Annotated in this window: 109 protein-coding genes, 2 tRNA genes, 1 pseudogene and 1 riboswitch (1 of these 113 running past the window's edge); of the genes and pseudogenes, 56 read left to right on the top strand and 56 right to left on the bottom strand. The window is 68.0% G+C overall.

All coding sequences use genetic code 11. From position 1 onward, the window contains the following. On the top strand, positions 1-535 hold the 3' portion of the coding sequence (locus ACPYN9_RS01355; RefSeq protein WP_424463243.1) for a TetR/AcrR family transcriptional regulator. The gene continues 38 nt to the left of window position 1, outside the view; only the last 535 of its 573 coding nucleotides appear in the window; the start codon falls outside the window, past its left edge; it ends in the stop codon at positions 533-535. A 68-nt stretch (positions 536-603) separates the two neighbouring features. Here the strand turns inward: ACPYN9_RS01355 and ACPYN9_RS01350 are convergent. Further along, positions 604-888 (bottom strand): annotated as a pseudogene (locus tag ACPYN9_RS01350) (DUF559 domain-containing protein); the annotation flags it as partial. A gap of 35 nt (positions 889-923) precedes the next feature. Between ACPYN9_RS01350 and ACPYN9_RS01345 the strand changes: the two are divergent. Next, entirely contained in the window at positions 924-1,178 is a 255-nt protein-coding gene (locus ACPYN9_RS01345) for a hypothetical protein (protein WP_424463241.1), read from the top strand. 249 nt (positions 1,179-1,427) lie between these two features. On the opposite strand, the gene purU is transcribed toward ACPYN9_RS01345, so the two are convergent. Continuing rightward, positions 1,428-2,282 (bottom strand): formyltetrahydrofolate deformylase, encoded by an 855-nt coding sequence (gene purU / locus ACPYN9_RS01340; protein WP_424463357.1) that lies wholly within the window; start codon positions 2,280-2,282, stop codon positions 1,428-1,430. 173 nt (positions 2,283-2,455) lie between these two features. Here purU and ACPYN9_RS01335 point away from each other — a divergent pair, with 173 nt between their 5' ends. Then, a complete protein-coding gene (locus tag ACPYN9_RS01335) occupies positions 2,456-3,691 on the top strand; it encodes an MFS transporter (RefSeq protein ID WP_424463240.1) in 1,236 nt (411 codons plus the stop codon). Positions 3,692-3,739: 48 nt separating this feature from the next. Here ACPYN9_RS01335 and ACPYN9_RS01330 read toward each other — a convergent pair whose 3' ends face one another. Beyond that, positions 3,740-4,639 carry a LysR family transcriptional regulator gene (locus ACPYN9_RS01330; RefSeq protein WP_424463238.1) on the bottom strand — a complete coding sequence of 300 codons (900 nt, stop codon included), beginning with the start codon at positions 4,637-4,639 and terminating at the stop codon, positions 3,740-3,742. Between the two features lie 83 nt (positions 4,640-4,722). Here ACPYN9_RS01330 and ACPYN9_RS01325 point away from each other — a divergent pair, with 83 nt between their 5' ends. The 5 genes from ACPYN9_RS01325 (at position 4,723) to ACPYN9_RS01305 (ending at position 12,359) form a co-directional block, all read left to right on the top strand. Further along, the gene (locus ACPYN9_RS01325) at positions 4,723-8,196 is read left to right on the top strand and encodes a bifunctional proline dehydrogenase/L-glutamate gamma-semialdehyde dehydrogenase (protein ID WP_424463237.1); all 3,474 of its coding nucleotides are present in this window, start codon (positions 4,723-4,725) and stop codon (positions 8,194-8,196) included. Between the two features lie 92 nt (positions 8,197-8,288). Beyond that, complete coding sequence (locus ACPYN9_RS01320) at positions 8,289-9,305, top strand: AraC family transcriptional regulator (RefSeq protein WP_424463235.1); 1,017 nt, start codon at positions 8,289-8,291, stop codon at positions 9,303-9,305. Positions 9,306-9,412: 107 nt separating this feature from the next. Continuing rightward, positions 9,413-10,042, top strand: coding sequence for a Pr6Pr family membrane protein (locus ACPYN9_RS01315; protein ID WP_424463233.1), 630 nt, complete (start codon positions 9,413-9,415; stop codon positions 10,040-10,042). A gap of 3 nt (positions 10,043-10,045) precedes the next feature. Beyond that, a riboswitch (ZMP/ZTP riboswitch) is annotated at positions 10,046-10,130 on the top strand. Positions 10,131-10,179: 49 nt separating this feature from the next. After that, positions 10,180-11,475 carry a serine hydroxymethyltransferase gene (gene glyA / locus ACPYN9_RS01310; RefSeq protein WP_424463231.1) on the top strand — a complete coding sequence of 432 codons (1,296 nt, stop codon included), beginning with the start codon at positions 10,180-10,182 and terminating at the stop codon, positions 11,473-11,475. After that, positions 11,472-12,359: a bifunctional methylenetetrahydrofolate dehydrogenase/methenyltetrahydrofolate cyclohydrolase gene (locus tag ACPYN9_RS01305; protein ID WP_424463229.1), complete on the top strand. Its 888-nt coding sequence runs from the start codon at positions 11,472-11,474 to the stop codon at positions 12,357-12,359. Before glyA ends, ACPYN9_RS01305 begins: the two co-directional genes overlap by 4 nt. Before the next feature lie 257 nt (positions 12,360-12,616). On the opposite strand, the gene ACPYN9_RS01300 is transcribed toward ACPYN9_RS01305, so the two are convergent. The 3 genes from ACPYN9_RS01300 to ACPYN9_RS01290 all read right to left on the bottom strand — a co-directional run bounded on the left by ACPYN9_RS01300 (position 12,617) and on the right by ACPYN9_RS01290 (position 16,186). Continuing rightward, positions 12,617-14,566 (bottom strand): amidase family protein, encoded by a 1,950-nt coding sequence (locus ACPYN9_RS01300; RefSeq protein WP_424463228.1) that lies wholly within the window; start codon positions 14,564-14,566, stop codon positions 12,617-12,619. Between the two features lie 177 nt (positions 14,567-14,743). Further along, positions 14,744-15,019 carry a hypothetical protein gene (locus tag ACPYN9_RS01295; RefSeq protein WP_424463226.1) on the bottom strand — a complete coding sequence of 92 codons (276 nt, stop codon included), beginning with the start codon at positions 15,017-15,019 and terminating at the stop codon, positions 14,744-14,746. Between the two features lie 114 nt (positions 15,020-15,133). Beyond that, positions 15,134-16,186: a MauE/DoxX family redox-associated membrane protein gene (locus ACPYN9_RS01290; protein WP_424463225.1), complete on the bottom strand. Its 1,053-nt coding sequence runs from the start codon at positions 16,184-16,186 to the stop codon at positions 15,134-15,136. Between the two features lie 77 nt (positions 16,187-16,263). On the opposite strand from ACPYN9_RS01290, the gene ACPYN9_RS01285 reads away from it, so the two are divergent. Then, a complete protein-coding gene (locus ACPYN9_RS01285; RefSeq protein ID WP_424463223.1) occupies positions 16,264-17,406 on the top strand; it encodes an acyltransferase family protein in 1,143 nt (380 codons plus the stop codon). Here ACPYN9_RS01285 and ACPYN9_RS01280 read toward each other — a convergent pair. After that, positions 17,321-17,752, bottom strand: a complete 432-nt coding sequence (locus ACPYN9_RS01280) for a DUF1801 domain-containing protein (RefSeq protein WP_424463221.1) — start codon at positions 17,750-17,752, stop codon at positions 17,321-17,323. The genes ACPYN9_RS01285 and ACPYN9_RS01280 overlap by 86 nt on opposite strands. Before the next feature lie 107 nt (positions 17,753-17,859). On the opposite strand from ACPYN9_RS01280, the gene ACPYN9_RS01275 reads away from it, so the two are divergent. Continuing rightward, positions 17,860-17,932 (top strand) — tRNA-Lys (locus ACPYN9_RS01275). A gap of 1,304 nt (positions 17,933-19,236) precedes the next feature. Next, the gene (locus ACPYN9_RS01270) at positions 19,237-19,890 is read left to right on the top strand and encodes a hypothetical protein (RefSeq protein ID WP_424463220.1); all 654 of its coding nucleotides are present in this window, start codon (positions 19,237-19,239) and stop codon (positions 19,888-19,890) included. An 84-nt stretch (positions 19,891-19,974) separates the two neighbouring features. Here ACPYN9_RS01270 and ACPYN9_RS01265 read toward each other — a convergent pair whose 3' ends face one another. Next, complete coding sequence (locus ACPYN9_RS01265) at positions 19,975-20,730, bottom strand: hypothetical protein (protein ID WP_424463219.1); 756 nt, start codon at positions 20,728-20,730, stop codon at positions 19,975-19,977. 1,038 nt (positions 20,731-21,768) lie between these two features. Here ACPYN9_RS01265 and ACPYN9_RS01260 point away from each other — a divergent pair. Continuing rightward, positions 21,769-22,506, top strand: a complete 738-nt coding sequence (locus ACPYN9_RS01260) for a hypothetical protein (protein WP_424463218.1) — start codon at positions 21,769-21,771, stop codon at positions 22,504-22,506. Positions 22,507-23,083: 577 nt separating this feature from the next. Here ACPYN9_RS01260 and ACPYN9_RS01255 read toward each other — a convergent pair. After that, positions 23,084-23,620, bottom strand: coding sequence for a DUF1700 domain-containing protein (locus ACPYN9_RS01255; RefSeq protein WP_424463216.1), 537 nt, complete (start codon positions 23,618-23,620; stop codon positions 23,084-23,086). Then, positions 23,617-24,003 (bottom strand): PadR family transcriptional regulator, encoded by a 387-nt coding sequence (locus ACPYN9_RS01250; RefSeq protein ID WP_424463214.1) that lies wholly within the window; start codon positions 24,001-24,003, stop codon positions 23,617-23,619. Before ACPYN9_RS01250 ends, ACPYN9_RS01255 begins: the two co-directional genes overlap by 4 nt. Before the next feature lie 128 nt (positions 24,004-24,131). Between ACPYN9_RS01250 and ACPYN9_RS01245 the strand changes: the two genes are divergently transcribed. From ACPYN9_RS01245 to ACPYN9_RS01220, 6 genes are all read left to right on the top strand, one after another. Continuing rightward, a complete protein-coding gene (locus tag ACPYN9_RS01245) occupies positions 24,132-25,028 on the top strand; it encodes a sensor histidine kinase (protein WP_424463212.1) in 897 nt (298 codons plus the stop codon). After that, a complete protein-coding gene (locus ACPYN9_RS01240) occupies positions 25,025-25,720 on the top strand; it encodes a response regulator transcription factor (RefSeq protein ID WP_424463211.1) in 696 nt (231 codons plus the stop codon). Before ACPYN9_RS01245 ends, ACPYN9_RS01240 begins: the two co-directional genes overlap by 4 nt. A gap of 156 nt (positions 25,721-25,876) precedes the next feature. Further along, positions 25,877-26,926 (top strand): ABC transporter substrate-binding protein, encoded by a 1,050-nt coding sequence (locus ACPYN9_RS01235; protein ID WP_424463209.1) that lies wholly within the window; start codon positions 25,877-25,879, stop codon positions 26,924-26,926. Between the two features lie 14 nt (positions 26,927-26,940). Next, the gene (locus ACPYN9_RS01230; RefSeq protein ID WP_424463207.1) at positions 26,941-28,704 is read left to right on the top strand and encodes an ABC transporter permease; all 1,764 of its coding nucleotides are present in this window, start codon (positions 26,941-26,943) and stop codon (positions 28,702-28,704) included. Then, complete coding sequence (locus ACPYN9_RS01225) at positions 28,682-29,872, top strand: ABC transporter ATP-binding protein (protein WP_424463205.1); 1,191 nt, start codon at positions 28,682-28,684, stop codon at positions 29,870-29,872. Before ACPYN9_RS01230 ends, ACPYN9_RS01225 begins: the two co-directional genes overlap by 23 nt. A gap of 101 nt (positions 29,873-29,973) precedes the next feature. After that, on the top strand, positions 29,974-30,828 hold the full coding sequence (locus ACPYN9_RS01220; protein ID WP_424463203.1) for an inositol monophosphatase family protein: 855 nt from the start codon (positions 29,974-29,976) through the stop codon (positions 30,826-30,828). Between the two features lie 74 nt (positions 30,829-30,902). Here ACPYN9_RS01220 and ACPYN9_RS01215 read toward each other — a convergent pair whose 3' ends face one another. Further along, positions 30,903-31,403: a DUF1990 family protein gene (locus tag ACPYN9_RS01215; RefSeq protein ID WP_424463201.1), complete on the bottom strand. Its 501-nt coding sequence runs from the start codon at positions 31,401-31,403 to the stop codon at positions 30,903-30,905. Positions 31,404-31,564: 161 nt separating this feature from the next. Between ACPYN9_RS01215 and ACPYN9_RS01210 the strand changes: the two genes are divergently transcribed. From ACPYN9_RS01210 to ACPYN9_RS01190, 5 genes are all read left to right on the top strand, one after another. Then, entirely contained in the window at positions 31,565-32,572 is a 1,008-nt protein-coding gene (locus ACPYN9_RS01210) for a S41 family peptidase (protein WP_424463199.1), read from the top strand. Between the two features lie 72 nt (positions 32,573-32,644). Continuing rightward, positions 32,645-33,001: a hypothetical protein gene (locus ACPYN9_RS01205; protein WP_424463197.1), complete on the top strand. Its 357-nt coding sequence runs from the start codon at positions 32,645-32,647 to the stop codon at positions 32,999-33,001. A 215-nt stretch (positions 33,002-33,216) separates the two neighbouring features. Further along, positions 33,217-34,239 carry a LacI family DNA-binding transcriptional regulator gene (locus tag ACPYN9_RS01200; protein WP_424463195.1) on the top strand — a complete coding sequence of 341 codons (1,023 nt, stop codon included), beginning with the start codon at positions 33,217-33,219 and terminating at the stop codon, positions 34,237-34,239. Positions 34,240-34,393: 154 nt separating this feature from the next. Further along, positions 34,394-36,073, top strand: a complete 1,680-nt coding sequence (locus ACPYN9_RS01195; protein ID WP_424463194.1) for an alpha,alpha-phosphotrehalase — start codon at positions 34,394-34,396, stop codon at positions 36,071-36,073. 8 nt (positions 36,074-36,081) lie between these two features. Beyond that, positions 36,082-38,145, top strand: coding sequence for a glucose PTS transporter subunit IIA (locus ACPYN9_RS01190; RefSeq protein ID WP_424463192.1), 2,064 nt, complete (start codon positions 36,082-36,084; stop codon positions 38,143-38,145). Positions 38,146-38,280: 135 nt separating this feature from the next. On the opposite strand, the gene ACPYN9_RS01185 is transcribed toward ACPYN9_RS01190, so the two are convergent. The 3 genes from ACPYN9_RS01185 to ACPYN9_RS01175 are packed head-to-tail and all read right to left on the bottom strand — an operon-like array spanning position 38,281 to position 40,912. Then, positions 38,281-38,955: a GntR family transcriptional regulator gene (locus tag ACPYN9_RS01185; RefSeq protein WP_424463190.1), complete on the bottom strand. Its 675-nt coding sequence runs from the start codon at positions 38,953-38,955 to the stop codon at positions 38,281-38,283. Next, positions 38,952-39,902: an ornithine cyclodeaminase family protein gene (locus ACPYN9_RS01180; protein WP_424463188.1), complete on the bottom strand. Its 951-nt coding sequence runs from the start codon at positions 39,900-39,902 to the stop codon at positions 38,952-38,954. Before ACPYN9_RS01180 ends, ACPYN9_RS01185 begins: the two co-directional genes overlap by 4 nt. Next, positions 39,899-40,912, bottom strand: coding sequence for a proline racemase family protein (locus ACPYN9_RS01175; RefSeq protein ID WP_424463186.1), 1,014 nt, complete (start codon positions 40,910-40,912; stop codon positions 39,899-39,901). The genes ACPYN9_RS01180 and ACPYN9_RS01175 overlap by 4 nt, the downstream gene beginning before the upstream one ends. Positions 40,913-41,056: 144 nt before the next feature. On the opposite strand from ACPYN9_RS01175, the gene ACPYN9_RS01170 reads away from it, so the two are divergent. Together ACPYN9_RS01170 and ACPYN9_RS01165 are read left to right on the top strand one after the other, a co-directional pair. Then, positions 41,057-42,094 (top strand): DNA polymerase IV, encoded by a 1,038-nt coding sequence (locus ACPYN9_RS01170; protein ID WP_424463184.1) that lies wholly within the window; start codon positions 41,057-41,059, stop codon positions 42,092-42,094. Positions 42,095-42,216: 122 nt separating this feature from the next. Further along, positions 42,217-43,398 carry a benzoate/H(+) symporter BenE family transporter gene (locus ACPYN9_RS01165; protein ID WP_424463182.1) on the top strand — a complete coding sequence of 394 codons (1,182 nt, stop codon included), beginning with the start codon at positions 42,217-42,219 and terminating at the stop codon, positions 43,396-43,398. Between the two features lie 10 nt (positions 43,399-43,408). On the opposite strand, the gene ACPYN9_RS01160 is transcribed toward ACPYN9_RS01165, so the two are convergent. From ACPYN9_RS01160 to ACPYN9_RS01125, 8 genes are all read right to left on the bottom strand, one after another. Further along, entirely contained in the window at positions 43,409-43,681 is a 273-nt protein-coding gene (locus tag ACPYN9_RS01160; RefSeq protein ID WP_424463181.1) for a GlsB/YeaQ/YmgE family stress response membrane protein, read from the bottom strand. 41 nt (positions 43,682-43,722) lie between these two features. Further along, positions 43,723-44,574: a glycosyltransferase family 2 protein gene (locus ACPYN9_RS01155; RefSeq protein ID WP_424463179.1), complete on the bottom strand. Its 852-nt coding sequence runs from the start codon at positions 44,572-44,574 to the stop codon at positions 43,723-43,725. Beyond that, on the bottom strand, positions 44,571-45,590 hold the full coding sequence (locus tag ACPYN9_RS01150) for a glycosyltransferase (RefSeq protein ID WP_424463177.1): 1,020 nt from the start codon (positions 45,588-45,590) through the stop codon (positions 44,571-44,573). Before ACPYN9_RS01150 ends, ACPYN9_RS01155 begins: the two co-directional genes overlap by 4 nt. Then, positions 45,587-46,654 (bottom strand): glycosyltransferase, encoded by a 1,068-nt coding sequence (locus tag ACPYN9_RS01145; RefSeq protein ID WP_424463175.1) that lies wholly within the window; start codon positions 46,652-46,654, stop codon positions 45,587-45,589. Before ACPYN9_RS01145 ends, ACPYN9_RS01150 begins: the two co-directional genes overlap by 4 nt. Further along, positions 46,651-47,793, bottom strand: coding sequence for a glycosyltransferase (locus tag ACPYN9_RS01140; protein ID WP_424463174.1), 1,143 nt, complete (start codon positions 47,791-47,793; stop codon positions 46,651-46,653). The genes ACPYN9_RS01145 and ACPYN9_RS01140 overlap by 4 nt, the downstream gene beginning before the upstream one ends. Positions 47,794-47,863: 70 nt before the next feature. After that, positions 47,864-48,085 carry a hypothetical protein gene (locus ACPYN9_RS01135; RefSeq protein WP_424463172.1) on the bottom strand — a complete coding sequence of 74 codons (222 nt, stop codon included), beginning with the start codon at positions 48,083-48,085 and terminating at the stop codon, positions 47,864-47,866. Continuing rightward, on the bottom strand, positions 48,082-48,390 hold the full coding sequence (locus ACPYN9_RS01130; protein WP_104253917.1) for an ATP-dependent DNA ligase: 309 nt from the start codon (positions 48,388-48,390) through the stop codon (positions 48,082-48,084). Before ACPYN9_RS01130 ends, ACPYN9_RS01135 begins: the two co-directional genes overlap by 4 nt. 91 nt (positions 48,391-48,481) lie before the next feature. Continuing rightward, positions 48,482-48,841, bottom strand: a complete 360-nt coding sequence (locus ACPYN9_RS01125) for a hypothetical protein (RefSeq protein WP_424463170.1) — start codon at positions 48,839-48,841, stop codon at positions 48,482-48,484. A gap of 197 nt (positions 48,842-49,038) precedes the next feature. On the opposite strand from ACPYN9_RS01125, the gene ACPYN9_RS01120 reads away from it, so the two are divergent. Further along, positions 49,039-49,488, top strand: coding sequence for a DUF805 domain-containing protein (locus ACPYN9_RS01120; RefSeq protein WP_424463168.1), 450 nt, complete (start codon positions 49,039-49,041; stop codon positions 49,486-49,488). Between the two features lie 81 nt (positions 49,489-49,569). Here the strand turns inward: ACPYN9_RS01120 and ACPYN9_RS01115 are convergent, their stop codons facing one another. From ACPYN9_RS01115 to ACPYN9_RS01095, 5 genes are all read right to left on the bottom strand, one after another. Then, on the bottom strand, positions 49,570-50,043 hold the full coding sequence (locus tag ACPYN9_RS01115; RefSeq protein WP_424463167.1) for a MarR family winged helix-turn-helix transcriptional regulator: 474 nt from the start codon (positions 50,041-50,043) through the stop codon (positions 49,570-49,572). A 10-nt stretch (positions 50,044-50,053) separates the two neighbouring features. Continuing rightward, positions 50,054-51,712, bottom strand: a complete 1,659-nt coding sequence (locus tag ACPYN9_RS01110) for an MDR family MFS transporter (protein ID WP_424463355.1) — start codon at positions 51,710-51,712, stop codon at positions 50,054-50,056. A gap of 192 nt (positions 51,713-51,904) precedes the next feature. Then, the gene (locus ACPYN9_RS01105; protein WP_424463165.1) at positions 51,905-52,108 is read right to left on the bottom strand and encodes a CsbD family protein; all 204 of its coding nucleotides are present in this window, start codon (positions 52,106-52,108) and stop codon (positions 51,905-51,907) included. Positions 52,109-52,170: 62 nt separating this feature from the next. Next, positions 52,171-52,572, bottom strand: a complete 402-nt coding sequence (locus ACPYN9_RS01100; RefSeq protein WP_424463163.1) for a GntR family transcriptional regulator — start codon at positions 52,570-52,572, stop codon at positions 52,171-52,173. Next, the gene (locus tag ACPYN9_RS01095; protein ID WP_424463161.1) at positions 52,569-53,276 is read right to left on the bottom strand and encodes a hypothetical protein; all 708 of its coding nucleotides are present in this window, start codon (positions 53,274-53,276) and stop codon (positions 52,569-52,571) included. Before ACPYN9_RS01095 ends, ACPYN9_RS01100 begins: the two co-directional genes overlap by 4 nt. Positions 53,277-53,377: 101 nt before the next feature. Here ACPYN9_RS01095 and ACPYN9_RS01090 point away from each other — a divergent pair, with 101 nt between their 5' ends. Then, on the top strand, positions 53,378-54,007 hold the full coding sequence (locus tag ACPYN9_RS01090) for a DNA-directed RNA polymerase subunit beta (RefSeq protein ID WP_424463160.1): 630 nt from the start codon (positions 53,378-53,380) through the stop codon (positions 54,005-54,007). Positions 54,008-54,014: 7 nt separating this feature from the next. Here ACPYN9_RS01090 and eda read toward each other — a convergent pair whose 3' ends face one another. Next, a complete protein-coding gene (eda, locus tag ACPYN9_RS01085) occupies positions 54,015-54,668 on the bottom strand; it encodes a bifunctional 4-hydroxy-2-oxoglutarate aldolase/2-dehydro-3-deoxy-phosphogluconate aldolase (protein ID WP_424463158.1) in 654 nt (217 codons plus the stop codon). A gap of 115 nt (positions 54,669-54,783) precedes the next feature. Between eda and ACPYN9_RS01080 the strand changes: the two genes are divergently transcribed. Together ACPYN9_RS01080 and ACPYN9_RS01075 are read left to right on the top strand one after the other, a co-directional pair. Then, positions 54,784-56,247 (top strand): gluconokinase, encoded by a 1,464-nt coding sequence (locus ACPYN9_RS01080; RefSeq protein WP_424463157.1) that lies wholly within the window; start codon positions 54,784-54,786, stop codon positions 56,245-56,247. Beyond that, the gene (locus tag ACPYN9_RS01075) at positions 56,247-57,194 is read left to right on the top strand and encodes a phosphoglycerate dehydrogenase (RefSeq protein ID WP_424463155.1); all 948 of its coding nucleotides are present in this window, start codon (positions 56,247-56,249) and stop codon (positions 57,192-57,194) included. The genes ACPYN9_RS01080 and ACPYN9_RS01075 overlap by 1 nt, the downstream gene beginning before the upstream one ends. Here ACPYN9_RS01075 and ACPYN9_RS01070 read toward each other — a convergent pair. Further along, on the bottom strand, positions 57,191-57,925 hold the full coding sequence (locus ACPYN9_RS01070) for a FadR/GntR family transcriptional regulator (protein WP_424463153.1): 735 nt from the start codon (positions 57,923-57,925) through the stop codon (positions 57,191-57,193). The two genes, ACPYN9_RS01075 and ACPYN9_RS01070, sit on opposite strands and share 4 nt — an antisense overlap. A gap of 200 nt (positions 57,926-58,125) precedes the next feature. Here ACPYN9_RS01070 and ACPYN9_RS01065 point away from each other — a divergent pair, with 200 nt between their 5' ends. The 3 genes from ACPYN9_RS01065 to ACPYN9_RS01055 all read left to right on the top strand — a co-directional run bounded on the left by ACPYN9_RS01065 (position 58,126) and on the right by ACPYN9_RS01055 (position 61,437). Beyond that, positions 58,126-59,517 (top strand): GntP family permease, encoded by a 1,392-nt coding sequence (locus ACPYN9_RS01065; RefSeq protein ID WP_424463152.1) that lies wholly within the window; start codon positions 58,126-58,128, stop codon positions 59,515-59,517. An 82-nt stretch (positions 59,518-59,599) separates the two neighbouring features. Continuing rightward, a complete protein-coding gene (locus tag ACPYN9_RS01060; RefSeq protein ID WP_424463150.1) occupies positions 59,600-60,364 on the top strand; it encodes an SDR family oxidoreductase in 765 nt (254 codons plus the stop codon). A gap of 56 nt (positions 60,365-60,420) precedes the next feature. Then, entirely contained in the window at positions 60,421-61,437 is a 1,017-nt protein-coding gene (locus tag ACPYN9_RS01055; protein ID WP_424463148.1) for a zinc-binding dehydrogenase, read from the top strand. A gap of 244 nt (positions 61,438-61,681) precedes the next feature. Here ACPYN9_RS01055 and pstB read toward each other — a convergent pair whose 3' ends face one another. From pstB to ACPYN9_RS01010, 9 genes are all read right to left on the bottom strand, one after another. After that, positions 61,682-62,461, bottom strand: coding sequence for a phosphate ABC transporter ATP-binding protein PstB (gene pstB / locus ACPYN9_RS01050; protein WP_424463146.1), 780 nt, complete (start codon positions 62,459-62,461; stop codon positions 61,682-61,684). Positions 62,462-62,507: 46 nt separating this feature from the next. After that, the gene (gene pstA, locus ACPYN9_RS01045; RefSeq protein ID WP_424463144.1) at positions 62,508-63,620 is read right to left on the bottom strand and encodes a phosphate ABC transporter permease PstA; all 1,113 of its coding nucleotides are present in this window, start codon (positions 63,618-63,620) and stop codon (positions 62,508-62,510) included. Next, positions 63,620-64,609, bottom strand: coding sequence for a phosphate ABC transporter permease subunit PstC (pstC, locus tag ACPYN9_RS01040; RefSeq protein WP_424463143.1), 990 nt, complete (start codon positions 64,607-64,609; stop codon positions 63,620-63,622). Before pstC ends, pstA begins: the two co-directional genes overlap by 1 nt. 124 nt (positions 64,610-64,733) lie before the next feature. Next, positions 64,734-65,831, bottom strand: coding sequence for a phosphate ABC transporter substrate-binding protein PstS (locus ACPYN9_RS01035; RefSeq protein WP_424463142.1), 1,098 nt, complete (start codon positions 65,829-65,831; stop codon positions 64,734-64,736). A 150-nt stretch (positions 65,832-65,981) separates the two neighbouring features. Then, positions 65,982-67,064 (bottom strand): phosphate ABC transporter substrate-binding protein PstS, encoded by a 1,083-nt coding sequence (locus ACPYN9_RS01030; RefSeq protein ID WP_424463140.1) that lies wholly within the window; start codon positions 67,062-67,064, stop codon positions 65,982-65,984. Positions 67,065-67,195: 131 nt separating this feature from the next. Then, complete coding sequence (locus ACPYN9_RS01025) at positions 67,196-68,155, bottom strand: NUDIX hydrolase (RefSeq protein WP_424463138.1); 960 nt, start codon at positions 68,153-68,155, stop codon at positions 67,196-67,198. Between the two features lie 4 nt (positions 68,156-68,159). Beyond that, positions 68,160-70,289, bottom strand: coding sequence for an RNA degradosome polyphosphate kinase (locus ACPYN9_RS01020; RefSeq protein ID WP_424463136.1), 2,130 nt, complete (start codon positions 70,287-70,289; stop codon positions 68,160-68,162). 108 nt (positions 70,290-70,397) lie between these two features. Beyond that, positions 70,398-71,267 carry a mycothiol synthase gene (gene mshD / locus ACPYN9_RS01015; protein ID WP_424463134.1) on the bottom strand — a complete coding sequence of 290 codons (870 nt, stop codon included), beginning with the start codon at positions 71,265-71,267 and terminating at the stop codon, positions 70,398-70,400. An 8-nt stretch (positions 71,268-71,275) separates the two neighbouring features. Continuing rightward, complete coding sequence (locus ACPYN9_RS01010; RefSeq protein ID WP_424463132.1) at positions 71,276-71,998, bottom strand: winged helix-turn-helix domain-containing protein; 723 nt, start codon at positions 71,996-71,998, stop codon at positions 71,276-71,278. A gap of 81 nt (positions 71,999-72,079) precedes the next feature. Between ACPYN9_RS01010 and ACPYN9_RS01005 the strand changes: the two genes are divergently transcribed. From ACPYN9_RS01005 to ACPYN9_RS00990, 4 genes are all read left to right on the top strand, one after another. After that, the gene (locus ACPYN9_RS01005) at positions 72,080-72,370 is read left to right on the top strand and encodes a hypothetical protein (protein ID WP_424463131.1); all 291 of its coding nucleotides are present in this window, start codon (positions 72,080-72,082) and stop codon (positions 72,368-72,370) included. A 185-nt stretch (positions 72,371-72,555) separates the two neighbouring features. Continuing rightward, positions 72,556-73,170: an FABP family protein gene (locus ACPYN9_RS01000; RefSeq protein ID WP_424463129.1), complete on the top strand. Its 615-nt coding sequence runs from the start codon at positions 72,556-72,558 to the stop codon at positions 73,168-73,170. After that, complete coding sequence (locus ACPYN9_RS00995) at positions 73,163-74,368, top strand: YgfZ/GcvT domain-containing protein (RefSeq protein WP_424463127.1); 1,206 nt, start codon at positions 73,163-73,165, stop codon at positions 74,366-74,368. The genes ACPYN9_RS01000 and ACPYN9_RS00995 overlap by 8 nt, the downstream gene beginning before the upstream one ends. A gap of 2 nt (positions 74,369-74,370) precedes the next feature. Next, entirely contained in the window at positions 74,371-75,441 is a 1,071-nt protein-coding gene (locus tag ACPYN9_RS00990) for an FUSC family protein (protein WP_424463126.1), read from the top strand. A gap of 28 nt (positions 75,442-75,469) precedes the next feature. Here ACPYN9_RS00990 and ACPYN9_RS00985 read toward each other — a convergent pair whose 3' ends face one another. Continuing rightward, positions 75,470-76,282, bottom strand: coding sequence for a class I SAM-dependent methyltransferase (locus ACPYN9_RS00985; protein WP_424463124.1), 813 nt, complete (start codon positions 76,280-76,282; stop codon positions 75,470-75,472). A gap of 73 nt (positions 76,283-76,355) precedes the next feature. Here ACPYN9_RS00985 and ACPYN9_RS00980 point away from each other — a divergent pair, with 73 nt between their 5' ends. Then, a complete protein-coding gene (locus ACPYN9_RS00980) occupies positions 76,356-77,105 on the top strand; it encodes a phosphoglyceromutase (protein WP_424463122.1) in 750 nt (249 codons plus the stop codon). 77 nt (positions 77,106-77,182) lie between these two features. Here ACPYN9_RS00980 and ACPYN9_RS00975 read toward each other — a convergent pair whose 3' ends face one another. The 3 genes from ACPYN9_RS00975 to phoU all read right to left on the bottom strand — a co-directional run bounded on the left by ACPYN9_RS00975 (position 77,183) and on the right by phoU (position 79,131). After that, positions 77,183-77,932, bottom strand: coding sequence for a cation transporter (locus tag ACPYN9_RS00975; RefSeq protein ID WP_424463120.1), 750 nt, complete (start codon positions 77,930-77,932; stop codon positions 77,183-77,185). Further along, positions 77,929-78,285, bottom strand: a complete 357-nt coding sequence (gene cmtR / locus ACPYN9_RS00970; RefSeq protein WP_424463119.1) for a Cd(II)/Pb(II)-sensing metalloregulatory transcriptional regulator CmtR — start codon at positions 78,283-78,285, stop codon at positions 77,929-77,931. The genes ACPYN9_RS00975 and cmtR overlap by 4 nt, the downstream gene beginning before the upstream one ends. Before the next feature lie 144 nt (positions 78,286-78,429). Continuing rightward, on the bottom strand, positions 78,430-79,131 hold the full coding sequence (phoU, locus tag ACPYN9_RS00965) for a phosphate signaling complex protein PhoU (RefSeq protein ID WP_424463117.1): 702 nt from the start codon (positions 79,129-79,131) through the stop codon (positions 78,430-78,432). A 171-nt stretch (positions 79,132-79,302) separates the two neighbouring features. Between phoU and ACPYN9_RS00960 the strand changes: the two genes are divergently transcribed. Both ACPYN9_RS00960 and ACPYN9_RS00955 read left to right on the top strand, forming a co-directional pair. Further along, entirely contained in the window at positions 79,303-80,475 is a 1,173-nt protein-coding gene (locus tag ACPYN9_RS00960) for a sensor histidine kinase (RefSeq protein WP_424463115.1), read from the top strand. A gap of 97 nt (positions 80,476-80,572) precedes the next feature. Continuing rightward, complete coding sequence (locus ACPYN9_RS00955; protein WP_424463114.1) at positions 80,573-81,256, top strand: response regulator; 684 nt, start codon at positions 80,573-80,575, stop codon at positions 81,254-81,256. 91 nt (positions 81,257-81,347) lie between these two features. Here ACPYN9_RS00955 and ACPYN9_RS00950 read toward each other — a convergent pair whose 3' ends face one another. Beyond that, a complete protein-coding gene (locus ACPYN9_RS00950) occupies positions 81,348-81,947 on the bottom strand; it encodes a DNA modification methylase (protein ID WP_424463112.1) in 600 nt (199 codons plus the stop codon). A 177-nt stretch (positions 81,948-82,124) separates the two neighbouring features. On the opposite strand from ACPYN9_RS00950, the gene ACPYN9_RS00945 reads away from it, so the two are divergent. The 3 genes from ACPYN9_RS00945 to rlmB all read left to right on the top strand — a co-directional run bounded on the left by ACPYN9_RS00945 (position 82,125) and on the right by rlmB (position 85,138). After that, entirely contained in the window at positions 82,125-82,607 is a 483-nt protein-coding gene (locus ACPYN9_RS00945; RefSeq protein ID WP_068479837.1) for a CarD family transcriptional regulator, read from the top strand. 114 nt (positions 82,608-82,721) lie between these two features. After that, positions 82,722-84,146, top strand: coding sequence for a cysteine--tRNA ligase (cysS, locus tag ACPYN9_RS00940; protein ID WP_424463111.1), 1,425 nt, complete (start codon positions 82,722-82,724; stop codon positions 84,144-84,146). Next, positions 84,143-85,138, top strand: coding sequence for a 23S rRNA (guanosine(2251)-2'-O)-methyltransferase RlmB (gene rlmB, locus ACPYN9_RS00935; protein ID WP_424463109.1), 996 nt, complete (start codon positions 84,143-84,145; stop codon positions 85,136-85,138). Before cysS ends, rlmB begins: the two co-directional genes overlap by 4 nt. 105 nt (positions 85,139-85,243) lie before the next feature. On the opposite strand, the gene ACPYN9_RS00930 is transcribed toward rlmB, so the two are convergent. Genes ACPYN9_RS00930 through ACPYN9_RS00920 form a run of 3 tightly spaced genes read right to left on the bottom strand, consistent with a single transcriptional unit; the run spans position 85,244 to position 88,527 of the window. After that, on the bottom strand, positions 85,244-86,662 hold the full coding sequence (locus ACPYN9_RS00930) for a hypothetical protein (RefSeq protein ID WP_424463107.1): 1,419 nt from the start codon (positions 86,660-86,662) through the stop codon (positions 85,244-85,246). Beyond that, on the bottom strand, positions 86,652-87,482 hold the full coding sequence (locus ACPYN9_RS00925; RefSeq protein ID WP_424463105.1) for a TIGR03943 family putative permease subunit: 831 nt from the start codon (positions 87,480-87,482) through the stop codon (positions 86,652-86,654). The genes ACPYN9_RS00930 and ACPYN9_RS00925 overlap by 11 nt, the downstream gene beginning before the upstream one ends. Further along, positions 87,475-88,527: a permease gene (locus ACPYN9_RS00920; protein ID WP_424463104.1), complete on the bottom strand. Its 1,053-nt coding sequence runs from the start codon at positions 88,525-88,527 to the stop codon at positions 87,475-87,477. Before ACPYN9_RS00920 ends, ACPYN9_RS00925 begins: the two co-directional genes overlap by 8 nt. A gap of 164 nt (positions 88,528-88,691) precedes the next feature. Between ACPYN9_RS00920 and ACPYN9_RS00915 the strand changes: the two genes are divergently transcribed. Then, a complete protein-coding gene (locus ACPYN9_RS00915) occupies positions 88,692-89,168 on the top strand; it encodes a hypothetical protein (protein WP_424463102.1) in 477 nt (158 codons plus the stop codon). Between the two features lie 50 nt (positions 89,169-89,218). Here ACPYN9_RS00915 and ACPYN9_RS00910 read toward each other — a convergent pair. Together ACPYN9_RS00910 and msrB are read right to left on the bottom strand one after the other, a co-directional pair. Continuing rightward, a tRNA-Thr gene (locus tag ACPYN9_RS00910) sits at positions 89,219-89,294 on the bottom strand. A 78-nt stretch (positions 89,295-89,372) separates the two neighbouring features. Then, positions 89,373-89,789: a peptide-methionine (R)-S-oxide reductase MsrB gene (msrB, locus tag ACPYN9_RS00905; protein ID WP_424463100.1), complete on the bottom strand. Its 417-nt coding sequence runs from the start codon at positions 89,787-89,789 to the stop codon at positions 89,373-89,375. 105 nt (positions 89,790-89,894) lie between these two features. Here msrB and ACPYN9_RS00900 point away from each other — a divergent pair, with 105 nt between their 5' ends. The 4 genes from ACPYN9_RS00900 (at position 89,895) to groL (ending at position 93,050) form a co-directional block, all read left to right on the top strand. Then, complete coding sequence (locus ACPYN9_RS00900) at positions 89,895-90,188, top strand: DUF3263 domain-containing protein (protein ID WP_424463098.1); 294 nt, start codon at positions 89,895-89,897, stop codon at positions 90,186-90,188. 4 nt (positions 90,189-90,192) lie between these two features. Continuing rightward, on the top strand, positions 90,193-90,744 hold the full coding sequence (locus tag ACPYN9_RS00895) for a LytR C-terminal domain-containing protein (protein ID WP_424463097.1): 552 nt from the start codon (positions 90,193-90,195) through the stop codon (positions 90,742-90,744). 258 nt (positions 90,745-91,002) lie between these two features. Then, positions 91,003-91,218, top strand: a complete 216-nt coding sequence (locus ACPYN9_RS00890; protein WP_424463095.1) for a cold-shock protein — start codon at positions 91,003-91,005, stop codon at positions 91,216-91,218. 212 nt (positions 91,219-91,430) lie between these two features. After that, positions 91,431-93,050 carry a chaperonin GroEL gene (gene groL / locus ACPYN9_RS00885; RefSeq protein WP_424463093.1) on the top strand — a complete coding sequence of 540 codons (1,620 nt, stop codon included), beginning with the start codon at positions 91,431-91,433 and terminating at the stop codon, positions 93,048-93,050. A gap of 109 nt (positions 93,051-93,159) precedes the next feature. Here the strand turns inward: groL and ACPYN9_RS00880 are convergent, their stop codons facing one another. The 3 genes from ACPYN9_RS00880 to ACPYN9_RS00870 form a co-directional block, all read right to left on the bottom strand. After that, positions 93,160-93,450, bottom strand: coding sequence for a WXG100 family type VII secretion target (locus tag ACPYN9_RS00880; protein ID WP_424463091.1), 291 nt, complete (start codon positions 93,448-93,450; stop codon positions 93,160-93,162). An 82-nt stretch (positions 93,451-93,532) separates the two neighbouring features. Beyond that, positions 93,533-95,266 (bottom strand): ATP-binding protein, encoded by a 1,734-nt coding sequence (locus ACPYN9_RS00875; RefSeq protein ID WP_424463089.1) that lies wholly within the window; start codon positions 95,264-95,266, stop codon positions 93,533-93,535. A 38-nt stretch (positions 95,267-95,304) separates the two neighbouring features. Next, positions 95,305-96,003: a response regulator transcription factor gene (locus tag ACPYN9_RS00870; RefSeq protein WP_068479813.1), complete on the bottom strand. Its 699-nt coding sequence runs from the start codon at positions 96,001-96,003 to the stop codon at positions 95,305-95,307. A gap of 128 nt (positions 96,004-96,131) precedes the next feature. Here ACPYN9_RS00870 and ACPYN9_RS00865 point away from each other — a divergent pair, with 128 nt between their 5' ends. Continuing rightward, positions 96,132-96,947: a methyltransferase domain-containing protein gene (locus ACPYN9_RS00865; RefSeq protein WP_424463087.1), complete on the top strand. Its 816-nt coding sequence runs from the start codon at positions 96,132-96,134 to the stop codon at positions 96,945-96,947. 73 nt (positions 96,948-97,020) lie between these two features. Here ACPYN9_RS00865 and ACPYN9_RS00860 read toward each other — a convergent pair whose 3' ends face one another. From ACPYN9_RS00860 to ACPYN9_RS00850, 3 genes are all read right to left on the bottom strand, one after another. Further along, positions 97,021-98,667, bottom strand: coding sequence for a DNA repair helicase XPB (locus ACPYN9_RS00860; RefSeq protein WP_424463086.1), 1,647 nt, complete (start codon positions 98,665-98,667; stop codon positions 97,021-97,023). 75 nt (positions 98,668-98,742) lie between these two features. Further along, positions 98,743-100,311: a helicase-associated domain-containing protein gene (locus ACPYN9_RS00855; protein ID WP_424463084.1), complete on the bottom strand. Its 1,569-nt coding sequence runs from the start codon at positions 100,309-100,311 to the stop codon at positions 98,743-98,745. A gap of 116 nt (positions 100,312-100,427) precedes the next feature. Then, positions 100,428-100,697, bottom strand: coding sequence for a hypothetical protein (locus ACPYN9_RS00850; protein ID WP_424463082.1), 270 nt, complete (start codon positions 100,695-100,697; stop codon positions 100,428-100,430). A 141-nt stretch (positions 100,698-100,838) separates the two neighbouring features. Between ACPYN9_RS00850 and ACPYN9_RS00845 the strand changes: the two genes are divergently transcribed. Together ACPYN9_RS00845 and ACPYN9_RS00840 are read left to right on the top strand one after the other, a co-directional pair. After that, entirely contained in the window at positions 100,839-101,222 is a 384-nt protein-coding gene (locus ACPYN9_RS00845; protein ID WP_104241897.1) for a cold-shock protein, read from the top strand. Next, positions 101,222-102,430, top strand: a complete 1,209-nt coding sequence (locus ACPYN9_RS00840; RefSeq protein WP_424463081.1) for a DUF3027 domain-containing protein — start codon at positions 101,222-101,224, stop codon at positions 102,428-102,430. Before ACPYN9_RS00845 ends, ACPYN9_RS00840 begins: the two co-directional genes overlap by 1 nt. A gap of 115 nt (positions 102,431-102,545) precedes the next feature. Here the strand turns inward: ACPYN9_RS00840 and serC are convergent, their stop codons facing one another. Beyond that, positions 102,546-103,661 (bottom strand): phosphoserine transaminase, encoded by a 1,116-nt coding sequence (serC, locus tag ACPYN9_RS00835; RefSeq protein WP_424463080.1) that lies wholly within the window; start codon positions 103,659-103,661, stop codon positions 102,546-102,548. Between the two features lie 76 nt (positions 103,662-103,737). Here serC and ACPYN9_RS00830 point away from each other — a divergent pair, with 76 nt between their 5' ends. From ACPYN9_RS00830 to ACPYN9_RS00810, 5 genes are all read left to right on the top strand, one after another. Next, complete coding sequence (locus ACPYN9_RS00830) at positions 103,738-104,475, top strand: metal-dependent transcriptional regulator (protein ID WP_424463078.1); 738 nt, start codon at positions 103,738-103,740, stop codon at positions 104,473-104,475. 295 nt (positions 104,476-104,770) lie between these two features. Further along, positions 104,771-105,871 (top strand): NlpC/P60 family protein, encoded by a 1,101-nt coding sequence (locus ACPYN9_RS00825; protein ID WP_424463076.1) that lies wholly within the window; start codon positions 104,771-104,773, stop codon positions 105,869-105,871. Between the two features lie 181 nt (positions 105,872-106,052). Continuing rightward, positions 106,053-107,213: an NlpC/P60 family protein gene (locus ACPYN9_RS00820; protein WP_424463074.1), complete on the top strand. Its 1,161-nt coding sequence runs from the start codon at positions 106,053-106,055 to the stop codon at positions 107,211-107,213. 189 nt (positions 107,214-107,402) lie between these two features. Next, positions 107,403-108,446 carry a C40 family peptidase gene (locus tag ACPYN9_RS00815; RefSeq protein ID WP_424463072.1) on the top strand — a complete coding sequence of 348 codons (1,044 nt, stop codon included), beginning with the start codon at positions 107,403-107,405 and terminating at the stop codon, positions 108,444-108,446. A gap of 335 nt (positions 108,447-108,781) precedes the next feature. Next, positions 108,782-109,276, top strand: a complete 495-nt coding sequence (locus ACPYN9_RS00810; protein ID WP_424463071.1) for an HNH endonuclease — start codon at positions 108,782-108,784, stop codon at positions 109,274-109,276. 15 nt (positions 109,277-109,291) lie between these two features. On the opposite strand, the gene ACPYN9_RS00805 is transcribed toward ACPYN9_RS00810, so the two are convergent. Further along, entirely contained in the window at positions 109,292-109,747 is a 456-nt protein-coding gene (locus ACPYN9_RS00805) for an SRPBCC family protein (RefSeq protein ID WP_424463069.1), read from the bottom strand. 33 nt (positions 109,748-109,780) lie between these two features. Between ACPYN9_RS00805 and ACPYN9_RS00800 the strand changes: the two genes are divergently transcribed. Beyond that, a complete protein-coding gene (locus ACPYN9_RS00800) occupies positions 109,781-111,556 on the top strand; it encodes a helicase HerA-like domain-containing protein (protein ID WP_424463067.1) in 1,776 nt (591 codons plus the stop codon). Positions 111,557-111,711 lie beyond the last annotated feature (155 nt).

Here is a 111,711-nt window from a genome sequence, read left to right as displayed (position 1 = left end):
CGAGTCGGCGACCCGCCACTTCAGCGAGAAGGGCTTCGCCGGCGCCAGGGTCGACGCGATCGCGAGGGACGCGGGCGTCAACAAGGAGCGCATCTACCAGTACTTCGGCGACAAGCAGGCGCTGTTCGCGAGCGTGCTCCAGCAGTCGCTGCTTCGGATCTTCGACGCCGCCGAGCTCTCGGGTGAGGGGCCGGGCGCGGTCGGCAGGTATGCCGCGGCGCTCTTCGACCGGTACAGCGAGCATCCGGAGCTTCCTCGGCTCCTCGCGTGGGAGGGGCTCGAGACCGACGGTGGGCTCGCGCTCGACGAACGTGACGCGCGCTGTGCCGGCAAGGCCGCAGCGATCCGCGAGGCCTGCCCCTGGCTGAGCGACGCCGAGTCCAGAGGCGTGCTGCTCAGCGTCGTCACGCTCGTCAACGGATGGTGGACCCTCGGCCAGCTGCACACGGTCATGCTCGGCCCGGCCGCAGGTGCCGCCGACCGTCGAGCGGTCCTCGCCGCGCAGGCGGCCGCGCTCGTCGCTGAGCCCGAGTAGCCTGCCTGCCGGTTGCGAGGACGCCCCGCGACCAGCGCCGCTTCGACCCCTGGCCAGCGGAACATGACCTGCTCGCAGGTGAGGCGCAGCACGCGGTAGCCGAGCGACTTGAGGATGAGGTCGCGTTCTCTGTCCGTCCGGCACCGGTCCTCGTCCGCGTGAAAGGCGCGGGAGTCGCACTCGATGACAGGACGCTCACCTACGAGGAGGTCGGAGATCCCGACCCCGGTGATCCGCACCTGCGGTCTCGGCCCGAATCCCCGGAGCTGAAACCTGAGCCGCACGATGCTCTCCGTGCCGCACTGGCTGCGCCCGTCCACGACGGTGAGCTTCCGTCGAGCATGCGAGGGCATTCCCTCTCCAGTGCGGCCAGCGAGTGGCGACTGATGTGCCTGAGCTCGAGAGCGGAGTCCGCGACGATGACGAACTCAGGCGTCGGCAGGCAGATGTGTGCGCAGCTCAAGGAGACCGCGACGTCGTCGACGGCTCGCCGAGCGAGCGCCTCGCTTCGGGCTCGGAGGCTCCGATGCCAGATGACGCCGCCGACGGCGCCACTCCGGACGAGGGATTCCAGGGCACGACACGTCTTGCCGCTCGCGTTCCACTCACTTCTCGAGCTCCGGGTGGCGGAGCGAACGGCTGAGTCGCGTGTGGCTTCGGCATGTCCCAACTGAAACGCGCTCGCCGGCGGGGAGTTGCTCTCTCGCCGGTGGACAACACTCCGCTCGGAGGCGACGTCGGCGAAGCCAGAGCTGACCATTTCGAGCGCGATTTCGGCCCTGAATTGCCGATAGGTAACGTCACCCGGCGATCTTGCACTGCTTTCGGACAGCGATTCGCGCAGACCACCTCGGATCGTCCGGAGACCGGAGCCGACGGCCCAACCGCCGCCCTAGTGGAAGATGATCGTGCGCTGCCCGTCGAGGAGCACGCGGTGTTCGGAGAACCACTTCACGGCCTGCGTGAGGGTGCGCGACTCCTCGTCCTGGCCGATGGCCATGAGCTCCTGGGGTGCACGCGTGTGGTCGACGCGGACGACGTTCTGCTCGATGATCGGGCCCTCGTCGAGGTCGCTGGTCACGAAGTGCGCCGTGGCTCCGATGAGCTTCACGCCGCGCGCGTGCGCTTGCCGGTAGGGGTTGGCGCCCTTGAAGCCGGGCAGGAAGGAGTGGTGGATGTTGATGGCTCGGCCTGCGAGCTCGGCGCAGAGCTCGGGGGAGAGGATCTGCATGTAGCGGGCGAGCACGACCAGCTCGATCTGCTGTTCTTCGACGACCTGGAGGATGCGGGCTTCGAAGGCCGCTTTCTCGTCTGGCCCGGTGACGGGCAGGTATTCGAAGGGCACGTCGTAGAACTCGGCGAGGCCCTTGAGTGCCTCGTTGTTGGCGAGCACGAGCGGCACGTCGATCTGCAGGTGGCCGGAGCGCTGCCGGAAGAGGAGGTCGTTGACGCAGTGTCCGGCCTTCGTGGCCAGAACGAGGGTGCGGATGGGTCGGCCGGCTTCGTCGAGGGAGACTTCGGCGCTGAAGCGTTCTGCGACGGGCTCGAGGCGGGCGAGGAGCTCCTCGCGGCTGGCGTCGGTACGGATGTCGACGCGCATGAAGAAGCGACCGGTGTCGGTCGAGGAAAACTGTTGGAGCTCTTCGATGTTGCCGACCGAGTCCACGATGGCTCCGGTGACGGCGTGCACGATGCCTGGCTGGTCTGGGCAGTTGAGGGTGAGCACCCAACGAGTTGCTTCTTGAATCACCACATCAGGGTAGCCGTCCTGGCGCCACCGTATAGACTCTGACGTGGTCGTGCGTATCGCGCGGCCCCCGGCGTGCCGGTACGCACGCAGTCGACTCCCCGGCGAGGTTTCCCGCTCGCCCGGAGTGCGCCGTTCGGATCCGACGAATGACTTCTCTCTCTGCTCCTACGATGACGTCTGCCTCCAGGCTGCCGCTCGTCCCCTTGATCGCTCTTGCGTTCTCCACGTTCATCAGTGTCACGATCGAGATGCTGCCCACCGGCCTCCTCGAGCTCATGACGGTCGATCTTGGCGCGACGCGCGCTGAGATCGGCTGGCTCATGACGATCTTCGCGTTCACGGTGGTGCTCACGAGCACGCCGCTCACGGCCCTCACCAAGCGGGTTCCTCGCCACGCTCTGCTGGTCGTCGTGCTCGCGGTCTTCGCGATCGGTTCGATCGCCTCGGCCTTCGCGCCGACCTATGCGTGGCTTGTTGTGACGCGCGTGGTGACGGGTCTTGCGCACGGGGTGTTCTGGGCGGTGGTGGCGTCGTACATCTCGCTCATCGCGCCGAGGGAGCTGCTCACCCGCGCGGTCTCGATCACGCTCGGCGGCGGCGCGATCGCGTACGTGCTCGGCGTGCCCATCGGCACGGCGCTCGGTCAGGCGTTCGGCTGGCGGTTCGCGTTCGGCTCGCTCGCCGTGGTCACGCTGCTGGTCGCAGTGCTCCTCTGGTTCCTGCTGCCGCGCGTGAATCACCTCGACGATGCCTTCTCGACCCGGCCGATCGCGCTCCCCGACGACTCGGACGAGCCTGCGGTGCCCGCGAAGCGCATCCGCTTCGCGCAGCGTTCGCTGCTGACGGTGATCCTGCTGTGCGTGATCACGCTCATCACGATGACCGCGCAGTACGCGTTCTACTCGTACATCTCGCCGTACTCGCTCGACGTGATCGGCTTCCCGGTGGAGACCTTGAGCCTGGTGCTTTTTGCATACGGCATCGCGTCTGCGGGCGGCACCGCGCTCGCGGGTGTGCTGTTCACGTCGCGGCCGAGGGTGGGCCTTGCGACCGGGTATCTGCTGATGCTGGTCGCGGTGACGTTGCTGCTCTTCGCGCAGAACACGACGGTCGCGTTGTTCGCGCTGGTCATTTGGGGGCTCGGGATGGGGGTGCTGCCGCCGTTGCTGCAGTCGCGCATCCTGAACGCCGCCCCGTCGCGCCACCGCGATCTGTCGAGCGCTCTGTACACGTCGGGGTTCAACTTCGGCATCGGCTCGGGTGCGTTGGTCGGCGGCCTGCTGCTGGATGCGGCGGGGCTGGTCGCGTTGCCGGTGTTCTTCATCGCCACGGTGGGTCTGGGGCTGGTGAGCGCTTTGGTGCTCGACGCAGTCCTTGCGCGGCGTCCGCTGCAGCAGTCGAGCTGACTCGGCTCTGGCTGAGTGAGCGCTGGCCGGCGAGGTCGAGCTGGCAGGTCATTCCTCGGGGGAGCTCAGCTGGTCGGCGACGCGCTGCAGCCCGTCACGGACAGCGGCGATCGTCGGCGAGGCCGCGCTCGCGGTGCGGATCGAGGTGAAGATTTCACGTCGTGGCGTGCCCGCGAGGGGGAGGAAGCGCACATTGGGTGCGGCGTGGGCCCACGTGAGGTCGTTGAGGATGCCGACGGCGTGGCCGGTTTCGATGAACCGCATCTGCGCTTGCAGGTCGGCGGTCTCGTAGCGCACGTCGGGTTCGAAGCCGGCGACGCGGCACTGCTGCTCACCCCAGTGCCTGGACGCGGAGCCCTGGGGCTCCATGACCCAGGCGAGCTGCGCCGCCTCGGCGAGGCTGGTGACCGGGGAGTCGACGGGGACGGCGAGGCGCAGGGTGTCTCCGGTGAGGAGGCGTTTGTCGAGGCCAGGGTGGTGCGGGGCTGCGTGCCCGGGGTACTGCTCGGCGACGACGACGTCGAAGTCGCCGGCGAAGGTGTCGAAGAGTGCTGATTCCGGTTCGTGCTGCACCATTTCGATCCGGAGGTGCGGATGCTCGTCGGCGAGCACGTGGAGCAGCGGTGGGATGAGCGTGAGGGCTGCCGATTGGAAGACGGCGATGCGGACGGTTCCGATCGCGCTGTCGAACGAGGCGAGAACCTCCTGCTCGGCGATTTCGAGGCGTTCGAGGATTTCGGCGGTGTGTCCGGCGAGGATCTCGGCCTGCTGTGTGAGCTGCACGCGTCGTCCGTGCTTGCGCAGGAGTTCGACGCCGAGCTCGGCTTCGAGTGCCGTGAGCTGCTGGGAGACGGCGGAGGGCGAGAAGTTGAGGGCTTTGGCGACTTCGGCGAGTGTGCCCCGCAGTTGCACTTCGCGGAGCAGTCGGAGCTTGCGGACGTCGAGCATGGCTAATCATCACACATGCTGATCAAAAACAGTCACTTTCCTTCACTTTACCTAACCGAAGTCGGGTGCTGATACTGGGTCACATGACCGCCACCCACACGCCCGTCTTCCCCGCAGACTCCCTGACCGACCTGGCGCCCGAAGCCGTCGCGCTGGTGCGCCGCTGGCTGACCGAGGCCGCAGAGATCCCGGTTGACGCCTCCGCCGCGCAGCTCGCTGGCGTGCTCAAGGACCCGCGCGGCCTCGACTTCACGGTCGGCTTTGTCGACGGGGTCGTGCGCCCCGAAGACCTGAAGGTGGCGGCACGCAAGCTCGGCTCCATCGCCGACCAGGTGCCCGGGTTCCTGCCCTGGTACATGAAGAGCGCGGTGCGGGTTGGTGGGATGGTCGCGCCCGCGCTTCCCGGCGTCGTCGTGCCCGCTGCCCGCAAGGTGCTGCGTGACATGGTCGGCCACCTCATCATCGATGCGACGGATGCGAAGCTCGGCCCCGCCATCGAGCAGATCCGTGGCAAGGGTGTGCGCCTCAACATGAACCTGCTCGGCGAGGCGGTCCTCGGCAAGAAGGAGGCGGCTCGCCGCCTCGAGGGCACCACGAAGCTCCTGGCGCGACCGGGTGTGGACTACGTCTCGATCAAGGTCTCCTCGACGACCGCCCCGCACCAGCCGTGGGCGTTCGAAGAGGCCGTTGCCGACGTGGTCGAGGAGCTCACGCCCCTCTACCGACTCGCGGTGAACAGTCCGACTCGGAAGTTCATCAACCTCGACATGGAGGAGTACAAGGATCTGGAGATGACCATGGCGGTCTTCACCCGGATCCTCGACGCCCCCGAGTTCCTGGGCCTCGAGGCGGGCATCGTGCTGCAGGCGTACCTGCCGGATGCGCTCGCAGCGATGATCCGCCTGCAGGAGTGGTCGGCGGCGCGGGTGGCCCGCGGCGGGGCTCCGATCAAGGTCCGCCTCGTGAAGGGTGCGAACCTGCCGATGGAGCGCGTCGAGGCGTCGCTGCACGGCTGGCCGCTGGCCACGTGGGGCACGAAGCAGGACTCCGACACGAGCTACAAGCGCGTGATCGACTACGCCCTCACGCCGGAGCGCGTGAAGAACGTGCGAGTCGGTGTCGCCGGTCACAACCTCTTCGACGTCGCGTTCTCGTGGCTGCTCGCGAAGCGCCGCGGCGCGACGGACGGCATCGAGTACGAGATGCTGCTCGGCATGGCGCAGAGCCAGGCAGAGGTCGTCAAGCGCGAGGTCGGTGGGCTCTTGCTGTACGTGCCGGTGGTGCACCCGCAGGAGTTCGACGTGGCGATCGCCTACCTCATCCGTCGCCTCGAGGAGGGCGCGAGCCAGGACAACTTCATGTCTGCGGTGTTCGAGCTGGCTGACAACGAGGAGCTCTTCGAGCGCGAGTCGCAGCGGTTCATCGCGTCGCTGGACGCGCTCGACCGGCAGGTGCCGCCCAGCAATCGGGTGCAGGACCGCTCGGCGGCGCCCGAGCCGCTCCCGTCCGACCGCTTCGAGGAGACACCGGACTCAGACCCCTCTCTGCCGGCGAACCAGGCATGGGCGCGGGGCATCCGTGATCGGGCGGAGGCCTCGACTCTTGGCAGCGACACGATCGAGGCCAACACTGTCGGGACCAGGGGGGAGCTGGATGCGCGGGTGACGCGCGCGGTCGCCGGCAGCCAGTCGTGGGGTGCGCTCTCGGGCGCTGAGCGGGCCAGGGTCCTGCACCGCGCAGGCGACGCGCTCGAGCGCCGCCGCGGCGATCTCATGGAGGTCGCCGCGTCAGAGGCCGGAAAGACCCTCGACCAGTCCGACCCGGAGATCTCCGAGGCCATCGACTTCGCCCACTACTACGCCGAGCTCGCGCGTGGCCTCGACGAGGTCGACGGCGCGTCATTCGTGCCCTCGAAGGTCATCGTCGTGACACCGCCGTGGAACTTCCCCGTTGCCATCCCGGCCGGTTCGACGCTCGCGGCGCTCGCGGCGGGCGCATCCGTCATCATCAAGCCGGCCCGCCCGGCCGCGCGCTGCGGCGCCGTCCTGGTTGAGGCCCTCTGGGAGGCCGGCGTGCCGCGCGAGGTGCTGCAGTACGTGCAGTTCTCCGACCGCGAGCTCGGCAGCGAGCTCATCAAGAACCCGTCGGTCGACCGGGTGATCCTGACCGGCGGCATCGAGACGGCCGAGCTCTTCCGCTCGTTCCGCCCCGAGCTTCCGCTGCTCGCCGAGACGAGCGGCAAGAACGCCATCATCGTCACGCCGAGCGCCGACTACGACCTCGCGGCGAAGGACGTGGTCGCGTCGGCGTTCGGCCACGCCGGCCAGAAGTGCTCGGCCTCGTCGCTTGTCGTGCTGGTCGGGCAGGCGCAGCGCTCGCGGCGCTTCCGGGAGCAGCTCCTCGACGCCGTGCGCTCGCTCACGGTCGGCTACCCGTGGGATGCGGCGTCGCAGATGGGCCCGATCATCACGCCGGCCTCGGGCAAGCTGCTCGACGGCCTCACCAAGCTCGGCGCGGGGGAGCGCTGGGTGGTCGAGCCCCGGCAGCTGGACGACAGCGGGAAGCTGTGGAGCCCTGGCGTGCGGGCCGGGGTCCAGCGCGGCTCCGAGTTCCACCTCGTCGAGTACTTCGGGCCGATCCTCGGCATCATGACGGCGGAGACCCTCGAGGAGGCCATCGAGATCGTCAACGAGGTCGACTACGGGCTCACGTCGGGCATCCACTCGCTCGACCGGGGCGAGGTCTCGCAGTGGCTCGACACGATCCAGGCCGGGAACCTCTACGTGAACCGCGGCATCACGGGCGCGATCGTGCAGCGTCAGCCGTTCGGCGGCTGGAAGAAGTCGGTCGTCGGATGCACGACCAAGGCTGGCGGGCCGAACTACCTCGTCGGCCTGGGCACCTGGAAGCGAGCCGAGGCGCACGATGCGGCGCCCATCGCGGACGCCGGCGCTCGGTCGATCCTGGACGCCGCCAACGCGGTCGCGAAGGCGCAGTCGGCCTCGCTCACGGGCGCGGAAGCGGCCATGCTCGAGCGCGCGCTCGGCAGCGACGCGCACGCCTGGGCGGAGGAGTTCGGGCGCGACCGCGACGTGCAGTCCCTGTACGCCGAGCGCAACGTGTTCCGCTACCTCACGTTCCCCGGCGAGATCGCGGTGCGCCTCTCCGAGGACGCGCGCGTCGCGGACCTCCTCCGTGTGGTCGCGGCTGGACTTGTCGCGGGTGCCCGACTGCGCGTCTCGACCGGGGTCGCGCTGCCGTCTGCCGTGAAGGCAGCGCTCGCGGGGGCGGGCGTGCCGATGCGCGCCGAGACGGATGCTGAGTTCCTCTCCGCGGCGGGCTCGCTGCGGGCCGGCCGGATGCGCCTGATCGGCGGCGACGCGGTCGCGCTTGCACGCGCCGTCGACGGCAGAGTCGACCTCGCCATCTATTCGGGGGAAATCACCGAATCGGGTCGCGTCGAATTGCTGCCTTTTCTACGGGAGCAAGCCGTATCGATTACGGCGCACCGTTTCGGAACGCCGAATGGCCTCACGGAAGGTCTTCTCTCTCGCTGATTGTCCGCCGCTAAATACCCCTCGATTCGCCGTTCTCGCATTCCTCGGTATCCTGGTCCGAAGAGCGTGCGCGTTGTTTTCGGGGGTATTTGGTGCCGGGGAGTTCAAAGCAGGATCTCAGTGCTTGGATAGCCCGCACCTCGCACTCGGGTGAGCCGTTCGCCTATTTCGCGGCGGATGAACTGGCCCCCGGGGCATTCGAGCAGTTCCACGGGGAATCGGGGCTCGCTGAATTCCTCGGCGTTTCGAAGCCGGCGAGCGGGGCCTCCGCAGCTGACTTCCACGCCTACACGCTCAAGGCCAGTGTGGGTTCGGTGCAGCTCTGCGGAACACTTCGCACGAGCTCAGGCGCTGACCGCGAGGGGGAGGACTTCAGCCGCGATTCGCGGGAAAAGCTCATCGCGATCGGCGTGCTCCGCGGTTCGCTCAGGTTCCGGACCGGCAGGCAGGCCGGGGTGCTCGGGCCGGGCGACATCCTCGTCGTGAATTCGACGCATGCGCTCGTCACGACGGCGATCGGCGTCGTCGAGACGCTCGCTATGGCCGTTCCGATCGAGGACACGGCAAACGACGCGAGGTTCGCGGCCGCCGATTGGCCGCTTCGGCTGCCCGAGACGGCGCTCTCGACGGCCTTCCTCGCCTTTATCGGCCGGTACCTGGTGGAGGCGACAACCACCGCGAGAGACGGTCAGCGCACTGCGGTCATCGCGGAGCCGGTGCTCTACGACCTCCTGCGGGCCGCCCTCCTGCAGGTTGCGCCGCCCATGCTGTCGCCCGTTCAGCAGTCGCAGCAGCTGAAGGCCGCCGTGCACGACCTCATCGAGAAGTACCACGTGCTGCAGGGGTTCGACGCCGACAGCATCGCTCGCGCCCTGCACATCAGCAGGCGCAAGCTCTACCGCGACCTCGCCGACGAGGGTGACGGCGTCGCCGGGCTCATCGCCGCGCGGCGGGTGCGATCGGCGGCCGCGCTCCTGATCGAGCAGCCGCTCATGCCGCTAAGCGAGGTGTCCGCGGTGGCCGGGTTCGGGGACGGGACGACGATGCGACGCCATTTCCTCTCGAGACTCGGCGTGACACCCGCCGACTACCGCAAAGAGCGCGTCTGAGCGCGTAGCCTCAGGCATGCGACTCCTGCTCTCAGGCGTCCCCGCCGCCGCTGCGCGCGGCGCGCAGCGCACTTCGATTCCCCTCGCCGCCAGCAGAAGGACTTCCATTGGCCTCGTCGATTCACCGCCCAGCGCTTGTCACCGCGAAACTCGGGTTCGGCCTCCTCGCCTTCTCGTCGATCGTGTCCGAGATCGCGACGATCATCGACCGAGGCACGTGGGTGCCCGAGAACTTCTTCGCGTACTTCACGATCGAGACCAACATCCTCGTCGTGCTGTCCCTGCTGCTCAGCGCCGTGGCGACTGCGGCGAATGCGCAGGGTGCGCGGATCAACGCGTTCCGGGCGGCCGTCACCGTCTACATCCTCATCGTCGGCATCGGGTTCGCACTCCTGCTCTCCGGCCTCACCGATGTCGCCTTCACCGCGGTGCCGTGGAACAACATCGTGCTGCACTACGCCATGCCGGTGGTGATGCTGATCGACCTCCTCATCGACCGACCGACAAAGCGCATCCGCTTCGCCCCCGCGCTCATCTGGCTTATCTTCCCGGCCGGCTATGCCGCGTTCTCGCTCGTGCGCGGCAACCTCACCGGCTGGTACCCGTACCCGTTCCTCAACCCGGCGAACGGCGGATACGCGCCCGTCGCACTCACCATCATCGGGCTCGTCGTCCTCGGCCTAGCGCTCACTTGGCTCGTCACGAGGCTCTCGCGGTCGTCGTCCAAGTCGCGCTAGACTTCTCTCGGCCGCGACTGGCGTTGAGGTGGGTAACCACCGGGGAGCGGCTCTTCGGGTTTTCGAGCCGTTCGCCTGGGCTCGCCGGTTCACGACCACATGTTCGCCGTGCCATCCGGTTTCCTGAAGGAGTCTTCGTGACCGATACGTTCAACGCCCCAGCCGATTCATTCAATGCTTCGCTGAGTGAAGTAGACCCCGAGATCGCAGCGGTCCTCGAGCAGGAGCTCGACCGCCAGCGTTCCACGCTCGAGATGATCGCCAGCGAGAACTTCGTTCCTCGCGCCGTCCTCGAAGCCACCGGAAGCGTCCTCACCAACAAGTACGCCGAGGGCTACCCGGGCCGCCGCTACTACGGCGGCTGCGAAGTCGTCGACGTCGCAGAGAACCTCGCCATCGAGCGTGCCAAGTCGCTCTTCGGCGCCGAGTTCGCGAACGTGCAGCCGCACTCCGGCGCGACCGCGAACGCCGCCGTCATGCACGCCCTCGCACGTCCAGGCGACACGCTGCTCGGCCTCTCGCTCGACCACGGCGGGCACCTGACGCACGGCATGAAGATCAACTTCTCCGGCCGCCTCTACAACATCGTCGCGTACGGCGTCGACCCGGAGACCTCCGAGATCGACATGGACCAGGTGCGTGAGCTCGCGCTCGAGCACAAGCCGAAGGTCATCGTCGCCGGCTGGTCGGCGTACCCCCGTCAGCTCGACTTCGCGAAGTTCCGCGAGATCGCCGACGAGGTCGGCGCCTACCTGTGGGTCGACATGGCGCACTTCGCTGGCCTCGTCGCCGCGGGCGTGCACCCGAACCCCGTGCCTCACGCGCACGTCACCTCGAGCACCGTCCACAAGACCATCGGCGGCCCGCGCTCCGGCTTCATCCTGACCAACGACGCCGACCTGGCGAAGAAGATCAACACGGCCGTGTTCCCTGGCCAGCAGGGCGGCCCGCTCATGCACGTCATCGCCGGCAAGGCGACGGCGTTCAAGCTCGCCGCGACCGACGACTTCAAGGACCGCCAGGAGCGCACGCTGCGCGGCGCGAAGATCGTCGCCGACCGACTCCAGCAGGCTGATGTCGCGGATGCGGGCATCTCGGTCCGCTCCGGCGGAACGGACGTGCACCTCGTGCTCGTGGACCTGCGCAACGCCGAGATCGACGGCAAGCAGGCGGAAGACCTCCTCCACGAGGTCGGCGTGACGGTCAACCGCAACGCGGTTCCCAACGACCCCCGCCCGCCCATGGTCACGTCGGGGCTCCGCATCGGCACGCCGGCGCTCGCGACGCGTGGCTTCGGCGACGCCGAGTTCACCGAGGTCGCCGACGTCATCGCGCTCGCGCTGCTCCCCGGCGCCGACCTGCCTTCGCTCCGCGCGCGCACGAAGGCGCTCGCCGACGCGTTCCCGCTCTACCCGGGCCTCGGCGAAGCATGACGGCTGCCGCACTCGACGGCAAGAAGGCCGCGGCTGAGATCAAGGCCGAGCTCCGCGAGCGTGTAGCCGCGCTCGCGGAACGTGGCGTCGTGCCCGGCCTCGGCACGATCCTCGTCGGCGACGACCCCGGCTCGAAGTGGTACGTCGCGGGCAAGCACCGAGACTGCGCCGAGGTCGGCATCGAGTCGATCCGCGTCGACCTGCCCACCGAGACCACGCAGGAGGAGCTCGAGGCGGAGATCGACCGCCTCAACGCCGACCCCGCGTGCACGGGCTACATCGTGCAGCTGCCCCTGCCGAAGCACATCGACCAGGACCGCGTGATCGAGCGCATCGACCCGTCGAAGGACGCGGACGGGCTGCATCCCACCAACCTGGGGCGGCTCGTGCTCAACGCCAACGACCCGATCGTGACCCCGCTGCCGTGCACGCCGCGCGGCGTGATCGAGCTGCTGCGCCGTAACGACATCTCGCTGAACGGCAAGCACGTGCTCGTCATCGGACGCGGCGTGACGGTCGGTCGCTCCATCGGGCCGCTCCTGACCCGCCGCGAGAACAACGCCACGGTCACCCTCACGCATACGGGAACTCCGGACATCGGGGTGCTCGCGCGTGAGGCCGACGTCATCGTGTCGGCGGCTGGCGTGGCCGGCATCGTCCGCCCGGAATGGGTCAAGCCGGGCGCGGCGGTGCTCGACGTCGGCGTGAGCCGGGTCGAGGACCCGGAGACGGGCAAGTCCAAGGTCGCGGGCGACGTCGACCCCGGCGTGTGGGACGTGGCGGCCTGGGTGTCGCCGAACCCCGGCGGCGTCGGCCCCATGACCCGTGCTCTGCTGCTCGAGAACGTCGTCGAGCAGGCAGAGCGCCTCAACCCTGCGGTCTAAGCGCCGCATCCACAGCAGAAGGGCGTTGGCAGTTCCTCGAACTGCCACGCCCTTCTGCGGTCGGTAGCGCGCGGTGCTTTCCATGCTCCTCGCCGCCCGCCGCTTCGCCGCGCCTTGCCGCGCTTTGCCACGCCCAGGGCGGGGTTGTGGTCGTCAAAGCCGCGTCTTGACGACCACAACCCCGCCCTGGGCGAGCGCGTAGGCGACGAGGGCGGACTTCGGGTCGTTGCGCCCGCATCCGCCCCCGTCGGCGACAGCTAGGCCTGGTGCCTGCGCTTCCGAGCGACGCTGACACCGAGCACTCCGGCTCCACCGGCGACGAGCGCAAGCGCGAGCGTCATGAGCCACGAGGCGTCGGCGGCTCCGGTCTGCGCGAGTGTCGGCGTGCCACCGGCCTCAGCGGGAGCCGTGGGTGCCGCGGTTGCCGTCGGGGCAGCGGATGCTGTGGGCGACTCGGTCGTGCCGGGCGTCGGCTCTGCGGTCGGCTCCGCCGTAGGGGCGGCGGTGGGGCCAGCCGTCGGCGGTGCCGTGGTCTCCTCGGGAGTCGGGGCCGGTGTGGGGGCTGCAATGGCGAGCTCGGGCGTCGTGGCCGGTGCGACGCGGTGCAGCGTCGCCTGCTCGTAGTCGTAGGACATGGCGAGCAGGGCGGCGTCCTGGCTGCGCGGGGCGGCGAGCTCGAGTCCGACCGCGGCTCCCGTCGAGGTGAAGCCGGCTGGCAGGGAGACCGTCGGGATGCCCGTGTTGGCGCCGAGGTCGCAGAACGTCGTGCCTGCCCAGTCGGGCGTCGCCGAGGTCGCGCTCGTCGGCATCGCGAGGGCGTCGAGGTCGTTGTCGATGAAGAACTGGTCCATGGCGGCCTTGCCCGCGTCCTGCTCGGCCACGGCGGCGTCGTAGGCCGCGTTCGGGATGTCCTCGTTGCTGAGGAAGTAGTCGATGTCGTCCTGCGTCATCGACGACTTGCCGTCGGCGATGACGTCGGCGAAGGTCAGCTCGTCAGGGTCGCCCGTGAGCTCGGCGAGTCCCTCCGGCCACGTCGCCGCGGTGCTGGCGAAGAACGAGTCGATGCTGGGGCGCATGTCGATCCAGCCACCGCTCTTGAGCGTGCCGGTGAGGAACTCGCTCGTGAAGGCAGGCACTTCGACGACCTCGGCGCCCTGCGCGCGGAGGTCCTCGACGGCCTGGTCGATGAGGGTCGTGGTCTCGGCGAGCCCCGGGCGGTCGGGGTTCTCCTCGTAGTCCCAGCGGATGTAGCCGATCCGCTGTCCCTCAAGGGCGGTGTCGCTGAGCCCCGCCACGTAGGAGGTGGTGTCCTGCTCGTTGGCGATGACGGTCTGCGGGTCGGTCGGGTCGTAGCCGGCGAGCACCTCCATGAGGAGCGCGGCGTCGGTCACGGTGGTGGTCATGGGCCCGGAGACGTCCTGGCGAAGCGACAGGGGCACGATGCCGGTGACGCTCGTGAGGCCCATCGTCGGGCGGTAGCCGACGAGGCTCTGGTGCGCGCTCGGGCCGACGATGGAGCCGCACGAGTCGGTGCCGAGACCGGCCGGCGCGAACGCCGCCGCGACCGCTGCGCCGGTTCCGCCGCTCGAGCCGCTGGCGCTGTTCGCCTTGTTGTACGGGTTGTTGGTGCGGCCGCGCTCGGAGCTGAGCGTGTAGGTGCCGTGCCACGCGAACTCGGAGAGGTTCGTCTTCGCGATGATGATCGCCCCCGCGTCGCGCAGCCGCTGCACGGCGGTCGAGTCGAGCTCGGTCTGGTAGGTGTGCAGGGATGCGCTTCCCGCGGTCGTGGGCATGTCGAACGTCGCGTAGTTGTCCTTGACCAGGATCGGCACACCGTGCAGCGGCCCGCGGAGGTTCCCGGCGGCGCGCTCGGCGTCGAGCGTCGCTGCGGTCGTGATCGCGTCCGGATTTGCGAGGATGACGGCGGCGAGGCCCGGCTGGTCGCCGTAGGGGTCGTCGTAGGCCGCGATGCGGTCGAGGTAGCGCTGGGTCAGGTCGACCGATGTCGTCCTGCCTGCCTCGAGGAGCGCCAGCGCGTCGGTGACGCTGAGGTTCACGACCTCAGGAGCTGCCGGGAGGGTGACCTCGGTGCTCGGGGCGCCGAACGCCGAGGGCGCGGTGACCGCGGCGCTCAGGGCGAGGCCGGAGCAGAGGGCGGTGGCGGCGGTAATTTGGGTGACTCGACGGAGGGCTGGCTTGTGTGGCAACGGAGACCTTTGCGGTGGGGGACGACGTGGAGTGTCGCCAGTCTCTGCCGAGCCGGTTTCGCGACTGTTTCGGGCGTGTGTTGTTCTCCGCACGGGCGTGTGTTGTGCTCCGCACGAGGGCGGGCACGAGTTCGGCCCCGGGGCTCCTCGCCGCCGGGGCCGTGCATCCGGTGCCGCTCAGTCGCGCGTCGCGACCACGCGCGTGAGGGTGATGCGGGTCTGCTTCTTCGGCAGCGCCTTGCCTTCGCGGCGGTCGACGTACTCGGTCTCGCTGACGCGGAAGGTTCGGCCCGGCCGGTACGGGGTGTGCAGGTCGGGGAAGACGCCGCGGGCCACCTGCTCGAGCAGCTCGAGGCCGTCGGCTTCCGTTCCGACTGGCTCGGAGTGCCCGAGCTTCGTGCCGACCGCGCTGATGCTCACGGTCTCGGTGATGACGACGTACTGCTCACTCATGCTGAACCTCCAGTGCTCGGCCGGGGTGCATCCCGACACCTTCACGGTACGAGCCGGAGGGGGCGCGGCGCTTCGGCCGCGAAGCTGAGTTGCCGGGCATCCGCGCCCTGCGCGTCAGCCTTGCGGCTGAGCCTCGCGCTGCGCGTCGAACGAGGCGAGGAGCTGCTCGATGCGCTCGGTGATGATCTCGCTGCCGTACTCGGGGGCGGATGCGATGGTGCCGTCCGCGGCGAGCAGCAGGGCCGCGGGGGTGGCTTCGGCCTCGAAGTACTCGGTGACGGCCTTCGCGCCGAAGTACGTGGAGGGCAGAGCGCCCGGGTAGGACTTCTTGACGGAGGCGCGGCTCGAGGAGGTGGCGACGATGATCTGGGCGTTGTCGCCGAGGCGTCGCGACCAGTCGCCGATCTGGCTGAGCACGGGGCCGCACGAGCCACACCCGACGCGGGCGAAGATGAGGATCGTCGTCTTCTGCGGGATGACAACGAGGTTGTAGAGCAGCTCGGGGGAGCCGTCGCCCGAGACGAGCTCGAGGTTGTGCGGGATCATGTCGCGGGCGCTCGGGTCGGAGATGAGGTCGGGGCTCTGGTCGACGAGCTCGAAGTCCTGGCCGGGGGTCGCGCTCGCGGGCGAGCTGGCCGGGGCGGCAGGCGTCTTCACGAGGCTTGCGACGATGCCGACGAGGGCGACCATCGCGATGGCGACGAGCCACGTCCAATCACCGAGCGAGAACAGAGCGAGCTGCGCGGGAACGCCGAGGGACATGCCGGGGAGCAGCAGCGCGAAGAGCGCCGCGAGGGTGAGCCCGGCGTTGCGCCAGATCGTGACCTGGCTGACGGGCTCCGTGCTGAGCGCGCCGAAGCAGTTGCAGTCGACGGCTTGGCGCTTGGCGACGCTTCGCGCGACGACGGCCAGGTAGGCGGCCATGAGGAGCGCCGCGAGGGCCGCTGCGACGAGGTAGGTGGGCCCGCTGAGGAGCAGCAGCGCTGCGCCGAGGACGATCTCGCCGACGGGGAGCGCGACGGCGGTCCACGGCTTGCGCAGTGCGGCGGGCAGGCCGAAGGAGGCGAACGACTGCAGCGTGCGGGAACGCTGCGGGAGCTTGAGCGCTCCGCTGGCTATGAGCACGCAGGCGACGAGAACGGGAAAGATCACGAAGGTGGGAAGCACGCATTCATTATCGTCGTTGTGCGGCGCGTCGAGCGGCCGAGCTTGACCGGTGGCGCGGGGCCGTCGAAAATCAACGCATGCGCCTGAACTCCCTCGATGTGGTGCGCGGCTTCGCGATCTTCGCCATGATCATCGCTCACACGGTCGTGTTCCTCGATGACCGCGAACCGCGGGTGCTGGAGGTGCTCTTCCATTTCCTCAACGATGCCGCCTCGCCGCTCTTCGCGCTCGTGATCGGCGTGACCGCCGGCTACCAGCTGCGCGACGCGGCGCGCTGGGACTCTCGGCGGAAGAGCTTCTTCGCGATCTCGTGGGTCATCAAGTCGATCGTGCTGATCCTGGTCGGCCTGCTCTTGAGCATCAACTTCTCTGGCGTGCTCATCGTGCTCGACTTCCTCGGCATCATGATGCTCGTGGCGACGCCGTTCCTGTTCCTTCCCGCTGCATGGTCGGCGGGGGCGGCCGTGCTGTTCCTGGCGGCGGCTCCGCTCGTGAACGAGGCGGCCCGCAACTGGGCGCTCACGTCGGCGTTCTCACCGACGTCGATGTACGACCCGACCGCGCTGCTGCTGGACTGGACGGTGCTCGGCTCCGCGTACCGCCTCACGAACCTCCTCCCGATGCTGCTCATCGGCTTCCTGCTCGCGCGGTGGCAGCTCGGGAACCTCCGCCGCACGGCGTGGGTGTTCGGCGGGGGAGCGGTGTTCCTTGGCGCGTCACTGCTCATGCGCGGCTGGGAGGAGGCCACGACCGGCGTTGCCCAGTCCGGCTCGTACGGGGACGAGACCCGCGACCTTGGCCTCGCGCTGCTCGCCTACGCGGGTATCCAGCTGCTCGGCGACTACTCGGGTGAGCGGATGCGCACGTGGTTCGCCAGGCTGACGAGGCCGCTCGCCGACATGGGCACGATGGCGTTCACGATCTACTGCCTGCACGTGATCATCCTGACGGCGATCTGGTCGCAGCTGCTGCTGGGCGAGGAGAACTGGCTCGCGGGCCCCGGCCTGGTGTACCGGCAGCCTCAGGGCGTGCTCACGATGATCGCCATCATGGTGGTCTGCATCCTTTTCGCAGGCCTGTGGCGCCGATACCTCGGGGTCGGCCCGATCGAGCGGGTTATCGGGGTGCTGTCACTCAGGCACCCCCCGGAAACATTGCTTGCAGGTCCTTCCGCTTCGACCACGCGATCCGAACCAGCTCTTCAAGCACCTCCAGGTTGAGCGACGAGAAGCGCCCCGCCCAGATGCAGTCTTTGCCGAGCTTGACCTTGCCGAGCTGCTCGATGAGCCCTTCCGGTGCCCACATCTGCAGGCCGTAGATCGACATCGACGCCTTGCGAGGCGAAAAGCCGAGGATCATCGCGTCGCCCGAGTGCCCGCTCTCGTAGGTGTAGTGGTACGTGCCGTAGCCGATCATCGTCGGCCCCCATACGACGGCCTCCTCGCCCGTGACCCGATCCATGATCTCCTTCAGGATGCGCGCATCCTCTCGCCGCCCCGCCGGCTCGGCCTGGTCGATGAGGAGATCGGGTGAGACATCGGACGGCTTTGTCTTTGTTTCTGCCATGACGAGATTATGGCCCCGGCCACCGACAAAGTGGGGCCGCTGCGGCTGAATCGTGAGCTGGATTCGCGATAGGATTCCCCACGGTCGCCGCACGCTCGGCGATTGTGGGGCCTGTAGCTCAGTTGGCAGAGCATCGGACTTTTAATCCGCGGGTCGTGGGTTCGAGCCCCACCGGGCCCACTCATCTCCATCGCCCTGGGGTTCCTTGCGAAGCGGAGCGTCGTCGTCGACCTCGCCACTGAGGAACGTCATCGAGAATTCCAGGCACGTAGCCACCGTGACCAGCTCGTCGTAGCACGAGCGTCGTCGCCCCCGCACCTCTGCGCTCATTTTCGACGGAGTCGTTTCGTCAACACATCCGTCTCGAAGGGCGAGCATGTCCGCGTCGCGCAGGCTGTCATCGGCACGGTCATCCAAGGTCGGCGTGCCCGGGTCGAAACTGCGTCTCAACGCTTTCGATGATGTCGTGGCACCAAGCGTCGCTTCGAACTGCACCGCATCGACTACCGGGGCGCCACGCACCTCTTGAACGGGTCCTGGGTTGCGAACGAACGCGATGAGGATCTGCCTGCCATGCATCCGCTTTGCCATCGGCTCGTGCACGAGCTCATGGACACTGACGGAGTGCTTCGACACGTGCGCTTCCGGAAACAAGCCACGCTGTCGGCGATCGCGAAGGTACGCGCCCGTCTGCGCACCTTGATCGGAGCACGATGACCGACACCAGCAACGCCGCCGGCGACACCGCAGTCCCGAACTTCTCAACCGAACCCTGGCCCAGGAATGCGCCTACGTGACCACCGAGGGCAGCGCGGAAGCCAGGGTCGCGATCTACGACACCTGGCTCCATCCCTAAAATCACCACCGACCCCACACCGTCATCGAATGAGCAACCCCATCAAAACGCGTTCACAACTTCACGGGCAATGCAGCTAAACCGCCGGCTACTCGCGTGGGGCGCGAATCCACTCAGGTCTTGGAATTCCCGAATAGCCTGATTCCCGAGACGCGAGCCGACCGGCGTGAAGTGCTGGTATCTCACCTGCAAGCAGACCGAGGTCGGAGTCAGAAGCTAGTGGAATCGCACCGTTCCGATGACACGTCTCGCACTGCGGGTGTCGGCGGCCTGAGTGCGAGCAGCGTCAGACAACTGTGGGGTCAATGGGGGCTCGGCCCCAGCTCATTGGCTCTCGCTGGTCTTGGCGCAAGTGCTTGCCTCTGTAATACTCGCTCTCGTAACTGAACTTCACAAAGCAAGGTCGGGAATGGAAGTCGAACGAAGAGTTGCCTTACATGGCGGGGACGCTGCGGCCTGGCTGAAGCGGATCGGACTCGATGCGCGGACAGGCTCAGCACGTCTCCGGGTGCGCGGTGACGTGATGCGTTCACATGGCTTCTCGCTTGGGAGGGTGTGGCACTCATCTACGGCTCTGCGTCCGCGAACGGAGCGCGAACTGCACCCGCAAGTTCGGATGCTTGTGCTTGTGCCCGTGCTCGGTCGCGCCGCGATCATCCGGCCGGACGGTTCCGGTCAACATATAACTGAATCACAGGTGCTTCTGTGCAGGGATGATGCAGCAATCGAGGTACTTAATGTGGAACCTTTCGCTTGGATCGTGCTGGGGACCGAGCCTCAGCGATTGCTGCCCGGTCTCCGTGAGCGTGAGCGGACGTCCGCGGTGGTCGAAGCCGACGCAGGTCTCCGAGATATTTTCGTCAGTGCGGCGACCGCATCGTTGAACGTCGACATGCGCGTCACGGCTCCCCACTTCGCTGTATGGCGCCGAGGACTGGAACGGCTGGCGTCAAGCCTCTTGTTCTCCGAGCGTATGGGCGACGCCCAGATGAGTCCGACAGAAGACCTCTTCTCGAGAGCCTTGCGTTGTATCGAGGCAAATGCCGCGGATGCCGGGTTCCAAGCCTCCGACATCGCCGAGAGGCTGAACGTCTCGATCGGGCATTTATATCGGGCCTTTGCGAGTCACGAGACCACTCCGCGAGGAGAGCTTCTCCATCATCGGCGACAGCTCGCGCTTGACTTACTGACCGAGCATCCTCCATCGGTCGAATACGAGGAAGTGGCACTGAAGTCGGGGTTCAAATCAGCCCGGGCACTGAGGTCAGCTCTCGGGCAGTAACCACCCGCCCACTCCTTCGTGCCACATAGCAAGATGCCTCGCCGGACCACCACCCGGCGGGGCATCTTGCTGCGTGGCCGAATGCTAGCAACCAGCCTGGAAGGTCATGTTGCTGAAGTAGATCGCCTGCGGGACGTTCGTTGTGAGCGTCGTCGAGGAGTAATAGTGGACCGTGATGGTCTGAATTGGGCCGGCGTAGAAGATGCCGTTGACCGAGTTCGCCGTCGAAACGGCCGGGTTGGTCTGCACGACGGCTGCTTGCCACGGGGAAGCGGCAGAACCTGTTCCCGAGACCTGACTTCCGAGCGTGGTGACGCTTGTGGGCGCGGGGCTGATGTTGGCGACGTCCCGGTAGGTGTTGTCGGCCGGCCACGTGAACCCCTTGAGATCGAACCTCAGGTTCTGAACCGGTCGATCGAACGTGAGTGTGACGGTTTGTCCGTTCGCGTTCGATGCGGAGGCTCCCGTACGGACCTGGAACAGCGCAAGCCCATTCGCGCCGGTCTGCAAGTTGCGAGGCGTCGTGTCAGTGTTCGTCGCGGCAGCGTAGTCGGCCGTGAAAACGCTAGAAGCCGTGAAGCCAACTGGGGCCACGGTTGCGGGTGCTCCGGTGAGCGGGATTGTCGCTGCGCCAGCAGTCGGGGATGTCCGCGTGTAGTTCGTTCCCCCGGCGACCCCCGTCGTGACACGCAGGGTGCCGTCGTAGAGCTGCGAGCATGGCGAAGCCGAGGCGAACGGTGCAGTCGTTGCGACAGCAACGACCGGAATCGTCCACGCTGCGCCGGTAATGATCGTGCGCCGTTTAACGTTCCCGGGCTCGTGTGAGTTGCTCTGTGTCATGTGTTCCTCTTGTCGTTGATCGGTAGGAGACGACGTAACCATCACACGGCGCTAGTACCGCATCCAGCATCTGGAGAAGTTCGCACGCGCAATGAGAAGATCCATGCATTGCGCAACCGCCGGAGCGAGCGTTTCTTGACGCGGTGCTCAGAGTTCTGCCTGCTCCCGAGAATCGCCAAGGCTGATCGACGCATCCATACGGAACCGTGTTGCGCGATCGGTCTGCTTCAGAGCCCTCAACGCGTCCCGTGCTGAGCAAGCTAGGTCTGGGAAGCCCGTCTGAAGCGCGAATCAAGGAAGCGCGTCCAACGGAGAGCCGTGACGCCCCGTACGCGACCGCCCCGCAAGCGAACCGTTGCCAGGTCTCAGTAGCGCCGAAGCGCATCAGCAGCGATGTGGGGTGGCCTGGCGTTCGTGCGACGGAGGTGCATGGACGTGCAATTCGCCGCATTCGAAGGTGGTGTAGTTCTTGGGTGAAGAGTCAGTGAATCCCGTGAAGCAAGAATCTACATCAGCTTTTCGGCTGTAGGGCGAGGCCTGGATCATCAGGTGCCGCGCATCGAGGAGGCCCTGCGCGGGTGATTTGTGGGGTGAATATTGAATCGCCGAGTGCCTCCGGTTTTGTCTGGATTGAGGGCGCCGGGGTCTGGTGGTCGAACAAAATCACCTCTCAGGGCCAGCATTGAGGCGGGTTTCTCTATCTCTGCTGAGGAACTCGAGTGGTGGCAGGTTCCTGGGGCATGGGTGGGTAGTTCGATTGCTTGCTGGAACCCGAATTAGCGCGGCGGTGTGCATCTTGCTAGCTTCACGTCTGGTTGGTAGGTCGAGCGACCGCGGAGACTTTCCTGTCACTTTGCGACAGGTGAAGTCTGGAGTCGGTGCAGCTGCGGAACACGCTCGCGAGATGCGGCGCCTCTCGGCTCTGGCTCGAGCAACCGGGAGCCCTAGGCCGGGAACAGCTAGAGCGGGGTCTGCCCCACCCCTAAAAACTTCGCGTGAGTTCGCCGCGAGACAAAACGGACAAAAGGATGGTCGAAGATGGAAGAAACAAGCCGCCGCGGCGTGCTCAAAGCCGCCGCATGGGCCACGCCGATCATTGCTGTGGCCGCCGTTGCGCCCGCGGCCGTGGCATCTCCGTGCTCAAAGGCCTATCAGGGTGTGTTGCGCCTCACGACTGGGCAGTCGCAGGCACCCAACTACACAAGGTCGACACCGACCTCGGGAACTGCATCTGTGACGTTGGACGGCGCACCAGCAGTCGTGGCACCGATCAACGTATCCGTAACCAGCGTGTTCACCAGCAACTACACGCCAGCGACCAACGCCGACCCGATCCCGCGCAACCTGCAGACAGGGCCCTACGGACTCTCGTTGATGCAGCTGCGATCCGGGGCGTCAACTTCGAGCACTCAGGGGCAGACCGTAACCTTCACCTTCAGCCGACCGGTGTCGGACCTCCGGTTCACTCTCGGTGGATTCACCTGGCCAACTGATCAGTCATACCGAGATGCCGGATATTTCACCGCAACTCCAGCGTCGTACGCCAATCCGTCGCAGGTCACGGGGTCCGGCATCGCCGCCTCACCGTGGGTAACGAGTGTTCAGCAGAGTAATCCGCCGGTCACTGCAGCAAACACTGTCACCAACCTCTTGTTCCCGGGTGCCATCTCGAGCTTGACGTTCCACTACTACTCCGCGACGAGCCGCACTGACGGCGGGGAGAACTCGCCTCAAGCCGTCTATTTCTCGGACATGGCCTTCCGCGCGGCCTGTTAGTAGGTAGGTCGACCTGTCACGTGGTGATAGACCGTCCGGTCTTTCTGGGGAGAGAGCCGGATGGGTGACCGGGCACGCAATCATAGTTGCCTGATCACCGGGCGGATGCAGGCCCCTTGGGGACCCGGGCCTGCGTCCGTCTTGGCCCGATCTCGACTCATGATCGCGGACGTCGAGGATGGCATTCGGCCTGGCGTGCCTCAGGCTCCAGCAATCGAATTGCGAGAAGCGCGGCCCGTATCAGGGTGCGTGAGCAAGAGTAGAAGGTCTGTCACAGGGCGGCAGAGAATCCGTTGCAGGCCTTACTTCCCGGACGCTGTTCCCGCTGGTCCGCGATCTTGCCTTTGTCCGAGTTCCGGTCGCGGTCACTTGCCGGGTGTTGGGCTTTGCCTGGCGAGCGTCGCTCAGCTGGTGTGCGACTGGCGTCCGGCAGTGCGCCTGGGTCAGAGCTCACCCTGCCGACACCGCCATTGACATCCATGCCGACGACCAGCGAGAGAGTGCGATGAGCGCACTCTCGTGGCGGCCCGAGAGTCCATGGCCACGGGAGGTTCGAGCATCACCGGACTCACTGTTCTCAGGCCGTGGTCGCGCCCCACCTACTGCGCAGGTAGTCGGCGACGAAGATGTTGCCGATCAGCGGGCCTGCCGCGAAGATGATGACGCCAGCCAGCCAGGCGTCGCTTCCGCGGAACACAAGCAGCCCGATGGTCGAAGCGACGATCACGGCGACGGATGAGAGGATCCCGTTCCGGCGGACCCTGCTCGGCCAATGGGCGCCGGCCCCGATCATGATGAGGCCCGCCAGCCAGCCGAGAACGGGCACGACATACCAGCCCGCGATGAGCAGCACGGACGTCGTTATCGCGTAGCCGCGTGGCGTCTCTGGCACGGGCGGCACGGAGCTTTCAGCGTGTGCATCGGCGGCGATAGCCCGCGGGTCACCGAGTTCGCGGATTTTGACCCTCGTCGCGTCTTCATCGAGTCCGCGCAGCTCATCGGCAATATCACCGAGGATCTCCTCGCGGAGATCCTGCGGGCTCTCCGCGAGTGCGGCTTCGAGTTCCCTCAGGTACTGCAGTGCGTCGTTGTTCTGCGATTCGAAAGGCGTCATGCGCTGCCTGCTTCCTGCTGATCGAGTGGACGGCTGGCGTCAGGGTGCGCCAGGTCGGCATGGGGTTCAATGACCGCTCCCACGGCAACGGCGAACGGACGCCACTGGTCGCGGAACTGCTCCAGCTGGGCGAGCCCTTCCGTGGTGATCGCGAAGTACTTGCGTGGTCGAGCCGAGTCGGATTCGTCGGCGTGCGCGACGATCAGGCGCCGCTCCCGCAGGCGATTCAGCAGGGGGTACAGCGTGCCGATGCTGCCGATGAGGCCGAGCTCGACCAGTTGCTCCGAGATGCGCCACCCGTACGCGGGGCCCTGCTGCAGGAGCCCGAGCACGCAGTACTCGACGACCCCCTTGCGGAGTTGCGCGCCAACCGGGTTAGTCATGCAATGCACTATATCTTGCAATGCAGACTAACGCCAGCGGCTCGACCTCAGGCTTCAACGCAACTCGTCGAAGCTGGTGTGACGTTCTCGCTGTCCACGTTGCGTGATCGTCTAGGTTTATCCGGGTGATGATGATGTCGAGGTGGGCAGCGTGTGCGCTCCTCGTGTCGGTGGTCTCCGGAATCCTGGCCGCAGGCTTCACCGTTGCACGCCTGGACTGGGCGACCGGCCTGGCAACGCTGACCGCGCTCGCGGCGGCATGGACGTCCGTCGGGTTCGTCCTGCGCGATCAGCGGCGAGACCGCAGGCGACTTGAAGAAGTCGCCGAGCTCAGCACGAGGCGCGCCGACCAGGCGTCGGTCCTGAGCCACGAGCTCCGCACGCCGCTTGCGGTCATCCAAGGGGCTGGCGAGCTGCTCGCAGAAGAGCGAGCCGGGCCGCTGACCGACAAGCAGGCGGTGTTCGTGCACCGCATCATCGACAACGCCGTGCGCATGCACAATTTCTCGGAGCAGCTGCTCACGAGGGCCCGCCTCGAGGCTGGGCTCGTGTCGATCGAGCGGTCTCGGGTCGACCTGCGAGTCCTCTTCCGCGGGGTGGTCGAGGAGCTGTCCGAGATCTCCGACGTCACGGTGATCCTGGATGCACCAGGGGCGCCGGTCAGCGCGTTCGTCGACCCGCAGCTCACGAGGCAGGTCATCACGAACCTCGTGAACAACGCGGCGAGGAGCGAATCGGCAGGCGGGCGGGTCGAAGTGCGTATCGTTCCTGGAGACGACGAGGTCATGATCTCCGTCAGCGACGGAGGGACGGGTATGACGGATGCGCAGCGCGAGCGGCTCTTCAGTCGCTTCTCGAGCGGCAGGCCGCTTGGCAACGGGACGGGCATCGGCCTTTTCATCTCGCAGCAGTTCGTGGAGCTCCAGGGCGGTCGCATCCACGTCGACACGATCTCGGGGAAAGGGACGACGATGATGTTCACGCTTCCGCTGTTCGACGCCAATACCAGTGGACGTCGGGGATGACGGCACCGCACAGCCTCGCGTTTGTCGTCGACGACGAACCCGCGATGCTCGATATCGTCACGTTCGCCCTCGAGACGCAGGGCTTCTCCACAGAGTCGTTCCGCTCCGCCGAAGCCGCATGGACGGCGCTCGAGCGAGCGCGCCCCGACCTCGTCGTGCTCGACATCATGCTGCCGGGCATCTCGGGGATCTCGCTCTGCCAGCGCATCAAGTCGCGCTGGGACCTGCCCGTCATGCTCGTGACCGCCAAGGGCGAGGTCTCCGAGCGCATCGCGGGGCTGGAAGCCGAGGCCGATGACTACGTCGCCAAGCCGTTTCACCCGCGCGAGCTCGCCCTCAGGGCTCAACGGCTGGTGCGCCGACCGGATGCGTCCCGCGCAGTCGTGAGCGGGGGCGTCCGCCTCGAGCTCGACCCGGCGAGTCACGACGTGATCGTCGGTGCCGAGCGCGTGGCCCTGACGAACATCGAGTACAAGCTCCTTGCCGCGCTCATGTCGCATCCGAATTCGCCGCTCGACTTCTCGCAGCTCCTCCTCATCTGCTGGGGCGAGTCTGACCGACAGGGTGACCGAGAGATGATCAAAGCCACGGTGTACCGGATGCGCCACAAGCTCGAGGCGGCCATCGTCGGAAGCTCCGCGGCCATCGAGAGCGTACGAGGCACCGGGTACCTGCTGCGCGCCGACCGCTGACCATCACGCCTCGGCGAGCGAGACGGTGACAGGACTGTCACCGAGCATCACCAAGCTGTCACTGGGCGCCGCTCGCCCCGCTCCTACCGTTGGAGCGTCAGGCATCGCGTCCTGATGCTCGACAGTACGGAATACAGAACAAAGGAGTTCTCCAGCATGCAACGCAAAATGCTTCCTCTCGCGGTCGCGGCAGCGGCCGCCACCGCTCTCTTGGCCGGATGCTCGGCGGGTGCGGGCACAGAAGCGGGCGGCTCGAGTGAACCGGTCACGTTCATCTGCAGCCCCCAGGAAGACTGGTGCCAGCTCATCGCCGCCGAGTTCACTGCTGCCTCCGGCATCCCGGCCAACTACGTGCGCCTGAGCGGCGGCGAGGCCGTTGCACGGCTCAGCGCAACCGGCGAGACTCCCGAGTTCGACGCATGGTTCGGCGGCGGGGCCGAGGGGCACCTCGCGGCCGACGAGTCCGGCTACCTCGAGCCGTACACGTCGCCGAACGCCGAGCAGATCCCGGCCGAGTACAAGGACGCGGACGGGCGCTGGACCGGCGTGTACGTCGGGGCGCTGAGCTTCTGTTCCAACACCGACGTCCTCGAGGAGATCGGCGCGGAGGCGCCCACCTCCTGGGCAGAGCTGCTCGACCCGAAGTTCAAGGGCAACATCGCCATGGCTCACCCGGGAACCTCGGGCACGGCCTACCAGGCGCTCTGGACCGAGGTCGAGCTGAACGACGGCGACCAGGACGCGGCGATCGGCTTTTTCGGCAAGCTCCACTCGAACATCCTCCAGTACTCGAAGAGCGGCAGCGCGCCAGGCCAGATGGCCGGCCGCGGCGAGGTCGCGACGGGCGTGATCTTCGCCCAGGACTGCCAGAAGTTCGTCAACGAGGGCTTCACGAACCTGCAGACGACCTTCCCATCCGAGGGCACCGGTTACGAGGTCGGCGCGGTCTCGCTCATCAAGAACGCGAAGAACCCCGAAGGTGCCAAGGCGTTCATCGACTGGACGCTGACGGCTGAGGCACAGGACCTCGCCGCGACGGTCGGCAGCTACAGCGTGCCGACGAACCCGGATGCGACCATCACCGAGGACATGGTCGACTTTGACACGCTCAAGCTCGTGCACGCGGATATCGACGCGGCAGGCGAGGCACGCAATGAACTCACGGCCCGATTCGACGCGGAGGTGGCGCCTGCTCCCAAGGAGTAGAAGCCACTCGACCAATGACCTCCACACTTGAAGCAGTCGCGGGCGGCGTCACGCCGCCCGCGACCCCCGCCCCCAGGCGAGGCGCGCGGTCAGCGCCCCGCTCCCGAGCACGGGTCGACCGCAGCGTCGTCATTCTCGGTCTCGCCGTCAGCCTCATCCTCCTGCTGCTCATCGGCTACCCGGTGATGAGCCTCCTCTCGGCCGCGTTCGCCCCCGACGGCCTCGCCGTGCTCGGGAGCATAGTCACCGACCCGGTCAACCACCGGATCGTCCTGAACACCCTCATCCTGGGGCTCATCGTCGGGGTGCTCGGCACGATCATCGGCTTCCTGTTCGCCTTCGCCCAGGTCCGAGTCGCGTTCCGCGGCAAGCGTGCCCTGCACCTCCTGGCGATGGTCCCGATCGTGGCACCACCCTTCGCGGTCGCGACCGCCGTGATCACGCTCTTCGGACGCAACGGCGCGATCAGCAACGGCATCTTCGGGATCAAGGGCGACATCTACGGCCTCCCGGGGCTCGTCATCGTCCTCGCGCTCTCGTTCTTCCCCGTCGCCTACATGAACTTCCGGGGCATGCTGGAATCGCTCGACCCCAGCCTCGATGAGGCCGCAGCAGGTCTCGGCGCGAGCAAGCTCAAGGTGTTCTTCTCCGTCACGATCCCGATGCTCGTCCCCGGCTTCGCAGGCTCCTTCCTGCTCCTCTTCGTCGAGTCGATCGCCGACCTCGCCAACCCGCTCGTGCTCGGTGGCGACTACACAGTCCTTGCGAGCAGGGCCTACCTCGCAGTGACCGGCGACTACAACACGAGCGCGGGAGCGGCGTACTCGCTCACGATCCTCGTCCCGGCCCTCCTGGTCTTCCTCGTCCAGCGCTACTGGGTCTCGAAGCGCAGCGTCGTGACCGTGACCGGCAAGCCGACAGGACGATCCGAGCAGATCACGGCCGCGAGCATCCGTGTGCCGATCCTGGTGCTGGTCGGCTCGATCAGCGCGCTCGTCGTGACCATCTACCTGACCGTGCTCGCAGGCGGCTTCATGAAGGTGCCGGGCGTGAACAACGAGTTCACCCTCGACCACTTCACCTTCGTGCTCACCGGCATCGGCTCGAAGGCCATGACCGACACCGCCACGCTGGCGCTCATCGCTGCTCCGATCGCGGGAATCCTCGGCATGCTGATCGCGTGGCTCGTCGTGCGAAAGCTCCGCCGAACCGCCGGGATCCTGGACTTCGTCGGGATGCTCGGCCTTGCCGTGCCTGGCACTGTGCTCGGCATCGGATACGCGCTCAGCTACATTACCCCCACGACGATCTTCGGCGTCCAGATCCTGCCAGCGCTCGCCGGCGGCAGCGCCGCGTTCGCCGGTGGAATCGCGATCGTCATGGTCTACATCACTCGATCGGTACCCTCTGGACAGCGCTCCGGCATCGCGGCGCTGAACCAGATCCACCCGGCCATCGAGGAGGCCTCGACCTCGTTGGGAGCGGGCTCCGGCACGACCTTCCGCAAGGTCACGCTCCCGCTCATCCAGTCGGCGCTCCTCACAGGCCTCACCTTCGCGTTCGCGCGCTCCATGACGACGCTGTCGCCGATCGTGTTCCTGACCACCCCTGGCATCAAGATCATGACCTCGCAGATCCTCGCCGAGGTCGATTCGGGTCGCTTCGGCAACGCGTTCGCCTACTGCACGGTGCTCATCCTCATCGTGCTGACCCTCATCCTCATCATCAACCTCCTCGTCCGAAAGGTGATCTTCCGTGGTCGCACACACCGTCGTTGACTCCGTCGACGGCCTCGCCGAGGCCGTTGGCATCGACCCAGAGGCCGCGCTCGGCCGCATCACGCTCCGAAAGCTGACGAAGCGGTATGGCGCGAAGGCCGACGACCCGCTGGCCGTCGACTCCATCGACCTCGAGATCGAGCCGGGGGAGTTCATCACGCTCCTCGGGCCTTCCGGGTGCGGCAAGACCTCGACGCTGCGCATGATCGCCGGGTTCGAGGAGCCGACCTCCGGCGAGCTCGAACTCGACGGGGCCGACATGATCAGGGTCGCTCCCAACCAGCGCCCCATGTCGATGGTGTTCCAGTCGTACGCGCTCTTCCCGCACCTGTCGGTTCGCGAGAACGTCTCCTACGGGCTCAAGCTCAAGAAGGTGCCGGCCGCGCGGATGCGCGAGGAGGTCGACACGGTCCTCACGATCATGAACCTCATGAACTTCGCCGACCGGGCGCCTCATCAGCTCTCCGGCGGTCAGCAGCAGCGCGTCGCCCTAGCCCGCGCACTCGTCATGCGGCCCAAAGTGCTTCTCTTCGACGAGCCGTTGTCGAACCTCGATGCGAAGCTCAGAGTGCTCATGCGCAACGAGATCCGGCGCCTCCAGCGACGGCTCGGCATCACGAGCATCTTCGTCACACACGACCAGGACGAAGCGATGACGCTCTCGGACCGCATCGTGGTGATGAACCGGGGCCGGATCGAGCAGGTCGACGTGCCGGACACGGTCTATCGGCGCCCCGAGTCGGTGTTCGTCGCCGACTTCATCGGGCGGGCGACGTTCCTCGACGCCACGCTGCTGGCAGAGCCCGCCGGCGGGCGTGCGCGCGTCGTTGCGCTTGGCCGCGAGTTCGAGACCGACTGCCAGGACGGGGTGACGATCGACACGGAGGTGCTCCTGATGATCAGGCCGGAATCGGTCCGCCTCTCGGGACGCATCGAGGCCGACGAGGTGCGTGGCGACATCGGGCGCGTGCTCAACGCGATCTTCCACGGCGACAGTGTCGAGTACGAGATCGAGACCGACACGGGCACGATCGTCGCGCAGGTCTCCGACCCCTCGGTGGAGGACATCCTCCGGCCCATGGACTGCGTGCGCGTGAGCATCGCGCCGGACCGCGGGTGGCTGCTGCCGAAGTCGGACTACGACGAAGAAGCGGGCTCCGGGCACTAGGTGCGTGCAGTCCGGGCAGGCAACCGAGTCACACGTCGTGCCGCGCGCTCCGCACCGCACGTCTTCGATCACGATGAACAACGCACGAGGATGGAGACCGCATGACCAGGAAGGTCATCAGCAGCATCGAACTGGCTCAGATCGCCCAGGGGGCCGCGCGCGGTGCGGGTACGATAGCCCTCGAGGGCTTCCGATCTAAGGGCCTGGGCATTGACGAGAAGACGAACTTCCACGATCTGGTGACGGTGTACGACGTTCGCGCCGAGCAGTACATCCGAGGTGTCATCGCCAATGAAGCGCCCGATTCGCGGATCGTCGGAGAAGAAGGCGGCGCGAGCGGAGCCGGTGATGTGACCTGGTTCATCGACCCGATCGATGGGACCTCGAACTTCGCGCGGGGTATCGCGTTGTGGGCCGTGTGCATTGGCGCCGCAGTCGACGGGGAGGTTGTTGCCGGCGTGGTCTACGACCCCGTAGCTGACAACATGTTCGTCGCGGATGAGCGGGGTGCGTTCCTGAACGGCGAAGGCCTGCGCTCCGAGGGCGCGACGACACCGGAACGCGCGACCGTCCTCGCCAGCTTCCCTCTCCCGCGTGACCTGGTGCACTTGAGGGCGGACGCGCTGGAGGCATATGCAGAACTGGAGGACACGTACTCGCATGTGCGGGATCTCGGGAGCAGCGCGATCACGTTGACGCACGTCGCCGCGGGGTGGGCCGATGCGGTCTTCTCCTTCGAGGCCTCGCCGTGGGATGTCGCCGCGCCGGCGTTCATCTTGAAGCGCGCAGGCGGGATCTATCGCACGTACGGGGACGGCGTCGAGCTCCCCCGAGAGTCCGATCACCTGCACCGCCATTACTACGGCACAGTCGCGGGCGCCGACTTCCCGCTCATCGAGGCGCTCATGCGACGGCAAAGCACTCGGCCAGTTCCGTCGGTCTTCACTGAGGTCTGATCCAACGGTTCGTCGCAGTCGAGAGTGTCGACGTGCTGAGCCGACCGCTCGAGCATCGTGGGTCGTTCCGCGGCTCAACGAAGCGCCCGCAGATACCGGCACCGCGCGACGAGCTGCGCGACGCGCAGTGCCGGGTAGAGTGCGCGCCAGGGGCCGGACGGTGCTGGGCGAGTCAATGAGCGGATCGTGAACTCGACGCGACCATCCACTCGCCGCACGACAAACGCTTCTTCGCCGCTGACGGGGTGGCCGGGGAGTGTGCGGTAGGCGAAGCCGACTCGATCGGGGCTCTCTACGACGGCGACAACTTCGACGGGTTCCAGGATGCGCACCCCGCCCCAGCCCGCCACGATCGTCGGCCGATCACCCACGGCGACGGGCGCCCGCGAGGGGTGCACCTCGAACCCGCTGCGCGACTTCACCCGCCAGAGCAGGAGGTCCGCAGCAGCTCGTTCCCAGAACGCGTCGCCGTCGCCGATCGTCACCGTCTGCTCGAACCGGCGGAACCGCGCGGGGCTGCGCAGCCACACCTCCAGGTGCGGCTGAGTGAGGGTGCGCGGCTCGGTTGCTGACACGGCCCCAGCCTGACATCTGTCGAGTCCTCTCTGCGACCCCGGGTCTGCCTAGGCCTCTTGGTGGCTGGCTTGCGCTTGGTCAGGACCCGGACAGAGGCGTCAGAGTCGCTACACGTGACGCGTTTCCGTACCCTCGAAGCATGCGGAAACGGAGGCGGCGCGTGACTAGCTGGAGGCTGCGATCCGCCCGCCTCTTCGCCGCAGGCGCGGCGCTGCTTCTCGTGTCGGCGTGCGCTGTCCAAGACGCCCCGCGGCCGCTACCGACTTCCACGGCCACGGCGGTCACTCCGGAAGAGCTCACTATCGAGGCCGCAGACATCCTCGAAGAGCACGGGCTCTACTCTGGCGGCGACTGGTCCGCACAGAGGTCCGAGCTCCTTGAGGCTGGGAGAACCGCGGCTGATCTCGAGGAGGCTCGTGAAGCGATCGCGGTCGCTGCCAGCAGCGCTGGAGGGGTGCACACCTGGTACATGTCGCCATCAGATCGTGAGCAGAGGTACTCCGATGCCCCGGGGCTTCCGCCGACCGTCGAGTCCACACGAGGGAATACCGTCACGATCACGGTCCCCGCGATCGGTCAGGAGGGGGAGGCCGCTCGCACATACGCCGAAGTTGGCTCCAGAGGGCTGACGGGTAGGGCGACGTCGGAGACCTGCGGTTTCATCGTCGACCTGCGAGGCAACCACGGCGGCAATATGTATCCGATGCTGGGCGCAGTATCGCCGTTGTTGGATCAGGTCGAGGTCGCGAGCCTCGTCGATCGCGATGGGAATGTCTCAGCGATCGCCGTGACCAGTTCGAAGGTCTCGGCGGGAGACCACCCACCTCTCACGTACGCAACACCGGTTGTGCAGTTCGATCTCTCAGGTGCAGGCCTGCCGATTGCTGTCCTGCAGGACATGGAGACCGGGTCAGCCGCGGAGATGGTCCTGACCGCATTCAGGGGGCAGGAGAACGTTCGGACCTTCGGGATGCAGTCGGCTGGCCGTGCCACCGGCAACGATGCCTGGGTGCTGAGAGACGGCTCCGAACTCGTGCTCACCACCACGAACTACGCCGATCGCACGGGCGCCATCATGCCGCTCCCGATTCCCGCGGACGTTTCGACCATCAGCGACGATGCCGAGGAAGCCGCGCACGACTGGATCAGCGAGACCTGCGTCGAATAGCCTGGCAAGCCGACCGCGCCGGGGAGAAAGCCGCGCCCTGCGCCTCACGCGACACGCGCCGATTGGAGCCAGATGAAGCAGAGAACGGTTGCAGCACCCTTGGGCGTACTGATGATGCTCGGCTGCATCCTGAGCGCGACCATCAACCCAGAACCGCCCTCGTCCCACATCGCCGCGGCCGGAATCGGGCTCCTTGGACTCGTGCTCCTCTTCGCGTCGTGCCTCAAGCAATCTGAGAAGCCATTCAAGCCCTACCCGCACGTGTTGGCTTGGGTTGCCGCGGGATTCGGTGCACTCTGGCTGGCCCTCGCGATCGCGAACATGGTCCTCAACTTCGCGCAGGTCAGCTCTTGGATGCCCCTGCTGCTGGTTGCCGCCGGACTGCTGGTCATGGGGATCTGGAGCTTGCGCAGGCGCGTCCACCACTGATCACCGCATCAGCGCGGATGGCCTCGAGTAGCGGTCGAGACGACGACATGATCGCTGGGGATGCGCAACCGTTCGCGCGTCGTGGGTTCGTGCCCCACCGGGCCCGCCGGTTCTTCCGACAGCGATGCCACCATCTCAGCGGCCACGCGGGCACGCGGGCACGCGGGTTCCGGAGACGCGTCTGCACCTGCGTGGCAACAGATAGAGTCGCGAGCATGGAGCCAGAAGAAGCCCCTCCCGTCGGGATGGCGAGCATCGCCGCCGCGGCGGGCGTCTCCGTCTCCACCGTCTCTCGGGCGCTCAGCGGGGTGCCGGGCGTCTCGACGGCCAAGCGCGTCGAGATCCGCCGCATCGCGAAGGCGATGGGGTACGTGGCCGAGGACGTCGGCCGCGACGCGAGCAGAGACGTCCGCGCGGCCGGCCGCATCACGGCCGTCATCCCCGAGCCCGATCGCTGGGTGTTCGGCTCGATCCTCGCTGGGCTGCACGACGTCCTCACCCCGACGGGCGCGACCCTCACCGTGTACCAGGGCCTCTCGAGCCGCGAGCGGGCGAAGCTCTTCGAAGCCACGGCGCTCTCCCGGAACAGCGACGTGGTCGTGCTCGTCCCGATGCCGCGGCGCATGCCCGTGCCAGACGTGCGCCGCCTCGGCGTGCCCGTGGTCGTCGCGGGCTCGGTCGTCGCGGGCCTCGCGAGCGTCGGCATCGACGACGCGGTCGCCGGGCAGCAGGCCACGAACTACCTCATCAACAGCGGATGCACGCGCATCGCCTACGCCTCGAGCACTGACCACGAGGGCACGCCGGGAAGCGCCTCGCGTCGACGCGCGGAGGGCTTCGCGGCCAGCATGGAGCGCGCAGGCCTCGACCCGAGCTGGCAGGTGCAGGTGCCGTTCGGCGGCGCCGCCGGACAGGCCGCCGCCGAGCAGCTCCTCGCGGGGGAGCGCCTTCCGGACGCTGTCTTCGCGTCGTCCGACGACCTCGCATCCGGCATGATCTCGGCCTTCCGGAAGGCTGGCGTGCGCATCCCCGAGGACCTCTCGATCATCGGCGTCGACGACAGCCCGATCGCGAGCCTCATGCACCTGACGACCATCGCGCAGCCCGCCCGCCAGCAGGGCCACCTCGCGGGCAGGATGGCGCTGCGCGCGCTCCAGGGAGACCTGCCCAACGAAGCCGTGACCCTCGAGACACGCCTCGTCGTGCGGGACTCGACCGGCAGGCCAGCCGGACGCTGACGGGGCCGCGCGTCCCGCATCCACCTGCAGGCGCCGCAGCGCCACAGCACCGCTCACCAGCTCAGGTGCGCGCCGGGTTCCCTGTTGCGCAAAGGCACGCAACAGTCACGCAACCGCCGCGATCGGCGCCGATTCCAGTCCTAGGCTTTGGCCGATGCGTACCGAATCCAATGGCGGCTTCCAGCAGAGCACCGTCTACCAGATCTACCCGAAGTCCTTCCTCGACTCGACGGGCAGCGGCGTCGGCGACCTTCGCGGAGTGATCCGGAAGATCCCGTACATCGCCTCCCTCGGCGTCGACATGGTGTGGTTCAACCCGTTCTTCGAGTCGCCGCAGGCCGACAACGGCTACGACATCTCCGACTACTACCGCATCGACCCCGTGATGGGGACGATGGCCGACTTCGAGGAGCTCGTCGCCGGGCTCAAGGCCGAGGGCATCGAGGTGATGCTCGACATGGTGCTCAACCACACGTCGACCGAGCACGAGTGGTTCCAGCGCGCGCTCGCCGGCGACGACGAGTATCGGGACTTCTACTACGTGCGTCCTGGGAGCCCAGACGGTGAGTTGCCGAACAACTGGGTGTCGAAGTTCGGGGGAGCGGCGTGGAGCCGCTTCGGCAACACCGACGACTACTACCTGCACCTCTTCGACCGCACGCAGGCCGACCTCAACTGGCACAACCCGCGGGTGCGCAGCGAGATGGCGAAGGTCGTCGAATTTTGGCGGCTCAAAGGGGTGCGCGGCTTCCGCTTCGACGTCATCAACCTCATCTCGAAGCCGCTCGATCTGCCCTCGGCACCCGAAGGTGCTGACGACCGTTTCATGTACACCGACGGCGAGCTCGTCACCACCTTCCTCCGCGAACTGGCAGCGGCCAGCTACGGCCAGGATCCCGGATGCGTCACGGTCGGGGAGATGTCGTCGACGTCGATCGAGCGGTGCGTCGAGTACTCGCACCCGGAGTCGGGCGCGCTGTCGATGGTGTTCAACTTCCACCACCTCAAGGTCGACTACGCCGACGGGAAGAAATGGTCGCTCGCCCGCTTCGAGCTCGGCGACCTCCGACGCGTGCTCATGGAGTGGGCCGAGGGGATGCAGGCCGGCGGCGGTTGGAACGCGCTGTTCTGGAACAACCACGACCAGCCGCGGGCCCTCGATCGCTTCGGCGATCCAGGCGAGTTCCGCATCGAATCGGCGACGATGCACGCGACCGTGCTGCACCTGTTCCGCGGCACCCCCTACGTGTACATGGGCGAGGAGATCGGCATGACCGACCCCGAGTACACGAGCATCGACGACTACGTCGACGTCGAGGCCGTCAACGCCCACAAGGCGCTCGTGGGCACTGGGATGTCCGACGCGGATGCGTTCGCCATCGTCCGCGCGAAGGCCAGAGACAACGCCCGCACCCCGATGCAGTGGGAGCCCGGCGCCACCGCGGGGTTCACGTCGGGGACGCCGTGGCTGCGTCCGACGAACGGGGACCACATCAACGTGGCCGCCGAGGAAGCCGGCGGGCGCATCCTGCCGTACTACCGCAGGCTCATCGCGCTGCGGAAGGAACACCGCGTCATCAGCCACGGCGACGTCACAGGACTCGCGCCGGAACACCCGCAGGTCTTCGCCTACGAGCGGCGCCTCGCATCCACACGCCTGCTGGTGCTCGCGAACTTCGCTGCGGCCCCTGCCCGCATCGACGTGCCGGCCGCGTTCACCGCGGGCCGCGTGCTCATTTCCAACACCGACCGCACCGACGCCCCCGGGTCGCCCGACGTCGAGCTGGCGCCCTACGAGGCGCTCGCGATCATCCTCGAACCTTCCGAAAGCTAGGAGTAGCAATGACACAGACTGACCTCAGCGGTGAGATCGTCGCGCCGCTTGCCGGCACCGTGGTTGAGATCACCGAGGTCCCAGACCCGATGTTCGCCTCGAAGGCGATGGGGGACGGGTTCGCGGTCGCCCCGAGCGCTGACGACGTCGTCGCGCCCTGCGCAGGAACCGTCATCATGGTCGCCAAGACGGCGCACGCGTTCGGCATCCGCACCGACGACGGCCTCGAGGTGCTCGTGCACATGGGCATCGACACGGTTGAGCTCGAGGGTGCACCGTTCTCGATGAACGTCGAGGTCGACCAGCGGGTCGACGCAGGCCAGCCACTTGGGCGCATGGACCTCGCGGCTGTCGAGGCTGCGGGCAAGAGCACGATGACCATGGTCATCTTCCTGAACCTCGCGCAGCAGAAGGGCTCCGTGCACCCGGCGATCGGTGCGGTCGGCCTCGGCGAGCCCGCTGCGACCCTCGAGATCCCGGAAACGGATGCACCGGCGCCCGCCGCCGCACCGGTCGCGGCACCGGCAGCGGTGGCCGAGCGCAGCACGGCCGAACCCGCCGCCGCGCACCCATCCGGCGCTACCGGGTTCGACGCGCTCGCCTACGACATCGTCGAGGGCGTCGGCGGCAAGGACAACATCCGGAACGTCATCCATTGCATCACGCGCGTGCGCTTCACGCTCAAGGACACCGCGGCGGCGAACGACGACCTCGTCTCGAACCTCGACGGCGTCATCGACGTCATCAAGGCGGGCGGCCAGTACCAGGTCGTCATCGGCCCCGCGGTCGAGGACGTCTACGACGCCGTCGTGCGCGTCATCGGCGGCACCGGTGAGTCGAGCGCCGAGGACGAGCCGGTGGAGCGGCCGACGACGGCAATCGGCTGGTTCAAGTTCGGCTTCAGCTCCCTCATCGGCGTCATCACGGGGTCGATGATCCCCGTCATCGGACTGCTCGCCGCATCCGGCATCCTCAAGGGCATCCTCGCCCTGCTCACGCAGTTCGGTGTCGTCGAGAGCGACAGCTCCACGTACGCGCTCATCGACGCCATGTCGTCGTCCATGTTCTACTTCCTGCCGATCATCATCGGCTTCACGGCGGCGCGACGCTTCGGCTCCGACCCCATCATTGTCGCGATCATCGGCGGCGTGCTCGTGTTCCCCTCGGTCGTCGCCATGTCCGACCCGGCATCCGACGGCTACACGGTCGTCAGCCAGCTCGGTAACACGATCTTCAACGCCGACTTCTTCGGTATCCCCGTCGCACTGCCACAGGGCAACGCCTACGCGTACTCGATCTTCCCGATCATCGTCGCCGCCTACCTCGCCTCGCTGCTGGAGCCGCTGCTCAAGAAGTACATCCCGTCGGTGGTGCGGATGATCTTCGCGCCGCTCCTCGAGGTCTTCATCATTTCGACCGTCATGCTCGTGGTCTTCGGGCCGATCATCATGACCATCTCGGGTGGCATCGCCAACGGCATCAACGGCGTACTCGAGGTCAACTACGCGATCGCGGGGCTCGTCATCGGCGCGCTCTACCAGTGCCTCGTCATCTTCGGCCTGCACTGGGCAGTCATCCCGCTCGTCGCCTCGCAGATCGCGATCGACGGCTCCTCACCGCTCAACGCCATCATCTCCGCGACCATGGTCGCGCAGGGTGGCGGCGCGCTCGCCATCTGGATCAAGACGCGCAGCCAGAAGATCAAGACGCTCGCGGGCCCCGCAACGATCTCGGCGTTCTGCGGCATCACGGAGCCGGCGATGTACGGCCTCAACCTCAAGTACGGCCGCGTCTTCATCACCGCGTCGGCGGGTGGCGCCGTTGGCGGCTTCTTGACCGGGCTTATGGACGTCAACATGTACGGGTTCACGGGGGCCTTCGTCGGCTTCCCGTCGTTCGTGAACCCGGCGGGCCTCGATCACAGCTTCTACGGCTTCCTCATCGCTTCCGCCGCGGCGCTGGTCGTGTCGTTCACGCTCACCTACTTCTTCGGCTACAGCGACAACGACCTCGAGACCGAGCGCGCCGTCAAGAAGGTGCGCCTCGGGAAGCGCGAGCCCGCCGGCGTCTAGAGTTCTCGCGCGGTCGTTCGGCGACCGCACGAGACGACAGAAAAAGCCCCCGGTGGCTGACTCGAGGATGCGCCCTCGAGTCGGCTGCCGGGGGCTTTTGGTGTGGCGCGCCGCCCCCTCGCCTCCGCGGCCACCTCAGCCCCGCGCCCACTCGCCCCGCACGTGCGCGAGGTGACGGGTCGCTAGCTCCCGCATCCGCTCCCCATCTCGGTTGAGGGCCGCGTCGATCATGTGCTCGTGCTCGAGGGTGGATGCGGTGAGCTGGCCGGCCTCGGCGAGCGACTGCAGGTTGTGGAGCCGGCTGCGCTCGCGGGCCCGGCGCACGATCTGGACCAACTCCGGGTTGCCGTGCAGGGCGAGGAACGAGGTGTGGAACTCCGTGTCGGCCGTCAGGTAAGCGACCATGTCGCCCGCTTCCTCGGCCCGCCTCATCGCGTCGACGAGCGGCAGGAGCGAGCGGATGCGCGCCGCGTCGGCCGCGGTGCGGTGCTCGGCGAGGTTGACCATGACGGGTACCTCGAGCAGCCGGCGCACCTCCGCAAGGTGGTCGAGTTCGGCGCGCGAGACCTCCGTGACCCGGAAACCGGTGTTCGGGACGACCTCGACCATCCCGTCCCGAGAGAGCTCCAGCATGGCCTCGCGCACCGGAGTCGCCGACGAGGCGAAGCGGGCGGCGAGGGCAGACGCCGAGTAGACTCGGCCCGGCTCGAGGTCGCCAGCGATGAGTGCCGCACGCAGCGCCGCAGCCACGCGCTGCCGCACGGAGTCGCGTCGGCCGCTGCCGCGTTGCCCCGCGGCGGGTGAGCTCACCCGCGCCGCTCCGAGGCTTCGGCGATGGTCTGCGCGAGCACCAGGTCCTCCCACGACATGCCGGCGCTCTTGAACACCACGGGGCGCCCGCCGCGGGGAGCCCTGGTTCCGCGCACGAGCTCCGCCATCGGGATCAGGTCGTCGGCCGAGAGATGGCCCTCGTCGATGGCCATGACCACGTCGCCGCACTCGCGGAGCGCGGCGCCGACCTCTTCGACGATCACATCCGACCGGCCGAGCAGGGCGCCGGGAAGCTCCCTCGCCTCTGGCGAATGCGAGCCGACAGCGACCACGACTGCGTCGTCGCGCACGAGCTCGTCGTCGAAGAGCGGGGTCGAAGCGGTCGTCGTGCACAGGATGAGTCCCGCCGCTTGCGTCGCGGCCTCGGCCTCGGGGCTGCCGGCCGCGACGATCGCGGCGAAATCCTCGACGAGGGCCGCGCGAGCGGGGGAGCGGACGACCGAGGTCACCGACCCGACGGCGCGGGTGCCCTCGAGGACCGCCCTGGCGGTGCGCACGTGCGTCCGCGCCTGGGGGCCTGCCCCGTAGACGACCACGTCGAGCGCACCTCGGTCGCGCTCGAGCGCATCCTTGATCGCGGCGATCGAGACGGCGGAGGTGCGGATATCGGTCAGCGCGGGCCCATCGATGAGGGCACGAGGGGTGAGCGTCGCCGAATCGAAGAGCACGTAGAGCCCCTGGATGCGCGCGAGCCCCACCGCTGGGTTCTGCGGGGCGATCGTCAGCAGCTTGATGCCCGTGCTGGTGGGGGTCTCGGCGGGCATGAGCAGGAACTCGCCGGCCTGCAGCGGCTCGAAGATCCGCGCATGGTCGGTCTCGGGCCGAAAGCCCTCCACAAGCGCGAGGCGGAGCGCCTCCACCGCCGCCGTCGGCGTGAGCAGGGCGCCGACGTCGGCGGCGTCGAGGTAGGGGATGCGCGCGCTCATCGCAGCACGAAGCCCGGGGTCATCTCGTCGCGCGGGTCGACCTCGAAGACGTGCTCGCCGGTTTTGTGGGCGATTCCGGAGACCTGCGTGGTGGTTGCCCGGCGGCCCGCTTCAACGCTCTCGGCGACGACGTGGGCGAGGAACCGGGAGCCGACGATCGAGTCGTGCACGAGCTCGGCCCCGACGGGCAGCACCCCCCGATCGGTGAGCGTGGCGACGCGCGCGCAGGTGCCGGAGCCACACGGGGAGCGGTCGAGCTCGCCATCGGCGAAGACCGTCGCGTTGCGCTGGTGCACGACCCCGTCGGCGCTGTGATCGGTGAAGAGGATCGTGCCGTACACGCCGCTCAACCGGCGGTCACTCGGATGCTCGGCGTGCGTGGACTTGTCGAGGAGCCACTTCACCTCGCGGCCGAACGCGATGACCTCGCTCACGTCCTCCGGCTCGATCGACAGCCCGACCGAGCTGGCATCCACCTGCGCATAGATGGCGCCGGCGAAGCTGAGGTCTGCGAGCACCTCGCCGCGGGAGGTCAGCACGGGGACGTCTCGCGCGAGCACGTACCCGGGCACGTTGATGAAGTCGGCGCCCGCGACGGCACCATCGGGATCGCAGTGGACTCGGGCGGTCACCCGCCCGGAAGGCACGTCGATGACCACGTCGGTCGTTCCACTCGGATCGGCGGCGACGAGGCCTGACTCGACGGCCCAGATTCCCAGCGCGATCGTGCCGTGGCCGCAGGCGGTCGAGAAGCCATCCTTGTGCCAGAACAGCACCCCGAAGTGGGCACCGGCGTCGTCGGGCTCGACGACGAATCCGCCGTACATGTCCGCGTGTCCGCGTGGCTCGAAGCACAGCAGTCGTCGCACCCGGTCGACGTCCGGCGAGGCCATCGCGACGACACGCTTGCTCGCAACGTCGTCGCCGTTGATCGGGATGCCGAGGTCAGGGACGATGCGGAACGGCTCGCCGGCGGTGTGATAGTCGATCGTTGCGTATCGCTCGCGCACGAGGCCTCCTGGGGGATTGCAATTGCACTCACCCTAGGCGACTCGGCTCCTGGGGGCCTGATGGTCGGGGTGCCGGATGCGGCGTGACACGCTCTGCGGACCTGCCTCGAACGAGCCCTAGAACATAGGTACGATGGGCTGGTCATGAACTCGTACCTGCTCCATGCCGACGCCGACGCCTTCTTCGCATCGGTCGCCCTGCGTGACCGGCCCGAGCTCGCGGCGAAGCCGGTGGCCGCGGTCGCGCACCTGTTCATCGCGAGCGCCAACTACCCCGCTCGGGAGTTCGGCATCCACGCGGGCATGCTCGTCTCCGAGGCGCGCGAGCTGTGCCCCCGCATTCTCCTGGTCGAGTCCTATCGGCAGGAGGTCGAGTCGGTTGGCGACGCGCTGTACGCACTCTTCGACTCGGTCGCGCGGGGGATCGAGCCGGGGTCGATCGAGGAGGCGTTCCTCGACGTCGGCGCCCGCACCCCGGAGGACGCGCTCGAGGTCGCCCATGAGCTCCGTCGTCGTGCGGCTGCTGAGCTTCGCATCCCGGTCAGCGTCGGCATCGGGCGCACGAAGCTCATGGCGAAGCTGGCCTCGAAAGCCGCGAAACCCGACGGTGTGCACGTCATCGACGAGGCGCGTGAGCTCGAGCTGCGCACCGAGCTGCCCATCGGCGACGTCTGGGGCGTCGGGGCTCGCACCGAGGCGCGCCTCATCAAGCTCGGCGTCGCGCGCATCGGCGACGTCGACGTCATCCCGCGCGATGAGCTGCTGCGGGTCTGCGGCACCGGCATGGCGCGTCGCCTGTGGCGCATCCGGGCAGGCACCGACGAGGCGACGATCACGCCCATCCGTCACCGCACGACCCTGACCTCGGAGTCGTCGACGTCCGGCTACGCCAGAGCCGACCGGACCCCGGAGGAGGTGCTCGAGGGATGCGTCGAGCGCGTCTGCCACCGAGCGAGCCGCGCGGGCCTCAGCGCGACGGGCATCAAGCTTGAGCTGCGCCCGGTCGGGCTCGGCCCCGTCCGGGAGAAGTACCAGGGCATCGACTCGAGCTCCTCGTTCGACGTGTGGATGCCCGTCGCGAAGCGACTCCTGCTCGCGTCGAAGACCACCGAGATCGAGTCCGCGAGCGTCACGCTGACCGGCCTCGTGCCCGTCGAGATGGTCCAGCCGACCCTGTTCTGACCGGCGCGCTCGGGCCCCAGCCCACGAGGCACCGTCGGCGGCTGGTCTCGTCGCCCGTCCGCCTGCCTCTACGCTGAATTGCAGATCGCGGGAAGCGCGAGCCGACGAGACGAGGGCCACGGATGACAAGCAGCGTCAAGCCGCGCGAAAGCATCCTGCGGCCGATTTCGGCCGGTGTGGTCTCGGCGCTCGTCGCCTTCACCAGCTCCTTCATTGTGGTGCTGACCGGCCTCACCGCGGTGGGGGCAAGCCCGGACCAAGCATCGAGCGGACTGCTCGCGGTGAGCGTCACGATGGGGCTCGGCTGCATCGTCCTCGCGGCCTGGACTCGCCTGCCCATCACCGTCGCCTGGTCGACGCCAGGAGCGGCGCTGCTCGCCGCGACCGGCACCGTCGAAGGCGGCTGGCCCGTGGCGGTCGGCGCGTTCCTCCTCACCGGCATCCTCATCGTCGCCACCGGCCTCATCCCGCAGCTCGGGGCCCTCGTGGCGCGCATCCCAGTCTCCGTCGCCCAGGCGATGCTCGCGGGGGTGCTGTTCCAGCTCTGTCTTGGCCCGATCACCGGCATGGCCGAGAACCCGCTCGCCGTGGCCCCGGTGGTCGTCGCCTGGCTGCTCGCGCTCCGCTTCGCCCCGCGCTGGGCGGCACCGATCGCGTTCCTGGTCGCCGCCGTCGTCATCGGCGTGCACATCGTCGCCTCCGGGGCGCCGATTGCCGCCGCCGACCTGGCCCCGCGCGTGCAATTCACAGCCCCGGAGCTCTCGATCGCCGGGATGATCGGCATCGCGCTGCCGCTGTACCTCGTGACGATGGCCTCCCAGAACGTTCCCGGCGTCGCCGTCATGAAGGGGCTCGGCTACGAGGTACCTTGGCGCCGCTCGCTGGTCGCGACCGGAATCGGCACGGTCATCGGCGCCCCAGCAGGCGGGCACGCCATCAACCTCGCCGCCATCAGCGCCGCCCTCGCGGCAGGTCCCGAAGCAGGCGAAGACCGATCGCGGCGCTGGATCGCGAGCGTCACCAACGGGGTCGTCGTCATCGTCCTCGGCATCGCATCGGCCGCGTTCGGCACGCTCGTGCTGCTCGCGCCCGCCGGCGTCATCGCGGCGGTCGCAGGGCTCGCCCTCATCGGCACCCTCGCGGCGTCGCTCAAGGCCGCGCTCGCCGACACCGGGGAGCTGGTGCCGGCCGTCGTCGCCTTCGCGACCGCCGCATCCGGCATCGCCATCGGCGGCATCAGCGCCGCATTCTGGGCGCTCGTCGCCGGGCTACTGGTGCGCGTCGTGGTACGACCGCGCTCGTGACCGACCGCCGTCAGTCGCCCCGCCGGGCCGTGAGCCGCACGATCAGCAGGTAGACCGCGAGGCAGGCGACGGCACCGACGACCGCCGAGGTCCAGTTCGGCAACGAGAACGGGTTGCTCGTGCTGCTCCAGAAGAGGACGCTGCTCAGCCAGCCACCGAAGAGCGCGCCGAGCGCGCCGACGAAGAGGGGCGCCACCCAGTCGTCCTGCTTTCGGGACGGCAGGAATCGTTTCGCGATCACCCCCGCGATGAGTCCGATGGCGAGGAAGGCGAAGTAGCTCACGCTGGCTCCAGAGGGTCGGGGGACAGATCGATACCCCAAGCCTACGAGCCGGCGACGACCGTGCAGCGCTCGTCGCCGACGCCCCCGGCCACGAGCCCGCGCTCGCGGAACGCGTCAAGCCACCCGACCATGGGCCATTCGCCCCAGCGCTCGCGGAAGAGGTTCGCGTTGCGGACGATATCCGCGACGTGCTGCACGGGCGGGTTCGAGGTCGGATGCCACTGGTGGTAGGCGCGTGCGCCCCCGACCCAGCCCAGGCCGACCCCAGCCGATTTCGCGACGCGGGCGAAGTCGGTGTCTTCGCCGCCGTAGCCGTCGTATCCCTCGAAGAACCCGCCGATGCGCCGCCAGGTCTGCGCCGTGGTCGCGAACGACAGCGACCAGAAAAGGTTCCAATCGTTCCCTGGCACGACGTCGCCTGGGGCGGGCGCTGGGCGCGCGGGATGCGGTGCGTCGTGGAGCTCGATGTGCTCGCCGTCGTAGCCACCGGGGCCGGGAGGCGCCAGATACGTGACCGGCCCGTTCAGGAGGTGATCGGACCAGCGCGGGTCGGTGGCCGCCGCGCGGTACGCGCCGAGCAGGCCCCGCCCGGGGATGCAGTCGACGTCGAGGAAGACGAGCAGCTCCGCGCCGCGCTCCAGCGCCCGCCTTGCGCCCGCGTTTCTTGCGGCGGCGAGCGGCAGGGCCGAGGGATCGGCGGGCAGCTCGATGACCTCGGTGTCGAGCGCATCCTCGTCGACCAGCAGCGAGACCGCCGGGTCGCCCATCGCCACGACGATCGAGTCGTCCGCCGGGTGCGTCTGGCGCAGCAGGCCCGCGCGCTGCGCGCCGAGGTGGGCGTGCCGGCCGTGGACGATCGTGATGAGCGCGGTCCGGATGCCCTCGTTGGTCATCTGCTCGCCAGCCGGTCGAGCAGCGCCGCAGCGCGCAACGCCCCCGCACCGTCGTTCCAGCTCGTCCAGCGACGCCCATCGAGCTGCGACGCGCGCTCGAGCAGAGCGGCCCAGTCGTCGCGCTCGAACGTGTCGGTGACGATCACGGGCAGGTCAGGTCGGGCGGCGAGCACCCGCGCCGCCGAGCGCTGCTCGTCGTGCGGGCGGTCCTGGGGCACGACGACCGCGGGCACCTGGGCTGCGGCGACGTCGGCGATCGCACCCTGGCCCGCGTGGGTGATGACGAGGGATGCCTCGCGGATGCGGGGGCCAGGGTCGGCGACCCGATTGCCCGGGGTCGTGCCGATCTCGTCCCAGTCGACGCCAGGGGTCTGCCGTTTGGCCTCGCGGATCTGCGCCGACGTCATGCCGCCGCCCCCACCGCCCGCGAGCACGAGTACGCGGGTGATGGGTCCCGGGCCGCGACCCTCGGCGCGTTCCGCCGCCGAGATCGCGCCGACCGGGTGCAGACGTGCGAGTACTCGGGCGGATGCGCCGGGAAGCATGTCCTCCGCGCCCTCTGGCCACGCGGCCAGGACGGCGTCGGAGAGGCCGAACCCCAGCGTGTGCGGCGCGTCGGTGCGCACGCCGGGGAGTGCGACGGAGACGACGGGCACGCCGTGGAGGCGCGCGAGCGCCGCGACCTCGACGGAGACGTCCGAGACGAAGAGCGTGGGTTCCGCGTCGGCGATCCATGCCGAGATTCGGGCCATGCGCCTGCGCATGCCTTCGTCGTCGACGGGCGCCCAGTGCAGCGCGCCGTTGGCGGTCGGCTCGAGGGGCGAGACGGCGAGGTCGTCGCGTTCCAGTCTGATCCACGGCCCGAGCCATGCCTCGGGCTTCGGTAGCGTTGACAGGCCGGTCACCGGGGTCGTGCATTCGCGCGCGATCGCGAGGGCACGCCTCGCGTGGCCGCCACCTCGGTGGTGCACGTAGTAGCCGATGCTCCCAGCACCGGACGTCGCTGTCTCGGTCATGCCGCTTCCCGCCTTTCCACCCGGGCGCCGAGCAGCGCCTCGTATTCGTCGACCATCCGCTCGAGCGAGCAGAAGGCGACCGCTCGCGATCTGGCCCCGTCCCGAGGGAGCCGAGCGGCCTCGGTGGCCGCTGCGGCGAGGGCCTGCGCGCTGTCGGGGGTCGCGAGCCTGCCGCTGTGCGCGTCGATGATCTCGGGGAGGGCGCCCCGCTCGAACGCGGCGACGGGCGTGCCCGCTGCAAGCGATTCCGCCGCGACGAGGCCGTAGGGCTCATCCCATCTCGGCGTCACGAGCGTCACGCTGGCGTGGCCGAGGTGCGCAAACAGCGTCGCGTGGTCGAGGTGGCCGAGGTAGCGGATGCGTCCGCCGAGGCGGGGCCGGATCTCGCGGTCGAAGTACTCGGGGTCGAAGACGGGCCCCGCGATGTCGAGCGGCATCTCGGCGAGGTCGGCGGCCTCGATCGCGAGCTCGAGCCCCTTCTCTGGCACGATGCGGCCGGACCAGAACGCCGCCCCTCCGCCGGGTCCCGGCAGCAGACGGTCGGTGTCGACGCCGTTGAGGATCACCGAGCAGTCGACGCTCGCCGCCCACGCGTCGCGCATGTGCGAGCTGACGGCGATGAAGGTTCCGGTCGAGCCGCTGATGCGCACCGCCGACTCGATCCAGCCGACCGGTGGCGTGTGCAGCGTCGTGAAGAAGGGCACCTGCAGCATGCCGGACATCGCGACGGGAAGGTGGTGGATGCTGACGTTGAGCACCGCGTCGAAGCGCGCAGCTCCTGTCTGCGCCAGGTCCAGCATGAGCGCGAGGTAGGCGTGGTGCTCGTGCATCCACTCGATCGGCATGGCGCCGACGTCGCGGCGCGCGGTGTCGCTCATGGTGAACGTCTCGATGTCGAGGTGCTCGACGCCGAGGGCCGGGTCTGAGCCGGGGGCCGCGAAAAGCGTGACGTCGTGGCCGCGCCGCTTCAGCGCGAGGATGAGCGCGTGCGTGTGCGATTCGAGGCCGCCGGCGAAGGGCTCGCTGATGGGGAACCTCGAGGGACCGATGACGCAGATTCTCACAGCGCTGCTCCGCTCAGGCGCAGCACGGACTCGTAGACCTCGGCGTGTGCCGCAGCGAGGCTGTCCCGCTGCGCGGCGCGCGCGGCCGGCGCGACGGGCGCCGACGGAGTCAGGGCGGCCGCTCTGACGGCGGCCCGCAGGGAGTCAGCGTCGAGAGTTCCCGCAGCGTCGCGTCGGTAGGCGAAGACCGGACCCTGGTCGGCAAAGTAGCCGAGGTCTGGCGCGATGACCGCCGTGCCGAGGTCGCGACACGCTTCGAGCCACCCGGAGTGCGTGCCGAACCGGTATGGCAGCACCGAGGCGTCCAGTGACGCGAGGTAGCGCCACAGTTCGTCGTCGCTGAGGTAGTCGTGGATGCGCAGTTCGATGCGCCCAGACTGCGCAAGCTCCCGGAGGCGCTCGGCGATGTTGGCCTCGTACCGCTCGCCGCCGGGCTCGAGCACCTCCCGGTGGCCGTTGACGTGCACGACGAAGCTCGGATCGGCGTCGGCGAGCTCGGCGAGCGCCTCGATCACCGGCAGCGGGTCCAGGCTGGCGCGGAGGCTCTTCGTGTGCACGCCGACACGGAAGCGACCGTCGCCCTCGTCGCGGGCGGCGAGGGCCGCCGCGACCTCCTCGGGCTCGACGATGTGCGGGTGCGGCAGCACGAGGGGACGGCGGCCCCAGCGGCGCTCGATCTCGTCAGCCGCCCCAGACGTGAGCGTGATGAGCGCGTCTGCTGCTGGAATGAGCACCTCGAGGTGCGCCGTGTGCGCCTCCGGCGTGGCATGGTGCGGGTTCGTGAGATCGTGCACGGTGTACACGAGCGGCTTGCCGTGTCGGCGCAGCGCATCCACCACCTCTTGCAGCGTCGCTGGCGAGAGGGCATCGAAGCCGAAGTGCAGGTGGAAGACGTCGAACTCGTCGGCGTGCTCGTCGATCCAGGAGGGGACGAGCATGATGGGTGGCCACCAAGGCCCGGTGGCGACGCGCCCGGAGCCGTCTGGGTGAGGGTCGGGGAGGCGCACGGGGCTCGTGGAAGCCGGGTCAAGGTTGGGGGAGGAGAGATGCCTGACGTAGACGTGCCCTGCGGGGACGCTCGCGACGCGGATGCTTCGGCTGGCGTCGCCGACGACGTCTAAAGTGCTGGGGGATGACACCCTTCCAGGTAACCAGGGGATGCCGAGCTGGGTCGGGCTCTTGACAGCCCGCGCCCGGCGTGCAGTCGAGCTAGTCGCCGGGGTTGGGCTCCACGATCACGATGCCGATGCCGGGTCCGACGAGCAGATTCGCCGGCTCGAGGCGCCCCTCGCCGCGGTCGGCGCGCACCCAGAACCACTCGCCCGCCGCAACGCGATCGCGGATGTCGTTCCGGTACGAGTCGATCTCATCGACGAGCTTCGAGAACGTCTCGCCCTGGTAGAGCAGCTCGATCCTGATCTGTCCGTTCATGATGCCCTTTCGGCCGGTTCCGCGATGACGGCCAGTCCGGCCTGCGAGTTGGCGCCCTGCACCAGGGCCTCGACCCACGAGCGGTTGATGTGCACCTGGCGGCTGCCGAGGAACTTGAAGCGGATGGGGACCGCCGGGTGCATCCAGACGGTGCTCCGTCCGTCGCCCCCTGCGTTGTTGTCCTTCCAGCTGAAGAAGAACGACTCACCACGCCGGAGCTTGGTGCCGATCGCGAGCTGGAGGTGCGCGAGCAGACGGTCCTCGAAGTCAACGGTGACTTCGGAGTTGTAGATGAACTTCCCCACGCTGAACCCTGCTTTCTCGTCGCTGGCGCATTGTGTGCTGTGCGCCGTCCATTATCACTGCTCGGGAGCAGGCCGCAGACCACTCGGTTCTTTAGAGCTCGTCAAGCCAGTCGGGATGTGGCACCCGCGGGTCGTTCGGGGCGCCGTCCTCGACCAGCGCGTCTGGCTTCGAGCCCTCGCCGGACATTGCCCCGCGCAGCTCGGCGAAGTGCGCGAGCGCCTCGCTGTCGTCGAACTCGGGGACGTCGGTACTGACTGTCTCCGTCGCGATCTGACTGGACGGCCCGACGAGCACTGAGAGCACATTCGCGCTCCCGTCCGCGTGTCGCACCGGGATCTCGACGACGCCTGCGCGTCTCGCCTCAGCCAGATCGGCCGCATACCCGACGAGCTCTTTCGCGATCTTCGTGCTCGTGAGGTAAACGCCACCTGCATAGTGAAGCTGGTCCATCGTTCCTCCTGACGGTCTCGCGCGTAGTCAACTCGATGAGTGTGTCAAACGCACTTGTATGCGCTCGGAGTATTGCGTTCTCGTTCGTTGTATGAAGCGGGATCGATCGTTTGCAGACTCAAAATTCCGGAAACGGTCCAGCGGCGCTACGCTCGGTGAAAATCCTCTGTTTTGGTAGTGCCTGATAGGAGTTCGTGATGTCGACCCCCCAGCTAGACGCCCCGCTCTACCCACCGCTTTATGGAGCCAGCTTCGGCCAGGCCATCAAGCGCTTCTTCAAGAAATACGCAGTCTTCTCCGGGCGCGCGAGCCGCAGCGAGTACTGGTGGTGGTGGCTGTTCGGTGTGCTCGTGAACGCCGTCTTCTTCCTGGTCGGCATGCTCGCCGGCGGTCCGGGGACCATGGATTCGTCCGGTCAGTTCACCGGGGCCAGTGGCGGGTACCTGGCGGTGTCTGCGGTCCAGTCGCTGTGGGGTCTCGCGACGCTCGTGCCCGGTTTCGCTCTGCTGTTCCGCCGCCTGCACGACACCAACCGCTCCGGCTGGTGGTGGTTCATCGTCTTCGTGCCGCTCGCCGGCCCGATTATCCTGCTCGTCTTCGTGCTGGGCGCTTCGCGTCCGGAAGGTGCCCGCTTCGACACCCAGTGAGTCGGTAGCCCCGACGACGAAACCGCCGCTCTCTGCTGAGGGCGGCGGTTTCTTCGATCGTCATGGGAGCGACTGGAGGCGCTAGTCCGGCGGGTTCACCGCGTCGGCGACCGCTCCGAAGCGGCCGAGGAGGCCTGAGAAGACGCGCAACTCGTCCGGGGTCCAGTCGCGGAGCACCGCGTGAAGCCGGTGTCGGTTGCGTGAGCGCACCGCAGTGACGCGCTCGACCGCGACGGGCGTTGGGGTCAGGATGCGCGCGCGCCCGTCGTTCGGGTCGGATCCGATCGTCAGGAGCTCAAACTCCTCGAGCATGCGCACCTGCCGGCTCATCACGCTCTTGTCGATCATGAGCTGCTCGCCGAGCACGCCGACGTGCGCCGTGCCGTGCTGGACGAGTGCCGAGAGGATCTTGTAGCCGATGGGTTGCAGCGAGGGGTGCACGGCGACGGCCGACTCGCTCCACGTCGTGCGGACCCTGCGGTAGAACGAGCCGAGCTCCGACTCCACCGAGGCGATCGCCTCGGCGAAGTCGGCGTCGTCTGGAGACTCAGGCATGCTCGCCATCTTAGGTGCGGTCTGCCTGCCGCCCCGAGTCGCCGAGGATCGGGATGGCTCCGGTGCGGGGAATGCCGACCACGGCTTCAGCGACCTCGACGAGGTCCTCCGAGGTCGACTCCGGATGCGCGGACTCGGCGCTGCGCTCTTCGCCCTTGGCGCGCTGCACGGCGTTTTGTGTACCGAGCTGCGCGTTCGGCAGGAACGAGACGGCGATGAGCGTGACGATGGCGAGCGGCAGCGCGGCGAGGAAGATTGCGCCGACAGAGGTGCCGTAGGCGTCCTCCACGAGCACACGTAACCACTCGGGCAGCGCGGCCAGCTGGGGGATGCTGCCGCCGGCGAGCGATTGGGCCGCGACCGCCTGCTGCTCGGGCGGCAGGGTGCGGATGCTCGTGGCGATCGTGTCTGCGACGACGGTTCCAAGGATCGAGCCCATGACGGAGACGCCGATGGTGCCGCCGAGGCTGCGGAAGAAGGTGACGGCGCTGGTGGCGACACCCATGTTCTTGACCTCGGCCTTGTTCTGCACGACGAGCACGAGGTTCTGCATGACCATGCCGACGCCGGCGCCCAGGGCGAACATCGAGAGGCCGACGTAGAGGTAGGGGGTGTCGTAGTGCAGGCGGCTGAGGAGGAAGAGGCCGACGACCATGAGCGCGCTGCCGATGACGACGAAGGCCTTCCACTTGCCGCGGCGGCTGATGAGGTTGCCCACGATCGTCGACGCGACGAGCAGGCCCGCCATCATCGGGATCGTGAGGATGCCAGACTCGGTCGGCGTCGCGCCGCGCGCGAGCTGCATGTACTGGCTGAGGAAGACGCTCGTGCCGAACATCGCGACGCCGACGGAGACGCTCGCGATGACCGCGAGCGTGAAGGTGCGGTCGCGGAAGAGCGTGAGCGGGATGAGCGGCTCCTTGACGCGGAGCTCGACGAGGATGGCGATGCCGAGCAGCGCGACGCCTCCGATGGCCATGAGGTAGGAGGGCAGCGAGTTCCATTCGAACTGCGAGCCGGCGAGGGTCACCCAGATGAGGAGCAGCGAGACGCCGCTTGAGATGAGCACGATGCCGAAGTAGTCGATGCTCACCTTGCGCTTCTTCGGCTTCGGCAGGTGCAGGGTGACCTGCAGCAGGATGAGGGCGATGACGGCGAAGGGGAGCCCGACGAAGAAGTTCCATCGCCACCCGAACGCGTCGGTGATGACGCCGCCGAGGAGCGGCCCACCGACGGTGGCGAGCGCCATGACGGCGCCGAAGAATCCGGCGTACCTGCCGCGCTCACGCGGGCTGAGGATGTCGGCCATGACGATCTGGCTGAGGGCGCCGAGGCCGCCGGCCCCGAGGCCCTGGAAGACGCGCATCGTGATGAGCATGGCCGGGTCCTGGGCGAAGCCGGCGATGGCGGAGCTGACGACGAAGATGACGAGCGAGATCTGCAGCAGGAGCTTGCGGTTGGTGAGGTCGGCGAGCTTGCCCCAGATCGGCGTTGAGACCGTCGTCGCGAGGAGCGTTGCGGTGACGACCCAGGTGAAGGCGCTCTGGTCGCCCTTGAGGTCGCTGATGATGAGCGGCAGGGAGGTGCTGACCACGGTCGAGGCGAGCATCGACACGAACATGCCGAGCATGAGGCCTGACAGGGCCTGGAGCACCTGGCGGCGGCTCATGCCCGATTCGGTGAGCTGCTGTTCGGCTGCCTGAGTGCTGGATCTGGGTTTCTTGCGGGACGACATCGAAGCGGGGCCTCCTGATAGTTGACGACGGTCAACCATACATAGATGGTTGACCGTCGTCAACTACCAGAAAGGGCCCCGCGAACGGGGCCCTGGATCTGCTTGATGTCGACTGCGGCGGCGCGCCTAGTCGATCTTGCGCTTGAGGTTGTCGAGTCCCTCCTTGGCGGCGTCCTTGACGTCCTCCACCTTCTCCTTGAAGCCTGCCTTCGTCTGGTCGGCACGGCCCTCGGCCTTCAGTGACTCGTCGCCGGTCACCGCGCCCGCGGCTTCCTTCGCGCGCCCGCCGAAGTCCTCTGACTTGTTCTGAATTCGATCGTCGATTCCCATGCGGAGATGCTCGCAGGCGAACTTGGGTGGATGCTGGGGTGCGGGGTGCGGGCCGCGCCACCTCAGTCTTGCGCGCCGCGTTCCGCCGAGATCGAGAGCGCCTCGAACACGGCGGCGACGGCCTCGTCGTTGCTCACTCCAAGCGCGCGCGCCTCGACGGCGAACGCCCGCGCCGCCGCCGTGAGCCGAACATCCCCGTGCCTGCCGTCGGCCGTCACGAAGGTGCCGGCTCGTCCGCGCCCCACCACGACGCCCTGTTCCTCGAGCGCCGTGTAGCACTTGGCCACGGTGCCCGGCGCGACCCCGAGCGTCTCAGCGAGCGCACGAACCGGCGGCAGCCGCTCGCCGGGCTCGAGGTCGCCACGCTCGACGGCGTCGATGATCGCGTCGCGGAGCTGCTTTCCGGGTGCACTCGAGGAGTCCCCACCGATCGCGAGGTGCTCGAAGAAGTCACGGGCGCTCATGGGCGCGGTCGCTTACCCGGGTTCGTGTTCTCGTCGATGGCGGTTTCCGAGCCGAGCGAGATCTCCTCGTCGTCGTCCGGCTCCACGAGGTCGTCGAACATGGCCGAGTCCACCGCCTGCGCGCGCTGCTTCTCGCTCTGTGGGCCGAAGCCGAGCCACTTTCGCGTCGGGTAGTGCAGCTTCTCGCGCCGCCACCAGAGGGTCGCGAGCACGAGCGTCGCGACGCAGGGCACGAGCGCAAGCCACGCCCCATACGCGATCGGGTACTGGCCGTTCGCCGCATCCACCCGCAACGTCGCGAACGCGAAGAGGAACAGCATGCCGAGCGTGGCGAACGCGGCGTAGAGCTGCAGGATCTTCGTGGAGATCACCGCGACGCCTGAGATGCGCAGAATCAGCACCACGACGAGCCCCAGCAGGGGAAGCGTCGGAAGGAGGCCGAAGAGGAACGTGCCGAACCAGTTGTAGCCGAGCGCCTCATCCATCTGGCTGAGCCCCGTCCCGGCCACGAGCAGCTGCCAGCCGTTGAGCGTCGGCGCAATGCGGTTCAGGGGGATCTCGGAGTTCCACCACGGGAAGAACATCGTCACGACCAGGAGGACGGCCAATACCCCGAACGCGATCTGCTTGGGTCGGTAAGCCGGGTACGACGACATCGCTGCCGTGTCTTCGACCAGCGAATCGTCGTCCTGCGCAGTAGCCATGCCCCCAGCCTACGAGGCAGGTTCGCAATCGTGGCTCCGAACGCGCAGACTGGATGCGGCCCTCACGAGGCCGAACGGTCTCACGCGACGAAAGGGGCAGCATGACGGAACGACACCACAGGCCCGTGCGCGTGCCATCGCAGGCGTTCGAGGCGCTCGTCGGCGCCGACGACCCGGCCGCGGTCAGCCGCGTGGCCCACGACATCGCGCGAGCGCTGCTGCAGCGCGCTCGCGGAGAAGGCGACCAGGCCGTCGTCGCCCGCCTCATCGCCTACGCAGACGAGCACGGCATCGACGAAATCGCCGAGCTCTGGGCAGGCGCGACGTCGAGATCGTTGCCTGGCGCGCTGTGGCGCCTCTACCTGCTCCGGCAGGCCGTGCGTGCCAACCCGGCCGAGGCCAGCTACCTGTTCCGCCGAGGCTACGAGGTCGATCGCTCCATCAGCTCCGTCGTCGCAGGCGCGGCCACGCCGACCGGACCGGAAGAGGTCGTCGCCCTCGCCGACGTCATCCTGCACGGCGCCTTCGCCGGCGACTTCGCGCTTGCGCTCGAGCGCGCAGCCGCCTTCTGCCGCGTCATGTCGCAGGGGGCGACGAGCCTCGCAAAAGACGAGGAGGGGCCCGCCCCAGCTCGCGCCAGGCAGTCAACTCGCCGCGCCATCCGCTACCTCGAGATGGGCGACGACCTCCACGCCTCCGCCGGCATGTGGCGGCTGAACTCGCTCGACTGACCCGCCTCTACGTGCGCGGCCGAAGCTGCCGTGCCAGTTCGACACCCGCGCTCGTGAGCTCGCTGACCCGCGCCCAGTCGCGAGCCTCGACGGCCGCTGACGGCAGCATCCACGAACCGCCGACCGCGAGCACGCGCTCGATCCGCAGGTAGTCGGGTAGGTTCTCCGTTGTCACGCCACCCGTCGGCACAAAGTTGACACCACCGAACGGCGCGGAGAGCGCCGCAATGGCCTTCGCGCCGCCGTTCGTCTCTGCCGGGAAGAACTTCACCGTCGTGATGCCCAGCTCGAGGGCCGCCTGCACCTCGGTGGCCGACGTTGCTCCCGGCAGCACGGGGAGGCCACGAGCTCGGCACCGTTCGACGACCGACCGGCTGAGGCCGGGGGAGACGACAAAGGCGGCACCCGCGTCTGCCGCGAGGTCGACCTGGTCGGGGGTGAGCACCGTGCCCGCACCGACCAGCACGTCGCCACGCGGGGCGACGGCCGCGATGGCGGCTGCAGCCGCGTCGGTTCGGAAGGTGATCTCGGCGACCGGAAGGCCACCGGCGACGAGCGCATCGGCGATGCCGAGGCTCTCTTCTACCGTGCGTGCGGAGACGACGGGGACGATCGAATGCTCGGCGATGCGGGCGAGGATGTCGTGCAAGAGAACCTCCATTGGTCGTCCTGTGTTCCCAAACGGAACTCAATGATCATATTATTGAGATACTACCGAGGGTCGACACCGCAGGCGGCCCCGATCGGCAACGAAGCCCACGAGTGGAGCACGAACCATGAAGATCCTCGCCCTCGAATCCAGCACCACATCAGCGAAGACGCTGATCTTCGACACGGACACCCAGGACGTGCAGGTGCGCACCCGCCGCTTCGAGGTCGCCGGGCCCGACCCGGCCGTGCGCGACGCCGAGGGGATCTTCACGCAGCTCATCGCGCTCGCCCGCGAGTCCGTGCGAGGCCACGAGATCGATGCGCTCGTGCTCTCCAACACGTATCACGGGCTCGGCCTCGTCACGCAGGACCTGCAGGCCGCGACACCCGTGTACGAATGGCCCTATACCGGGGCACAAGGGCTCTGTGCCGAGCTGCGTCAAGACGCGGCCCTCACGACGTGGTTCTACGAGCGCACTGGTTGCATGGTGAACGCCAGCTACCCGGCGTTCAAGCTCGCCTACCTCGCCCGCCAGGGCACCGAGTTCGTGGGACGCAAGGTCATGGACCAGGGCAGCTTCAACTTCCTCCGCCTCACCGGGCTTCCCTGGACGAGCTATTCCCTCGCCTCCGGAACCGGGCTGCTCAACGTCCACACCTCCGACTGGGACCGCGAGATCCTTGAGACGCTCGGCGTCTCCGGCGTCGACTTCCCCGAACTGCACGACAGCGAGGAATCAGCGCCGCTGCTTCCCGACGTCGCTACCTACCTCGGCATCCGCGCCGGAATCCCGGTGCTCGTCCCAGGCCCAGACGGCGGCCTCAGTCAAGTTGGCGACCTCGCCGGGCTGCCTGGCGACATGACGTTCTCGATGGGCACCAGCGGGGCCATGCGCTTCGCGACGCTCGAGCCGTCGCTCTCCCCGCGCCTCAGCACCTGGGCCTACCGCTCGCCGCTCGGATGGCTCAGCGGCGCCGCGACGAGCGGATGCACCAACTGCGTCGACTGGGCGAAGGACAGGTTCTTCGGCTCCGACGCGCCGTTCTCAGAGATCGAGCCGCAGCTGGTCACCGGTCGCGCGGAGCTGCCGACCTTCCTGCCCTTCCTGTACGGGGAACGCTGCCCGGGGTGGCAGGACCAGCGGCTCGGCGGGTTCGTGGGGCTCGAGCCGAGGCACGGTCGCGTCGACATGTACCAGGCCGTGCTGCAGGGGGTCGTGCTGTCGCTCTACCACTGCTTCCGAGAGCTGACCGCGATCAACGGCATGCCCACTCGCGTGCTCCTCTCGGGCGGCGTCCTCTCCTCTCCGTTCTGGACCCAGATGACCGCCGACGTCTTTCGCGTCGAGATGGAAGTCTCGTCGCTGCAGCACAGCTCCGTCGTCGGCGCCGTGCGGCTCGGCCTGCGCGCGGCCGGGCTGAGCGAGGACCAGCCAGCGTTCCGGAACGAGAACCCGCAGCGCATCATCCCGAACCCGGCCATGCGCGACTACTACGACCAGGCCTTCGCCAAGTACCTCGACGCCTACGAGCGAACGAGCACCGCACCCGGCCAGGGGCAGGCCGCGACGATGGGCGCCGTGGCCTGATGCGCATCCTCATCACCCCCACCTCGCTCAGCCGAACGCCGGAGGCCGCGGTGCTCGCGCCGCTCCGACAGCTCGCCGACGAACTCGTCTTCAACACGCTCGGCCGCCCACTCACCTCGGCGGAGCTCGCCGAAGCCCTGCAGGGAGTCGACGGCGTCATCGCGGGCCTCGACGCCTACGACTCGGCGGCGCTCGCAGGCGCAGACCGCCTCCGAGTCATCTCCCGATACGGCGTCGGGGTCAACAACGTCGACCTCGAGGCCGCCGCAGCCAGGGGCATCCACGTCACCAGAACTCCCGGCGCGAACGCCTCGGCCGTCGCGGAGCTGGCCATCGGCCTCGCCTTCGCCGTCGCCCGTGAGATCCCTCGACTGCACGCCGAGGTCACACAAGGCGGCTGGCCGCGGGGGAGCGGCATCGAGCTCTCCGGCCGCACCCTCGGCGTCGTCGGCTTCGGCGCGATCGGCCGTATCGTCGCCGACCGGGCGCGCGGCCTCGGCATGCAGGTCGTCGCGTACGACCCGTTCGTGCCCGCATCCGGCATCTCCGCAACCGGGGCCACCGCCGTCAACCTCGACGAGCTGTTCCGCCAGGCCGACGTCGTCAGCCTGCACGTGCCCCTCCTCGACAGCACTCGCCACGTCGCCGATGCCGGCCGCATCGCCTCCATGAAGCCGGGCAGCATCCTGCTCAACACCTCCCGCGGAGGGCTCATCGACGAGGCGGCCGCCCGCGCAGCGCTCGACTCAGGCCACCTCTTCGGTGTCGGCCTCGACGCCTACGAGACGGAACCGCCGCAGGACTCCCCGCTGCTCGGGCACCCTCGCGTCGTCGCGACGCCACACAGCGGGGCGCACACGGCTGAAGCCGTCGAGCGCATGTCCACGGGATCCATCCGGAACCTCATCGACGAACTCTCCGGACGGCCCAGCGAGCACCGCGTCTAGGCGGGTCCCTCGCCGGCGTTGCGACGGCGGGCGTCGTCGTCGATCGTCAGCACTTCGCCGAGGATCGTCTCGAGGTAGCCCTTCGAGTGGTGCTCGGCGGCGAGCGGGTCGCCGTCTGCGATCGCCTGCGCCGTCAGCACGTGATTGTGCAGGGCGGCGTGCAGGGGCTTCGCCGGCGTGAGCCCGAGGTTCGCCCGTCCGATGAGGACCTCGGCGATCGGCTCCTTGACTGCCGCGAGCAGCGCATTCCCGCTCGCGTCGAGGATGAGGTCGTGGAACTCGATGTCTGCCTGCAGGTACTCGGGCGAGTCTCCGCGATCTCGGGCGCCGAGCGCTTCCAACTGCGCGGCGAGCTCCAGGAGGCGCGATCGCTCGGCCTGCGAGGCGCGGGATGCGGCGAGCTTCGCGGCGACCGGCTCGATCGCCGATCTGAGCTCGGTGAGGGCGACGAGCTGCTGGCTGCGGTTCTGCCCGCGAAGGCGCCAGCGGATGAGCGTGGTGTCGAGGGCGTTCCAGTCTCGCGTCGGGCGCACGGTTACGCCGACACGCCTCCTCGAGACGAGGAGGCCCATGGACTCCAGGACTCGGACTGCCTCGCGCACGACCGTGCGGGAGACCGCGTAGTGCTCCTCGAGGCCTGCGAGCGTCAGCACTCGGCCGGCCTCGAGCTCGCCGCCGGCGATGCGGATGCCGAGGTCGTCGAGCACCGATCCGTGTACTGCCTGCGCCACGCGCACCATCCTCTCGAACGTTTTGGTCGTATAAGTATGATCACAACTTGAAATAAGTATGATTTTTGTGCGAGGCTCGGGGAAGCACTGGGAGCAACCAGACCCCGCGTTCCGAATCATCGCAGATCGCGAACCTCACCCCCGCCACGGCACCGCGCACAGTCGCACGGACCGAATTCCAGATATCAACGGAGATCACCATGGAAGAAGAATGGACCCAGGCACTGGGGACCGCACCGCTGCTCGGGATCGCAGCGGGAGCAATCGCGCTCATCCTGATCCTCATCATCCGCTTCAGGGTCCACGCGTTCCTGACCCTCGTCATCGTGTCGCTCCTGACCGCGCTCGTCGCAGGCGTCCCCCTGTCGGCGGTCGCCAGCACGCTCACCGGCGGCTTCGGCAGCACCCTCGCGACCGTCGCGCTCCTCATCGGGTTCGGAGCCATGCTCGGACGCCTCATCGAGCACTCCGGCGGCGCGAAAGCACTCGCTGACAAGCTCGTTGACGTCTTCGGTGAGAAACGCGCCCCCTTCGCGCTCGGCATCGCCTCCCTCATCCTCGGCTTCCCGATGTTCTTCGACGCCGGCCTCATCATGATGCTGCCCATCGTCTTCGCCGTCGCACGACGGGTCTCGGGCAACAACGTCCTCCTCTTCGGCATCCCCGCCGCCGCGGCCTTCTCGGTCATGCACGTCTTCCTGCCGCCGCACCCGGGCCCCGTCGCCGCAACCGAGCTGTACGAAGCGAACCTCGGCGTCGTGCTCCTGCTCGGCCTCATCATCGTTTTCCCGCTCTGGTACGTCTCCGGCTACCTGTGGGGCAAGTTCGTCGCCAAGCGCATCCCGCTCCCCGTGCCCGCGCTCTTCGGCGACGTCGACGAGGACCAGCCAAAGAACCCGCCCAAGGTCTCCACGATCATCCTGCTGTTGCTGCTGCCGATGTTCCTCATCTTCCTCAACACCGGAGTCTCGGCGCTCTCCAGCGCCGGACTCGTCGACGGCGACGCCCTCTGGGCACAGGCTGCCGTGCTCCTCGGCAACTCGCCCATCGCGCTGCTCATCGCCGTCATCACCGCCAGCATCGTGCTCGGCACGCGGCGCGGCGAGAACGGCACCGCCATCGAGAAGATCCTCGACTCCTCCCTCGGCCCCATCTGCTCCGTCATCCTCATCACCGGTGCCGGCGGCATGTTCGGTGGCGTCCTGCGCGCATCCGGCATCGGCGATGCGCTCGCCGACACGCTCAGCGACCTCGGGCTCCCGCTCATCGTCGCCGCCTACGTCATCGCCGTCGTCCTCCGCGTTGCCCAGGGATCCGCGACCGTCGCCCTCGTCACGGCCGCGGGCCTCATCGCCCCAGCCGTCGTCGGCGCCGACCTGAACGCCTTCCAAGTCGCCGCGATCGTCCTCGCCACCGCCGCAGGCTCCGTCTTCGCGGGTCACGTCAACGACTCCGGCTTCTGGCTCGTCGGACGCCTCATGGGCATGGACGTGAAGACCACGCTCAAGACCTGGACCGTGCAGCAGACCATCGAGTCCGTCATGGCGTTCGTGCTCGTCCTCATCGTCTACCTCGTCGCGTCGCTCTTCTAACCCGAACGACCAACCCGACCGACGACGTCACCGACCCGAGCGGCCTCGTCCGGCCGACCGACGCCAAGAGAGCAGGAATCGCATGGACCTCTTCAACCTCACCGGCAAGCTCGCCCTGATCACCGGCTCCTCACGGGGACTCGGCCGCTCCCTCGCGACCGCGCTCGCCGACGCAGGCAGCACGATCATCCTCCACGGCCGAGACGTCGAGGCATTGGCGACCGCGGCCGCCGAGCTCGAGGAGCGCACCGGACGAGCCGCTCACGTGGTGACCTTCGACGTTACTGACGCCGCCTCGGTCGAGGCAGGCATCGCGGCGCTCATCGCCGAGCACGGGGTGCCCGACATCCTCGTCAACAACGCCGGGCTCCAGCGGCGAGCCCCCTTCGCGGAGTTCAAGGTCGAGGACTGGGATGCGCTGGTCTCGGCGAACCTGAGCGGCGTGTTCTACGTCTCCAGGTTCCTCGCGCCAGCCATGATCGAGCGCGGCTCCGGCAAGATCGTCAACATCGGATCCGTGCAGTCGCTGCTCGCACGGCAGACGATCGCTCCCTACTCGGCGACCAAGGGCGGCGTCGCCCAGCTCACCAAGGGCATGGCGGCCGACCTCGCGCGACACAACGTGCAGGTCAACGCCATCTCGCCTGGGTACTTCGCCACCGAGATGAACCGCGCGCTCGTCGAAGACGAGCAGTTCAACTCCTGGCTCGTCAACCGCACCCCGGCCCAGCGATGGGGTGCCTTCGAAGAGCTCGCGGGCACCCTCGTGTACCTCAGCTCCGACGCCTCGAGCTTCGTCTCGGGGCAGAACATCTTCGTCGACGGCGGCATGACCGCCGTCGTCTGACCGGCCGCCGCCCCGGTCACCGTCGACCCACCGCATCACGACCCGCAGGAGACACCATGCGCGCAGCATTCATCGAGAGCAGGGAGGTGCTGAACCTCAGTGAGGTCAGCACCCCGGAACCAGGGGAGGGGCAGGTGCGGATCCGCGTCGACTACGTCGGCATCTGCGGCTCCGACCTCCACTACTACTTTGAAGGAGCCAACGGCGCCTTCGTCGTCCGAGAACCCCTCGTCCCCGGACACGAGCTGTCCGGCCGAGTCGACCACGACCCGAACGGCGAGCTCGAGCCGGGCACCCCCATCACCGTGCACCCCGCGACCTTCGGCACCCCGAGCGACGAACTGCGTGACGCCCCGCACCTCTGGCCCAACGGCGCCTACCTGGGCAGCGCATCCACGGACCCCCACACCCAAGGGGCCCTGAGCGAGTACCTGCTCGTCGACCGTGGCATGCTGCGCCGCCTGCCCGAGACGCTGCCCGTGCGCCGCGCCGTGCTGGCCGAGCCGCTCGCCGTGGCGCTCCACGCCCTCACCAAGGCGGGCGACATCACCGGCAAGGGCGTGCTCGTCACCGGCTCCGGCCCCATCGGCCTGCTCACCATCGCGGCCGCGCTCGTCAAGGGAGCGGCACACGTGACCGCGACCGACGTGCTCGCCGGCCCACTCGCGCGAGCCGCCGAGATCGGCGCCGCAGAAGTCATCGACGTCAGCCAGCAGGGCGTCCCCACCGACAGCTACGACGTCGTCTTCGAATGCTCCGGCGTTGCCGTCTCCGTATCGACCGCGTTCGCCGCCGCGAAGCCGGCTGGCACGGTCGTGCAGGTCGGCTTGGTCCCCAACGAACCCCGTCCCATCAACCTCGCCCCGTTCATCTCCAAAGAGCTGCGTGTCTACGGCACCTTCCGCTTCAACGACGAGATCGACGAAGCCATCGCCATCCTCGACGCGCACCCCGAGATCGAACGCGTCATCACGCACGAGGTGCATGCCGACGAGACCGTCGACGCCTTCGCGATCGCCCGCAACTCCGAGGAATCGGGCAAGGTGATCGTCGCCGTCTGGCCGGAGGCCTGACGCGCCACGCCGCCTGTTCGCCGTCAGCCAACACGGCGCACAACGGCGGCGGACTTCAGTAAACTCGACGACGCCGGGCCGCAGTAACCCCGGGCTCCAATATTCGCCGCTACGAGCGGCCTTCCGCCGAGAGGCGTTTCTGCGGCCTGGCTTTTCTCATGCCTGCGGCCGGATGCACGACCTCGGCTACGACGACGGCCCCGGCGCGAGAGCCGGGGCCGTTTTCGTGAAGCGGGGAGTCGGTCTAGCCGAAGCGGCCGGAGACGTAATCTTCGGTCGCCTGCACGGACGGGTTCTCGAAGATCGTCTTCGTCGTGTCGTACTCGATGAGCTTGCCCGGCATGCCGGTGCCTGCGATGTTGAAGAAGGCGGTCTTGTCGGAGACGCGGGATGCCTGCTGCATGTTGTGCGTCACGATCACGATCGTGTACTCGGTCTTGAGCTCCTCGATGAGGTCCTCGATGGCGAGCGTGGAGATCGGGTCGAGGGCCGAGCATGGCTCGTCCATGAGCAGCACGTCGGGCGAGACGGCGATCGCTCGTGCGATGCAGAGACGCTGCTGCTGTCCGCCGGAGAGTCCGGAGCCGGGGAGGTCGAGGCGGTCCTTGACCTCCTTCCACAGGTTCGCGCCCTGCAGCGACTTCTCGACGAGCGCATCTGCGTCGCTCTTGGAGATCTTCTTGTTGTTGAGCTTCACGCCGGCGAGCACGTTCTCGCGAATCGACATGGTCGGGAACGGGTTGGGGCGCTGGAAGACCATGCCCACCTGTCGGCGGACGAGGACGGGGTCAACGCCTGGGCCGTAGAGGTTGTTGCCGTCGATGAGCACTTCGCCGTCGACCCACGCCTTGGGGATGACCTCGTGCATGCGGTTGAGCGTGCGGAGGAACGTGGACTTGCCGCAGCCGGAGGGGCCGATGAACGCGGTGACGCTTCGGGGCTCGATGACCATTGCCACGTCTTCGACAGCCTTGAACTTGTCGTAGTAGACGTTGAGGTCGTTGACTTCGATGCGCTTAGACACTGTATTTCCCTAACTTCCTGTTGGTCAGCGTGGTCGGTCTGACCAGTTAGCCCTTGGGGGCGAAGAACTTGGTGATCATGCGTGCGAGCAGGTTGAGCAGCATGACGATGATGAGGAGGACGAAGGCGCCGGTCCAGGCGAGGTTGAGCATGTTCTCTGCGCCCGCGCCGACCTGCTGCGTGTAGGAGCGGTAGACGAAGACGGGGAGGCTCATCATGGCGCCCTGCGTCATGTTGTAGTTCATGTAGATGTTGAAGCCGGCGGCGATGAGCAGCGGTGCGCTCTCGCCGATGACGCGCGAGATGGCGAGCATGATGCCCGTGGTGATGCCGGCGAGGGCGGTGGGCAGGACGACCTTGGCGATGGTGAGCCACTTGGGCACGCCGAGCGCGTAGGACGCCTCGCGGAGCTCGTTGGGGACGAGGCGGATCATCTCCTCCGACGAGCGCACGACGGTGGGGATCATGAGCACGGTGAGGGCGATGGAGCCCGCGAGTCCGGTGCGCACGTTGGTGAGGGGGATGCCCAGGGTCTGCAGGATGAGCATGATCATCGTGTAGGCGAAGAGGCCGGCGACGATGGATGGGACGCCCGTCATGACGTCGACGAAGAAGTTAATGGCCTTGGAGAGGCGCCCCTTGCCGTACTCGACGAGGTAGATCGAGGTGAAGAGCCCGATGGGCACCGAGATGAGGGTCGCGACGAGGGTGATGAGGAGCGTGCCGACGATGGCGTGGATGCCGCCGCCCCCCTCGGTGACGACACCGACCATGGAGGACGAGAAGAAGGTGACGTCGAAGCGCGCGAGGCCGTTTGCGACGAGCGTGAAGAGGAGCGAGAGCAGGGGCACGAGTGCCAGCACGAAGGCGGCGGTGACGAGTGAGGTCACGAACCGGTTGGTGGCCTGGCGGGCACCTTCGATGATGCGGGCGATGATCCACTGCCCTGCGATGTAGAAGATCGCGCCGAGGACGGCGAAGCCGGTCCAGTTGAATTCGCCGCCGCCTGCTGCGAGGAGCAGGGTGATGGCCGCGGAGAGCGCGAAGGCGCCGACGAGGATCGCGTATGGCCCCCACTTGGGGAGTCGCCCGTGGGTGAGCGGGTTGATCATCTCAGTGGCCGTCTGGCTCTGAACTGGTTTCTGAAGTGTCGAGGTCATCAGTTGGCTCCTGAGAATTCCTTGCGGCGGCTCACGATCCATCGTGCGAGGGAGTTCACGAGGAGGGTGATGGCGAAGAGCACGAGACCGGATGCGATGAGCACGTTGATGTCGAGGTTCGACGCTTCTGGGAACGAGAGGGCGATGTTGGCGGCGATCGTCGATGGGTTGGTGTTCGACGTCAGCTGGAAGGTGATGACGCCGGTCGCTGAGAGCACCATGGCGACGGCCATCGTTTCGCCGAGTGCGCGGCCGAGGCCGAGCATGACGGAGGACACCATGCCTCCGCGGGCGAACGGCAGGACGGCCATCTTGATCATCTCCCAGCGGGTGGCGCCGAGGGCGAGGGAGGCTTCCTCGTGGAGTCGCGGCGTCTGCAGGAAGACCTCGCGGGTGAGCGCGGTGACGATGGGGAGCACCATGACGGCGAGCACGATGGCGGCGGTCAGGATGGTGCGTCCGGTGGCCGAGACCTGGCCCTGGAAGAAGGGGAGCCAGGAGAGGTTCTCGTTGAGCCAAACGTAGAACGGCTGCACGAACGGCCCGAGCACGGTGGCGCCCCAGAGGCCGAAGACGACGGAGGGCACGGCGGCGAGCAGGTCGATGACGTAGCCGAGCGGGGCCGCCAGCTTGCGGGATGCGTAGTGCGTGATGAACAGCGCGACGCCGATGGCGACGGGCACGGCCATGAGCAGCGCGAGCAGCGACGCCCAGAGCGTTCCGAAGACGAGCGGCAACACGTACCAGAAGAAGTTGCCTTCGGCCTCGGGGTCGGTGAGGTTGGTGGCGCCAGCGACGAAGTGGCTGTTCTCGGCCGCGTCAGGGAAGAAGGCCGGGAGCCCCTGAAAGAGCAGGAAGAAGAACACGGCGGCGAGGATCGCGAGGATCAGCGATCCGGAGAACGTCGAGAGGAAGCTGAAGACGCGGTCGCCCGGGCGCGACTTGGCCTTCACCGTTGTGCCCGCATCTGGGGCGAGTTCTGCAGTCATCTGCTGAGGGTTTCCCTAAGTCATTTGGGTGGAGCGGGGCGAGCGGCTGTTGAGTGCCGAATCGCCCGGTGCCATGCTTTCACAGCACGGCACCGGGCTGAAACGAAACGTCAGTGCTCGCGGACTACTTGATGGCGTCGACGGCTGCCTGCGCCTGCTCGCGCAAGGTGTCCGAGATGGGCGCGGAGCCCGCGTTCTCGGCTGCCGCATCCTGAGCCTCTGGGCTGATCACGTAGTCGAAGTACGCCTTGACGTTGGCGCCGACCGTCGGGTCCGTGTACTCGGCGCAACCGATGAGGTAGGAGACGAGGACGATCGGGTAGACGCCTTCGGCCGAGCGGTCGAGCTCGAACGAGAGGTCGGTCGCGGCGCGGCCTTCCTCGAGCGTGGAGTTGTCGACGACGGCTGCGGCAGCCTCGGGGGAGAGCTCGACGAACTCGGAGCCGGTCTGGATGGCTGCGGTGCTGAGGTCGCCGGCGGCGGATGCGTCGAGGTAGCCGATCGTGCCGTTGCCGTTGGTCAGTGCCTGCTGCACGCCGGGGGTCTCCTGCGCGCCTTCACCGCCGGAGATGGGCCAGTCGTCGCTGTCCTCGAAGGTCCACACGTCTGGGGCGGCTTCGACGAGGTAGGACGTGAAGTTGCCCGTGGTGCCGGAGGTGTCGGAGCGGTGGACCGGCGTGATGGCCAGGTCGGGGAACGTGACGCCCGAGTTGAGGGCGGCGATCTCGGGGGCGTTCCAGTTCGTGATCTCGCCCTTGAAGATCTTCGCGAGGGTCGCGGGGTCGAGGTTGAGCGTGTCGACGCCCTCGACGTTGAACGCAACGGCGATGGGGGAGATGTAGGCCGGGATCTCGACGAGGTCGGTGCCGTCGACGCAGCTGCCGAAGCCGCCAGCCTCGATCTCCTCGATCTTGAAGGCGCGGTCGGAGCCGATGAAGGCCGAGGTGCCGTTCTGGAAGTCGGTGCGGCCGGCGCCGGAGCCGCCACCCGCGTAGTTGATCTGGATGCCGGGCTCGACGGCTGCGAAGCCGGCGATCCAGGAGGTCTGTGCGGTGCCCTGCGACGAGGCGCCGGATGCGGCGAGCGTGCCGGTGAGCGATCCTGCGCCCTCAACTGCGGTTCCCGGCTCTGCTGCGGTTGGCTCGTTGCTGGCGCAAGCCGCAAGCGTGAGTGCGGCGATTGCGGCCATGGCGACCGATGCGCCTACTCGCGTGAACTTCATGGAGTTTCCCTTCGGGGACAGGTGACATTCCGTTGGATCGGTTGCGATCCGTCGGTGACGCTATGCGCGAAGGGTGACGAGACGGGGCGGGGAAAGTGAACGGGGGGTGAACGGGCTGGGAATGCGCGCAGATTTCACCCTCGGAGGCGCTTAGCGCATCTGCTCCAGGACGGGCTCGATCTGGGCGCGGAGGGTGTCCGAGATCGGGGCCGAGCCGGCGGCTTCGGCGGACGCTGCTTGCCCCTCCTCGCTGACGACGAAGGTGAAGTAGGCCTTGGCGTTGGCGCCCTCGTCGGCGTCTGCGTACTCGGCGCAGCCGATCAGGTACGAGACGAGCACGATGGGGTAGACGCCGGGCGTCGATCGGTTGAGCTCGTAGGCGAGGTCGGTGGGTGCACGCCCCTCCTCGACGGTCGAGTTGTCGACGACCGCGGCCGCGGCTTCCGGGGAGAAGGGCATGAACTCGCCGCCGGTCTCGACGGACACGGTCGTGAGCCCGTCGGCCGCGGATGCATCCATGTAGCCGATCGTCCCGTTGGCGCGCAGCGCCTGCTGCATGCCGGCGCTTTCCTGTGCCGCTTCGCCGCTCTGGACGGGCCACTCGTCGACTTCACCGTAGCTCCAGGCGTCGCCGGCGGCCTCGTCGAGGTAGGCCGTGAAGTTGCCCGTGGTGCCCGATTTGTCGGAGCGATGCACCGGGGTGATGGCGAGCGACGGCAGGGTGGCGTCTGGGTTGAGGGCGGCGATTTCGGGGGCATCCCACGTCGAGATGTCTCCGGCGAAGATGCCGGCCATGGTCGACGCGTCGAGCTGCAGCTGGTCGACCCCCTCGAGGGTGAACGCGATCGCGATGGGGGAGATGTACGCGGGGATCTCGACGAGGTCGCTGCCGTCCGCGCACGTGCGGAACGGGCCCTCCGCGATCTCGTCGAGCTCAAAGGCCCGGTCCGAGCCGATGAAGGCGGAGGTGCCGTTCTGGAAGTCCGAACGGCCGGCGCCGGAGCCGCCGCCCGCGTAGTTCACGCGCAGGTCCGGCTCGATCGGGTAGAAGCCTGCGATCCAGGCGGTCTGCGCGACCCCCTGCGAGGAGGCCCCTGAGGCGCTGAGCACTCCGGAGAGGTGCTGCGAACGCGGGTCCTTGCTGACCGAGATCTCGTTGAGCGCGCATCCGCTGGTTGCGAGGACGGTGGTCGCGACCAGCGCCAGGGCGGCCAGTGCTCGGGAGTGGTGCATCGAGTTCCTTCTGCCATCAGGTGTCAGGCGATCGCAAGATCCGCCTGAATCAGTATGGACGAGAAGTGGCCGCGACGTGACCTGCGGGTGAACGGATGCCCGTTGCCGGCGCCAGGCCGCGGCCCTGCATCTCAGGTGATCGGGCCGTGCGTCTCGGCCGCCACGACACCGGCTCCGGGGTGGTTGACGGGCACGTGGATGACGGAGCACTCGCCGGTCGAGAGCATCGCGTGCCTCGCGAGCGAGCTCGGGCGCGTCGCAGTGTTGAGCGCGATGGAGCGCACAATCGCCGGCATGACCGGCGAGTGGCTGCAGATGACGGTGCTGCGCCGCTTCGCGATGAGCTTGCGCACCACCTCGTCGAGCTCCTCCTCGTCGCGGGCGTAGGAGGTCTGGGCGATGCTGCGCTCGACCTGCGGCGTGAGCCCGAGGAGCGAGCTGATCGGCGCCACCGTCGAGCGGCAGCGGACCGCGTTTGAGGTGATGACGGCCTCAGGGCCGAAGGCCTTCAGGATGGGGACGACCGTCTCCGCCTGTTCGAGGCCGCGCGCGGTGATGGGGCGTGAGTCGTCATCGCCCGGCCAAGACTGCGGCGGGACCGCGGTCGCGTGGCGGAGGACGAGCACGGCGAATGTCCGGTGGAGCCCGCGGCGGTAACGGTCGGCGAACACCTCGAGCAGCTCACGGTCCCGGTCGTAGCTGAGCAGCTTCTTGGCCTTCTTGATCGAGACCCATTCGATCGCGTCGACCTCGTCGTTCGGCTCGAACACGTGGGACGCGAAGGACGCCTCGTCGACTTCGGCGGTCCAGTAGTGGACCTCCTTCGGTCGCCCGTTCGGCATGACGTACTCGATGTAGCCGAGTGGCGCGCCGAGCTTGGCCCGGTAGCCGGTCTCTTCTTCGACCTCGCGGGCCGCTGTCTCCGGCAGCGTCTCGCCGGGGTCGACCTTGCCCTTGGGCAGCGAGTAGTCACCGTGGCGGCCGCGGTGGATGACGAGCACTTTGAGCTTGTCGTCGGCGATGTCTTCGTGCCAGAGCACGGCGCCCGCCGCGTAGACGGTGCGCGCTGCGGCAGGGTTCTCAGTCGTCATGCGGTCAGGCGAGCGTGGTCGGCCTGCGACGCTTGCTGATGCGGCGCATCATCTCGTCGTGGAGGTCGGTGAGTCGTTCGCCGTCGGCGTCTCGCGCGTGGCGCACCCATTCTGCGTCGGCGCCGAGGTGCCAGGTCGCCGTCGCGTCGTCCATAGCGAGGTCGAACATGGCGGCGATGTCGGCGGCGTGGTGCTCGTCGATGATGCGGACGAGCGCCTCGATTCGACGGTCGAGGTTGCGGTGCATCATGTCGGCCGAGCCGATGAAGACGCGCTCGTCGCCGTCGTTGGCGAAGCAGAAGATGCGGGAGTGCTCGAGGTAGCGGCCCACGACGGAGCGGACTCGGATGGTCTCGCTGAGTCCGGGGACACCGGGGCGGAGGCCGCAGATGCCGCGCACCCAGATGTCGACGGGCACGCCCGCCTGGCTCGCGCGGTAGAGCGCGTCGATGATCTCCTCGTCGACCATCGAGTTGACCTTGATGCGGATGCGGCTCGGTTTGCCGTCGAGCGCGTTCTTGCGCTCCTTGTCGATGAGGTTGAGGAGCCCGGGGCGCAGGTGCATGGGCGCGACAAGGAGTCGTGTGAACTTGCGCTCGATGGCGTAGCCGGAGAGCTGGTTGAAGAGCCGCGTGATGTCGCGTGAGATCTTCTCGTTGCAGGTGAAGAGGCCGAGGTCTTCGTAGATGCGGCTCGTCTTGGGGTTGTAGTTGCCCGTGCCGATGTGGTTGTACATCTTGAGCTCGTTGTCTTCCTTGCGGATGACCTGCAGGAGCTTGCAGTGGGTCTTGAGGCCGACCGTGCCGTAGACGACGTGCACGCCGGCCTTCTCGAGCTTGCGGGCCCAGACGATGTTGTTCTGCTCGTCGAAGCGCGCCTTGATCTCGACGAGCACCAGCACCTGCTTGCCGGACTCGGCGGCCTTGATGAGGGCGTTCACGATGGGGCTGTCGCCGGAGGTGCGGTAGAGCGTCTGCTTGATGGCGAGCACGTTCGGGTCGGCGGCTGCGACTTCGAGGAAGGCCTGCACGCTGGTCGAGAACGCCTCGTACGGGTGCTGCACGAGCACGTCGCGGCGCGCGATGGCGCCGAACATGTCCGGCTTCTCGTCGCTCTCCGAGGTGCGGAAGGCTGCTGCGGTGACTGGCACGTGGGTCGGGTACTTGAGGTCGGGTCGCTTGATGGCGCCGAGCGCGAAGAGCCCGCCGAGGTCGAGTGGTCCGGGGAGGACGTAGACCTCGTTGTGGGTGATGTCGAGCTCGGTCATCAGCAGCTCGAGGGTCTCGTCGTCCATATCGTTGGAGACTTCGAGGCGGATGGGCGGGCCGAAGCGGCGACGGAGGAGTTCCTTCTCGAGCGCCTGCAGGAGGTTCTCGGTCTCGTCTTCCTCGATCGTCATGTCCTCGTTGCGGGTGAGGCGGAAGGCGTGGTGATCGAGGATCTTCATGCCGGGGAAGACGTGGCCGAGGTGCTGCGCGATGAGGTCTTCGAGCAGGATGAAGCGGGCCATACCGTGGTCGGACTGCAGTGGGTAGAAGCGCGGTAGCACCGGCGGCACCTTGAGGCGCGCGAACTCTTCCTTTTCGCTGCGCGGGTTGTAGACGCGCACGGAGATGTTGAGCGAGAGCCCGGAGATGTAGGGGAACGGATGCACCGGGTCGACCGCGAGCGGCATGAGGACCGGGAAGATCTGCTCGTCGAAGAGGTCGCCGAGCTCGACGCGCTCGGCGTCGGAGAGCTCGTCCCAGCTGACGATGTGGATGCCCTGCTGCGCGAGCTCGGGGCGCACGCTGTCGTTGAAGATGGCGGCGTGGCGCTTCTGGAGCTCGTAGGCCTTGGAGCGGATCGTGTCGAGGGCCTCCTGCGGCGGAACTCCGGCCGGGGTGGGTACGGCGAGGCCGGTCGCGATGCGGCGCTTCAGGCCGGCGACGCGCACCATGAAGAACTCGTCGAGGTTCGACGAGAAGATCGCGAGGAAGTTGGCGCGCTCGAGCAGCGGGGTCGAGGGGTCCTCGCCCAGTTCGAGCACGCGCTGGTTGAACGCGAGCCAGCTGAGCTCGCGGTCGACGAAGCGACTGCGCGGCATCTCCTGCGAGTCTGCGCCGGGCTCGGTGGCGCGGAGTTCGATAGTCATGCGGTCATCCTTCCAGGTGTGCGGAGAAGAACGGTGTCAGGTCGTCTTCGTCCTGCCGGGTCGACGCGATCCGGCCGGGGTGAAGGTCAGCAGAGTCACGCGAACGGATCATGAACTGGCGTGTCGGTACTGCACGTCGATCGACAGCTGCTGGTACCCGAGCGAGCGGTAGAGGGCGAGCGCCGGCGTGTTGTCGCCTTCGACGTACAGCGACGTGCGCGCGGCGCCGGTCTCGTGCATCCGCTGCAGGCCGGCCTGCATGAGCGTGCGGCCGAGGCCGCGGCCAGCCGCCTCCGGGGCGATGCCGACGACGTAGATCTCGACCTCGTCGCCCTCCCGTTTGAGCCAGTTGTAGCCGAGGAGGGCGCCCTCGGCGTCACGCAGCAGGAGGAAGTCGTCAGCGTCGAACCAGTCGGTCTCGCGTCGCGCGTCGAGGCCCGCCTGATCGAGGGCGCCCTGTTCCGGGTGGTCGCGGAAGACCACGGCGTTGAGGGCGAGGAAGTCGGCGGCGTCGCCGGCGGTAAACGAGGAAATCGCTAGGCCGTCGTGCCCGGGAGCTGAACGGGCGTCGTCCTCGGTGAGGTCCCTACCCAGCTTGAGCAGCGTGCGCACCTGCTCGAGGTCCCGGCTGTCGGCCAGCGCCTCAGCCCCGGCCAGGTTGCCGTGGGCCCAGAAGACCGGGGGAGCGTTGGTGTCCGAGGCGACGGCGTCGTAGAGCTTGCCGCCGAGCCCCTGCCTGCGGTGATCGGGATGCACGACCAGCTCGCCTTCGAGCGACCCGTCGTCGAGCTCGCGCGTCAGCGCAGCTGCCACGAGGTGCCCGGACCGTTCGACGGCGGTGAGGTGCCGTGCTCCGAGCGAGAGCATGGTGTCCTCGTTGAACGGGGCCACGCCATCCGAGCGCTCGGCAGCCTCGGCGAGCGCTCGGAGCGCCTCACCGTGCTCCTCGGCCGATGCTGCGGTAGAGGTCTCGGGCATCGTGGCTCCTAGGATCTGGCGGTTGCGTCGTCCGCTGACGACCCGGACGGCGATGCCTGCTCGTCTCTCGCGGCCTCGCCCCCGCGGAGCAGGCGGTAGCCGACGTTGCGAACGGTGCCGATGACGCTCTCCTGGTCGCCCAGCTTGGCTCGGAGGCGCCGCACGTGGACGTCGACGGTGCGAGTTCCGCCGAAGTAGTCGTAGCCCCAGACCTCGCTCAGCAGCCGTTCGCGCGTGAACACGTGATCGGGGTGCGACGCGAGATACCTGAGGAGCTCGAACTCCTTGAAGGTGAGGTCGAGGGTGCGGCCGCGGTACCTGGCCGTGTAGCTGTGCTCATCGATCGTCAGGGGGCCGATCGTGATGGTGCCGCTCGGCTCCTCGACCGCGGCCTGCGGGCGGAGCAGGCGGATGCGCGCATCCACCTCTGCCGGTCCGGCGGTACGCAGGATGACGTCGCCTATGCCCCAGTCCGAAGAGATGGCAGGGAGGCCGCCCTCGGTGATGGCCAGGAGGACGGGAACCGACGACTCGATGGTGTTGAGCACGCCGCACAGGCGCTTGGCGCTCGGCAGGTCACTGGTGCCGTCGATGATGTTCGCGTCGGCCTGAGGGGCTGAGGCGAGCGCTGACGCGGTCGGTGGGAGCACCCGGACGCGATGCGACAGCAGGGTGAGGGAAGGGAGAGCGTGCTCGACGCCGCCGGCGCTGAACAAGAGGACGTCTGCCAAATGTGGCCTCCTCGATGTTTGGTCGGACTCGCTGGCTAGTCTACGCACCCCCGGACCAGCTCCAGCGTGCACAATGGGGCAATGACCCGCGAACGAGTGAGCATCGGCATCGTCTGGCTGGCCGCAGTGGTCGGCGTCGTGGGCGTCGCCGTCCTCGCGGATCCGTCGCGGCACCTGGTCTGGGTGAGCATCCTCATGCTGACCCTGATCTGCCTGACCTGCCTCCTCCAGCTGCGGCTGCAAGAGAGCGAGGGGTTCATCATGCGGATGAGCCTGAGCCTCGTCGGCGCGCTGGTGGTGCTCGGTGTCGCCTCGCTCGGCTTCGCGCTGCTCGGCGGCGACGCGGTGGTCGGAACGCCGAACCACAGCTGAGTCGCGCGGCTAGGATGGACGGCATGGACACCGTGCTTGTTATCGAAATCATCTTCACCGGCCTGCTGGTGCTCGCGCTCGTCGCCATCAGCTTCGTCTCCGTGGTCGTGCTCAAGAACCTCTTCAAGGGCCAGAACTAAGCAGCCCCGCAGGGCCAGCAGCTGCAGGATCGAGAGGAACCCCCGATGGTCTACGACATCCCCACTGACCTCCCGCCCGAGATCGTGCCACTCTCCTGGCTGCTCGGTGTCTGGGAAGGCACCGGACACGTCGAGTACAAGATCGGCGACGAGGTTCGCGAGCAGGCGTTCCGTCAGCGCGTGAGCTTCAGCCACGACGGGCTTCCGTACCTCAACTACTCCGCGCAGCTGTGGCTCGAAGACGGCACGGGCGACGAGCCCGTGCAGGTGCCCCTCACGGGCGAGACGGGCTTCTGGCGGCTGGCGCGTGCTCGGGACGACGGCGATGTCGGCCCCGGCTACCTCCCGCCGACGGCGCCAGCGACGATCACCGACGCCGACGGCGTCGAGGGCCTCCGTGACGACGACCAGGCGTTCCCGCTCGAGGTGTCCATCGTGCATCCGACCGGCCTCCTCGAGCGCTACAGCGGCAGCGCCCGCGGGCCCCGCATCGACCTCAAGACCGAGGAGGTGCTGCTCGCGCCCGGCGCCAAGGAGTTCACCGCTTCCACCCGCATGTACGGGTTCGTGGCGGGGGAGTTGCTCTGGGCCTGGGACATCGCGGCCCTCGGCCAGGAGCTCGCGACGCACGCGTCCGCGAAGCTGGCCAAACTTGACTGAGCAGCCCGCAGCGGGCGAGGCGTCGGCTGACACCGACGAGCCCCAGCCGTACCGTTCGCCCTTCCTCACGCTCCCCGGCGCGGTGGAGGGCGTCGGCATCGACGCCGGCGTCGGCTGGCACTACGGGCAGGTCACGGCCGACCAGCGCGAGCTCGCGGCCGGCCGCTCGATCGTCGACGCATCCCACCTCGGCGTCATCAAGCTGACCGGAAGCGACCGGCTGACCTGGCTCGACTCCCTCACCTCACAGCGCCTGACCACGCTCCTGCCCGGCGAGAGCGCTGAGACGTTGCTGCTCGACATCCAGGGCCACATCGAGCACGGAGCCGCGGTGCTCGATGACGGCACCGCGACCTGGCTTATCACCGAACGCCAGTCTGCGTCCGCGTTCGCCGCCTGGCTGAACCGGATGCGTTTCCTCCTGGACGTGCAGGTTGCCGAGGTCACCGATGAGTTCGCGGCGCTCGCGACGCTCGGCGAGCACAACCTTGGTGCGGCGTCGCCGAACGGCACGCCGCTCGTGTGGAGCGACCCGTGGGCCTCCCCACCCGCGCACGGCTGGAGCTACTCGCCGTTCCCGGTCGTGCCAGCTGACGGCGACACCGACAAACACCCGGGCGCCGACTTCCCACTGAAGCTGCACCTGGTCGAGCGCTCGCACGTGCAGGGCATCGTCGACCGAGCTGCCGCCGGGGAGTTGCCCGTCGCAGGCATGCACGCCTTGGAGGCACTGCGCATCGCAGCGCTCCGCCCTCGGCTCGGTGCCGAGGTCGACTCGCGTGCCATCCCGCACGAGTTCGACTGGCTCCGCAGCGCCGTCCACCTTGAGAAGGGCTGCTACCGCGGGCAGGAGACGGTGGCGAAAGTGCATTTCCTCGGTCGCCCGCCGCGTCGAGTTGTGCTGCTGGACCTCGACGGCTCGCTCGGCGAGCTCCCCGCCGTCGGCAGCACGCTGTCCGTTGAGGGCGACCCGAACGCACAGACGGTCGGGCGCATCAGCTCTATCGCGATCCACCATGAGGACGGCCCGATCGCCCTGGCGCTCGTGAAGCGGTCGCTCGCCGAAGACGCCTCGCTTGTCGCGCACCTCGAGGACGGGCAGCAAGTCGCGGCGAGCGCGACCACAATCGTGTCGCCGACAGCAGGCCGGGCCGCTGACGTGCCCCGTCTTCCGCGCCTCGAGCGTCGCGGGCAGTAGCCGTGGCGGTTCCGGCAGCAGGCGTCGGGGCCGCGGTCGCTCGCCTGCGATCCTCCCTGCCAGCCGTGCTGCAGATCACGGCGGCGGCCCTCGCGGCCTACGCGATCGCGCACTGGGGACTCGGGCATCCCATCCCGTTCCTCGCGGTCACCGTCGCGATCACAAGTCTCGGCCTGCAACGCGACGCCCGCCCGCGGCGCGTGTTCGACACGGCACTCGGCATCACATTCGGCGTGCTGCTTTCCAACCTGTCGCTGGCGCTCTTCGGCAGGGGCGTCTGGCAGGTCGCTCTCGTACTCGCGGTGGTTTTGCTGCTCGGTCGGTTCGTGCATCCGAGCCCCGGATTCGCGATCGGTGCCGCCGTGCAGGCGTCGCTTGTGCAGCTCATCCCGGTCCAGGAAGTCGGCGAGTATACGCGGCTCCTCGATGCGGTCGTCGGCGGAGCGGTCGCGATCGCGGCCACCGCCCTCGTTCCACGCAACGCGTCGGCGCTCGCGAAGAACGAGGCGAAGGGGCTCATTGCGGCGCTCGCGCAGGCCCTCGGCGACACCTCGCAGGCGCTCCGGCGCGGGGACAGCGACGCGGGGCTCGCCGCGCTCGAGGAGCTCCGGATGACGCAGGACACGCTCGACGCGTGGTCGACCGAGCTCGAGAGCGCCGCATCCATCGCCCGCATCTCCCCGTTCATGCGCCACCACCGGGGTGAGGTCGAGCGGATGGCGCAGCTGCGCACGAGTGTCGACCTCGCCACGCGCAATCTCCGCGTGCTTGCACGCCGTGCGTGGTCGTTGTCCTGGGACGGCAGGCATCGTGAGGAGCTGGCCGATCTGCTCGGCGACATCCAGTCGGGGATGCTCGAGCTGCGTCTAGGGCTCGACGACGACGCGATGCTCCACCAGGCGCGCCAGACGCTGCTCATCGCCGCGTCCAGGCTCGAACCAGACCACTTACACGGCGCGCAGCTCGCCGACTCCGTGCTGCTCATGCAGTGCCGGCCCCTCGTCGTCGACCTGCTCATCGCGAGCGGCATGGACCCGGAAGCGGCTCGCACGGCGCTCCCGGAGGTCAACTAACCGCCCAGCGATCGGTGGGGGCGGGGGTTCAGGCGCCAGCCAGCGCCCCGGACGCCGGGGCCACCGCGTCCCACGCGACCGTGACCTCACCGAGCCGCCACCGCTTCCGCGAATCGACGAGCGGCCAGCCGGCCGCGCGCATCCGCTCGCACACGGCGATGAACCGCTGCCTCGAGCCGAACGTCTGCCTCGGCGCCTCACGTTGCCAGGCGTCGTCGAGCGCCCGCAGGTAATCGTGCACGCCCTCGCCAGGCACGTTGCGGTGGATGAGCGCCTTCGGCAGCCGCTCGGCGACGATGAGCGGCGACTCGAGGCTCGCGGTGTGCAGCGAGACCGTGAAGGTGCGCGGTCCTTCCGCATCGACCCCCACCCACGACGACACCCGCCCCACCTCGTTGCAGGTGCCCTCGACCAGCAGGCCGCCCGGCGCGAGACGCGCTGTCATGCGCGACCACGCATCCGCCACCTCCTGCTCGTCGTACTGTCGCAGCACGTTCATCGCGCGGATGACCGCGGGAGCCTCGCCCCGCGGTGTCGGCACCTCGAACCCGCCGACCGCGAACGTCACCCGGCCACGGAGCTCAGGGCGGTCAGCGAGCTGCCGTGTGGCCAGCGCGACTCGCCCCGGGTCGATCTCGAGCCCATGCACACGCACGCCCGGCACCGCACGCCCAAGGCGCCCCGCCAGCTCGAACGCCGTCGCACCGCTTGCCCCATAGCCGAGGTCGACCACGAGCGGCTTCTCCGAAGACCGCAACGCGGGATGCTGCGCGATCCACCGGTCGACCCGGCGCAGACGGTTCGTTCCCGTCGTTCCGCGCGTGAGTCGACCCATTGGCATGCACCGAGACTATTTCAGCGCGCGGCTGCTTCGCGTCGCACGGCGGCCACGCCCACTCGGTACGCTTGGGGGCATGACTGAAGCGCTGACCCTCATCCTGGTCCGTCACGGACAGAGCGAATGGAACGAGAAGAACCTCTTTACCGGTTGGGTGGATGTTGAGCTCACCGAACAGGGACGCGAGGAGGGTGCCCGCGCCGGCCGCCTCATCCGCGATTCCGGGCTCAAGCCGAACGTGCTCTACACCTCGCTGCTCACGCGCGCCATCGACACCGCGAACCTCGCCCTCAAGGAGGCCGGCCGCGGATGGATCGACGTCGAGCGCACCTGGCGCCTCAACGAGCGCCACTACGGCGACCTGCAGGGTAAGGACAAATCCCAGGTTCGCGACCAGTACGGCGAGGAGCAGTTCATGGAGTGGCGTCGCTCGTACGACACCCCGCCGCCCGCCCTCGACGACAGCAGTGAGTTCTCGCAGGCCCACGACGAGCGCTACGCCGACCTCGGCGACGAGCTTCCCCGCACCGAGTGCCTCAAGGACGTCCTCGTGCGCTTCCTCCCGTACTGGGAAGAGGAGGTGCTGCCCACGCTCGTCAAGCGCGGCACCGTCATGATCGCGGCGCACGGCAATAGCCTCCGCGCGCTCGTGAAGCACCTCGAGGGCATCAGCGACGACGACATCGCAGCAGTTAACATCCCCACGGGCATGCCGCTGGTCTACCGCTTCGACCCCGAGACGCACGAAGTGCTCGGTAAGGGCGAGTACCTCGACCCTGAGGCCGCGGCAGCGGGCGCGGCAGCCGTCGCCTCGCAGGGCAAGTAGCAGCTCGAGAACCACGAGGGTCCATCGGGCCCAGCAGAGGGGCTCTCCGCCGTGCGGCGGGGAGCCCCTCTGTGTCGTCAGGCGGTCTGGTGATCGTGCGCGTCCTCATGATGTTCGTCTTCGAGGAGCATGCCGACCGAGGTTGCGCAGGTGTCGCCGCGCCAGGCCTCCACACCCTCTCGGACCGCGAAAGCCGCGATGACGAGACCGGCCACGGCATCGGCCCAGGACCAGCCGAGCAGCGAGTTCAGCACGAGGCCGAGCAAGACCGCCGCCGAGAGGTACGTGCAGATCAGGGTCTGCTTCGAGTCGGCGACGGCGGTCGCTGAGCCGAGCTCGCGTCCGGCACGGCGCTCGAGGAGCGACAGGAACGGCATGACGGCGACGCTCACCGCGGCGAGGACGATGCCGACGGTGCTGTGCTCGACCGGCGACCCCGAAACCAGTGCGGAGATGGAGCTCACCGTCACGTAGGCGGCGAGCATGAAGAACGCGACGGCGATGACGCGCAGGGTCGGCTTCTCCCAGCGTTCCGGCTCGCGCCGTGTGAACTGCCAGGCGATGGCTGCGGCCGAGAGCACCTCGATCACCGAGTCGAGACCGAACCCGATGAGTGCCGCCGACGACGCCGCGGTGCCCGCGGAGAGGGCGATGATCGCTTCAATCACGTTGTACGCGATCGTGAAGGTCACGATCAGACGGATGCGCTGCTGCAACACGGCGCGTCGGGCGCCGTCGACCGCCGTCGTGTCGGCGTGGGCGTGGGCGTGACTGTGAGCGTGGGCGTCAGCGTGGGTGTGGGGGCGGGCGACGCGCGGCTCGCTCATACGGTCACCTCGCAGCAGCCGGGAACCGGGCAGCTCGAATCCTGGCAGGGCGCGTCCTCATCGACGGCGAGGACGACCCCGACGAGCGACGTAAGTGCCTCGGACAGGTGCGGGTCGGCGATCTCGTAGCGGGTCTGCCGCCCCTCGGGCTTGCCGACGACGATGCCGCAGTCGCGCAGGCAGGTCAGGTGATTCGACACGTTCTGTCGGGTCAGCTCGAGCTCCGCTGCGAGGCGAGCCGGGTAGGCCGGGCCGTCGAGCAAGCGGAGGAGGATGCGCGAGCGCGAGGGGTCTGCCATGGCGCGCCCAAGACGGTGCATGACGTCGAGGCGGGAGGAGATCGTGGTGGTCACGACCTCATTAATACAGCGATCGCTGTATTAAGCAAGTGTGTGGTGCGCGATCGCAGTCGTGTTCCGCCGGGAACGCGACTGCGCCCCCGGCGGCTCGTTCCGAGGAACGGCTGCCGGGGCGCAGGTTGCGAGGTGGTGCGGGGTCTAGACGCCGGGGGTCACCGGGGCGACGGGCGTGGAGGGCTCCTTCTCCTGCATCCACTCGCCGCTCGTCAGGTACTGCACCTTCTGCGCGATCGAGACCGCGTGGTCGGCGAAGCGCTCGAAGTAGCGGCTCGCGAGCGTCGCGTCGACGACCTCGACGCTCTGCGCCTGAATGTCGTCGGAGAGCAGGGCGTCGAAGGTGCTGCGGTGCAGGTCGTCGATGCGGTTGTCGCTCGCCTTGATCTCGTCGGCGATGCGCTCCGTTTCGGCATCGTTGCCCGCATCGAGCAGGGCGACGAGCTGACGGGCGACGGCCACGTCGAGGCGGCTCATCTCGGCGAAGACCGGACGCAGCGTGTTCGGGCCGACGCCGCCGGGGAAGCGGTAGCGGGCGAGCGCCGCGATGTGTGCCGCGAGGTCGCCCATGCGCTCCAGCGACGAGCTGATGCGCAGCGCGCTCACCACGAGGCGCAGGTCGCGTGCGACGGGGGACTGGCGGGCGATGATCTCGATCGTGTGCTCGTCGAGGGCGATGGCGAGCTCGTCGATGCGTGCGTCATCGGAGATGACCTGCTCGGCGAGGGCGACATCGGAGTTAGTGAACGCAACGGCAGCGCGCTGCATGGCGGACTCGACGTGGCGGGCGATCTCCACGAGGCCGTTGCTGACCTCAGCGAGTTCCTGCTGGAAAACTTCGCGCATGTTTATCCTCTGTTTCGTGGCAACGGGCCGTGTGCCGCTGCCGCAATTCTGGGCAGACCGATCGCCCAGTGCCTCTGGGTGCGAGTCTGCCTTCTGGGGTGAGTCTACGGAGCCAAGGTAACCGACTCGTGTACGACGGGTGACGCCTCCGCTGGCCCATATGCTGGGCACATGGACTCGTCCGTCGCAGTGGTCCTTGCGATCGTACTCGGCTTCGTCTTGGGCGCAGGTTTCGTCTGGCTGCTCCACGTCGCCTCGGTACGGCAGGCAAAGGCACGAGCTGCATTCTCACCCCGCCTCCCTGAGGGCATCGAGCACCTGCTCGGCGCCCTCGACTCGATCGTCATCGTGACGGACCCGTCTCGGAACGTCTACCAGTCGTCCCCGGGAGCCACCTCCAAGGGGCTGGTGCGCCCCGGCGGTCGGCTCGATGAACGTGTGGGTGCGGTGGTCGACGAGGCAAGGCGGCAGGGGGAGGCGGTCACCCGCGACCTCGAGATCGCCCGCGGGCCGTTCGGCCGATCGGAAATCCACGTGCGAGTGCGTGCCGCACCGCTCTCGACGAGGTTCTTCCTGGTGCTCGCTGAGGACCGCACCGAGGCGCTCCGTGTGGAGAGCGTCCGGCGCGATTTTGTCGCCAACGTGAGCCACGAGCTGAAGACCCCCATCGGGGCGGTCACGCTGCTCGCCGAGGCGATCTCCGAGTCGGCGGGCGATGAGGAGCAGGTCAAGTACTTCACCGGCCGCCTGAGCAAGGAGAGCATGCGCCTCGCCTCAATCACCAACGAGCTGATCGAGCTGTCGCGGCTGCAGTCGAGCGACTCGCTCGCGCATCCCGAGCTCATCTCGATCCACGAGATCCTCTCGCTCGCCGTCGACCAGTCGCGGGTGCCCGCAGAGGTCGCGGGCGTCGAGGTGGTGCTCGGCGACGACGTGGATGCGTTCGTCTACGGGGAGCGCGCCCACCTGCTCATGTGCTTCACGAACCTCGTGTCGAACGCCGTTCAGTACTCGTCGCAGAACTCGCGCGTCGGCATCGGAACGCGCCTCGTGGACGACACCGTGGAGGTCGCCATCTCCGACCAGGGCATCGGCATCGCCCCGGAAGACCAGGGACGCATCTTCGAGCGTTTCTTCCGCGTCGATCAGGCACGCTCGCGCAGGACCGGCGGGACCGGGTTGGGCCTCAGCATCGTTCGGCATGTTGCCGAGAACCACGGGGGAGACGTCAGGGTCTGGTCGCAGCCCGGCAAGGGTTCGACTTTCACGGTGCGCCTGCCGTCCGCCGATTCGGTGGTCGACGAGATCGACCTCAAGCGCTTCACCGAGCGCCGCTCGGCCTGACCCAACGCCGTGGCGATCGAACGTCGTCACGGCCGGCAACGCGCCCGAATTCCAGCGCGTCACTCAATGTTCACGAAAGATATGCACAATGACCCCCGTGACCCGCATCCTCCTCGTCGAAGACGAATCCTCACTGCATGAGCCGCTCTCTTTCCTCCTCGGACGGGAGGGATACGACGTCGCCGTCGCCGAGACCGGCCTCGACGCGCTCGACCTTTTCGACCGCGACGGTGCCGACCTGGTGCTGCTGGACCTGATGCTCCCCGGCGTCCCGGGCACCGAGGTCTGCAAGCAGATCCGTCTCGCGTCGAAGGTGCCGATCATCATGCTGACGGCGAAGGACAGCGAGGTCGACATCGTCGTGGGACTCGAGCTCGGCGCCGACGACTACGTGACCAAGCCGTACTCGACCAGGGAGCTCCTCGCTCGGGTGCGCGCCGTGCTGCGCCGCAACGAGCAGGAAGAGGATGGTGAGGACGACAGCATCATCGAGGTCGGCGAGGTCCGCATGGACCTCGACCGGCACACGCTGCAGGTCTCCGGCAAAGTGACGCCGATGCCGCTCAAGGAGTACGAGCTGCTCGAGTACCTCATGCGCAACTCCGGCCGCGTGCTGACCCGCGGGCAGCTGATCGACCGCGTCTGGGGGCCCGACTACTACGGCGACACCAAGACGCTCGACGTGCACATCAAGCGCATCCGCAGCCGCATCGAGGAGCAACCGTCGACCCCCGTGCGGCTCGTTACCGTGCGTGGCCTCGGCTACCGCTACGAGGGCTGAGGGCGCCGAGAGACCAGCCCCGTCCGATTGAACGCGAGAAGGGCGCATCCACACGGTGGATGCGCCCTTCTCGGCGGTCTGGAGGCGGCGACTAGGCCGTGCCGCCCTCTTCTGGCTCCTCGGTCGGAGCCGGGGTCGGGGCGATGCTCGGCGGCGCCGCCGGCGGCTCGGTCTGCGCGGGTCCGGGGACCAGGGTCGAGTACTCGGGCAGCGTGCCATCGAGGACGGGAACGCTGACGGCCTCGACCGCCTGCTCGCCGTCGAGCGTGGCCGTGAACGTCACCTCGTGCGTCGAGCCTGGCGAGAAGTCCATACCTTCGAGCAACACGGATGCGCCTTCGCCGAAGCCGACCTGGGTGACGCCGGCAGCGGCGTCGACGGGCACGGTCACGACGACTTCCTGCTCCACGCCGTTGATGAGGCCCGTGTAGGTGATGTCGAGCGAGCCGGCGCTGCCCGTGTGGTTGACGACGGCGAAGATGAGGTTCGCGCGGTCGGTCACGTCGGTGTCGGTGAGCGTGTCGGTGATGAGGATCGCGTTGCGGACCTCGAGCTCGCCGACGTTGGCGTTGGTGCCGTCGCTCGCCGAGTACTGCGTCGTAGTGCGCTGGGGGGAGATGTAGTTGCAGCCGGCAAGCCCAACCGCGACAGCGGCGGCAAGGGTTACGGACGCGACGGCGCGGATCTTCACGTCTGGAGCCTCCAGGTTCGGACCGTGCGGCTCACACCACACGAATTCACAGGATGCATGAAGCCTAGCTGATTCGCGTGTGGCTCCCTGACGGCGCGGCGGCGGACTCTACCACTCCCACCCTCGGATGAGCCCTTTTGGCATGGTACTCTTAGGTGCCGAAAGGGGCTTGTATTTATGCAGTTTGAGGTCGGGGAGACAGTCGTCTATCCCCATCACGGCGCGGCCACCATTTCAGAGGTGAAGATCCGAGTCATCAAGGGTGAAGAGAAGACGTTCCTCAAGTTGAACGTTGCACAGGGAGACCTCGTTATCGAGGTTCCTGCTGACAACGTCGACCTGGTCGGAGTGCGCGATGTCATCGGACAGGACGGTCTCGACCGTGTGTTCGAGGTCTTGCGAGCCCCCATCACCGAGGAGCCGACGAACTGGTCCCGCAGGTACAAGTCGAACCTCGAGAAGCTCGCCTCCGGCGATGTGATCAAGGTCTCCGAGGTCGTCCGCGACCTCTGGCGTCGCGACCAAGACCGGGGGCTCTCTGCCGGAGAGAAGCGGATGCTCGCGAAGGCGCGCCAGATTCTCGTCTCGGAGCTCGCGCTCGCGGAGAAGACCGACGAGGAAAAGGCGGGCGACGTGCTCGACAAGGTCCTCGCCTCCTGATCGTCTGACGTGGGCCGTCTCTCGGGCGGCCTGCCAGCACACACCATGCGCTTCAACGTCGGGGCCGCAGGGACGCCCACGCGTGCCTGCGGCCCCGACGCGTATGCTGGTGCAGTGAATCAGCGCATCTACGACACGCAGACGCAAGCACTCGGCGAGTTCACGCCGATGGTGCCAGGCGAGGTCTCGATGTACGTGTGCGGCCCGACGGTGCAGTCGGCCCCTCATGCCGGTCACCTCCGCTCGGCCCTGGTCTACGACCAGTTCAGGTCGTGGTTCGAGGCTAATGGGCTGCGCGTGACGCTGGTCAGGAACGTCACCGACATTGACGACAAGACGCTGGCTGGCGCGACCGACGCAGAGCCGTGGTGGGCTCTCGCGTACCGGGTCGAACGCGAGTTCAACGCGGCGTACTCGGCGCTCGGCATTCGCCCGCCGACCTACGAGCCCCGCGCGACGGCGTCGATCCCGGAGATGCAGGAGCTCATCGCGCTGCTCATCGAGCGCGGCCACGCGTATCCGGCCGCCGACGACAGCGGAGACGTGTGGTTCGACACGGGGAGCTGGCCGAGCTATGGCGAGCTGACGCACCAGCGGCCGGAGGACATGGCGGAGGGTGAAGCCCCAAGCAGGGGCAAGCGCAGCGCCGCCGACTTCGCGCTCTGGAAGGGGCGCAAGCCAGGCGAGCCGGACTCGGCAGCCTGGGCATCGCCGTGGGGTTCGGGCAGGCCTGGCTGGCACATCGAGTGCTCGGCAATGTCGACCAAGTACCTCGGGCCGACGTTCGACATCCATGGAGGCGGGCGAGACCTGCGCTTCCCCCACCACGAGAACGAGTTGGCGCAGTCGCGTGCGGCGGGCCTCGAGTTCGCCCGAACCTGGGTGCACAACGGCCTGGTGTCTGTCGCCGGGCAGAAGATGTCGAAGTCGATCGGCAACACCGTCTCGGCGCTCGACCTTCTGTCGGCCGCGCGCCCGATCGTGGTCCGCTACTTCCTGGGTTCCGCCCACTACCGATCGACCATCGAGATCGGCGAGACGTCCCTCGAAGAGGCCGCCGCGTCGTTCGCCCGCATCGAGGCCTTCCTCGAGCGCGCCGAGCGCGCCGGGGCCGCCGCCGGTGCAGGGGCGCAGCAGGCGCCGGCCCTCGACGACCTGCCCATCGCGTTCGTCGAGGCCATGAACGACGACTTCGCCGTTCCCCAGGCCCTCGCATCCCTGCACGAGACGGTGACTCGCGGCAACCAGGCCTTCGACGTGGACGCCACCGACCAGGCGGCACGCGCCGCCCACGAGGTTGTCTCGATGCTCGACATCCTGGGGATCAACCCGCGCTCCGAGCAGTGGCGCGACGGCGCCGACTCGTCGGCGGATGCCGCCCTCGCGGCGATCGTGGATGCACTGCTCGCGGAGCGCACGCAGGCTCGCGGTGCGAAGGACTTCGCCCGCGCAGATCAGATTCGAGACACGCTGGCAGCTGCCGGCGTGCAGATTGAAGACTCGCCCAAGGGCAGCTTCTGGACGTTGGAGAAGGCATGAGCACGAACTCGCGCGGCAATCGCGGTAAGAAAGGCCCCACGAAGGGCACGGGCGGCAATGGCCGGAAGGCTCTCGAGGGCCGCGGGAACACGCCCCGCGCCGAGGACCGCTCCTGGCATGTCGCCGGCAAGCGCAAGGCCGCGAAGGAACGTCTCGAGGCTGCCCGCGGCGGGTCCAAGCCCCGCCCGGAGCGGCGTGAGGGCGGAGCGCCTCGCCGCGCGCGCACCGACGACAGCACTGAGCTCGTCACCGGGCGCAACTCGGTCGTCGAGGCACTGCGTGCGGGCATCCCCGCGACGACGCTCTACGTCGCGGCACGCGGCGAGATGGATGAGCGCGTGAAGGAGATCTTCAAGATCGCCACCGAGCGGAAGATCCCCATCCTCGAGGTCATGCGGCCGGAGCTCGACCGCATGGCAGGGCGCGACGCAGTGCACCAGGGCGTCATCATCAAGGTCCCCGCCTACACGTACGCGGACCCGATGGAGGAGCTCGACCGGGCCATCCAGCGGCGCCGGACCCCGCTGTTCGTCGCGCTCGACGGCATCACCGACCCTCGCAACCTCGGCGCCATTGTGCGCTCCGTGGCGGCGTTCGGGGGCGACGGGATCATCGTCCCGCAGCGCCGATCCGTCGGCATGACGGCATCCGCCTGGAAGACCTCCGCCGGGGCCGCATCGCGCCTCCCGGTCTCAATGGCTTCGAACCTCACGGCCACGATCAAGGCGTACAAGAAGGCCGGAGTCTTCGTCATCGGCCTTGACGGCGACGGCGACGTCGCCCTGCCGTCCCTCGAACTTGCGACCTCCCCGCTGCTCATCGTGGTTGGCAGCGAGGGCAAGGGGCTCTCGCGTCTTGTCACCGAGCACTGCGACGCGATCGTCTCCATCCCGATCGACGGGGCGACCGAGTCGCTCAACGCCGGTATCGCCACGAGCATCACGATGTACGAGGTCTCGAAGCTGCGGGCCGCTCAGCGCGCGGCGAAGTAGTCCAGCGAACTCCGCAGGGCCTCACCCGTGTGGGTGAGGCCCTGTTGCGTCTCCACGGCTCGCCGTGATCGGGCGGGCGTTCGCCCCTGGCCCGCGCCCGCCCAGTCAGCGGCACCAGGACGTCAGGAAGCCGGTGAGCCTGCGCAGCTCTGCACCGCTCGCAATGTCGATGATCGTCGTCGTCGACTGCTTCATGCCGGGCAGCACCGCGTATCCGTCCGGTCCCTGGGCGCCGAGACCGGTCTCGACGGCCAGGTACTGGCCGTTGGGTGAGACGCAGATGTCGCGCAGCCACTCGCCACTGTCGCCCGGATCGTAGAGCGTGCGCTGTCCGGACTCCCCGGCGAGTTCGACGGTGACGTCGGCCAGGCCGGCGGCCGCATCCGCGACGGCGGAGATCTGGGTTCCGTCCGGGTCCAGGACACTGGTCTGCGTCAGATACTGGCTCTCGCTGAGTGTCATAGCCGCGGGGCTGATGGCCTCGGCCGTGCCCGCGCTGAGGTCGAAGAGCGTGTACCCGCCGACGCCGGAGGTGACGGCGGTCGCGGTGCCGGGGATAAACCCGTGGAAGTGCTGCGCCTGGCCGATCGACTCGGCTGGCGTACCCGCCAGCACGTTCACGAGGTAGAGCTGCTCGTCGAGGGTCTGGGCGATGAGAGCGCCGGTCCGTGGCGCGAACGCCCACGCCGAGACCATGAGGGGCGTTCCGTCTGGGCCGGTGATCTGCTTCGGTCGGAACGACGTGTCGCTCGTGTCGAAGACGAACAGCGACCGCACGAGTTCGGTCTGCCCGTCGTCGTGCATGCCGTCGACGACAAACCCGATGAGCCCGCTCTCTGCGTCGGCTGCGAGACTCGAGAAGCTGCCGGTGGCGTCCAGGTTCAGCGGGACCGCGGGTCCAGGTTCGGCGCGTGGTGCGACGCCGACGGCGCCCAGTCCGGCCGAATCCTGCTCGATGACCGCGACGAACGCATCCGTCAGCGCATACTCCTGGAGTCGTGGCGAGGTAAACAGGATGCGCGGTTCGCCCCCGCCAGAGACGTTCGTCTCGATGACCCGATCTTCGAGGGTTCCGCTTGTCGAGATCGCACCGCGGACGAGCGTTGAGACTTCCAGCTGCGGCGTCGTGAACTCGGCTTCGAGGGTCGAGGAGACTCCCGTGGAGGAGCTGACGGCGTCAGAGACGGTGAGCGTGTAGCTGGTGTCGTAGGACAGCAGCTGCTCGAACGTCACGGTAATTGACCCGTCGTCCTGCGAGAGGCTGTACTCGGCGGCGGGCTCCAGCACCACCTGCGACGGGTCGACCTCGCGGAGACGCTGGTTCGGGGTGAGCACGAGGCGCGTGCCCTGCTGCTCGACGGTGCCGATCGCATTCACCGCCGTGGAAGCGACCCTCGGGCCCTGGAAGATGTTGCCGACCGCCAAGCCCCCGGCCAGGAGCGCGAGCAGCACGACAGCGAGGATGAAGGTCGTGCGGAAGCTCCGAGACGTGCGTCGGTCGGGTACCCGCGAGTCAGTAGACATAGGGGTCGCTCGGCTGGTCGATGGCGGTGACGGTCGTCGGCATGAGTGCCACGCGCTGCGCGCTCGAGGCGCTCGGGTTCGTGAAGAACGCGCCGTCGACCTCGACCCACGAATCGACGGGGTAGTCGGCCTGCCAGCCGGGCTGATGCACGGCCACCCCGACCGGGGCGGCGTCGATCGCGCAGCAGTTCACGACGAACCGCGCCAGGATGAACGCATCCGGGGCGTCAGGGTCGGCGGTCACGAATCCGACCAGCTTCGCCCGCTCGCCGAGCACCTGCTGCTCGCCATCGCCCTGGCGGAGCATCGCCGCCCAGTCCTTGACGGTGAACGAGCTGGTGTCTCGGCCGCGCAGGGTCTCGCCTTCGCTGATCGGGGAGTCGACGGTCTGCGCGTTGGCGTTGAGGGAGCGGTTCTCGACGGCCGCGGAGCTGAGCGTGACCGGCGGCGCGACGATGAGGGCGACGAAGGCCGTGACGACGACGGCGAGGGTGACGGCCGTCGAGGCGAACACCGCAATCCGCTGGCGGACACCGAGCCGCGGGCGCCGGTTGTGGCGCCTGGCCGACACGGTGCCGAGCGAGTCCGACTCGTGCTGTTCGTGCGAGTGCCCGTGGTCGTGCTCGTCGCGCGACGGCGTGACGGCGATGGCGGCGATCGCGAGGATGCCGCCGATGACCGCCATGATCGACGTGAAGACGAAGTAGCGGGGGTGGATGTACAGCGAGAGGCCGCCGGTCAGCGATAGCCACACGGTCGCGACGACGGTGAAGAGGGTGAGGGCGACGCCGCGCCATCTGGAGAGGAGTCGTTCAAGCAATGAGGTTCACTCCGAGTCCGAGCGTGAAGGCCGACAGTGCGACGATGAGGGTGATGCGGGCGAGCACTGCGCTCGTGTAGGTCGTGCGCATGAGGGCGAGCATCTTGATGTCGATCATGGGTCCCATGACGAGGAACGCGACGATCCCGCCCGGCATGAAGGTGCCGACGAACGAGAGCGCGAAGAACGCGTCCACGTTGGCGCAGATCGAGATGACGAAGCCGAGCGTCATGAGCACGAGCACCGAGAGCACCGGATGCTCGCCGAGCGTGGTCAGCAGGTCGCGCGAGACGCCCACCTGAATGGCCCCGGCGATGGCGGAGCCGACGAACAGCGCGGGGAGCATCGTCGACGTCTCTGCCCCGAACATCGACGCGCTGGCCCTGAACCGGTCGCGGATGCTCGAGCCGTGCTCGTGGCCGTGCTTCGCCTCGAGCTCGCAGGTCGCGGCGAAGCTCGGCGTGAGCAGCTCCTGGGGCTTCGGGTGCCGACTGAACAGGAAGCCGATGACGTTGGCGATCACGAAGCCACCGATGATGCGGGCGGCGAGGATGCCGTGGTCCCAGCCGAACGCCTGGTACGTGGTGACGATCGTGATGGGGTTGAGGATGGGGGCGGCGAGCAGGAACGTGATCGACTCCGCAGGGGTGAATCCCCGCAGCACCAGGCCGCGCGCGAGCGGGACGTTGCCGCATTCGCAGACCGGCAGCGCGATGCCGAACAGCGAGATGATCGCCCGCCTGAGCCAGGGGGACTGGGGCAGGATGCGCATCAGGAAGCCCGGCGGCAACCAGTGCTGCACGACGATCGAGAGCAGAATGCCGAGCACGATGAAGGGCATCGACTCGATCACGACGCTCAGCGAAAGGGTGACGAAGTCGGTCAGCGGCCCGAGGGCGGGCTGGTCGTCGAGCGAGGCGGTGAGCGTCCTGATCGCGATGAGCGTGAGCACGAGACCTGCGCCGACCGCCAGCCCGACGACTCCGCGTTGAGCGGCCGTGCGCTGGGGGAGCCTCGTGCGCTGCGCGGTCGTGTGCTCGTGCATCCAGCCGAGTATAGTTCGGTGCCCCAAGACGGGACGCTGTGAGGGGTGGTGACGTGCGTCTGACCCCTTCCACGAACATCCGGCGCGCCTCTATGATCTGTGCAGCGCCATCGACGCTGATCAGCCTCCGCCTTCCCCGAGGCGTACAACAGAAGAGACACCCAATGAGCGAGACTTCCCCCGTTTCTCGTCGCAACGCGCTGGCCGGCGCGTGGTCGGTCCCCATCGTTGCCGCGGCCGCGGCGCTCCCGGCGGCGGCAGCATCACCGACGCGACCCCGAGTATCCACGCAGTCTCGGTGCGCCGGAACGACGCAGGGCCAGGTGTTCTACACGCTGACGGGCGGCCCGTTGCCAGCCGGCACGGTTCTCGAGTTCGAGGGCGACCCCTCAATCTCGTACTACGCGGTCGCCGACCGGTCCGGGGCGTCGGCGTTTTCGGGTTTTCGGAGCGGAAACTCCTCGTGGCGGATTCCTGATGGGGTTACGGCGTACGACGTGTTGATCATTTACGAGATCCCGGCACCAGGTTCCGGTCGCCTCGTTTCGCGGCTCGTCGCACCCGCTGGCTACGCGTTCGACCCTGCGACGCCCACGGTGTCGTTCCCCAGGACGTGCATTGAGCCTGCGGGGAGTGTCTGATCGGGTTCCCGCAGTTCCCTTGCTCTTGCAGGGAAGGCGGGGCTTTCTCGTGGAGCCGACTGCGAGGTTCGAACTCGCGACATCCGCTTTACAAGAGCGGTGCTCTACCAGCTGAGCTAAGTCGGCGCGCTGCAATCGCAGCGGCACCATCATAGCCATGCGGCGCACAGTACGTGCGCCGCCTGGCTGATCCGGTGGGTTCGCCTATTCGGCGGACGGCTCTTCGTCCGGCGTGAAGGACAGGGAGAGGGAGTTCATGCAGTAGCGATCTCCGGTCGGCGTGCCGAAGCCGTCCGGGAAGACATGCCCGAGGTGCGAGCCGCAGTTCGCGCATCGGACCTCAGTGCGGACCATGCCGAGGGAGCGGTCCTCGAGCAGCTCGACGGCGTCCGGCCGCACCGACTCGTAGAAGCTCGGCCAGCCGCATCCGGAGTCAAACTTCGTGCCCGCCTTGAACAGCTCGTTGCCGCACGCACGGCAGGTGTACAGGCCCGCGCGACCCTCGTCGAGGAGCTCTCCCGTGTAGGCCCGCTCCGTGCCTGCCTCTCGCAGCACGTGATACTCCTGCGGTGTGAGCTCAGCGCGCCACTCGGAATCGGGCTTGTTGACGGCGTAGGACACCCTGCCTCCTGGAATTGGACGAGGCCGCTGGGAGCGGCCGGGGAGGAATGAGCATACGCGCGTTGCGTGAGTCCAGTCCGTGAGCCTTGCTCGTACACTGCCTCCATGGCACGGGACGTGGAGCTCAGCGACCTCGAGCGCGCTCTGCTGGATTTCGAAGAGGTGAATCCGCGGCAGAACGCGGCAAAAGCGGCGGCGATCAGGGACCGCTTCGGCTGGTCGACGACGCAGTATTACCGAAATCTCGCTACGCTCATCGAGACACCAGCTGCGCTCGCGCATCAGCCGATGCTCGTCGGCCGCCTGCGGCGCGCGCGTGAGCGACGTGCGGATGAGCGCCAGCTCCGGCGCGAGCAGCGCATGTCCAGCGCCTCTCCCACCTCAGGACGGATTCGGTAGACACGTGAATTACCCCAAGGACCGCTTCGACGACATCCCACCCGGACTCGACCGGCGCGGTGCGCACCGTGCGCCCAGGACCCGCCTCGCCAAGCTCGCCTCCTGGTTGTGGGGGCTGCTCGCCGTCGTCGTGATCGTCGCAGTGGCCGCGGTTGCGATGCAGGTGATCAACGGGGCGGTGTCGTTCAGCCCGTCCGCAGAGACGGAGACGACGGAGACGCCGGCAGCGGAGGCGCCCGTCGAGGAGGCCCCCGCGGAGGTGGTGCCCCAGCTGGATCCGAATGTCTCGGTGCGGGTGCTCAACGGCACCGAGCTGGCCGGGGTGGCAGGCAACACGACGACCGAGCTCGCGGCTGCGGGTTGGAACGTGACCGAGACTGCGGATGCGCCGACCGCAGATTACGCGACGACGACGGTCTCCTACAACGACGCTTCGCAGGAAGCGGCTGCGCTCGCGCTCGTGCAGTCGCTCGGCGGCGGCACGGCCGTGCTCGACCCCAATGTCGCGGCCGCCGGCACGATTGTGGTCATCGTCGGCCTCGACCTGGCCGCATAGACACGCACTCGATTTCGATAAAGAGACACAATTCCCCCGTCGAATATCCGGGGAATTGCGCACTGGTGTTCCGCGAATATGAAGATCTGGCGACAAAACGTCGCCAGGTGACGAGATCGCGGGATTCGGGCTTCCACGCTCAACAGGTCGCCACCTAGTATCTTGCTCGAGTCCTGGGCACCATCGTTCGTCCCCTCGCACGCATGCAGGGCTCCGCAGGCTGAGGCCGGCGCGTACTACTGAGCAATGGAGACAAACATGGCGAACGGAACCGTGAAGTGGTTCAACGCTGACAAGGGCTACGGGTTCATCACTGTGGATGCGCTGGACGGCGCTGCGGCACAGGATGTGTTCGTGCACTACAAGGCCATCGAGATGCAGGGCTATCGGGTTCTCGAAGAGGGACAGAAGGTCGAATTCGAGATCGGCGCTGGCGCCAAGGGGCCCCAGGCGGAGTCCGTGCGCGCACTCTGATCCGCGTCGGGAAGCGGCGCTGGCCCCATCGGGGTCGGCGCCGTTTTCGTGTCTGCGCCCCGAGTTCGACCACCGTCGTTCGCCCGCAGCGAGACAGCGCATCGGCGGCTTGCACTCGACAGGGGCGAGTGCCAATATGGACTTGCACTCGCCTCGTTCGAGTGCCAACCACGAACCTCACGAACCACGTCCGGAAAGGACGCAGTACACATATGTCGAAGATCATCGCTTTTGACGAAGAGGCCCGTCGCGGGCTTGAGCGTGGACTGAACACGCTCGCCGACGCGGTCAAGGTCACGCTCGGCCCACGTGGCCGCAACGTCGTGCTCGAGAAGAAGTGGGGCGCGCCCACGATCACGAACGACGGCGTCTCCATCGCCAAGGAGATCGAGCTGGAAGACCCGTTCGAGAAGATCGGCGCCGAGCTCGTCAAGGAGGTCGCGAAGAAGACCGACGACGTCGCCGGTGACGGAACGACCACGGCTACCGTCCTCGCTCAGGCGCTCGTCCGCGAGGGCCTCCGCAACGTCGCCGCTGGCGCAGACCCGATCTCGCTCAAGCGCGGCATCGAGAAGGCCGTCGAGGCCGTCGTCGCCGAGCTGCTCTCCTCCGCGAAGGAGGTCGAGACGAAGGAGCAGATCGCTGCGACCGCATCGATCTCGGCCGCTGACGCGCAGATCGGCGAGATCATCGCCGAGGCGATCGACAAGGTCGGCAAGGAAGGCGTCGTCACCGTCGAGGAGTCGAACACGTTCGGCACGACGCTCGAGCTCACCGAGGGCATGCGCTTCGACAAGGGCTACCTGTCGCAGTACTTCGTGACCGACCCCGAGCGCCAGGAAGCCGTCTTCGAAGACGCGTACATCCTGATCGTCAACGGCAAGATCTCGAACATCAAGGACCTCCTGCCTGTCGTCGACAAGGTCATCCAGGCCGGCAAGCAGCTCCTCATCATCGCCGAGGACGTCGAGGGCGAAGCGCTCGCGACGCTCATCGTCAACAAGGTCCGCGGCATCTTCAAGTCGGTTGCCGTCAAGGCTCCCGGCTTCGGCGACCGCCGCAAGGCGCAGCTGCAGGACATCGCCATCCTCACCGGTGGCCAGGTCATCAGCGAAGAGGTCGGCCTCAAGCTCGAGAACACGACCCTCGACCTCCTCGGCACGGCTCGCAAGGTCGTCGTCACGAAGGACGAGACCACGATCGTCGAGGGCGCTGGCTCGCCCGAGCAGATCGCCGGCCGTGTCGCGCAGATCCGCGCGGAGATCGACAACAGCGACAGCGACTACGACCGTGAGAAGCTCCAGGAGCGCCTCGCGAAGCTCGCGGGTGGCGTCGCCGTCATCAAGGCCGGAGCAGCGACCGAGGTCGAGCTCAAGGAGCGCAAGCACCGCATCGAGGACGCAGTCCGCAACGCGAAGGCAGCCGTCGAAGAGGGCATCGTCGCCGGTGGTGGCGTGGCGCTCATCCAGGCCGGCGAGCGCGTGCTCGGCTCGCTCGACCTGCAGGGCGACGAGGCGACCGGCGTGAACATCGTCAAGGTCGGCATCCTCGCACCGCTCAAGCAGATCGCGACCAACGCGGGCCTCGAGCCCGGTGTGGTGGCAGAGAAGGTTGCCGGACTCGAAGACGGCTGGGGCCTCAACGCCGCAACCGGTGAGTACGTCAACCTCATCGAGGCCGGCGTGCTCGACCCGGTGAAGGTCACGCGCTCCGCGCTGCTCAACGCTGCGTCGATCGCTGGACTCTTCCTGACGACCGAGGTCGTCGTCGCTGACAAGCCCGAGAAGGCTGGGGCACCGGCGATGGACCCGGGCGCTGGAATGGACTTCTAAGCACCACGCGCAGAGACACAGGCGGGCGGCTCCCTTCGGGGGCCGCCCGCTTCGTCGTGCGCGAGGTCTCCTCCGCTCGGCGGCGGGGAGGTTCGCCCGCGTGCTCAGCTCAGGTGCTGAAGAGCCGACGCACATCTCCCTCAACGGTGCCGTAGCTCGCGCTTGCGCTGCCGAGGGCAGCGTTGATGGCGGAGATGCTCGACTCAACCTGGGTCTGGGTCGCCCGCCACTGCTGGACAAGGCCCTGGAAGGCCGTCGCGGCCTCCCCGGTCCACGACCCTTCGAGGGCGGTGAGATTGCCGAGCAGCGCCGCGACCTCAGCCTGCACGCGACCGATGGATGCCTGCGTGCTGGTCACCGCGAGCTGCAGCTGCTCGCTGTCAACGGTGTAGACGGCCATGATGGTTCCCCCTTCTCCGGCGGCCGGTGGATCCGGCTGCGCCTCGCGAGAAGGATAGGCGCGGCGTGGCCGACCTCAGGCCTCAGGAGTTGGGGGCTGTGGACGGGAGGCTATCCACAGGCGCGGACATGAGGAGTGGGAACTTGAGACGGAAGGTCGCGCCGCCGCCTGGTGTCTCGAACACGTCGACCTCGCCGTCGTGTGCCTTCATGATGGCGGAAACGATGGATAGCCCCAGACCGGAGCCACCCGTCTCACGTGCCCGAGAGGTGTCGGCGCGCCAGAACCGCTCGAAGATCTTTTGCCTGATCTGCGGCGGGATGCCCTCGCCGTGGTCGATGATGTCGACGATCGCGAGCTGGTTCGGGAGATCGACGGTGACGCCCACTTCGAGCGGTGAGCCCTCTGGCGTGTACCGCATGGCGTTGCCGAGCAGGTTCGAGATGGCCTGCCGGACCTTGTCCTCGTTGGCGTGGACCATCGCCGGCACGTCGCCGTCATCGTCCGCAGTCTCGGTGACCTCGAGCTCGTTCGGCTCGGTGCCCTTACGTCGGATGGGGAAGCCTCGGAGCGCGGGGCGAGGGATCGCGCGGCGCCGCCAGATGGCACGCCTCGCTGCCGTCGCCTCGGGAGCTGCCGCATCAGTACCCGGGGGAGTGTCGGCGTCGATCGGCGCGGGCAGCTCACCGGTCGTGGCTGTGCCCTGTGCGTCTGGCTCTTCCTGGATGTCCTGGATGATCCGCACCGGGAGCGCTCGCACGACGCGGTCCTTGGCCGTGGCGTGCGCATCCATGGCCGCGTCTTCTGCGATGGGCTCGAGGTCGATCACGTCCTTCACGAGCTCGCGAGTCTCGTCGAGTCGGGCGAGCTGGAGGAGGTCCTCGACGAGCCCGCCCATTCGGAGCGCCTCCTTCTCGATGCGCTCCATCGCTTGGCCGACCTTCTCGGGGTCGTTGAGCGCGCCCATGCGGTACAGCTCTGCGTAGCCGCGCACGGTGACGAGCGGCGTTCGCAGCTCGTGGCTGGCGTCGCCGACGAAGCGGCGCATCTGCGCGATGGTGCGCGTGCGCTCGTCGAAGGCGTGGTCGATGCGCACGAGCATCGTGTTGAGCGAGCGGGAGAGTCGTCCGACTTCGGTGTTCGGCGTCCCGGCCGGGAGACGCTGCGAGTAGTCGCCGGATGCGAACTGCATCGCGGTCGCCTCGACCTGCCGAAGCGGCAGTAGCGTCGCGGAGACGAGCACTCGGGTGAGCGCGGCTCCGAAGATCACGACGGTGAGGCCGAAGCCGAAGAAGATGGCGAGGAAGTTCACCATCGTCGCGTTCACGCTGGTGAGCGGAGCCGCGATCAGCAGGGTGCCGCGAACCTGGTCAGCGGCGTACTCGCCCTCGGGGACCGTGATCGTGCGCCACGTCGCGCCGAGCGGATCTTCCATGTCGAAGAGGCTCTGGCTTCCTCGAAGGGCGACATCGGAAGGCACGGCGGGCGCGATGGCGCGAGGACGCTGCCACTGGCCCCAGTTGTCCACGACCACCTGCCCGCTGGCATCGACGACGGCGACGTAGAGCGTCGACGGCGCGATGCGCACCGAGTCGTACGTGAAGAGCTGCGACGAAGGGTCGGTGGCCAGGAACTGGGTCGGGTCGCTCGCGTAGACGCTGAGCTGCGAATCCGTCTGCGAAACCAGCGTCGGGCGCAGCAGCAACGTCGTCCCGATACCCGCGACGACGATGCCGAACGTCAGCAACGTGATGTTGACGATCGTCAGCTTGTTCCGCAGCGAGAGCCGATCCCAGCGCCAGGCCTTGAACGGCACCGCCTACTTCCCCTCGTGACCGTACCTGGCCACCTCCGCTAGGCCTTGGCCCCGGAGACCTTCAGCATGTAGCCGAAGCCGCGTTTGGTCTGGATGAGCGGCTCCTCCGTGAACTGGTCGAGCTTGCGACGCAGGTAGGAGATGTAGGACTCGACGATGCCCGCATCGCCGTTGAAGTCGTACTCCCACACGTGGTCGAGGATCTGTGCCTTGGAGAGCACGCGGTTCGGGTTCAGCATGAGGTAGCGCAGCAGCTTGAACTCGGTCGGGGAGAGCTCGATCGGCTCGTCGCCGATGAACACCTCGTGCGTGTCCTGGTCCATCGTGAGCTCGCCGGTGCGGATGACGGCCTCTTCTTCCGCCTGCATGGTGCGGCGGAGGATCGCCTTGATGCGCGCGACGATCTCGTCGAGGCTGAACGGCTTGGTGACGTAGTCGTCGCCACCGGCGTTGAGGCCTTCGATCTTGTCGTCGGTGTCGTCCTTGGCGGTGAGGAACAGGATCGGGCTCGTGTACCCGGAGGCACGCAGGCGTTTGGTGACGCCGAAGCCGTTCATGTCGGGGAGCATGACGTCGAGGACGATGAGGTCGGGCTCCTCCTCGATGACAGCGGAGATCGCGGCGGCGCCGTTGCCGACGGCACGCACCATGAACCCTGCGAAGCGCAGGCTGGTCGACAGGAGTTCGCGGATGTTGGGCTCGTCGTCAACGACGAGAATCTTGGGGCCATCAGTCATGCACTAAGTATCTTGACGCCGTCTGAACGAAGTCTGACGGCGCGCGGTGTCGCCGCTATGCGGGTGCGCTACTCTTCTGGGTCGCGCGGCGCGTCTGATCGGATCGATGGCTGCGCTACTGTGCCGCCATGGACCAGACTGCCACCCCGAGGTACACGCACGGCCATCACGGGAGCGTGCTCCGGTCCCACGGACGTCGGACAGCCGAGAACTCGGCTGCCTACCTCATCCCCGAGCTTCGACCCGGGATGCGGTTGCTCGACGTGGGGTGCGGGCCGGGCTCGATCACGCTCGACTTTGCCGAGCTGCTCGGCGAGAGCGGTCAGGTCACCGGCATCGAGGTTGTCGAGGCGCCGCTCGAGGTTGCTCGCGCTGCCGCACTGGAGCGTGGGGATACCAGGACTCGATTCCAGCTCGGCGACGTGTATGCGCTCGACGCGGCAGACGGCTCGCTCGACGTCGTGCACGCGCACCAGGTGCTGCAGCATCTGGGAGATCCGGTCGCCGCGCTTCGGGAGATGCGGCGCGTGACGAAGCCGGGCGGGCTCATCGCGGTCCGGGACGTCGACTACGGCACGTGCGTCTGGGAGCCGCAGCTTCCGGCGCTCGACCACTGGCTCGCGATCTACGAACGGGTGGCGCGATCAAACGACGGGGAGCCGAATGCCGGGCGCCTGCTGCGACGCTGGGCCAGTGCCGCTGGACTCGGAGAGGCGCGGCTCTCGGCGAGTGCGTGGATGTTCGCGACTCCCGAGGAGCGAGCCTGGTGGGGGGCGACCTGGGCGGAGCGGGCCACGAAGTCCCGGTTCGCGGAGGATGCGCGTGCGAGAGGCATCGCGTCAGTGGGTGACCTGCAGCGCATCGCGGACGCCTGGTTGGAGTGGGCGGAGGACGCCGACGCGACGTTCGTCATGACGCACGTGGAGTTGCTGGTTCGGGTCTGACTCGAGCGCCCGGTGAGTCGCGCCGGCGCCGGCCACGCCGACGCTCGTGGCGTCTCCGCCGCGAAGCGGATGCTCAGGCGGGCGCGAGGATGGCGTCGGCGTCGAGGATCTCGTAGGAGTAGCCCTGCTCGGCCAGGAAGCGCTGCCGGTTCTGCGCGAAGTCCTGGTCGACGGTCTCGCGGGAGACCAGGGTGTAGAACGACGCCGTGATGCCGTTCGAGCTGGGACGCAGCAGTCGGCCGAGTCGCTGTGCCTCCTCCTGCCTGGAGCCGTAGGAGCCGGAGATCTGCACGGCGACCGAGGCGTCGGGCAGGTCGACCGAGAAGTTGGCGACCTTCGAGACGACGAGGACCTTCTCCCGTCCCTCTCGGAACGCCTGGAACAGTTCCTCACGCTCCGCGATCGGCGTCTGACCGGTGAGCTTCGGCACGCCGAGCTCCTCGGAGATGCGATCGATCTGGTCGAGGTACTGCGCGATCACGAGGACGTTCTCGCCCTCGTGCTTCCGGAGCAGCGCCTTGACGAGCTCGTGCTTGGCGGGCGCCGTCGCGGCGATTCGGTACCGCTCGTCGTCGCTCGCGGCCGCGTATTCCATGCGTGTCTCGTACGGCAGGTCGACCCGCACTTCGTAGCACTTGGCCGGCGAGATGTAGCCCTGAGCTTCGATGTCCTTCCAGGGCGCGTCGAAGCGCTTCGGGCCGATGAGGCTGAAGACGTCTCCCTCCCTGCCGTCTTCGCGCACGAGCGTCGCCGTGAGCCCGAGGCGGCGCCGTGCCTGCAGCTCGGCGGTGAGTTTGAACACTGGAGCTGGCAGCAGGTGCACCTCGTCGTACACGATGAGCCCCCAGTCGAGCGCATCCAGCAACGAGAGGTGCGTGTAGACACCCTTCCGCCTGGCGGTGAGGATCTGGTACGTGGCGATCGTGACGGGCTTGATCTCTTTGACCTCGCCCGAGTATTCGCCGATCTCGTCTTCGGTCAGCGTGGTGCGACGCAAGAGCTCGTCGCGCCATTGCCGTGCCGAGACGGTGTTGGTGACGAGGATGAGGGTGCTCGTGGAGGCGGTGGCCATCGCGCCGGCCCCGACCAGGGTCTTGCCTGCGCCGCAGGGGAGTACGACGACCCCTGACCCTCCCTCGAAGAAGTGGTCGACCGCAGAACGCTGGTAGTCGCGGAGATGCCACGAGGTTTCGTCGAGCGCGATGGCGTGCGGTGTGCCTGGGGTGTAGCCGGCGAGGTCCTCGGCGGGCCAGCCGAGCTTCACGAGCTGCTGCTTGAGCTCGCCGCGGGCCCAGGCTTGCACGCGGAAGCCTGCTTCGCCGATCGGCCCTTCGAGCAGGGGCGCGACGTGCTTCGCCTTGGAGATCTGGAGCAGCACTGCCTCATCGTCGCTCGAGACGATGAGCTCGCCGTCGTCGTCGCGCGAGATGACGAGCTTGCCGTAGCGAGCGACGGTCTCGCGGATCTCGGCGGAGACCGATGCTGGCACGGGAAACTTCGCGAAGCGGTTGAGTACGTCGAGCATCTCGTCGGCCTCGTGCCCCGCTGCTCGCGCGTTCCAGAGGCCCAGGCGGGTGATGCGATACGTGTGAATGTGCTCGGGTGCCCGCTCCAGTTCGGCGAAGACGGCGAGTGCGTGACGGGCCGCTTCGGCGTCGGGATGGGCGACTTCGAGCAGGACAGTTCTGTCGCTCTGTACGATCAACGGTCCAAGTGCCATAACGGTCAATCATACCCGTCACCCTTCGCGCGCCTGAGTGCTTGACGGCCAGCGTGCAGGCGTCTAGGGGCCGAACTAGCTGTCGACCGGGTCGTCGAGCACCTGGACCTCGAGGATGGCGCGGATTGGCAGCGTGCGCTCGACGTCAGCGGCGAGGTCGCGCGCGCGAAGGCGACCTGCAGCGACGCTCATGGGCACAAGACGCAGGGCGGTCTCTTTTCCTCCACCGAGGTCGACCCGCACCCTGACCTCGCTCTTCGCGCGGCGTGCTATTTCGAGCTGCCGCTGCACCCAGGTCTGCGCGTCGTCACCGGCGTCGAGTCGCGTCGCCTCGTCGTGCAGCGCGTCTGCGAACCGGAGAGCCGTGTCGCTCGGGCGCAGCTCGCGCGGCGGCGCGGTCTCCCTCGGCCGCAGCGGCACCAGTTCGCCCTCGGCGTTCTCGGCGCTCGCGGGGTACCTCGCGTCGAGCAGCATCAGCACGACGGTGTCTCGCGATGCTGACGAGACGAGTGCGCCCTCGCCCGACTGGCGCAGCCCGAGCGGCGCGACCGCCGCATCCACCTTCAGGGCGTCCATGAGCGCGGGATCGTCGCTGGTCACGATCGTTCCCGGTCGCACCGGATGCTCGCGCACTCGAACGCGCCCGTGTCGGTTCGATGCTTCGCGAAGCAGGTACTCGACGGGTTGGGGGATGCCCGTGAGTGAGAGCCGCGAGAGTGTGGCCTCGACGTCGGAGATGGAGAGGCCCGTGCCGAGCGCGTGCGTGACCGACGCCTCAGAGAGGCGGTAGCTGGATGCGAGCCCGCGCCGCTCGAGGGAAGCGACTGCCTGCAGGGCTTGCTCGTCTGCCGGGGTCAGTGGGCCTGGGGCGATGATCGACAGGTCGGGTTGCAGGTAGACCCCGTCAACGTCTTCCGGCAAGGCGGACTCGAGCAGTGCGGACGCTCCGTCGAGATCGTCCTGCGCCAGGAGGAGGCCGAGCTCGCTCAGCTGGCCTTCGACGGTGAGGCCCAGGAGCTCCGTCTGCGGGGTCGCGTGCGAGACGGGGTCGTCGAGCAGTCCGGCTCGACCTTCGACGGTCAGCTCCGCGAGCCAGCGGTCGGCGAGCTGGCGCCAGCGGGAGAGCGGGGCGCTCAGGCCAAAGACACGTCCTGCTGCGGTCGGTCGCATGGCGTCGCCCACGGGACTGCACAGACCGAGGTCGAGCATCCACTCGAAGAGGGGCGAGAGCACTGCCTGCTCGGTGTGCAGCTCTGCAGCGATTCTGCGAACGGTCGTGGCCCCGAGCTGAAGACCACCCCGACCGTCGCGGTACGACCTGGGGGCCAGGTCGAGGGCGGTGATCGCGTCGGCGGCGAGCTGCGCGGCGCCGTGTGCGCGCTCGGTCGCCTGGGGGAGAGGAGCAAGTTCGGCCGATGCCGGAAGTGTGGCCGTCGCGGAGCCCTCAAGCAGTTCGGCGAGCGCGGCGGCGGTCGCGGGCAGGACCTCGGGCGAGTCAGACGGGCCGACGGCCAGGCCGCGGAGCCGCGCGGCCTGCACCGCCGACGGCGACCCCGCTGCGAGGCGGGACGCGTCGCGCCAGCCCAGGCGGGCGACGGCCTCTCGAAGCGAAGCCTCGTCGGCGAGCGCCTCGGCGACGTCCATGGCTCCGCTCGAGCCGCGCGTCGAGAGCCTGCGCCAGGTGGCAAGCCCGGCGAGGTCGGTGCGGTCGAGGCTGCGGAGGAGCTGGAGGACCCGCAGCGCGCTCGGGGAGGCGTCTATCAGCTCTCGGACCTGCCCCGCGAACGCCGGTTCGCGACGATGCGCCAGATGATGAGGGAGAGGATCAGCAGGAATGCCACGGGGAAGCCGAGGTAGGTGACGAACAGCAACGTCGGCCAGATGGGGTTGGTGGCGTCGACCTCGATGCCGAGCAGCGGCGTGGCGAGCAGCACGAGGAGCGCGATGAACGAGATTGCCGCGATGCCGAGAGCCATGAAAGCCAGGATGCGTTCGCCCTTCGCGATGGGGGCGCCGTTGGAGGAGGTCACTTACCCAGACTAATCGACGTGCGAGCCACCGTAGACTGGTGCGGATCAGCCGCATGCCGTGGCTGACCAGGGGAAGCGAAGTTCGAGTCCCCGCCTGTGAAAGTTCGATCTGGCGCACGTGCGCCGAACAAGGAGATGGCCATGCCCACCGGCAAGGTGAAGTTCTACGACGAGGACAAGGGATTCGGCTTCATTGCGGCCGACGACGGTCAGGAGATCTTCCTGCACGCGACGGCGCTCCCAGCGGGAACCTCGTCGGTGCGCCCGGGAACGAAGCTCGAGTTCGGCATTGCCGACGGTCGACGCGGCGCCCAGGCACTGTCGGTCCGAGTGCTCGAGGCTCCTCCGAGCGTTGCCCGCATCCAGCGGAAGTCCCCGGATGACATGGCGGTCATCATTGAGGACCTCGTGAAGCTCCTCGACTCGGTTGGTGGAGCGATGCGTCGCGGACGCTACCCCGAGAAGCCGCAGGGCGCGAAGATCGCCGCGATGCTCCGCCGCGTCGCAGACGACCTGGACGCCTGATGACGGACGAGGCCGTGCTTCCCGCCCCGCTCGGTGTCGCGCTCGACGCCGCTGAGCTCGAGCCGTCTCGGCGGCTCGCGTGGGCGGCGCTGCTGGACGTGACGCCGGCCTCGCAGCTCGGCGAACTGGTCGCCCTCGTCGCTGAGGAGGACGAGGGCGTCTACACGCTCCAGTACACGACTCGCCTGCCCGGGTACCCGGACTGGCGTTGGAACGTCTCCCTCGTCCGCCTGGTGGACCAGGCCGAGCCGACGGTGCTCGAGGTCGAGCTGCTCCCCGGAGACGGGGCGCTGCTCGCACCCTCATGGGTGCCGTGGTCCGACCGACTCGCCGACTACGAGGCAGCGCAGCTCCTCGAAGCGGGCGAGGTGGTCGACGGAGCGGGGGAGTCGGGCGCACCCGCCGACGAGGAGACCGCGCCGAAGTCGAGCAAGCGCATCCGCCGAACCCGCACCCGTCGGCGCATCGGCGCAGACGGGGTGCCGGAAGCGGCAGCAAACGGCGCTGAGGAGGCGGAGGGCGGCTCCAGCGAGGCCCCGTCAGCGGACCTCGATGAGAGCGACGCGACGAAGCCGAAGAAGAAGAAGCGCAAGAAGGAGAAGTCGGGCAAGAAGGCGAAGGGCGAGTCTCACGCGGGCGGCGACGCCGGCGTGACTGACGACGCACCTGCGGCGGACAAGGCTGACGACGATGCCGCGGCCGCCGAGGGAGACGCCGAGGCGAAGAAGAAGCCGAAGAAGTCGCGCAGGAAGCGCACCGAGCAGGCAGCCCCCGAGCAGGGAGCCCCTGAGCAGCAGGCCGCTGCGGAGTCAGTCTCTGACCAGGCCGCCGAAACGCGTGACCCGTCAGCTGGCGAGGACGGCGAGCAGAAGCCCGCTCGTCGCAAGCGCAAGAAGAAGGGCGCTCCGGCTGCAGAAGATTCGGAGGCGTCCGCGCAGCAGGCAGCGCCGGGGGAGTCGGCACCTCGGCCGGCGACTGACGATAAGGCGCCGGATCAGGCCAAGGCCAAGACCCGCGGGAAGCGGCGCAGGGTCGTCGTTGTGCCGCGGAGCGAGGACGAGCTGCCGGAGCCGGAGCCTGCCGAGTTCGGCGAGGCTGCAGACATCCGCGAGTTCGCCGACGACATGGACGATGTCTTCGACGGCGTTGATTTCGAGTCCGACACCGATACCGGCACCGACGCTGAAACGACTGACGCGAAGCAGTAGTCGTGTCGGTCGACTTCGAGGACGAGATCTCGAGAAAGAGGAGCGTCGCCAGCAGTTGCTGGCGACGCTCCTTTTGTGTTCGCATGCCGTGCCGCGGGTGCGGCGCGCGACTCGGTCAGCCCAGGTGCTCGACCACGTAGTCGACGGCACCGGTCAGGCGGCGCACATCGTCAGGGTCAACGGACGTGAAGGTCGCAACACGCAGCTGGTTGCGGCCGAGCTTGCGGTAAGGCTCGGTGTCGACGATGCCGTTTGCGCGCAGCGCGGCCGCGATCGCCGCGGCATCGATGCCCTCCGCGAAGTCAATCGTCGTGACGACCTGGGACCGCTCCGCGACGTCCGCGACGAATGGCGTCGCGTACTCGGAAGCCTCTGCCCAGTCGTACACGATCCCTGAAGAGGTGCGGGTCCTGCTGTCGGCCCACGCGAGCCCACCGTTGCCGTTGATCCAGTCGAGCTGGGCTTCGAGCAACAGGAGCGTCGAGATCGCCGGCGTGTTCAGCGTCTGGTTCTTGCGCGAGTTCTCGACCACGTGGCTGAGCTTCAGGAAGTCGGGAATGTAGCGGTCTGAGGCGGAGATGCGCTCGATGCGCTCGATCGCCGCGGGCGAAGCGATCGCGAGCCACAGGCCACCGTCTGAGCCGAAGTTCTTCTGTGGGGCGAAGTAGTACACGTCGGTCTCGCTGATGTCGATGTCGACACCGCCGGCTGCGCTGGTTGCGTCGATGACGGTCAGGGCTCCGTCGTCGCCGGCGACCCGTCGGACGGGAGCCATGGCCCCAGTTGACGTCTCGTTGTGGGGCCACGCGTAGACGTCGACGCCGTCGACGGCCTCAGGGGTGGCGATCGTGCCTGGCTGGGCGGAACGGACGTCCGGTGCCGTAAGCCACGGCGCGGCGGCGGCCTTCGCGAATTTGCCGCCGAACTCGCCGAAGGTGAGGTTCTGGGCTCGGTTGGAGATCAGGCCGAAGGCTGCGGCGTCCCAGAACGCGGTGGAGCCGCCGTTGCCCAGCAACACCTCGTAGCCGTCGGGAAGTCGGTAAAGCTCGGAGAGTCCCGAGCGCACACGGCCCACGAGGTCTTTCACGGGGGCTTGGCGGTGTGACGTGCCGAGGATGCTCGTGGCCCCGGCGACGAGGTGGTCGATCTGCGCGGGTCGAACGACCGACGGGCCGCAGCCGAATCGGCCGTCGAGCGGAATGAACTCAGTCGGGATGCGAATGTCAGGCATGCTGCAAGCCTATGTGCGCGAGCGGCCTCGCTCGCCGCTAGGCTTGGCGGACCAATGCAACGGGAGGTGGCGGGGCGTGACCAATCTGGTGGACACCACGGAGATGTATCTCCGCACCATTCTCGACCTTGAGGAAGAGGACATCACCCCGCTTCGGGCACGCATCTCCGAACGTCTCGGCCATTCTGGGCCGACCGTGTCGCAGACCATCGCCCGCATGGAGCGTGACGGCCTCGTCTCCGTCGCAACGGACCGCAGGCTCGTGCTCACCGAAGACGGTCGGGCCAAGGCCACGCGGGTGCTCCGCAAGCACCGCATCGCCGAGGGCCTGTTGGCGAACGTGATCGGCCTCGACCTCGCGCAGGTGCACGAGGAGGCCTGTCGCTGGGAGCACGTCATGAGCGACGAGGCCGAGCAGCGCATCTTCGAAATGCTGGGGCGCCCGAACGAGTCGCCGTACGGCACGCCGATTCCCGGGCTCGACGAGTTCGGTGCCGAGCCCGCAGAGCAGTTCCTCTCCGGTGTCGTCAGCGTCTCAGCGCTCCTCGAGCAGGCGGCGCGTGGAGCGACATCGACCGAGCCGGTCCTCGCGAAGCTCCGCCGTCTCGGTGAGCCGGTGCAGTCAGACCTTCAGACGCTGACGCTGCTGCGCGAGGCCGGAGTCCTACCGGGCACTGAGGTGACGCTGCAGCGCCGCGGCGCGTGGATCGGGCTGCTGCCCGCATCTGGCGGCATCGGCGTCGAGGTCTCACTCGAAACCGCAGAACACGTCTACGTGGATGTGCTTCCAAGCCCCGAAGGTGCGCTAGGCTGACATCTGGTCACGGTCAGCTGAAGATTTCCTCCGCGTTCTGCGGAACTCTGAGCGCCTGATCCGCCCGCGAAGGATTATCCAGCAAAACTTCGGGGCTTCGTTACCTCGGCGTTAGGGTTCTGACACCGAAGCGTGACAATTCTCAGCTTTTCCACTAGTGTTGTCCGAGTCATGAGCTATGCAATCTGCATAGCTGGCAGGCTGAGGCGCCGTATCCCGCTCCTCGACCTAGCTTCCCCTGGTAACAGGCAAGAGCGGGATCGGCTCCACCGGAGTCAGGCGCTGGAGGAAAGACTTGGAAAACGTTACGAACGCCTCGGCACCGCTGACGCGACGCCAGGCTCGTGAGATCGAGCGCCGCACGGGCCAGCGCCCAGTTGCGATCGCCGGTGTCGCGGGTGTGTCCGCGCCGGTTATCGAGGCTTCGGTCGCCGAGATCACCTCGGCACCCTCTGTAGTGTCTGCTCCCTCGGTGCACGACACTGCGCACATCGAGCGCAACGAGCTCGGCGCACTGGTCTCGGTTCTGCCCACCACGACTTCGCTGCCGCAGGTGGCTGGCGATGAGGCGGCCGAGGCCGAGCTCGCCGAGGTCATCGAGATTCCCGAGGCGTTCACGGGTCGCTCCGTGAGCATCCGCGCTGCCAAGCCCTCCGCCCTCGTCGCGCGCCAGCGCCGTCGCACCGCTGGCGGATTCGCCGCTGCGGCCACGGTCGCCGCCATCGCCACGGCCGGCGTCGTCGTGCCGGCGGCAGTCGCCGACGGGAACGAGACCAGCCAGGCGCAGGCCAATCTCCTCGCCGCGACCACGGTCGAGACCGAGGCCCCGGCCGCTGAGCCGACCGCCACGACGGAGCCCACCGAAGAGGCCGCTGCTGAAGAGGTCTCCGTCGACCTCGTCGCGGCCCCCGAGGTTGCGGTCGACCGCACCGAGACCAGCGTCGTCACGCTCTCGACCGACCAGGTCGCAGAGGTCGTCGCCACGCCCGAGCCCACCGCCGACTCGCGTGCCTCGACCGGTGGCAGCACGTCGACCGGTGGCAGCACGTCGGGTCAGACCTCGACCGCTTCCACTGGTGGCCAGAGCGTCGACTCCTCGAGCGTCTCCGCCGCAGCAATGAGCTACGTGGGCGGGTACTTCGGTTCCTGCGACCTGCTCACGCAGGCTGCTTACGCCGCTGTCGGCATCTCGCTCCCGCGCGGCGTGTCCGCACAGGCCGCGATGGGAACGCCGACCTCGAACCCACAGCCGGGTGACCTCGTCGTCTGGCCAGGAGAGCACATCGGCATCTACGCAGGCAACGGCATGGTCATCGACGACCCCGGCTACGGCGGACGTTCGGTCCAGTACCGTTCGATCTCCTGGGGTAACCCGTACTACGTGACCCTCCGCTAAGCGAGGCAATACATCGACAAGCGCGTCCAGCCCCGGCTGGGCGCGCTTCGTCGTTACCGGCGCGTAATCCACTTTGGGTTGATTTGTGATCTCGCCGTGACAATTCCGTTACCTTTGTGTAGGCTCGGTCAGGTCGAGGATGCCGGTTCCAACGGTGTTCGAACACACCCGAGGAGAAGTCTTGAGCACATCGAGCATGCCGCCCGCAGACAGCACGAAGCCGCTGACTCGCCGCGAAGCCCGCGCGATCGAGCGGAAGACCGGAGTCCGTCCGGCCGCCTCACCAGTCGCCCCGGCGCCCGTCGCCGGAGTGTCCGCCCCGGTCCTCGCGGCGTCGGTCGCCGAAATCGAGGCGCAGGCGCCCCAGCTCCACGACACGGCCCGCATCGAACGGAACGAGCAGGGTTCGCTCGTCTCCGTCCTTCCCCTCGTCCCGACCGTCGAGTCCGCTCCCGCCGCTGACGAGGCCCGCGACGAAGGGCACCTCGCCGAGGTTGTCGAGATTTCCGAGGCGTTCACCGGGCGCCCCGTCAGCATTCGCGCCGCAAAGCCTGCTGCGCTCGTGGCACGCGGTCGTCGCAAGACGGCCGCCAGCTTCGCGGCAGCCGCCACCGTGGCCGCCGCCGCAACCGCGGGCATGGTCGTGCCCGCGGCCGTCGCGGACGGACAGAGCGACGTTCAGTCGCAGGCGAACCTCGTCGCCGCGACCACTCCGGACGCCAGCGAGGCCACACCGACCGCAGACCCGCTCCCCGCCTCCGATGAAGCCCCTGCGGAGGAGGTCGCGCTCGTTGCGGCGCCCGAGGTCGCCGTCGACCGCACCGACTCGACCGTCGTCTCCATCTCGAGCGAAGACCTCGGTGCTATTGCCGAAACGCCGACGCCCACCCCCACTCCGGAGGAGACCGAGGAGCCGGTTGCCGAGTCGTCGACCTCGTCGAACACCTCCTCGGGAGGCGGCACGAGCAGCCAGACCTCCTCGACCTCGACGTCTTCCTCGTCGGGTGCATCCGCCGCGGCCCCGTCGGGCAACGTCGACACGTCGAGTCTCATCGCGGCCGCGCACAGCTACGTGGGCTCGTACTTCCCGGCATGCACCGACCTGACCAAGGCGGTCTACGCGACGCAGGGCATCTCGCTCTCCGGGTCGGTCAGCAACCAGATTGCCGGTGCGCGGCAGACGTCCAACCCGCAGCCAGGCGACCTCGTGGTGCAGCCTGGCGCGCACATCGGCATCTACGCCGGCGGCGGTATGGTCATTGACTCGCCCGGGTACGGCGGCAAGGTCGTGCAGTACCGCTCCATCTGGTGGAGCAACCCGGTGTACTACACCTTCAACTGACGCATCCACCAATCAGTCGGTCTCGACGCCGCGCGCAGCTCATGCTGCGCGCGGCGTCGTTGCGTTGTGATCAAACCGTGATCTTTTGCGATGCTTCTGTGACCTGAACGTGACATTTCCGTTATAAACGGGTACGCTCGAAATAGTCCAGGGCACCTATCGGTGCTCAGCTCCACCCGAAGGAAGTCCATGAGCACCACGCTGACTCGTCGCGAGGCCCGCGCCGTCGAACGCCGGACCGGTGTACGCCCGGTCGCGGCTGCCACACAGACCCTCGACGCCACGACGCAGGCGTCCGTCGCCAGCATCCAGGCCTCTGCCGAGCGGCGCGTTGAAGAGACCGGACGGATCGAGCGCAACGCGATCACCTCGCTGCTCTCCGTGGTGCCAGCAGAGCACACGATGTCGACGCAACGAGCAGCAGACGCCGTCGAGTCCGAGGGGCGCCAGGCGCCCGCGTCCTTCGCCGGAGGGCGCGCAATGACGGTTCGGGCGCCCCGTCCCAGGCAGCTCGTCGCGCGGCGTCGTGTCGCCGGCGGCCTCGCGGTCGCGGCGTCGCTCGCTGCGGTCACGACTGCTGGAGCCATCGTGCCGAGCACGATCGCTGCCCCCGCCGGCGAAGCCAGCCTCTCCAGTGCAGTGGCGGCTCCAGACCAGACGTCTGACGACACGAACGCCGACGCACAGACCGACCAGGCGAGCGTCGAAGCGGCCATCGCCGACGCGGTTGCCGACGCCACGCCTGCCGTGCCAGCACCGGAGACGGTCACTGACCGCACCGAGACCTCGGTCGTCACCCTCAGCTCCGACCAGGTCGCGGCGGTCGCAACGCCCGAGCCGACGGCCGACGCCACCGCATCCGACACCGGCGCCGCCAGCGGTACGGCAGGGGAGAGCGTTGTCGGCGCCAGCGTCGTCGAGACGGCCTCGCAGTTCATCGGCGTCTCGCCCTACGTGTTCGGGGGAGCGACGCCTGACGGCTTCGACTGCTCGGGCCTCGTCAAGTACGTGTTCGGCCTCCATGGCATCGACGTCGCTCACGGCGTGAGTGCTCAGGCGGCTGCTGGCACGCGCGTCTCCGACCCCCAGCCCGGCGACCTCGTCATCTTCCCGAACTTCCACGTCGGCATCTACGCCGGCAACGGCCAGATGATCGACGCGCCGACCGAAGGCCGCATGGTCGAGCTCGGTGGCCTCGACGCGGGCGGCAGCTACTACTTCGTGCGCCTCTGACGAATGAACCTCCTCAATGCGGGAGGGGCGACTTCGCGTCGCGGGTCTGACCGGCTCGTGAACAACAGAAGTCGCCCCTCCCGCATTCTGTGTCCGTGGTCTACGCTGTTGCCAGATCGACGACACTCGGGAGCGTCAATGAGGGCACGCAGCGGCATCCACGCCACGGATGCGCGCGCGGCAAATGCCCTCGACGTCTACCAGAGCGGTGAAGCCTGTCAGACCGCACGAATACAGGCCGACGAGTCTCGTCAGTCCATCTACCTACTCGATTCAAGGGTGCCGCCGATCCGGGCGGTGCCCTTTTTTCGTACGGATGCGAAAGCAGGTCCAGCATGCGAACCCTCGTCCTGAACGCAGGCTACGAACCGCTCGGGGTGGTCTCCGACCGGCGAGCGCTGGTGCTCGTCCTGCACGGCAAAGCCAGCGTCATCGATGTCGACGAGGAGCACCCGGTGCTTGGTTCGAGCGGCGTCTGGGAGCGGCCGCGCGTCATCCTGCTCACCAGGTACGTGCGGGTCCCGATGGCACGCATGCAGCCGGTCAGCCGCAAGGGCGTGCTTCGGCGGGACGCGAACCGCTGCGGCTACTGCGACGGCTTCGCGAACACCATCGACCACATCCTGCCGCGGTCGCGGGGCGGGAGGGACAGCTGGGAGAACCTCGTCGCCTGCTGCCTGAAGTGCAACAACGTCAAGGGCGACAAAACGCCGGAGGAGATGGGCTGGCGCCTGCGACTCACGCCGCGCCCGCCTCGCGCCACGGGCTGGTCGCCGCGCAGCGTCGAGCGTGAGCTGCCGGAGTGGGCGGCCTACCTGCCGGCCGCCTGACGGTGCGGCGGCGGTCTACTCTGCCGCCGCGAGTTCTTCGGCGCGGACCGTGTACGCGGCGGCGCGCCCCTGCAGCTCGCGCTCGAACATGGGCTTCGTCGCGGCCCCCAAGGTCGAGGCGAACACCGGCGAGGCGAGCTTGTACGTGAACTTCCAGCTCGCCTTCGTTCCGCCTTCGACGGCCTCGAAGCGCCACCCTTCGCCGAACGACGTGAGCCAGGCTGGGCCCTTGACCATCTCGGCGGCGCTCACGAAGGGGGCGTGCACCACGCGGAGCTCGAGGATCATGCGGCGCCCGCCGGGCGTCTTCGTGAAGTAATGCGCCCCTGCCGCGGGAGCCGTTGCACCGCGGATGAACTCGCTGCGGACGACTCCCGGGTCCCAGCTCCGCGCAGGGCCGACCGTGTGGGCGAGCGCGAAGGCATCATCGACGGAGAGCGGCACGATCACAGACGCTTCGAGCTGAGGCATGGCATCAAGTCTAGGAGTGACTAGCCTGGTGCCATGACTGAAGCCGACGCCCGTATCGAAGCCGCACGGAGAGCACTCGAAGAGGCCCAGGCCGCCCTCGCCGCAGCCGAGGCGGAGGCCTCTGCCGCGGAGCCTGGTGCCACTTCGGCACCAGCGAGCGTCGCGCCCGCCGCTGAGCCCGGCGCGACTGCGGCGACGGTGGCCGAAGGGCCGCTGGATGCGCAGCAGCTGGAGGCCGTTCGGGTCGGATACGCGTTCGATGCGCCCGCGCTCGAGATCGGCGCCATCGTGAACGGCGAGGCGATCCCGGGGGTGCCCGTGCGCATCCCGCTCGCCATGACGAATCGCCACGGGCTCGTCGCCGGTGCGACCGGCACCGGCAAGACCAAGACACTGCAGGTGCTCGCGGAGCAGCTCTCCGCCGCAGGCGTGCCGGTCTTCGCCGCCGACATCAAAGGCGATCTCTCTGGCATCGCGACGCCTGGCGAGCCGAACGACAAACTTCTGGCCAGGACGAAGGGCATCGGCCAGGATTGGGCGCCGGTATCGGCCCCGACCGAGGTGTTCTCCCTCGGCGGGCGCGGCGTCGGCGTCCCGATCCGCGCGACCGTCTCGAGCTTCGGGCCGCTCATGCTCTCCAAGGTGCTCGGCCTGAACAAGACGCAAGAGTCGAGCCTCGGGCTCGTCTTCCACTTCGCCGACGAGCAGGGGCTGGCGCTCGTTGACCTCTCCGACCTCCGCACAGTGCTCCAGTACCTCACCAGCGCAGAGGGCAAGGCCGAGCTCGAAGGCATTGGCGGCCTGTCGAAGCAGACTGCCGGCGTGATCCTCCGCGAGCTCGTGAACTTCTCCGAGCAGGGCGCCGACGTCTTCTTCGGAGAGACCGAGATCGACACGCGCGAGTTCCTGCGAGTGACGAACGATGGGCGCGGCGTGGTCAGCCTGCTCGAGCTCCCCGGCGTCGCGAGCAACCCAGCACTTTTCTCGACCTTCCTCATGTGGCTGCTCGCAGACCTCTTCAACGAGCTCCCCGAGGTTGGCGACCTCGACAAGCCGAAGCTGGTGTTCTTCTTCGACGAGGCGCACCTCCTCTTCTCCGGTGCCTCCAAGGCGTTCATCGAGCAGATCACGCAGACGGTCCGCCTCATCCGCTCCAAAGGCGTCGGCATCTTCTTTGTCACGCAGACACCGAAGGACGTCCCCGACGACGTGCTTGCCCAACTCGGCTCCCGCATCCAGCACCAGCTCCGCGCGCACACGCCCGACGACGCGACGGCCCTCCGGCAAACGGTGCGCACCTACCCCAAGAGCGGGTACGACCTCGAACAGGTGCTCACGCAGCTCGCCACCGGCGAGGCGATCGTCACCGTGATGAACGAGAAGGGCGCACCGTCGCCGGTCGCCTGGACTCGGCTGCGGGCGCCTCAGGCATCGATGTCGCCGACGCCCGAGGCGGGCCTTCGTCAGCTCGTCGCCGCATCCGCCCTCTTCCCGCGCTACTCGCAAGTGCTCGACCCCCAGTCAGCCCACGAAGTGCTCACCGCGAAGATGAACGCGGACGCCGAGCGCGCGCGCGCCGAGGCCGCTGCACTCGAAGCCGAGAAGCAGGCGGCCAAAGACGCCAAGGAACGCGAGCGTGCCGAGAAGGCCGCGCGCTCGCGGACACAGACGCGGACGACCACGAGATCGCGCCAGGAATCGAGCGGCGGCAACATTGTCAGCGACGTGCTCGGGTCCCGCACCGGCCAGACGATCGTGCGCGAGGTTGTTCGAGGCGTGTTCGGCACGCTCTTCAAAAAGCGCCGCTAGCCGCCCCGGCCCAGGCTGTCGCGGCACGACAACGGCGGGGGGGGGGGGGCCGCCCCGCCCCCCCCCCCCGCGGGGGGGGGGGGGGGCCCCGCCCCCCCCCCCCCCCACGTTGGGGGGGGCGCGCCCCCCCGGCCCCCCCCCCCCGGCCCCCCCCG

It is taken from the genome of Pseudoclavibacter helvolus (genome assembly GCF_049707175.1).
Classification (GTDB): Bacteria; Actinomycetota; Actinomycetes; order Actinomycetales; family Microbacteriaceae; genus Pseudoclavibacter; species Pseudoclavibacter helvolus_A.
This window is presented reverse-complemented; position numbering and strand designations above follow the sequence as displayed.

What these genes read in the sequence shown, in the direction of transcription:
- ACPYN9_RS01335 (WP_424463240.1), top strand. Translation starts at nt 2,456, where the DNA reads ATGACGTCTGCCTCCAGGCTGCCGCTCGTCCCCTTGATCGCTCTTGCG.
- ACPYN9_RS01330 (WP_424463238.1), bottom strand. Translation starts at nt 4,639, where the DNA reads ATGCTCGACGTCCGCAAGCTCCGACTGCTCCGCGAAGTGCAACTGCGG.
- ACPYN9_RS01325 (WP_424463237.1), top strand. Translation starts at nt 4,723, where the DNA reads ATGACCGCCACCCACACGCCCGTCTTCCCCGCAGACTCCCTGACCGAC.
- ACPYN9_RS01305 (WP_424463229.1), top strand. Translation starts at nt 11,472, where the DNA reads ATGACGGCTGCCGCACTCGACGGCAAGAAGGCCGCGGCTGAGATCAAG.
- ACPYN9_RS01295 (WP_424463226.1), bottom strand. Translation starts at nt 15,019, where the DNA reads ATGAGTGAGCAGTACGTCGTCATCACCGAGACCGTGAGCATCAGCGCG.
- ACPYN9_RS01285 (WP_424463223.1), top strand. Translation starts at nt 16,264, where the DNA reads ATGCGCCTGAACTCCCTCGATGTGGTGCGCGGCTTCGCGATCTTCGCC.
- ACPYN9_RS01280 (WP_424463221.1), bottom strand. Translation starts at nt 17,752, where the DNA reads ATGGCAGAAACAAAGACAAAGCCGTCCGATGTCTCACCCGATCTCCTC.
- ACPYN9_RS01265 (WP_424463219.1), bottom strand. Translation starts at nt 20,730, where the DNA reads ATGACACAGAGCAACTCACACGAGCCCGGGAACGTTAAACGGCGCACG.
- ACPYN9_RS01260 (WP_424463218.1), top strand. Translation starts at nt 21,769, where the DNA reads ATGGAAGAAACAAGCCGCCGCGGCGTGCTCAAAGCCGCCGCATGGGCC.
- ACPYN9_RS01255 (WP_424463216.1), bottom strand. Translation starts at nt 23,620, where the DNA reads ATGACGCCTTTCGAATCGCAGAACAACGACGCACTGCAGTACCTGAGG.
- ACPYN9_RS01250 (WP_424463214.1), bottom strand. Translation starts at nt 24,003, where the DNA reads ATGACTAACCCGGTTGGCGCGCAACTCCGCAAGGGGGTCGTCGAGTAC.
- ACPYN9_RS01245 (WP_424463212.1), top strand. Translation starts at nt 24,132, where the DNA reads ATGATGATGTCGAGGTGGGCAGCGTGTGCGCTCCTCGTGTCGGTGGTC.
- ACPYN9_RS01240 (WP_424463211.1), top strand. Translation starts at nt 25,025, where the DNA reads ATGACGGCACCGCACAGCCTCGCGTTTGTCGTCGACGACGAACCCGCG.
- ACPYN9_RS01235 (WP_424463209.1), top strand. Translation starts at nt 25,877, where the DNA reads ATGCAACGCAAAATGCTTCCTCTCGCGGTCGCGGCAGCGGCCGCCACC.
- ACPYN9_RS01230 (WP_424463207.1), top strand. Translation starts at nt 26,941, where the DNA reads ATGACCTCCACACTTGAAGCAGTCGCGGGCGGCGTCACGCCGCCCGCG.
- ACPYN9_RS01220 (WP_424463203.1), top strand. Translation starts at nt 29,974, where the DNA reads ATGACCAGGAAGGTCATCAGCAGCATCGAACTGGCTCAGATCGCCCAG.
- ACPYN9_RS01205 (WP_424463197.1), top strand. Translation starts at nt 32,645, where the DNA reads ATGAAGCAGAGAACGGTTGCAGCACCCTTGGGCGTACTGATGATGCTC.
- ACPYN9_RS01200 (WP_424463195.1), top strand. Translation starts at nt 33,217, where the DNA reads ATGGAGCCAGAAGAAGCCCCTCCCGTCGGGATGGCGAGCATCGCCGCC.
- ACPYN9_RS01195 (WP_424463194.1), top strand. Translation starts at nt 34,394, where the DNA reads ATGCGTACCGAATCCAATGGCGGCTTCCAGCAGAGCACCGTCTACCAG.
- ACPYN9_RS01190 (WP_424463192.1), top strand. Translation starts at nt 36,082, where the DNA reads ATGACACAGACTGACCTCAGCGGTGAGATCGTCGCGCCGCTTGCCGGC.
- ACPYN9_RS01180 (WP_424463188.1), bottom strand. Translation starts at nt 39,902, where the DNA reads ATGAGCGCGCGCATCCCCTACCTCGACGCCGCCGACGTCGGCGCCCTG.
- ACPYN9_RS01170 (WP_424463184.1), top strand. Translation starts at nt 41,057, where the DNA reads ATGAACTCGTACCTGCTCCATGCCGACGCCGACGCCTTCTTCGCATCG.
- ACPYN9_RS01165 (WP_424463182.1), top strand. Translation starts at nt 42,217, where the DNA reads ATGACAAGCAGCGTCAAGCCGCGCGAAAGCATCCTGCGGCCGATTTCG.
- ACPYN9_RS01155 (WP_424463179.1), bottom strand. Translation starts at nt 44,574, where the DNA reads ATGACCAACGAGGGCATCCGGACCGCGCTCATCACGATCGTCCACGGC.
- ACPYN9_RS01150 (WP_424463177.1), bottom strand. Translation starts at nt 45,590, where the DNA reads ATGACCGAGACAGCGACGTCCGGTGCTGGGAGCATCGGCTACTACGTG.
- ACPYN9_RS01135 (WP_424463172.1), bottom strand. Translation starts at nt 48,085, where the DNA reads ATGAACGGACAGATCAGGATCGAGCTGCTCTACCAGGGCGAGACGTTC.
- ACPYN9_RS01125 (WP_424463170.1), bottom strand. Translation starts at nt 48,841, where the DNA reads ATGGACCAGCTTCACTATGCAGGTGGCGTTTACCTCACGAGCACGAAG.
- ACPYN9_RS01120 (WP_424463168.1), top strand. Translation starts at nt 49,039, where the DNA reads ATGTCGACCCCCCAGCTAGACGCCCCGCTCTACCCACCGCTTTATGGA.
- ACPYN9_RS01115 (WP_424463167.1), bottom strand. Translation starts at nt 50,043, where the DNA reads ATGCCTGAGTCTCCAGACGACGCCGACTTCGCCGAGGCGATCGCCTCG.
- ACPYN9_RS01110 (WP_424463355.1), bottom strand. Translation starts at nt 51,712, where the DNA reads ATGAGCCGCCGCCAGGTGCTCCAGGCCCTGTCAGGCCTCATGCTCGGC.
- ACPYN9_RS01105 (WP_424463165.1), bottom strand. Translation starts at nt 52,108, where the DNA reads ATGGGAATCGACGATCGAATTCAGAACAAGTCAGAGGACTTCGGCGGG.
- ACPYN9_RS01100 (WP_424463163.1), bottom strand. Translation starts at nt 52,572, where the DNA reads ATGAGCGCCCGTGACTTCTTCGAGCACCTCGCGATCGGTGGGGACTCC.
- ACPYN9_RS01095 (WP_424463161.1), bottom strand. Translation starts at nt 53,276, where the DNA reads ATGGCTACTGCGCAGGACGACGATTCGCTGGTCGAAGACACGGCAGCG.
- ACPYN9_RS01090 (WP_424463160.1), top strand. Translation starts at nt 53,378, where the DNA reads ATGACGGAACGACACCACAGGCCCGTGCGCGTGCCATCGCAGGCGTTC.
- eda (WP_424463158.1), bottom strand. Translation starts at nt 54,668, where the DNA reads ATGGAGGTTCTCTTGCACGACATCCTCGCCCGCATCGCCGAGCATTCG.
- ACPYN9_RS01080 (WP_424463157.1), top strand. Translation starts at nt 54,784, where the DNA reads ATGAAGATCCTCGCCCTCGAATCCAGCACCACATCAGCGAAGACGCTG.
- ACPYN9_RS01075 (WP_424463155.1), top strand. Translation starts at nt 56,247, where the DNA reads ATGCGCATCCTCATCACCCCCACCTCGCTCAGCCGAACGCCGGAGGCC.
- ACPYN9_RS01065 (WP_424463152.1), top strand. Translation starts at nt 58,126, where the DNA reads ATGGAAGAAGAATGGACCCAGGCACTGGGGACCGCACCGCTGCTCGGG.
- ACPYN9_RS01060 (WP_424463150.1), top strand. Translation starts at nt 59,600, where the DNA reads ATGGACCTCTTCAACCTCACCGGCAAGCTCGCCCTGATCACCGGCTCC.
- ACPYN9_RS01055 (WP_424463148.1), top strand. Translation starts at nt 60,421, where the DNA reads ATGCGCGCAGCATTCATCGAGAGCAGGGAGGTGCTGAACCTCAGTGAG.
- pstA (WP_424463144.1), bottom strand. Translation starts at nt 63,620, where the DNA reads ATGACCTCGACACTTCAGAAACCAGTTCAGAGCCAGACGGCCACTGAG.
- pstC (WP_424463143.1), bottom strand. Translation starts at nt 64,609, where the DNA reads ATGACTGCAGAACTCGCCCCAGATGCGGGCACAACGGTGAAGGCCAAG.
- ACPYN9_RS01035 (WP_424463142.1), bottom strand. Translation starts at nt 65,831, where the DNA reads ATGAAGTTCACGCGAGTAGGCGCATCGGTCGCCATGGCCGCAATCGCC.
- ACPYN9_RS01030 (WP_424463140.1), bottom strand. Translation starts at nt 67,064, where the DNA reads ATGCACCACTCCCGAGCACTGGCCGCCCTGGCGCTGGTCGCGACCACC.
- ACPYN9_RS01025 (WP_424463138.1), bottom strand. Translation starts at nt 68,155, where the DNA reads ATGACGACTGAGAACCCTGCCGCAGCGCGCACCGTCTACGCGGCGGGC.
- ACPYN9_RS01020 (WP_424463136.1), bottom strand. Translation starts at nt 70,289, where the DNA reads ATGACTATCGAACTCCGCGCCACCGAGCCCGGCGCAGACTCGCAGGAG.
- mshD (WP_424463134.1), bottom strand. Translation starts at nt 71,267, where the DNA reads ATGCCCGAGACCTCTACCGCAGCATCGGCCGAGGAGCACGGTGAGGCG.
- ACPYN9_RS01005 (WP_424463131.1), top strand. Translation starts at nt 72,080, where the DNA reads ATGACCCGCGAACGAGTGAGCATCGGCATCGTCTGGCTGGCCGCAGTG.
- ACPYN9_RS01000 (WP_424463129.1), top strand. Translation starts at nt 72,556, where the DNA reads ATGGTCTACGACATCCCCACTGACCTCCCGCCCGAGATCGTGCCACTC.
- ACPYN9_RS00985 (WP_424463124.1), bottom strand. Translation starts at nt 76,282, where the DNA reads ATGCCAATGGGTCGACTCACGCGCGGAACGACGGGAACGAACCGTCTG.
- ACPYN9_RS00980 (WP_424463122.1), top strand. Translation starts at nt 76,356, where the DNA reads ATGACTGAAGCGCTGACCCTCATCCTGGTCCGTCACGGACAGAGCGAA.
- ACPYN9_RS00975 (WP_424463120.1), bottom strand. Translation starts at nt 77,932, where the DNA reads ATGAGCGAGCCGCGCGTCGCCCGCCCCCACACCCACGCTGACGCCCAC.
- phoU (WP_424463117.1), bottom strand. Translation starts at nt 79,131, where the DNA reads ATGCGCGAAGTTTTCCAGCAGGAACTCGCTGAGGTCAGCAACGGCCTC.
- ACPYN9_RS00960 (WP_424463115.1), top strand. Translation starts at nt 79,303, where the DNA reads ATGGACTCGTCCGTCGCAGTGGTCCTTGCGATCGTACTCGGCTTCGTC.
- ACPYN9_RS00945 (WP_068479837.1), top strand. Translation starts at nt 82,125, where the DNA reads ATGCAGTTTGAGGTCGGGGAGACAGTCGTCTATCCCCATCACGGCGCG.
- rlmB (WP_424463109.1), top strand. Translation starts at nt 84,143, where the DNA reads ATGAGCACGAACTCGCGCGGCAATCGCGGTAAGAAAGGCCCCACGAAG.
- ACPYN9_RS00930 (WP_424463107.1), bottom strand. Translation starts at nt 86,662, where the DNA reads ATGTCTACTGACTCGCGGGTACCCGACCGACGCACGTCTCGGAGCTTC.
- ACPYN9_RS00920 (WP_424463104.1), bottom strand. Translation starts at nt 88,527, where the DNA reads ATGCACGAGCACACGACCGCGCAGCGCACGAGGCTCCCCCAGCGCACG.
- ACPYN9_RS00915 (WP_424463102.1), top strand. Translation starts at nt 88,692, where the DNA reads ATGAGCGAGACTTCCCCCGTTTCTCGTCGCAACGCGCTGGCCGGCGCG.
- ACPYN9_RS00900 (WP_424463098.1), top strand. Translation starts at nt 89,895, where the DNA reads ATGGCACGGGACGTGGAGCTCAGCGACCTCGAGCGCGCTCTGCTGGAT.
- ACPYN9_RS00890 (WP_424463095.1), top strand. Translation starts at nt 91,003, where the DNA reads ATGGCGAACGGAACCGTGAAGTGGTTCAACGCTGACAAGGGCTACGGG.
- groL (WP_424463093.1), top strand. Translation starts at nt 91,431, where the DNA reads ATGTCGAAGATCATCGCTTTTGACGAAGAGGCCCGTCGCGGGCTTGAG.
- ACPYN9_RS00880 (WP_424463091.1), bottom strand. Translation starts at nt 93,450, where the DNA reads ATGGCCGTCTACACCGTTGACAGCGAGCAGCTGCAGCTCGCGGTGACC.
- ACPYN9_RS00870 (WP_068479813.1), bottom strand. Translation starts at nt 96,003, where the DNA reads ATGACTGATGGCCCCAAGATTCTCGTCGTTGACGACGAGCCCAACATC.
- ACPYN9_RS00865 (WP_424463087.1), top strand. Translation starts at nt 96,132, where the DNA reads ATGGACCAGACTGCCACCCCGAGGTACACGCACGGCCATCACGGGAGC.
- ACPYN9_RS00860 (WP_424463086.1), bottom strand. Translation starts at nt 98,667, where the DNA reads ATGGCACTTGGACCGTTGATCGTACAGAGCGACAGAACTGTCCTGCTC.
- ACPYN9_RS00855 (WP_424463084.1), bottom strand. Translation starts at nt 100,311, where the DNA reads ATGGACGTCGCCGAGGCGCTCGCCGACGAGGCTTCGCTTCGAGAGGCC.
- ACPYN9_RS00845 (WP_104241897.1), top strand. Translation starts at nt 100,839, where the DNA reads ATGCCCACCGGCAAGGTGAAGTTCTACGACGAGGACAAGGGATTCGGC.
- ACPYN9_RS00840 (WP_424463081.1), top strand. Translation starts at nt 101,222, where the DNA reads ATGACGGACGAGGCCGTGCTTCCCGCCCCGCTCGGTGTCGCGCTCGAC.
- serC (WP_424463080.1), bottom strand. Translation starts at nt 103,661, where the DNA reads ATGCCTGACATTCGCATCCCGACTGAGTTCATTCCGCTCGACGGCCGA.
- ACPYN9_RS00815 (WP_424463072.1), top strand. Translation starts at nt 107,403, where the DNA reads ATGAGCACCACGCTGACTCGTCGCGAGGCCCGCGCCGTCGAACGCCGG.
- ACPYN9_RS00810 (WP_424463071.1), top strand. Translation starts at nt 108,782, where the DNA reads ATGCGAACCCTCGTCCTGAACGCAGGCTACGAACCGCTCGGGGTGGTC.
- ACPYN9_RS00805 (WP_424463069.1), bottom strand. Translation starts at nt 109,747, where the DNA reads ATGCCTCAGCTCGAAGCGTCTGTGATCGTGCCGCTCTCCGTCGATGAT.
- ACPYN9_RS00800 (WP_424463067.1), top strand. Translation starts at nt 109,781, where the DNA reads ATGACTGAAGCCGACGCCCGTATCGAAGCCGCACGGAGAGCACTCGAA.